Here is a 115,343-nt window from a genome sequence, read left to right as displayed (position 1 = left end):
CATATTTTTTTAATATAATTGTAACCGATATAGTTACAATTAAAAAGAAAACATAAAACAACCAAAAACTGTAAAAACTTTAAATAGCAGCTTGAGAAAGGAGACGGGAACTTTGAAACGGTTTAAGTTTTATATCATTAGCGGTATTGTTCTTGTTTTATTAGTAGTTTGTAACTTCGTTGATAAGTCGATTGCGAAGGTTGAAGAAGTGAAAGATACTGTGATGATGAAGATAAATACGAAAGAGAGTATGGCACAGATTGATGGACAGACGATCTATTTTAAGCAAATTGGCGTGGGGAAGCCGCCTTTACTTATGCTTCACGGGTTTGGTGGTTCTTCAGATGGGTTTAGTGATATTTATCCGGAACTTGTGAAGGATCATACGATTATTGCGGTTGATATTTTAGGGTTTGGGCGTTCTTCTAAGCCGATTGATTTTCAGTATTCGTTTCCTGCGCAAGTTAATTTATATTATAAGTTAATGAAGAAGCTTGGGTATGATCAGTTTGCGGTACTTGGTCATTCGATGGGGGGAGAGATGTCCCTTAATTTAGCATATTTATACCCAGATGCAGTTACGCATCTTATTTTAGCGGATTCTACAGGAATTGAATCTTTCCAGCAAAAAGAAGGTTATGAAATGCCGCAGTTATCAACAGACCTGCAAACTGTGACTGCGATTACGGATTATAATAAAAATGAAGTGAAAAATAGTCGAGATGATAAAAAGCATTATGATGAGCTTACGAAAATGAAAGAGCGCCGCATTGCGATGGAAGCAGATAAAATTAAGGTGCCAACTTTAATTTTATGGGGTAGGCACGATAAGAGTGTTTCTTGGGAAAATGGTGAACTGTACCATCAGTTATTTGCCAATAGTACGTTTCATATCATTGAAAAAGGATACCACGCACCGTTCCGTCAGGAGCCAATCGAGTTTATGGAATATGTACAAGCGTTCTTCGAGAAGAATCCACAATGAAAAATTTAAGCATAAATCTGCTTCTTTCCTCATACAGTGAAACTAATAAGGCTTGTCTAAGGAAAGGAATGAAATAGAGTGGAAACTTTACCATGGTGGATTTATCTTGTAATCATTGGGATTGTGTTGAGTGGCTACATGGTTTTATATACTTCGAAAAAAGAGCAAGAGATGGATAATGAGTTTATCGAAAAAGAAGGCGAAGTTTATATGAAGCGCTTAGAAGAAGAGCGCGAGAAACGCAATCAGGATAGTGATAAAGATTCGGTACTGCTTTAATAGAAAATGTTTGAAGAAGAGAAAAATATTTCTCTTCTTTTTTTATATGCTAGTGTGTTGGCTGCACGTTTTTTAAACTGCGAAAGCATCAAGGGTTTGCGGATTGTTAAGGCAGAAATCATTGTACCAATAGGCACAGGAACCATTTAAAGCCCAATTCATACGCTATGATAAAGGTTTTTTACTTAATAATCCGATGAAAGAGGAGCGTAATGATGAAAAAACGTACTGTTAATGAAACGGGAGGGAATATACCACAACCAATTCGCAGCGATGGAGCTGGTGCGATAGATTCTGGGCCACGTAATATTATGCGGGATATTCAAAATCCGAATATGCTCGTTCCACCTATTACAGATGCTGGCTTGGTTCCTAACTTGAAATTTTCATTCTCAGACACTTCTATGATTTTAAAACAAGGTGGGTGGTCTCGGGAGATTACTGTTAGAGAACTTCCGGTTTCGACTACAATTGCTGGTGTAAATATGAGTCTAACGGCCGGAGGAGTACGTGAGCTTCATTGGCATAAAGAGGCAGAATGGGCGTATATGCTTTTAGGACGGGCACGAATAACTGCCGTTGACCAAGATGGACGAAACTTCATTGCTGACGTTGGTCCAGGAGACCTTTGGTATTTCCCACCTGGTATCCCGCATTCCATTCAAGGGCTGGAACATTGCGAATTCCTGCTCGTCTTCGATGATGGGCACTTTTCTGATCTTTCTACTTTAGCTATTTCCGACTGGTTTGCGCATACGCCAAAAGAGGTTCTATCGGCTAACTTCGGAGTACCAGAGAGTGCTTTTAACTCTATTCCCTCAGAGCAGGTTTATATTTATCAAGGAGAGGTACCGGGTTCGCTTGAAAGTCAGGAAGTCCAGTCACCAGACGGAACAGTTCCTTTAACCTTCAAGCACGAACTGTTAAAACAAACACCTATTAAGACCCCTGGTGGTAGCGTGCGAATTGTAGATTCTACTAATTTTCCAATTTCAAAAACAATCGCAGCGGCGCTCGTTGAAATTGAGCCTGGTGGAATGAGGGAACTTCATTGGCATCCTAACAATGATGAGTGGCAATATTATCTTACTGGACAGGGAAGAATGACGGTGTTTCTTGGGAATGGTGTAGCTCGTACATTTGATTATAGAGCTGGTGATGTCGGATATGTACCTTTTGCTACTGGACATTATATTCAAAACACTGGTACCGAAACATTATGGTTTTTAGAGATGTTCAAAAGTAACCGCTTTGAAGATGTATCGTTAAACCAATGGATGGCATTGACTCCTGCAGAAATAGTTAAAAGTAATTTACATGTTGGATCAGAGCTGATGGATTCCTTGCGTAAGGAGAAATGGCCTGTTGTGAAGTATCCGGGGTTTTCATATAATCCGAAATCGGATGGATAAAAATGGAGATGTGCGCTATTCTTTCTATAGAGATATAGGAAGGGATGGCGTTTTTGTTTGTATGAGTAAATTGAAAGAAATTCCCTACACTAGCTGTTCTTTTCACGCAAATTGTGTACTATAAAGGATAGGATGCCATAAAGAAGGGGACAGTTAGAATGGAATTTCATGAACAGAAGATTTTGCCGGCAGTGAGGCAAATTAAAGATTTGGAAAAGTTATTACATAGTTCGTATGAGTATATCGTTATTTTAGATATTCATGTCGGTCAATTAAAGAGTGTTGTGTCACTTGCGAAGCAATATTGTAAAAAGGTGTTTTTACATGTGGATTTAATTCATGGCCTGCAGAGTGATGGGCATGCGACGGAGTATTTATGCCAGGAGTTTAGACCGTACGGATTACTTTCGACAAAGGCGAGCGTTATTATGAAGGCGAAGCAAAAGGGTGTTGTGGCAATTCAGCGTATCTTTTTAATTGATTCTAGTGCGATGGAGAAAAGTTGCAATCTTTTAGAAAAGACGAAGCCTGATTATATTGAGGTGCTCCCTGGAGCGTTAACGGATGTCATCGCTGAAATGAAAGAGCGTACTGGTGTCCCGATTTTAGCGGGTGGTTTCATTCGTACAGTTGATGATGTGGAGAAAGCTTTAAATGCTGGTGCGACAGCAATTACGACGTCAAAACGCGAGCTATGGAAATATTACCAAAAAAAGTGACGGAAATGTGAAATAATTATGTTGACACCGCTTTCATTAACGGTTAACATTATAGACAAGTTAATAAACGTGACGGAGAAAAGAAGAGATCCACATTTTATTGTTTCTATATATTGTATATAGAAGCATGTAAGCTGTGGATCTTTTTCTTTTGAAAAAAACGAATGGCCATTCATTTTACCTCTATCACATTTAAAAGCGTTTAAATTGATTGTGGAGGGATTTTATGTCAGCATTTTTAGGGGAATTAATAGGGACAGCGTTGTTAATCGTACTTGGTGGCGGCGTTTGTGCTGGTGTAAGTTTAAAGAAGTCGTTTGCGAAAGATTCTGGTTGGATTGTAATTACAATGGGTTGGGGTCTAGCGGTTGCTGTCGCAGCGTATGCGGTTGGATCAATTAGTGGGGCACATTTGAATCCAGCTTTAACGATAGGACTTGCTTTTAAGGGAGCGTTCCCATGGAGTGATGTACCTATGTATATCGCAGCACAAATGATTGGGGCAATTATTGGGGCAGTTATCGTATATTTACATTACTTACCTCATTGGAAAGAAACAGAAGATCCAGGAACAAAGTTAGGTGTATTTGCAACAGGTCCAGCAATTCCGAACACATTTGCAAACCTTTTAAGTGAAATGATTGGAACATTCGTTTTAGTATTTGGTATATTAGCAATTGGAGCAAATAAATTTGCAGATGGATTAAATCCATTTATCGTAGGTTTCTTAATTGTAAGTATTGGTTTATCATTAGGTGGAACAACAGGATACGCAATCAACCCGGCTCGTGATTTAGGTCCGCGTATTGCACACTTCTTCCTTCCGATTGCAGGAAAAGGCGGTTCAAACTGGAAGTATGCATGGATTCCAGTAGTAGGTCCAATTTTAGGTGGATCACTTGCAGGTTTATTCCATCAAGTTGTATTTGAAGGGAAACAAAATTCAGCACTTATTTATGTGATTATTGTAACTGTGATTGTACTAGCAATCTCTTATATGACAAGTAAAAAAAGCGGAAGTAACACAAATAGTAGAAAAGTAGCATAAGGGGGAAACCGATATGAAAAAATATATTCTTTCATTAGACCAAGGAACAACAAGTTCACGCGCAATTCTTTTCAATAAAAAAGGTGAAATTGTTCATTCAGCTCAAAAAGAGTTTACACAACATTTTCCAAAGCCAGGTTGGGTAGAGCATAACGCGCAAGAAATTTGGGGATCTATTTTAGCGGTTATCGCAACTTGCTTAAGTGAAGCGGATGTAAAACCAGAACAAATCGCTGGTATCGGTATTACGAACCAACGTGAAACAGCGGTTGTATGGGATAAAATAACAGGAAAACCAGTTTATAACGCAATCGTATGGCAATCTCGTCAAACAGTTGGAATTTGTGATGATTTAAAAGAAAAAGGTTATAGCGATATGGTTCGCGAAAAAACAGGTCTTTTAATTGACGCATACTTCTCTGGTACGAAAGTAAAATGGATTTTAGATAACGTTGAAGGTGCAAGAGAAAAAGCGGAAAACGGCGATCTATTATTCGGAACAATTGATACGTGGCTTGTATGGAAATTATCTGGTGGTAAAGCGCACGTAACAGATTACTCAAATGCATCACGTACATTAATGTTTAACATTCATGATTTACAGTGGGATGATGAGCTTCTAGATATGTTAACAGTTCCAAAGAGCATGCTTCCAGAAGTACGTCCATCATCTGAAATTTATGGCGAAACAATTGACTATCACTTCTTCGGTCAAAATGTACCGATTGCAGGTGTGGCTGGTGACCAGCAAGCAGCATTATTTGGACAAGCTTGTTTCGGTGAAGGTATGGCGAAAAATACTTACGGAACTGGTTGCTTCATGTTAATGAACACAGGTGAAAAAGCAGTAGCTTCTGAGCATGGCTTATTAACAACAATTGCATGGGGAATAGATGGTAAAGTAAACTACGCATTAGAAGGAAGTATTTTCGTAGCAGGTTCTGCAATTCAATGGCTACGTGACGGAATGCGCATGTTTAAAGATGCAAGTGAGAGTGAAGAGTATGCTTCACGCGTTGAATCAACTGAAGGTGTATACGTTGTACCAGCATTCGTAGGATTAGGTACACCGTACTGGGATAGTGAAGTACGCGGCGCTATGTTTGGTGTAACGCGCGGTACGACGAAAGAGCATTTCATTCGTGCAACGCTAGAATCTTTAGCATACCAAACGAAAGATGTATTATGCGCAATGGAAGCAGATTCAGGTATTGAACTGAACACATTACGCGTTGATGGCGGAGCAGTTAAGAATAACTTCTTAATGAAGTTCCAAAGTGATATATTAGACGTTCCTGTAGAGCGTCCAGTAATCAATGAAACAACAGCTTTAGGTGCAGCATACTTAGCTGGTCTTGCGGTTGGATATTGGAAAAACCAAGATGAAATTAAAGCGCAGTGGCATATGGACAAACGCTTTGAACCAACGATGGAAGCGGAAACAAGCGAAGAGCTATATGCTGGATGGAAAAAAGCAATTGAAGCAACAAAAGCTTTCAAATAATCATAAACAGTGTTATAATGGTGACAAGTTAATAATTCGGTAGGAGATTTGGAGAGACCACAACGCGCTATAGAGGCGAAATCTATAGCGGAGTTTGTGGTCTCTTTTTTCGTTATCAAAGGGAGGAATTACCATGAAATTTTCAAGTAAACAACGTAAAGACGTATTAAACGGAGTAAATAAACAAGAGTTAGATGTGATCGTAATTGGTGGAGGTATTACTGGTTCTGGTATTGCATTAGATGGAGCAACACGCGGGTTATCAACGATTGTGTTTGAAATGCAGGACTTTGCAGCAGGTACATCAAGTCGTTCAACGAAACTTGTACACGGCGGTTTACGTTATTTAAAACAACTTGAAGTGAAAATGGTAGCAGAGGTGGGGAAAGAGCGTGCGATCGTATATGAGAACGGTCCCCATGTAACAACACCAGAGTGGATGTTACTTCCGTTCCATACAGGTGGCACGTTCGGATCATTCAGTACTTCAATTGGTCTTCGTGTATACGACTTCTTAGCAGGTGTAAAACGAAGCGAGCGCAGAAAGATGTTTAACCGTGAAGAAACGCTGAACAAAGAACCTCTTGTAAAACAAGAAGGATTAAAAGGCGGCGGTTACTACGTAGAATATCGTACAGACGATGCGCGTCTTACAATTGAAGTAATGAAAGAAGCGATTGAGCGTGGCGCAAAAGCTGTAAACTACGCAAAAGTAGACAGTTTCTTATATAAAGATGGAAAAGTATGTGGTGTTCGTGTAATCGATTTACTAGACGGAGAAGTGTACGAAGTTTACGGTAAGAAAATTGTAAACGCAGCTGGTCCTTGGGTAGATACACTTCGTGAAAAAGATAACTCGAAAAAAGGAAAAGTACTTCAGTTATCAAAAGGTGTTCACTTAGTAATTGACCAAAAACGTTTCCCGTTAGGGCAAGCAATTTACTTCGATACACCAGATAAACGTATGGTGTTCGCGATTCCTCGCGGAGGAAAAACATACGTAGGTACAACAGATACGTTCTATGATAAAGATGCAGCTGTACCACAAATGACAACAGAGGATCGCACATATATCATTAATGCGATTAATTACATGTTCCCAAGCGTGAAAATTACGGAAAAAGACATCGAGTCAAGCTGGGCTGGTGTACGTCCATTAATTTATGAAGAAGGTAAGAGTGCATCTGAAATTTCTCGTAAAGATGAAATTTGGACTTCTGAATCTGGTTTAATTACAATCGCAGGTGGTAAATTAACAGGATACCGTAAAATGGCTGAAATGGTAGTAGACTACGTAACGAATCTATTACAAAAAGAAGGACATAGCGCATATCCGAAGAGCGATACGAAACATATGCCAATCTCTGGTGGTCATGTAAGTGGTTCACACGGATTCCCAGCATTTATCGCGAAAAAAGCAGGCGAAGGTACGAAATACGGTTTAACGACAGCTCAAGCTGAAGAGTTCGCGAAATTCTATGGCTCTAACGTTGACGTACTATTCGACTTAGCGAAAAAACATAAAGACGAAGCGAAAGAATACAACATGCCGTTAGACGTTCTAATCCCGCTTGTATACGCGATGGATTACGAAATGACAGCGAAACCAGTTGACTTCTTCGTACGCCGCAGAGGTGCTGTATTCTTCAACATTCACTGGGTATACGAGTGGAAAGAAGCAGTAATCAACTACATGGCTGCGAAACTAGGCTGGAGTAAAGAAGAGCAAATGAAATACACAGCAGAACTAGAAAAAGCATTAACAGACGCTGTAATTCCTGTCGATCAACAAGAGCAGGCAGCTGCGTTAGCATAAAATAGAGAAACACCTGAAGGAGAGCCCTTCAGGTGTTTTTTATCTTGACTACAAATAAATATAATGTGTTACAATGATGATAGAGTATTTAGTATGAATTTTGCATAAAATAAAGAAGACAGAAGCCTGAGAAACTTCTGCCTTGTGTAACCTAACTTGCTATTGTGGTGGTAGTAGGTGCGGTTATGAGACAATTACATTAACGTTTTAGCCGAGAACCGCCCTTACCTTTTCCACGAAGCAGGGTGGTTCTCGCTTTTTTGTATACAGAAATTAGCCACGGACCGACGTATCTTCTACCGATGACAACGCCAGCTCCGGTTAGGATACCATACACTAATTTGACTATAAACATCGCGATCATTATATCACCTCCCCCTTTTTTCGAAATGGAAGAGATGATTACCACACCTACTAGTTATAGCGTTATTAAGTTACTTTTTAATTGTATTATTTTTCAGAATAGGGGACAAGACATACGTATAAAAATAAATGGCTCATTAGTGTGTAAAGTGCAGGGGGCAATGAGTAAGTCCAATTAAATGAACGTCGGTAAAATAAATGATTTACTCTCGGTAAAGAAAAATTAAGGTTTCAAAAAACGGTATGGACATTGCCAGCCGTATTTTTTTATGAATTTATAAAACTTTTCCATGGAGTGCGTCGTCTAATAAATGGGAAGGAGGAAATGATGTGGATGAATTAACGGTAGAAGCGTTTGAAATAGAAGATAAGGATGACCTTATCGATGAAATAATGAACAAGTATGGTCAGGAGATCCTACAGCTTGTGTATTCATATGTGAATAATAAAGAGGTCGCTGAAGACTTAACGCAAGATATATTTGTGAAATGCTATAAATCTCTTCATACATACAAAGGGAAATCAAATGTAAAAACATGGTTGTGGAGAATTGCCATTAATCATTGTAAAGACTATATAAAAAGTTGGTATAACAAAAAGGTAATCGTTACAGAGGATGAATTTACGTATATTGGGAGTCAAAAAGAAAGTGTTGAACAAACTGTTATTCAAAATGCAGAAGACCGTAGGTTGGCTTCTGCAGTAATGAATTTACCGATAAAATATCGAGAAGTCATTTACCTATTTTATTATGAAGAATTATCAATTAAAGATATTGCTATTGTAATAGAAGTGAAGGAAAACACGATAAAAACAAGACTGAAAAAAGCTAAGGAACTATTGAAGAAAGGATTGGAGGAATAATCAAATGGAAGAGCGATTAAAAGGCCTACGAAAATCAATGGAGAATACAACTTTTAAACATTTGAGTTTTTCTGATCAGCATCGGAAGCAGGTGCGTGAAAAAATCAATCAATCACAAGAAAATGAAGAAGACATCTCTTTAGCGGTTTTACAACTTCTCAGTAATGAAAAAACAGGGTACGAACTGGCAGGGCTATTGCGGGGGAGAGGAATTCAAAAATTCGAAGGAAATGAAGGGTTTTTATATACCGTATTACATCGTCTAGAACAGAATCGTTTTATCCAATCGAGTTGGGATCATTCAGGAGCTAAATATTATCAATTAAATGATAAGGGAAGAAAGATGCTACGAAAGGCAGAAAAAAATTCTACAAAGGCACGATTTATATTAAAAGGCTTAGTACAGGAGTGAGAAAAAGTTGAACAAAAAAGGGGAGCATTTTTTAAAAGAAGTTACCACTCATATTAAATCAAAAGAAGCGAAGAGCTTCGTGGCAACAGAACTAGATTTTCACTTAAAACAGGCGAAGAACACGTGGATAGAGAGAGGATTAAGTGAGGAAGTTGCTGAAGACAAAGCTGTTGAACAAATGGGAAGTCCAATTAAACTTGGTCAAGAACTTAACAAACTTCATAAGCCAAAGGTTGATTGGTTTCTAATTATTTTGTTAGTGACTGCTATGGGGCTAGGCTTTTTGCCAGTTCTCGCTTTTGGATATACGAATGATGTAATAATGAATAAGGTGATATTTGCTATTCTTGGTGTTGTAACAGCTTTTGGGATGATGCTAATTGATTATCGGAAATTAGAGAGAATGGGATGGTTGTTTTACACAATCGGAGTACTTATCCTTTTAATTTTATACTGTTTTCCAAACGCTTCGTTGACTGGAGAGCCGTTAATGAAAATTGGTCCCATTGCAATTGACTGTTTAATGGCAGTGCCGTTCTTTTTTCTAGCCTGGGCTTCTTTTTTCAATAATAGTAGGTTAAAGGTTATGCATCTTGTGGTTTTGTATTTATTTTCTTTGTATTTATTTTTAATTGTATCAACTCTTTCGTCAATTTTTATCTATATCACGATGGTATTCATTATGCTGTGGTGGAGTAAGTTAGGGAAGAAGAAGGCATTGATTATTACAATTGTACCAATTTGTTTATTTATTATCAGGGTATCCTTATCCTGGTCCTCAGGATACCACTTGGATAGATTTCTAGGGTATTTAAATCCAGAGCGTGATGCAGGTGGCGCAGGGTTTATGTATATACGTTTAAAAGAGGTAATGTCGTCAGCAGGTTGGTTTGGTACATATGGAGATATAAAGTTTATCCCTGCTTCAGATACTGATTTTGTATTTGCAAGTTTGACTTACTATTATGGGTATTTCCTTGCACTGATCCTTGTTTTCATTCTTTCTCTTTTTGTAGCAAGATTAATAGTCATATCTTATAAAATAAATGATCGGTACGGTAAATTGCTTCTCGTTGGAGGAATGACTCTTTTTGTCGTCCAGTTCGTTTATAATGTGGGCATGATTTTAGGTTTATTACCGATTACTGCTATATCTTTACCTTTTATTAGCTACGGATTAACGCCGACTGTATTTCATGCGCTTTTAATGGGGATCGTGTTAAGTGTATATCGACGTAAAGATATGTCGTTTAGAATGAAAAAGACACCTTGATGATTATCAAGGTGTTTTCGTTATAAGTTGTATGTAAAAGAATTCACTATTATGATCAATTACAAACGTAAATAATAGATGGTACGTAGAGGGTTATGAAAAATAACCCTTTTGTTGTGTTTAAATAAGTGAACTTGCTTTAATAGAAGTACATAATTCAGAACGAGAAAGTGTTTCGGCTAATTGTTGTAAATATAAGTGTTCTTCCGCATCTTTTTCGGAAGTGTTAGGATCCAATGAATGAGAAGAAAGAAGTACATCAATTGTAAGTACATCTGAATCATGAGGAGAGATGTTATAACCTGCAAATACAGGGCGTTTTAAGTCCTTTACTTTTTGAATCATCTTATGGAATTTCGTAACACTTATATTGATTTTGGCTAATGGAAAGCATTTTTCGGTAGGATTATCGACGGTCTTTCTAATTTTATAATCGTATACGTAATAGTACCTTTCTTGTTCTTCTAGTTCTTGTAATTCTTTCGTTAATAAGTGGTATTTGTCTGTAAGTCCAGTTGTGAGTGCATCGTTTTCTTCTCCAACTAATAAGGTGAAAGGTCTTGGTGATGAGATTGAAATGGTGCGGACGTTTAGTTCGGTAAAAGTGGGATTAGACTGTAAAATGGTATGTAATTTTTCGATAGGAAACTCACCGTCATAAATAGCAATGAAATATTGGTTCATCTTTTCACTCCTTAATTTTTTCTAAAATTATATATTCTACTTTAAAGGTGTAAGTCCTGCGTAAAAAGACACCTTGAATCATCAAGGTGTCTTAGTTATAAGCTCAAAGCTCTCTGAATCAGCCCCCATTACAAAAGGACTAACCTCACCAACGCTATAAAGCTGCAATTCATGCATCGCGCGCGTACAAGCAGTGTAAAACAATCTACGAACGCTCTCATCGCTATATACTTCATTATTTGCATTGTAAATAATGACAGCGTCAAATTCGATACCTTTCGCTAAGTAAGCAGGTATGATGACGATACCTTGTTCGTACTCAGCTGAGTTACTTTTCACGAGTTTAATATTCTCGATATGGCTGAGTGCTTCGTACGCAGCGGCGCTTTCAGCTGCGGATTTACATATAATTGCGATCGTATTGTGCTTTTGTTTTTGTAATTCAGCGACTTTGGAAGTGATATGGTCATGCAGTTCGCTGTAATCAGAAACCTTAGTCAATGTAGGTTTCTCGCCGCCTCGTTCAAAGGCGTTAATATTCTTGCCTTCCGGTACGAGATCACGTGTAAATTCAATGATCGGTTTTGTTGAGCGATAGCTACGAGTTAAGTTGATACCGTATGTTTCATCAGGTCCATATAAGCTAGTGAGTGTATGGAAATCAACTGTTTCACTAGCGTGAGCGAATATCGCTTGGTTAAAGTCTCCGAGTACCGTCATTTTTGCGGCAGGGAAGAGACGTTTTAAAAACTCGAACTGAAACGGAGAATAATCTTGTGCTTCATCTACGAGTATATGTTTAATTGATCTGTTTGTTTGGAACCCTTCAATTAATTCTTTTAAAAGTAAAAATGGAGTAGCATCCTCGTAATATAGTTTTCCTTCATCTAACATGTTCACCGTTAGAGAGCAAATGTCGTCCCATTCTTTAGGTTTTTCTCCAGTAACCCATGATGCATCTGTGAAGAGTTGTTTATATATTCCTGTGAAATTGATGAAGCGTAGCGTTTGAACACCTTTACGCAACGGCTTCAATTTTTTACGGACAATCATACGTCCGAGTACTTTCGTTTCTTTCTCATAATCAGTAAAGGAGTTTTCGTCAAACTCACCTTTTTTCTGTAAATACTTATAAGCTTTTTGATATTCATCTTTACTAAGTAATTCAATTTCTTCTTCTACCCAAGGTTTTTTCAGTTCTGTTTTTTCAATTTCATCTATTTGTTTATTTAGCCACTCCGTTAACTTTTCAATTCTATTATGGAAGCGGAGGGAGGTATCAGTATTATAAAATTGTTCTGCAATTTGTTTAGCAGAGACAATTGGTTTTCCTCTAAATTTCATTCCTTTAAATAACATACCGGACGTTTCGAGAGATTGTCTGTACGTTTGAATTGTCTCGAAAAAGTGAGTTGATGCTTTAAATCGAATGCTTGCATTTCTAGTTTTATAGATAGAGCTATTCGTTTCAGTGAGCATATATTCTAATTGCTCATAAGGATCTTCAACGTCAAATGACTTACTTAGTCTGTGGTTTAAGTACTCTTGGAATGTAACTTGCTGCATATTTTCTTCACCGAGTTCTGGCAATACGTTAGATACGTAGCTATTGAACATGGAGTTAGGGGAGAAGAGAATGATTTGATCAGCTTTTAGCCATTCGCGATATTTATATAGTAAGTAGGCGATTCGCTGTAAGGCAGCCGATGTTTTACCACTACCAGCAGCTCCTTGAACGATAAGTAGTCGCCCTTCGTCGTGACGGATAATTTCATTTTGCTCGCGCTGGATAGTAGCAACTATACTTTGCATATGTTTGTTTGTACCTTTTCCGAGCGCTTGTTGTAAAATTTCATCTCCAATCGTTAAGCTCGTATCGAACATTGAATCGATAACGCCGCCTTGAATAATATATTGTAATTTCTTCTCCACATTGCCGCGGATTACGCCTCCTGGTGTACTGTACTCGGCAGGGCCTGGTGGATAATCGTAGTAGACACTTGAAATAGGTGCGCGCCAATCGTATATAAGAAAATTTTCTCCGCTTGCATCAGTAAGGGTAGCGACGCCGATATAAATTTGCTCTGCGCCTGTTTCTCCTTCTTCTTTGAAATCAATTCGCCCGAAGTAAGGTGCTTTATGCATACGTCGTAGCGCGGCAAGTCGGTTGAAGGTATGTTTATGGGTGATTTGTGTTACGGCTAGTGACTGAGCTTGTTGTCTTAAGTTGATAACTGTTTCGAGATAATCGTCAAAAGTATCAGTGTTAACTTTCACATCATCCCAGAAGTGTTTACGGATGTTGATTACTTCTGCTCGGCGTCTGCCAGTTTCGTTTTCAAGTTTATCAATTTGCTCCGTAATAGTTTCTATTACGCTATCCAATCGTTTTTGCTCTTGATCTAATTTTTTGTTCATACGTAAGCACTCCTTTAAAAGTGAAAAATAGAGGTTGACTGAAGATATTTTTTGGTATACAATTAAGATACGGATAAATACATTCTTTTATTTTTAATGAATGCGTTTCTGTACTAATTTACCATAGTTTTTTAATTTAATCAATGATAATGAGATAAACCTTGGTTCCGTATGTGATGGAATCGAGGTTTTTTGTTTTTTAAGAGGGGATTGTAATCATATATTCGAAAAATCGCCGGTATAATTTCAGTTACCGCAAAGGTAATACAAAAAAGCTCGGGCTTAGCCCGAGCTTTTCATTATTTCTTTTCGTCTTTTTTAGCGTCAGCTTTTGGTTCTTCGAAAAGATTTTTTAAATCTTTATCGTCAACTTTTACGTCAGCAGATTTGATTTCTTTCATCATAAGATCGTTCATAAATTGTCCATCTTGCATTTTCTTCTGAACAAGATCTTTTTTGATGTCGCCTTTTACTTCATCAAATGGTTTTTGTTCTTTAATGTCTGTTACTTTAATGATATGGTAACCGAATTGTGATTTTACAGGTTCGCTGATTTCATCTTTCTTCAGCTTATAAGCAGCATCTTCGAATTCTTTAACCATTTTACCAGCTGTAAAGTAGCCAAGGTCTCCGCCTTTTTCTTTTGAACCAGTATCTTCAGAGTATTGTTTCGCTAACTCTTCGAAAGATTTACCTTGTGCAAGCTCGTCTTTAACCTTTTTCGCAGTAGCTTCATCTTTTACAAGAATGTGGCTTGCTTTAATTTCAGGCTTGTAGTTGTCTTTTACTTCTTTATCAGTGATTGTTTTTTCAACAGCTTTTTCTTGAGCTAATGAAGCACGAACACCGCTTTTTAAAGTTTCTTCTTTAATACCTTGTTGTTTTAATAGTGTATCGAATTGATCACCGTATTGTTTTTTCATTTCATCGTACTTTTTATCTACTTCTTTGTCGTCAACTTTGTAGTTTTTAATAAGTACTTTTTCCATAACCATGTTATTTAGTACTTGTTTACCAGCTTGTGTCTTCATTTGATTGTAAAACTCTTCTTTAGTGATGTCACCAGCTTTAGATGTAACAATTTTGTCTGATGATGATGTTCCACATGCTGATAATGCGATTACACTTGTTGCGGCTAAGGCAAGCATAGCTTTCTTCATTCAATAAACACTCCTACTATTATGTATTTTTAATTTATCCCGCACTAATGAAGAAACGCCTTATGATAGGTTATGTTCGTTCATAAGAGCCCGATTAAGTCTCACTGATGTCTTTGCTTTTTAATATGTAAAAGCACGCTTAACAGGGCTTACCGAGGCTTGGAGATAAAGTTTAGATGCGTGTCGTTTATTTCATAGTATAAGCAATATGTACAAAATTTAATATATCATATTTCGACTTGTTTTCCTATTGATAAAGAAAATTTAACCAGTGAGTGTCAGATTTTGAAAGGGTACCATATTGGGCGCATGTCGCATATACAGAAAAGAGGAGGGGATGGGGGATGAATTCAATACTTATTTTATTACTTGTACTGTTTATTTTATTAGTTATTATAGGTATAATTTGTTTATAGAGGAAAAAAATGAGGAAGGGGCTTTCCTTCCTCACTTTCCATGAAATATAATTTCTATATAACTAGAAATTAATAGAATGGTAATACATACATTAATAACTCGAAAGACACCGGGCTGGCGGCTCGCAGATATTTGTTTTCGCTCGCACAGTGTATGTGTCATGAAATTCGTGTAAAATATAACAAGAAGTGCGAATGCGACAAAAACAACGGTTATAAGAGTCATGAGGCGAGACCTCCTTTTGGCTAAAATACATATACTTTATATATTGTATCATACGATATTTTGTTCGTGTTACAAAATTCAGAAATAGAAGACTTTGTGTTAGAAAGCGAGGGAGAAAATGGACGTTGTAAGAAGACTAGAACAAGCTGAATATTACGTAGATCTACTATTTAAAATGATTGATGAAGAAAAGTGTCCATTTTATTCTTTAATCATAAAGAAAAAAGCTCGTAAAAAAGATATTGAACGTATACTAAATCTTTGTGAAAAGCTGAACGAACAATACGTAACGGAGAAAGCAGAAGGCCTTCTATTGTTCGATGCGCTGTTAGATCAATTTGAAAAAGCGCTTCCACATCAGCTCGAAGTAAACGAAACTGCGGAAGCGCTAGCAAAACAAGGCTTATTTGTGCCACTTATGAATGAATTCTTAGGCATGATTGCGAAAGGATAAATAGATTATTTCTTAACTAATTTTTGATCGGACTCCGTAAAGTTCTCCTCAATATTGTCTAATGATTTCTCAAAAATATCGATGAAGTCTTGTCCGTAAATATTGCGCAGGATCGCAATAAGTTCGATATTTTCTGGGAACTTACCATAAAAATTACGAAGAGCAAGTGCCCCATTAAATACAGAATTATTTTCAGGTTCATACTCCTCCATTAAGCGAAGTAGTAATTCTTCCCCTTTGTCTGTAATTTCAATGTACGTATTTCGTTTATCATCTTCTTTTTTAGAAAATACAAGATAGCCGCGTTCTTCTAGCTTTTTAGAGAAGTTAAACGCCGTTGATACGTGCATAACTCCAAACTTAGCAATTTCAGAAATAGAAGCCCCTTTTAAATGATAAGCGATTGATAAAATATGGTGTTCATTAATGTTTAAATCGTAAGGTTTAATCCACTGTTGCCAATCTTTCTCTACACATTTCCATAACGCTTTCGATAATTGAGCAATGCGTTGGCTGAAAATCATTGCTTCTTTTACCGAGTAATCTTTTTCTCCACTTTTCATTTACTCACCCACTTTAACATTCTTTTTCATTACTATCTATTATGCCAGTAAAATAAAAATTAATAAAGTCTTTTTGTGAGAATTGTGAAAATTTTTCGGAAAAATGACATTCTATACAAATCATGCATATCTATGGAAACGTTTTATGAGTCGAGAATACATGTGTTGTCTGTACATGTTAAGGGATAACATATATTGTAAATGCATAAAAACACGGCATATCTATGTGATATGCCGTGTTAAGGTCAATTCGTATGAAAAATATTTGTTATATGCAAAAAACTAAGCGTGAATATGTTTACGCTTTTTCTGGAACAGCATCTTGTAGTTTCTCAATTGACTTTTGAATGTCTAAAATTTCTTGTTCAATATGACGCTTATTTTGAGAAATATCTTGTCTCCAGTTAGAAAGAGTGTCGTGCATATCATCTTTTAGCTCTTGAAATACTTCTTTACCTTCTGAAGCAGTTTCAATGATTTGACGCTTTAATAACTTTGTATCAGCTGTAATATCAGCTAAAGTCTTTTTAATATCAGTTCCTTTTTCTTTCAGCTTACCGCGCATATCTTTACCAGAAGAAGGAGTTGAGAAAAGAACGGCTAGTCCAGCAACTGCTCCGCCGCAAATTACACCTGTAATAAAGGATTTAGCTTTTGACATAAAAGGAAACCTCCTTATTTTTCGTTCGTATTCATGATGTATAAAAGTGTGCATATGCTTAAGACAAGGAGGTTATTAGCGATAATTTATTTTTATCGTAATTCTTTTCTTCCTTGTACGTGCTATGCATTTACTTTTTTTCGTAAAACAGAAAAGGTTATATCCTCCGGCATTTTGGATGAAGAAACAAGCTATGCAATATATTTCTTTCGGAGGAATTAGCTTGTTATGTACAGTTATGTTTTACGTCTTTTTATAGTGGCACTATTTCACACTATTTGCAATTGTGCTTGCGATGTTTTGTAAATTTTCCATTGTGTATTCATTTTGGTGTGATTTCCAAACAGCACCGAAACCATCGTTTTCACCGTAGCGTGGAATTAAATGAAGGTGGAAGTGGAATACAGTTTGTCCAGCTTTTTCACCGTTATTGTTAAGTAGGTTAAAGCCAACTGGATTAAATTCTGCTTTCATTGCATTTGCGATTTTTGGAACGACAGCAAAAATATGTGATGCGATTTCTGGCGTTAACGCAAAAATGTCTTGTTTGTGTACTTTTGGAATAACAAGAGTATGTCCTTTTGTTACTTGACTAATATCTAAAAATGCAAGTACATGCTCATCTTCGTATACTTTTGAGCAAGGGATTTGCCCGTCAATGATTTTACAAAAAATACAATTGTCCGCTGTATGATTCATCGATCTCATCCTTTCAAATAGCCTTAGCCGTATTTTACCATAATTACATAGGAGAACAAACACGAAAAACAGGAAGCTGACTCAGCTTCCTGTTTTCTGAAGAGGGATTGAAAAAGCATTTTTTATAATTTACGGTTCGCAGACACCTCATTTATTTAAGAAATGCATGGTAAATCGGCTAAAGTTTCTGCCGTAGACACCCCATTTTCAAGTGAAATGATATTGCAATCTTTTTTAAAATGAAATTGTTTATTTTTTAAAACAGTATATGCTCTTTCGGAGACACCCCGTTTCGAAAATGAAACAAATGATCTGGTTATGTGTAAATTTCTTTGTCCAACATGGACACCCCATTTCATGATGACTTCACTATGTTGTTATACTCATCAATTGGTGGTTGCTTTTTCAATGTGTTCCTTCTTCACTAATTATGATGTCCGCTTTCGTAAAAATATATGCCAAGAAATTTATTTTTTTTTGAAAACATCGATACTATGTAGTGCACGATGATTTTTGGTAAGATGAATATATACATTTCTTAGAAAAGAGAATGAATATAAATGAAGAAAGTGGTGTCGTATGAGCGAGTTATTGCGTGTAGAAAATGTTACAGGAGGATATACGAAACGACCTGTACTGCAAAATGTTTCGTTCTCTGTTAATAAAGGCGAACTTGTTGGCTTAATCGGTTTAAATGGAGCTGGTAAAAGTACGACAATTAAACATATCATCGGTTTAATGGAACCGAAAAAAGGAACTGTCACAATTAACGGGAAAACAATACGTGATGATATGACAGCGTACCGTTCTAGTTTCTCCTTCATTCCAGAAACGCCAGTATTATATGATGAGTTAACGTTAGAAGAACATTTGAAATTAACAGCGATGGCGTACGGTGTAGATGAAAAACAATATGAAGAACGCGTAGGACAACTATTACAAGAGTTTCGCATGAAAAATCGTTTGAAATGGTTTCCGTCTCATTTCTCAAAAGGGATGAAACAAAAAGTAATGATTATGAGTGCATTTCTCGTTGAACCATCTCTTTACATTGTGGACGAACCTTTCGTTGGGCTTGATCCTTTAGCGATTCAATCACTTCTTCAAATGATGGATCAAATGAAAAAGAGCGGTGCAGGCATATTAATGAGTACACATATTTTAGCGACAGCAGAGCGCTATTGTGATTCGTTCATTATTTTGCATCAAGGTGAAGTAAGAGCGAAGGGAACGTTATCTGAACTGCAATCACAATTTAACATGCCTGGTGCAACGTTAGATGATATTTACATTGCGTTAACAAAGGAAGAAGATTATGAATAGCACAGCGTTATGGAAAGAACGATTCCGGCACTTTCTAAAAGAAGTTCGTACATATAGTAAATACGTATTTAACGATCATTTGAAATTTATTTTCGTATTTATCATCGGTGCAGGAGCGTATTATTACCAGCAATGGTTACAAACGTTAACACCTTCGTTTCCTACGGCAATCGTTATGGCAGTCTTACTTGGCCTCGTATTAACAGCCGGATCCATACAAACGTTATTAAAAGAAGCAGATCTCGTTTATTTGCTACCAGTTGAAGAAAAGTTAAAGCCTTATTTTACAAAGGCATTTCTCTTTACGTTTATGATTCAGTTATACATAATCGCAATCGTAGCAGCTGCGCTTGCCCCGTTATACTTCCAGCAAATGAAGCAAACAGGAGCGGCTTACATATGGATTGTAATCGCGTTTGTCATTGTAAAAGTGTGGAATTTATTCGTAGCGTGGGAAAAATCATTTTTAACAGATCAAACTGTTCAAAAAGCAGATTGGTTCGTTCGTTTTATCTTAAACGGCTTATTCGTGTACTTCCTTATAGAACGTACTTCAATCATTTTTATCGGCGTAATCCTCTTTTTAATGGTGCTATACCTTGCTGTTATGCATCAAAAGGTAAAAGGAAAGCCGCTGAACTGGGAGTATTTAATTTCTGAAGAAGGTAAAAAAATGATGCTATTATACCGCATCGCGAATATGTTCGTTGATGTACCAGCATTAAAAGAGAGAGTATCACGCCGAAAATGGCTTGATTTCATTCTTTCGATAATCGGTGAGAAACGTACATATTTATACTTATATACGAGAACGTTTTTAAGATCAGGTAACTATTTCGGATTATATATGCGCTTACTCGTTCTTGGAGGAGTCATTCTTTACTTTATTCCATTTTTATATGGACGCTTTATCGTAAGTCTTGTTTTCTTATACTTAATCGGTTACCAGCTATTAACTCTTTGGAAACATCACCGCATGAAAATTTGGCTTGATTTATATCCAGTAGGGGTAGAGGAGAAGAAGAAAGATTTTCTTACTTTATTAAATGCGATTCTCATCATTGGTAGCGGTGTATTTACAATTACATTTGCACTTGCGACGAAAGATTTCATGATGACAGTCATTTTATTTGTCGTAAGCATATTATTTAGTATCGGTTTCGTTTACCAGTACGGGGCGAAACGCATTGAGCGTTTAAACTGAAAGGAATGAACCTATGATTACATATGAAGAGAAGGTTATAAAAGAATTGGAGCAGTGGAAAGCTACATTCATGAAAGATTCTTCTATGATGACACGGTTCTCTAAAAAAGTGCAGGTGAAAGTACAACAGCTAGTGCCCGCGAAAGTGCAAAAGGTACTAACAGAAACGATTCGGATGATGGTACAAACAATTAGTGCTGGATCAAACTTCATAAAACCGAAGCTAAAAGAAACGAACTGGTCACTGCAAAGACGAGACGATGAAGTACGTAAAAAATTAGATGAATATAAAAAAGTCGCAGCGGCAGAAGGGGCAGGAACAGGAGCAGGTGGTATTCTCCTTGGCCTTGCTGATTTTCCGCTACTCCTCAGCATTAAAATTAAGTTTTTATTTGATGCGGCAACATTGTACGGATTTGATACGAGTAAAAAAGAAGAACGCCTTTTTATTCTTCACGTTTTCCAACTTGCTTTTTCTAGTGATGATCATAGAAAAGAAATATGGAAAGCTATTGAAACGTGGGATACAGAAGAAGAAAATCATATGGACTGGGAAAGGTTCCAAACAGAGTACCGAGACTATATTGATTTAGCAAAAATGCTCCAGCTCGTTCCAATCATCGGTGCCCCAGTCGGAGCATATGCAAATTATCAATTATTGCAAAGGCTTGGGGAAGTGACGGTGAATTGTTATCGTATGCGGTTGATTAATAGGAATTGATTTGCTTTACAAAAAGAAGGCACCTTAAATGTGTAATTTAGGATGCCTTCTTTTTTGTTGTTATAACTAACTGAATTGTGTCTTTTCTTAGAAACCAAGTCCGCTATAGCTGGCTCCAATTATGATTAATACGATAAAGAGCACAATGAGTAATATAAATCCGCTACCACCGCTCTTACCATCTTTGCCATCTTCACCGCCGCCACTATCACCACTATCACCCTTACCGCCATATCCCATATTAACGCCCCTTGTTTTTTATGGGGTTATTTTACTTTATGCTTTTTTAGAAGTAAATTGTTGATTTGTAATAGTGATTTCTTGTTTCTCCGTTGTAACTTCTTGAGATTTGTATTTAGTTTTGGGATCGCCAAATATTAGCATCATAACGCCAAAAGTTGCAATAGCTCCGACAATAACAATAGCCCCCCAGCCAACGTATTCCCAAATCTTTGATTTCGTTTCAGCTTCCACCTTTATTTCACCCCTTATATATTTAGATCTTAATAATAACATACCATATATTCCCTTACTTTTATGTGAACTGTAAACTTTTCCTGATTTATTCATATTTTCCGTGTTTAGAGATTATTTTATTGCTTTTGAAATATTTATAGGTGTCCCCACGGTTTTTAATAGCTTGTATGTTTCTCGACTGTACTTAAGGATTGTAAAAAAACACTCGTAGATACAATCTACGAGTGTTTTTGACGGTATAGGTTTATTTTGGATTTTTATAAAGAAAAGATATTTCAACGAACCGTTAACTAATCATGTTTTAGTTCGAAATTTTTGGTGGTTGAAATGGTACTGATATAATAGTTATTAGCGTATTCAACTGCAACACTAAATTCTTTATTTTTGTCATCTGTTACATAACCAGATATAAAAATTGTTTGAAGATCATTTGGAGTGAATTTATGTTTAGTAATAGTTACATCTACGTTTTCCTTCTCCTTGAAGTATTTAATAGTTTCTTCTTTTGCTTTAGTAATGATTTCTTCTTCTTTATTATTTTCCACATTACACCCTACTAAAATAGTAAATATTAAAGCGGAAAATAAAAATATACCAATATTCTTCTTTTTTATTTCCATATATACCCTCTAGTAATGGTATCTTTATTATATGACAAAAAATATACAAACATCGCAGAACATTGTAGAAGCATCATTTAAACTAATGGCAGAGCATGGTATTGAGAAGATAAGTCTTTCAATGATTGCGAAAGAAGTTGGAATATCAAAGCCAGCTATTTATTATCATTTCCCGTCTAAAGAAGCGCTAGTTGATTTTTTATTTGAAGAGATTTTTTCTGGGTATCATTTCGCCAATTACTTCGATAAAGAACAATATACGAAAGAAAAATTTGAAGAAAAATTAATCGCAGATGGCTTACATATGTTGTCTGGGTATGAAGGGGAACAAGAAATACTCCGCGTTATAAATGAATTTATTGTAACTGCGACGCGAAATGAAAAGTATCAGAAACGCTTATTTGAAATACAAGAAGAGTTCTTAAATGGATTTCACGATTTATTGAAAAAAGGTGTGGAGCTGGGAGTTGTGTCGCAACATGCAACAGAAGCAAACGCTCATACGTTAGCGCTCGTTATTGATAATATGAACAACTACATGTTAATGGGATTCAATTTAAAGTATAAAGAAATTTGGATTCAAAATGTGAAAAATGTAATGAAGGAGGAATAGAGATGAGAATGCAGAAAAATTGGTGGCTCGGTTTTCTTGGATTTATTGGGGTTTATAAAATCCCAAGTATGATTGATGCTTTTCAAGGTGATAAAGGTTGGTTTTCGTTAATTGGTTTCATTTGGCTACTTTGGTTCGGATATTTTATTCCTGAGAAAAAAGACAAGGAAGAAGGGAAATAATAGCATTCTCATTTTCTGTGAAATTATGTAAAATGTAACTTAAGAGAATTCATATATTAGATTACTAGATTTGGAGTGGTTACATGCAGCCATTGAAAAATGAAATTCACCCTGACATGGTCAAGGTGTGGAAAACGCGTTCCTTAATTGAGCTAGGAATTAGTATTATAGTCATTTTGGCATATCTTTTCCTTATGATTAAGTTTAATTGGTGGGCTTGGATTTTCTATGTGCTCATCGGATTAACAATCGTGTATACGCCGTTTGATTACTTTACGTTTCCGAAATTGCGTCAGCGTTATTATAGCTATCAATTAAATGAAGAAGAGCTTGAAATTCAACACGGTCTTTTCGTTATAAAACGTGTATTAGTTCCGATGATTCGTGTACAGCACGTAACGATTGAGCAAGGGCCAATTATGAGACAATACGGATTAGCAGAACTGCATATTTCAACGGCGGCAACTTCTCATAGCATCCCAGGTTTAACGATGTATGAAGCAGAGATGCTAAAAACGAAAATCGCAGAATTAGCGAAGGTGAGTGATGAGGATGTATAAGAGGCAGCATCCAATCACGATGTTATTAGAATTAAAAGTAACAGACTTTTTACCATTAATTATTTTCATGTTTAGTTTAAACGGAAAGTTCCCATTTTGGTATTTAGTTCCCGCTGGATTCGCCTTAATTACGATTTTTTCAGTGATTGAAAAATGGTATTACACAGTATACTGGGTCGAAAATAACGTATTGCACATTAAGCAAGGCCTCTTTGTGAAAAAGGAGAGTTACTTAAATAAAGAACGTGTTCAAACGATTAATACAAGTTCGAGCGTGTTATATCAAATACTCGGTTTAAAGAAAATTAAAATCGAAACAGCTGGCGGAGGAAATGATCCGGAAGTTAGTTTAGCTGGTATTACGATAGAAGAGGCGACAGAGCTCATTGTGATGCTAAATGAGCCAGCTAAGGCAGTAAAAACAGCAGAAACAGAAGAAACATCAGAAGAAGTAGTAGAAAAAGAAATCATTACAGAGGAAAAACAAGCGACAGAATACAAATTAACTTGGAAAGAAATTTTGTTAGCATCTGTTACATCGGGCCAATTTGGATTACTATTCTCTTTAATACTTTTCGTTTATAACCAAGTGGATGAGTACATTCCGAAATGGATAAAAAATCGAGTAGAGTCGTATGTAATGGATCATGATATATATGGCTGGATTTACATGGTAGCCATTTTCCTCGTCGTTTCTTGGATTATATCCACAATCGGTTACGCGTTAAAACATGGGAATTTCACGGTGAATCGAAGAAATGATGAAGTCCGTATTTCTCAAGGTTTGCTTGAAAGGAAAGAACTTGTACTAAAGTTACACCGCATTCAAGGGATTACAATAAGAGAAGGTATTTTACGCCAACCGTTCGGTTACTGTGCTGTGCAAGTAGAAGTAATTCAAAGTGAGGGAAAAGAGGAAAAGGTTACGCTGCATCCGATCATTCGAAAAGATCGTGTGCAAGATTTACTTGCGCATTTACAATTACCATATGAACTGAATACAAACATTACATCATTACCAAAAGCAGCGTTGCGTCGTTATTTAATAGATAGTTTTCTACTCTTCGCCATGCTGGCAATTCCGATTACGGGAATAAGTATATACTTTGAAAAGTACGTCATTATGTGGGCTTTATTACCGCTCGCTATCCTCATCTTTACACTTGGATATGCAACATTTAAAACAAATGGTTACAGCGTCAAAGGAGAGCAAATTACAATTGTGTATCGCAGTGTCGGGAAATATACAGGGCTTGTAAGAAGAAGACACGTTCAATCAATTGAGAAGACACAATCATATTTCCAGCGCCGAGCACATTTATGTACGTACAAGTTTTCTAGTGCATCATCGAGTTATAAATTAGAGCATATAAGAGTAGAAGATGCGGAGAGAATGCAGGATTGGTATAAGAAGAGAATAAGTGAGAGTTAATTGAATGGCTCGTCTTTCGTGGAAGACGGGTTATTTTTCTATGTGAAAATGGTAGAAAATAATGAGTAATATATGTGAAGCAAAAAAGTAAGGTGAATGAGATTGAGAATGAGCAAATTTTTAATTCCGTATTCATTTTCTATATTAAGTTTATTTGTTTCATTAACGGTACTTGAGTTATATGATAGAATGGAAAGATTTAATGAGGAGACTTCGACCGTACTTGGAAATTTAATTCAAGCTACTTCGCAAATGGGAGTCCTTACATTGTATTTTGGAACACCTATTATTTTAGGTGGATGTCTTCTTGGAGAGTTATTGTTTAGATTTATCATTTTACCATTTAAATCAAGCTATATTATATCTGCTTTTAGCTTTTAATATTGTTTTTATCTTTTTTTTCGTAACGATAGGAATTCCAACTACATATGAAGATTCTAGTACTCTTCAAATGATGTATTTCATGGGGATGACTATGATTTGCGCTGTTACATTCTTTGTGAGTCGGAATATATGGGAGAGAAAATAAGTTGATAATGGAGTGACCAAATGAAATACACTTGCCCATGCTGCGGATATAAAACATTAGAAGAAGAACCACCAGGTACATATGAAATTTGTAAAATATGTTATTGGGAAGATGATCCTGTTCAGTTTAAAGATCCTGACCTTGAAGGCGGCGCAAATGAAACTTCGTTAAGACAAGCGCAGAAAAATTTCATTGTGTTTGGTGCTTGTGAAAAGCGATGTGCTGGATTAGTTAGAAAACCGACTAGTGAAGATATAAAGGATGCTAGTTGGAAGCAAATTTGTTAAGTAGTTTATAAATAAAAATGTTATTACTTAAATAAAGAGAAGTAATAACATTTTTTTATTTAGTGAATAAAGAATTACCGCCGTCTTATAAGGTAAAACATTAAAGATGATAAAGTAATAGGAAGGCCGGTGTCCAAAAAGGCTTCTAAATTAAAGGATAGAAAATCTCTGTTGTTAAACCACATAAAGAATAAATGATTGTAGGAAATACCTAACAGTATAAATACAGGAATTCCAACTTTTAATTCGTGACTTCTTTTTACTTTTCTATAACAAAACTCCCCTAATAAACAACCAATAAGAACAGGAATACTTCCAAGAATGGCATACATAATAATGGATACCCAAATCGGCCCCCATGAATCTGCATAATTTGGAATTAGTGTATACTGTAAAATATTCACAACAATAGAGAAAACTAGTAAGCATGTTAAATAACTAACGGCAAATTTTTTCAATGGGATCATCCTCTTACTATATAAGTTATGTAAAATGATATAAAAAAAGCATCTAGCAAAAGAACTAGATGCAAATAAAAACACAAGGGAAGACAAAATTCTTCCCGTTTCCCGTATGTAATTATATCAAAAAATTTATAAAAAACTAGCTTTATTTTTATATAATTGATGTGTGAGGCTATGATGTTGTAGGATTACACTATTTTTATAGTGTTTTTTTATTAAAAGGAGTGAATTATAGTGCTCGAAGTAAAGTTTTATGATTGGAAAAAACAACGTCCTAAAAAACATTATTTGCGTGTGATAGAAGAAATGATTTGTAGAAAGAAGAGCGGCTATCGGCTCTTCTTTCTTTATAGATTACATCCGGCTTCAAGTGTATTCAATTAATGAAGGGAATTTTAAAGAAGTTCTTGATACGATGTAGAAAACTATAAATTTACAAAAATGTATATAACAACTAATATGTAATTAATAAATTCATATAGTTGGAGTGATGTCATGCAACCGTTAGAAAGAGAGATTCATTCTAATATGCTTAAAGTGTGGAGAATTCACGCTTTAATTGGAGCAGCAGTTATACTAGCAGTCGTAATTGCATATTTCTTTTTTATGATTAATTTTCATTGGTGGGGCTGGTTGTTTGGATTGCTAGTAACGGGAGCCATTATATACATACCGCTTGATTATTTTGTATTTCCAAATTTACGTCAACGCTATTATAGTTATAGGTTAAATGAAGAAGAGATTGAAATTCAAAAGGGCATGTTCGTTGTAAAGCGAGTACTTATTCCAATGATTCGTGTGCAGCACGTTACGATTGAACAGGGGCCAATTATGAGAAAGTATAATTTAGCAGAATTACACATTTCAACAGCGGCAACTTCTCATAGTATTCCTGGTTTAACGAAAGAAGAAGCAGAACAGTTAAAAAGACAAATTGGAGAACTGGCGAAGGTGAGTGATGAGGATGTATAAGAGGCAACATCCAATCACGATATTATTAGGTATTAGGGTTGCGAGTTTGTTGCCACTTATTATTCTTGTTTTATTTAAACCTGATGAACAAGTGGAACCTTGGTATTTATTTTATCTTTTCCTTTTGTTTATTTTATGCATTATGGCTATTTTTTCAGCAATTAAATGGTATTTTAAAGTGTACTGGATTGAGAATAATATTTTACATATAAAGCACGGTGTCTTTGTAAAGAAGGAAAGCTACTTAAATAAAGACCGTGTGCAAAATATCAGTACGTCTTCTAACATCATTTATCAAATACTTGGACTTACGAAGTTAAATATAGAAGTAGCGGGCGGCGGTAGTGAGCCAGAAGTGATGTTAGCGGGTATTAAGGAAGAGGAAGCAAAACATTTAATCTCTTTATTACATAAGAAAGAAATTACCGTAAATGAAGAAATAGAAGAGGAAGAAAGCAAGACGGTTTATCAGTTAACATCGAAAGAAGTTTTAGCAGCAGCGATTACATCTGGTCGGTTCGGACTAGTGTTTTCTGGACTAGTACTTCTTTACACAAAGTTTGATTATGTTCTTCCGGAAAGGTTCACAAATAAAATAGAAGCGTATGTGATGGGGAATGGTGTCTATAAACTAATTTTGATTGCAGTAATTTTAATGGCGATTTCATGGATTATTTCTACGGCTGGATATGTGTTAAAATATGCAAACTTTAAAATTGAGCGAAAAGGGGAAGAGATTTGTATCGTTCAAGGGTTATTTGAAAAGAAAGAGTTTGTCTTAAAATTGCACCGCATTCAAGCGATTACTGTGAAAGAAGGTATTCTTCGCCAGCCATTTGGTTATTGTGCTGTTGAAGTGGAAGCAATTCAAAGTATTGGATCAGCAAGTAACGAAGTGATGCTGCATCCTTTTATGAAGAAAAAAGATGTACAGCACCTGCTCGCATATTTAGAGTTACCTTATGAAATCGAAGAGGAGATCGTTCATTTACCAAAAACAGCGTTGCGTCGTTATGTCATTATGGGCTGGTTAATAAGTATCATGCTCACTGTTCCAATTGTCGGCGTGAGTATATATTTTAAACAATATATTGCGTTATTTGTTCTTTTACCGTTATTTATCGTGTTTTCGTTACTTGCGTATGCTAGATATAAAAATGGCGGTTATGCAATAAGAGAAAATCAACTAACGGTCGTGTACCGTGATTTTTCGAAATATACAGGAATGATGCGACGAAGACATGTTCAAGCAGTAGGCTATAATCAATCGTATTTTCAAAGAAAAGATAAATTATGTACAACTCCCGTAGCGGTAGCTGGGCGCGGTTATGAAGTGAAGCATATGCGAAAAGAAGATGCACTTCGTATATATAATTGGTACAAAGAAAAAGGAAACACCGGTGTGTAATGGTGTTTCCTTTTTGTGTGTCGTGATTTGTTGATAAGTCGATATATTCGAAAAATCGCTAATATAATTTCATGTACCGCGGTCTCTGTACCCCAAATCACGTACTCAAAACCTAAACTAACACATCAAAAGTAGTCACGAATGATGGTCGAGAGAAAATGCTTTTTTGCTGTTCGGCATGTGGATGCGCCTGCGCTTCTGCTTGTGCAGGGCGTTTTTTATGAGCATTTTCGAATGAACGTGATTCTGTCCAGTCTTTAAAGTTTTGCTCTGTTTCCCACATCGTTAAAATGACATATGTATCATTACTTAAAGGGCGAAGAACGCGGATTGCTTGGAAACCAGGTTCGTTTTCGATAAGGCCTGCGCGGTTTTTAAAACGGTTTTCAAATACAGGGCGACCTTCGTTTGTTACAGAAATGTTGTTACAAACGATAAAGCCAGGTTGTCCTTTAAATTCTCCAACAGCGTCTAATACATCATACTTAAGTGAACCTTCTACAGATTCTTCTGTATTTTCTTTATAAAACATATCTTTTTCATTATTTTTTGCAGTGAAATGTGCTTGTTCTAGAGGTGTTTCGTATGAAATAATAGCCTTCATTTTAATGCCCCCTTTTTGGTTTGTCTCTATTATATCAATTCCCTTAAAAAACTTCGAAGATTATATACATAAAGATAGTCCTTTTTCAAATAATAAATGTACCATCATTTGGAAAGAAGGCCGATGTATGAAGAAAGTAAAGTGGACTTTATTAGGCGGGGTAGCAACGTTTGTAGTAGCAATTGTACTCTATAAACTTATTGTGTTAGCTGGTGGCTATATGATGGATGAAAAGCAGCTCGTTTTCCACTCTTCATCACGTATCGTTGACCAGAAAGGAAAAGAAATTACGAAATTATATGTAGAGAATAGAGAGCTCGTACCGATTGAACAAATTCCAAAGTACGTGCAGCAAGCATTTGTGGCTGTGGAAGATTCTCGTTTTTATGAGCATCAAGGAATTGACTATCCTTCTATATTTCGGGCGCTCTATAAAGACACGTTAGCTGGAGAGAAGGTAGAAGGCGGTAGTACGATTACGCAGCAACTAGCTAAAAATGTCTTTTTAACTCGAGAAAAAACATTTACGCGCAAATTGAAAGAGGTCGCAATTTCTCTTCAGTTAGAGCAAAAATATACGAAACAGCAACTTCTTGAAATGTATATGAACCATATTTATTTCGGCCATGGAGCTTACGGTATTCAAGCGGCGGCCAAATTGTATTTTAATAAAAATGTAGAGGATTTAACAGTAGAAGAAGGGGCGATGCTTGCTGGGCTTCCGAAAGCACCAAATGGCTATTCGCCGTACTTATCTCTGGAAAAGAGTAAAGAGCGCCGTGATCTTGTTTTGTCACTTATGCATAAACAAGGCTATTTAACAGCGGAAGATAGTGTTCGTTATCAAGGGAAGACAATCGCTCTTTATAAAAATGTAGATGAACGCGAACTTGCATATATGCCGTATATCGATATGGTTGTCGATGAAGCGGCACGTATATATGGTTTGTCTCATCAAGAAGTACTGCGCGGAGGATATACATTTGTTGTACCGATGGATGAAAAAGTTCAAAAGGTAGCATATAACCAGTTTCAAGATGTAAGCAATTTCCCTGGTAAAGAAAACGGGGCGCAAGGTGCATTTTTATTAATGGATAATCGGACTGGTGGAATTAAAGCGGCGATTGGAGGAAGAGAGTATGTTCCGAGAGGGTTTAATCGTGTCTTTGCAAAGCGGCAACCTGGTTCTGTTTTAAAGCCGCTTATCGTATATGGACCAGCTTTAGAGACGAAAAAATATAATCCGTATTCTTTATTAACGAATGAAAAAAATTCTTTCGAAGGCTATGAACCTCGAAACTATAATCATCAATATACGAAAGAAATGACGATGTATGATGCAGTGTTAGAATCGGCCAATGTACCAGCTGTATCTTTATTAAATGAGCTAGGGGTAGAAGAAGGAAAGCAATATTTAGAGAAAGGGAATGTTCATATTGCGGACTCTGGTTTAAGCACAGCACTTGGTGGATTGAAAAATGGCGTTTCTCCATTTGATCTTGTTAAAATGTACCGCTCTTTTTTAGCGAATGGGAATATAATCGAACCGCACGTTATTGATAAAGTGCTAAATAGACACGGTGCAGTCATTGGTGAATCATCAAAATCTGAAACGAAAGTCTTTTCAAAGCAAACGGCATGGTATATGACAAAGATGCTTGAAGGAGTTGTGAAAGAAGGTACAGCGAAAGCAGGTGTATATAACGGAGCGCTAGCAGGAAAGACGGGTACAACTTCGCTTCCGAATGACGATCATGGCGCAAGGGATATGTGGTTTGTTGGATATACGCCGAATTTAGTTGGAGCGGTTTGGATTGGCTATGATCGCACTGATAAAGAGCATCAATTACAAGATGGAAATGCATCTGCAACGATTTTATTTAAGAAGATTTTAACGAAAGCCAACCTACAAGATACAGCAAGTTTTCAAAGGCCAACAGGCGTTGAAACAATCGGACTACCGATTCGCTTACATAAGATTAAAAACGTGGAAGCAAAACTATCATTTAGTCCTTTCGGTTTATTTGCGATGAAACTAAGCTGGACACCGCTTCCTGATGAGCGAATTATGTATCGAATTTATAAAGTGGAAAAAGGAATTCATACTCATGTTGGAACAGTAAAAGGAGCGGGGAAATATGAGGAAAAGTTTATTAATATATTCTCAAAACCGAGTTTTTACGTTGTGCCATATAACACACAAACGAATCGTGAAGGAGAAAAGTCAAAAGTAGCTAAACCGTAGTTTTTCTCTGTGCTATAATAAGAATGTTGTGAAAATAGTAAGCGGTTTTACGAACGTTTGTGTCAATTTAATGAACAACGTACATAATATTATGCATTTTGTTTTTACAAGCTGTATAGTAAAAAAAGATAAATATCGGAATAGAACATATTTAAAGTAAAAGCATCGGTAAGGAAGGGAGCAAGGGTCTTGGTAAGAAATATAAATGAGACATTTTTAAAAGCATGTAGGGGGGAACGCACAGAGTATGTACCAGCATGGTATATGCGTCAAGCAGGTCGTTCACAGCCGGAATATAGAAAGATAAAAGAGAAATATTCTTTATTTGAAATTACACATAATCCAGAGTTGTGCGCTTATGTTACAAAATTGCCAGTTGATCAATATAACGTAGACGCAGCAATTCTATATAAAGATATTATGTCACCACTGCCTGCAATTGGTGTGGATGTTGAAATTAAATCTGGTATTGGCCCAGTAATCGATAAGCCAATTCGCTCTTTACAAGACGTAGAAAAACTAGGGGAAATCAATCCAGAAGATGACGTACCGTACATACTAGATACAATTCGTTTATTAACGACAGAAATGTTAGATGTTCCGTTAATCGGTTTCTCAGGAGCTCCATTTACGTTAGCGAGCTATATGATTGAAGGTGGTCCTTCACGTAACTATCATAATACGAAAGCGTTCATGTATGCAGAGCCGAAAGCTTGGTTCGCTTTAATGGATAAGCTTGCAGATATGGTTATTACATATTTAAAAGCGCAAATTAACGCAGGAGCAAAAGCTGTTCAAATTTTCGATTCTTGGGTTGGAACAGTAAATGTAGCAGATTATCGCGTATTTATTAAACCAGCGATGGAGCGTATTTTTGCAGAAGTTCGCACGATGGGTGTTCCAATGATTATGCACGGTGTTGGTGCAGGACACTTAGTGAATGAATGGCACGACTTACCTCTTGATGTAGTAGGTTTAGATTGGCGCTTACCGATCGAAGAAGCACGCGCACGCGGTGTTCATAAGGCGGTACAAGGAAATATGGACCCTTCGTTCTTACTAGCACCTTGGTCTGTCATTGAAGAACATGTAAAAGGTATTTTAGACCAGGGGATGAAACAACCAGGTTACGTATTTAACTTAGGTCATGGTGTATTCCCAGAAGTAAATCCAGATACATTAAAACGTTTAACTACATTTATTCATGAATACTCTAAAGAACAGTTAGCGAAGTAAAGGAGAATAGCTGTATGAAAAAGAAAATTGGTTTGCTTGTAATGGCATACGGAACGCCGTATAAAGAAGAAGATATTGAACGTTATTATACACATATTCGTAGAGGAAGAAAGCCAAGTCCTGAAATGCTAGAAGATTTAACAGAGCGTTACCGTGCAATTGGTGGTATTTCTCCTTTAGCTACTATTACATTAGAGCAAGCTAAGAAGTTAGAGACGCGTTTAAATGAAGTGCAGGATGAAGTGGAATTCCATATGTATCTTGGTTTGAAACATATTGAGCCGTTCATTGAAGATGCAGTACAAGCTATGCATAATGATGGAATAGAAGATGCAATCGCATTAGTTCTTGCGCCTCACTATTCTACTTTTAGCGTGAAATCGTATGTAGGACGAGCGCAAGAAGAAGCAGAAAAACTTGGAAACTTAACAATTCACGGCATTGATAGCTGGTATAAAGAACCGAAATTCATTCAGTATTGGGTCGATGCAGTGAAAGGTATATATAACGGTATGTCAGAAGCAGAACGTGAAAAAGCAGTGTTAATCGTATCTGCACATAGCTTACCAGAAAAGATTATCGCACTCGGCGATCCATATCCAGATCAATTAAATGAAACAGCTGACTATATTGCACGTGGTGCAGAAATAGCAAATTATGCAGTGGGATGGCAAAGTGCCGGAAATACACCAGACCCTTGGATTGGTCCAGATGTACAAGATTTAACGAGAGAACTAAATGAAAAGTACGGCTACAATTCATTCGTATATGCACCAGTTGGATTTGTTGCTGAACATTTAGAAGTTTTATATGACAATGACTTCGAGTGTAAAGTTGTAACAGACGAAATTGGCGCGAAATATTATCGTCCAGAAATGCCAAACGCATCAGCAGCATTTATTGATTGCTTAACAGATGTTGTATTAAAGAAAAAAGAAGAAGTATTGTAATACTAAAAGGGAAGGGGAAACTATTTTGAGGAAAAAAGTTGTGATCGTCGGCGGTGGCATTACAGGCCTATCGACAGCGTATTACTTACAAAAAGAAATTCGCGAAAAAAACTTGCCGTTCGATACATTGCTTATAGAAGCATCGGGTAAACTTGGCGGAAAAATTCAAACCGTTCGAAAAGATGGATTTACAATTGAACGTGGACCGGATTCTTTCTTAGCGAGAAAAGAGAGCGCAGCTAGGTTAGTGAAAGAATTAGGACTAGGCGATGAACTTGTAAATAATGCGACCGGTCAATCGTTCGTTCTCGTAAACAATCGGTTACATAAAATGCCGAGCGGATCAATGATGGGAATTCCAACGCAAATTACTCCGTTTCTATTTTCCAGATTGTTCTCCCCAATTGGTAAATTAAGAGCTGGTTTTGACTTATTAATGCCTAGATCAAAACCAGTTTCTGATCAATCACTCGGGCAATTTTTCAGACACCGTCTAGGAAATGAAGTGGTTGAAAATTTAATTGAGCCATTATTATCTGGTATTTATGCAGGGGATATTGATGAAATGAGTTTAATGTCAACATTCCCTCAAATTTATCAAATTGAACAGGAGCACCGTAGTATTTCACTCGGTATGCGTACGCTCACTCCGAAAGAAGAGAAGGCTGAGCTGAAAAAAGGAATCTTCCAAACTGTAAAAACCGGTTTAGAATCTTTAGTAGAATCTCTTGAAGTGAAGATTCATGAAGGTACGATAATGAAGGGAACGCGTATTGAGAAAGTTGCAAAACTTGGTGATGGCTATACGATTACTCTTAGTAACGGAAAAGAAATGGAAGCAGATGCGATTATAGTCGCAGCTCCGCATAAAGTATTGCCGTCTATGTTTGCGCAGTACAAGCAGTTTCGTTTCTTCCGTAACATTCCGTCTACATCAGTTGCGAATGTGGCATTAGCCTTTCCAAAGTCTGCAATTCAGCGTGATATTAACGGAACGGGATTTGTCGTATCACGTAATAGTGACTTCTCCATTACAGCGTGTACGTGGACTCATAAAAAGTGGCCGCATACAACGCCAGAAGGAAAAGCACTCCTTCGCTGTTACGTCGGACGCCCTGGTGATGAAGCGATCGTCGAACAAACGGATGAGGAAATTGTGCAGCTCGTATTAGAGGACTTACAAAAGACGATGGATATTACAGCAGATCCAGAATTCACAATTGTGAGCCGCTGGAAAGAAGCGATGCCTCAGTATACAGTAGGCCATAAAGAGCGAATGAAAAAGCTCACAACATTTATGGAGAAAGAATTACCAGGTGTATACTTAGCCGGAAGTTCTTACGCTGGTTCTGGTCTTCCTGCGTGTATTAATCAAGGAGAATTAGCGGCAAAGCATGTATTATCTCATTTGGAGAAAGTAATGGAGACTGAATTAGTCGCACATTAAAATATTTCAAACAAAACGCCTTCAATTATATTGAAGGCGTTTTGTTTATTGAATAAAATACCTGTTAGCCAATAAACATATATAAGTTATTTGGTTTTATAACTGCATCTCCAGCATATATAACCCACTCAGTTAAATTTTCAAAATCTAAATGATAAGAATTACCTTCGTTCATATCTTCAATAAAATACGGTTCATTAATGAGTATTCCTTGAATCATATCTTCCGTAATGTCTTGCATTTCAAACCACATGTGTTCACTTTTTCCCTCTTCGTAGGAGACACCAAACTTAGCGAGAAAACGAAAATCTTCATTCGATTGCTCAATGTGAAAAATGTTGCTGAAATACCCGAAAGTATTTTTCGCATTATAAGCCATACGATCCGTTTCACTATTTGTTTTATAGAACATGAGCCCTGTAGCTTCCTCGTGTTCTTTGAAAAAGCTTTCGATATATTCTTCGGTAGTATTACATTTAAACAAGAGAACAGATGGAGATTGATGGTATTCATCTCGGTCATCCATCCCCCCGAGAAATACGTTTTGTGCATCGATTGGCTGTATCTTCATTTCTTCATCCTCAATTGAAGATAATTGATCCATACTCGTTTTATGTCCAATGTAAGATAAACCTTTTTCCCACGGAACGGCTACTGTATGTATGGAACCTTGCTGACTATGTGCGATAACGATAGGCTCATTCATTGGGACTTGGCCATTCTCAACGGCATTATTAGCAAATGTTTGAAAAAGATCGCCAATGCCGTAGTAGGAAGAAATGCGATTTGGAATAATTAATTCTATTTCTGTTACGCCTGTTCTTAAAAGGCCGTGTGTATGAAACCAATATTGCGTAGGCTCGCCTTCTGTATCGTCTTCATAAACAGAATGAATAACGTATAAGTCAGGAATGTCAGGCAATAATTCATTCTCAACGTGATATTCAATATAGTTTCTAGATATGACCTTCATGGCTGCACTAGAATCGATTACAAATAACAAGTCCGGTGCAAGGTGCCATAAAAATTGCAACTGATGGAAAAAACAGCTGAGTACATCGCCTACAAATAGTGTACGTGTGAAAATCTCAGTGCCAAAAGCAGCATCTTCAAAAGTACGATCTACGATTGTGGAATCTTGTCTATTGTACATTTTATATTCTTCTGGATCATCCGTTTCATCTATGTGTAGCTCATATGGTATGACTTTTTCATTCAGATGTAACTCTACAATAAGGCTTGTCTCATCACTATAGACAATTTTTAACTCATCAACTTTAGTAGAGATAGTTTCTAGCCGTTGTTTTAACTGATCAATTGTAATTCTAGTTGGTATAACAGCAATCATATCTGAAAAATGACGTTCTAATGTTCCATTCATAGCTGCGCGGTATGTTTCGGTTTGTGCTTGCATCCAATCACTCCTATTCAAATGAATCCATTTTACATGCCAATGAACTTTCGATATTTTCTGTTTTTTATCTCTTTAATATTATAAATCGCATTCGTGGAAGGTGTAAAATTATTATTTTGTATTATAGTTTGAAAACTTGTAAATTAAATAAATTTTTTGTAAAACTTGTCGAAATATCATTCTATATAACGAATCATTTGTTATGATAGAAATGCTGAGAAAATATGAATTAAGGAGAGGAAAATGGCTGTGAAGAAACTCTTAAGTGTCTTTTTATCATTGATACTATTGATTTCATTTACTGGAACTTTAGCGCAAGCAGAAGAAAATACTTCTATGTCGGTAGAAAAAGCAATTCAAGTATTTAAGCAGCAAGGGAAAACGAAGGGGATAGTGGAAGGATATATTGTCGGATATACGCAAAGTCCTTCTAAATACACCAAGGATCCGGCTAAGTTTGACGACACAAATGTGGCAATTGCCGATTCGCCAAACGAAACGAATCCAGACAAGATAATGCCTGTTCAATTGCCAAAAGGCGATGTGAGATCGGCAGTAAATGTGAAAGATCACCCTGAAAATATCGGGAAGAAAGTTCAATTAACAGGGACTCTTGAATTATATTTTAGTAGTCCAGGTTTAAAATCAGTAACAGCTTATAAGTTTCAAGGGGAAGAACAAAACCGTGTTAGCGATGTAGTGGCTTCACCAAACGGCGGGGAAGTTGCAAAGGGAACAGCGGTAACATTAACAACGAATACAGAAGGAGCAACAATCTACTATACGTTAGATGGGGCTAATCCTACAAATAAAAGTGTTCGTTATAACGGACAAATTATAGTGAATGAAAATAGTGTAGTGAAAGCAATCGCAGAAAAAGAAGGGCTTACTTCTTCAGCGGTTTCGACATTTTCATTTATTATCGTAAACAATGAACCAGTTCGTATTCATGATATTCAAGGGAAATCACATATTTCTCCTTATAACGGGAAGAAAGTAAACAATGTGGAAGGCGTTGTCACAGCGCTTGATAAAAATGGCTTTTATATAGAAGATAATCAACCGGATAATGACCCAGCTACGTCAGAAGGTATTTATGTATACAAAAAAGATGCGAATGTAGCGGTAGGAGATCTTATTCAAGTTGATGGAGTAGTAGAAGAATATGTTGGACCTGGATATGCAGAGCGATTTGAAACAGATTTAACGACGACAGAAATTAAGGCGAGTCGTATTTCAGTACTTGCAAATAATCAAGAACTACCAGCACCGATTGTACTAGGGGAAAATGGTGTGAAAATCCCTGATCAAATTATTGATAATGATGGATTTGGTTTATTTGATCCGAATGAAGATGCGATTGATTTTTATGAGAGCTTAGAAGGTATGCGCGTGACGATGCCAACACCAAAAATTATCGCTCCTCAGAAAAATGGTAACTTATACGTAACGGTTAAAAATGGTGGCAATAAGGTGGTAACACAATTTGGTACACCACTTTTAGATGAAGACCAATTAAACCCGGAACGTCTTTCTGTAAAGGTACCTCGTGATTATGTAGCGAAAGTAGGAGATACTTTCACTGGAGATATAACAGGAGTAGTAGGATATGACTACGGTTCATACCGCATTTCGCCAGTAACGGAATTACCATCTGTAACGGACGGTGGATTTAAGCAAGTAGGGGCAAATATTCAGCCACGTCTTGATAAGTTAACAGTTGCTACATATAATATTGAAAACTTCTCAGCGAATAAAAAAGAAACATCAGATGAGAAAGTAAAAGCGTTAGCTTATTCTATTAAATACAATTTAAAAATGCCAGATATTATCGGTGTAGAGGAAATGCAAGATAATAATGGAACAATAAATGACGGTACAACAGATGCTTCTTTAAGTGCAAAACGTATCATTGATGCTGTATTAGAAATTCGTGGACCGAAGTATGAGTATGTAGAAGTTGCGCCAAAAAACAATCAAGACGGAGGAGCGCCTGGAGCGAACATTCGCGTCGGTTTCTTCTATAACCCATCACGTGTAAAATTAGCGACAGTACCGAAGTTATTAGATAAAAATGTAGTTCGCATCGGAGACGAAAATGCATTATTTGAAAGTACACGTAAACCATTAGCGGCAGAATTTACGTTCCAAGGACAAAACATCGTTGTAGTTGCAAATCACTTAAATTCAAAATTAGGAGATGCAACGCCATTTGGAAAAGTACAGCCGCTCGTATTAAAGAGTGAAGAGAAACGAGTACAATTAGCACAAGAAGTGAATCGTTTTGTAAAAGGTATTCAAGAAAAGAACACGAATGCGCCAGTTGTTGTCCTAGGTGATATGAATGATTTCGAATTCTCAAAACCACTAAAGGAACTGCAAGGAACGATATTAAAAGATATGTTAAACACAGTGCCGAAAGAGAACCGCTACACGTACATTCATGAGGGGAACGCACAAGTGCTAGATCATATTTTAGTAACGAATAATATCGCACCGCACACAATTATAGACCCTGTACACTTAAATTCAAACATTATGAAAGAACATGGACGTGTAAGTGACCACGATCCAGTACTTGCTCAAATTGATTTGAAGAAGGCTTCTTAAAGTGAGAGAACGCTTAGGTATCTAAGCGTTCTTTATTTTGTGGAAAGAGGCCCGAGCAATAGTATATAACTAATTTTTAGGATTATATATAGAAAATCCTTTTTTTGTAAGTTCTATGATAAAATTAATTGAATATTTTTTTTATGGAGGGAGGGGACAAAAGATGTTAGCTCGATTAAATGGGAGATTAATGAATCAGCTTGGTATTTTTTTCAGTCTTGTTGTACTGTTTCAGTTTGTAGCAGATATAACAGGGCTTATGCAACATTTAGATACGTTGTATTTTGCAATAAACAACGCAATTTCTTATATAACCTTTGGTTTGGCAGTTATCTTTACTGTATTAGGTGCTAAAGAGGAATTAAGTAAATACGCAATTATTTTATTATGTTTAGTAGTAGGTGCTAGAGCAATTTATTATGCAGCTATTGTTATTCTGTGGAGTTTGGCTGGTACACCTTAAAAGTGCAGTATCGCATTTAGCTTTTTTAAAATAATAAAACCTAATTTCCTATGTAACATAAGGAAACTAGGTTTTTATAATGGCTGAAACGCCTTTCTACATCGATCTCGCCTTTGAAGTCTTCTCATATACCTTTTTTTGTCCCGTTGTAAACCTTTTATATACATGAATAAGCCGATAAGGAAGAAAAATGCACATTGCATAATTAAAATGTACGGTGACATTCCCTGTAATGGTTGTTTCGGATCATACAAATGAATAGGTGCTCCGCCAATTGTAGGGAATATTGTATTTATTAGGACGTAAGGAATGGAAGTAACTGCAAATGGAAACAGAATTGCCATGTAATCCTTTTGTGACCATGTGGACGCTGCTAAACCTAAGAGGGCCATTAAACCAGCGAATAAAAAATTAATCCCAATATATATAGAAATATAAGTAAGGGGAGAAGAATAATATAACTCTGCGAACATCCCGTTGTCGTTTATCATGCCAGTACCGGCGGTTGGTTCTCCATTTGGAATTGTTAATTTGCAAAATAATAAAGAAAGAATGAATGGTAAAGTATAAAGAAATCCCCCACAGAAAAATGTAGCGATATACTTTGTCAAGGAATACGAGAAGATGGAAACGTCCTTACTTATAAAAGCTTTGAAACCATCGGATTTATCGGAATTATAACTTGTACTAAATGGTAAACTTGCAATAACTGGCATTAATAATAAATAAACATCCATTTCATTATCCCTAAATCCAATCCATTTAACAGCTGTTGTTATCGATCCATTCGCCGCGTCTCCTAAATAACGAATAACATAATAATAATGATAAATAGAAATAAGAGCTAATCCACTAAACATAATAATTAAAGAAACACGATTACCAAAAGCTTGCTTTATATTTAAACGAAGCGCACGCACCATGACTGAAAAAGCCTCCACTATTTTTATAAATATGTCTATGTTCTATATTACTATTAATTGTAAAGATTTTCTTGTTTTTTTATTTGATTATTAGAAAAAGAGAAATTTATGTGCTGTTAAGTAAGGTTTAAATGCAAAAAGTACAAAAGTTTGTTTTTCTAAAATATGGTTGACAATTAAGTATTACATTTGTAATCTTAAAAGGTAGATTACAAATGTAATACGAGGGGTGGAAAACAATATGACAAATAAATTACCTAAAATATCTGAAGCAGAATTAGAAATTATGAAAGTATTATGGTCGAATTCTCCACAAACAGCGAATAAAATTATAGAAGAACTGGAAGATACAATGGACTGGAAACCGAAAACAATTCGCACATTAATTAACCGGTTAGTACAAAAGGAAGCTGTCTCTTACCATCAAGATAAAGGTCGTATGTACGCTTATTTTCCGCTAGTATCACAAGATAATTATTTGCAAGTAGAAACGAAATCTTTGCTACAGCGTTTTTGCGGTGCGGCATTTAAACCGTTACTTGTAAATTTCTTGAAAGAAGAAAAATTGTCTTCAGAAGATATTAATGAACTGAAACGTATTTTAGACGAGAAGACAGAGGAGAATAAGAGGAAGGATAGATAAAAATGATAGATATGTTTATAAATATATACCTTCCTCGTTTTTTTGATTGGCTTATAGAAACGTCACTTATGGCTAGTATATTAGTTGGATTTATCTTATGTATAAAAGTTCTATTTAGAAATAAGTTAACGCCGAGATGGCAATATATGTTGTGGATCGTACTAATCATAAGACTTCTTCTGCCATGGTCACCGGATAGTTCGTATAGTATTTATTCGCTACTTTCCTATAGTTCTAGTGTATCGGAAGTTTTTCAAAAAAATACGCCGTCTACTGAGAATATAGTGAACATAGAAAGCGATCGTACAGTAGAATTGGAATCAAATTATGAAACTGTGACAAAAAATAATGAACATAAAATAAGTGCGAGTGCGGAACAACAAACTACATTTTCTTTATACAAACTGGCTTTATATGTTTGGCTAGCTGGGGTAATCGTATTAGCAGCCATAACTTTTATTACAAATAGACGTTTATATTCTTACATAAAGAAACAACCGGATATTACGGATGAACAGGTCGTTAAAGTGTTTAATCGTTGTAAGCAGTCTATGAAAATGAAGAAGGCAGTTTCATTACGTCTAGCTGGAAAGATTTCGAGTCCAACTGTTTTTAGTTTCTTTCGGCCGAAAGTATTACTATCAAAAAAACATCTGAAAGTATTAAATGAACAACAATTACAATATGTCTTTTACCATGAATTAGCGCACATTAAGAGAAAAGATGTAGCTGTAAATTGGATTATGTACAGTTTGCTCCTGTTAAATTGGTTCAATCCGATTCTTTGGTACGCCTATTTCTGTATGCGAGAAGATCAAGAGTTAGCCTGTGATGCATTTGCGCTTACTTTTATAGATAAAGAGGAGCAAATTGCATATGGACATACAATTATTACCCTTTTAGAACATTATTCCTATCAAGCACCAAGTCTAGCGAATTTAAGTAGAAATAAACGAACACTCAAAAGGAGAATCGTTATGATTAAAAAGTTTCAAAAGAAATCGTATCGTCTTTCTTTACTTGGGATCATTGCTATAGTTGCTATAGCAGGTGGATTTTTATTAAATGCAAGAATAACTGAGGGAGATGAAAGACAAAAAGAACAGGTTGTAGAAAAAAAACAACAATCTAAAGCAGCATTTGAAAAAGCGATAGAAACAGTATTAGGTACACCAGAGAATGCAAGTAGAGAATGGGGTATGTCAATAAAGTCATATAAAAGGGATACAGATTTTTTGTATTTGGCAGAAAAGAATTTTACAAAAGAAGAATTTGAGCAATATATTCAATTATTTAAGGAAGCTAAAGAAATTCATAAAAAAGCAATGGTTAAGAAAAAAGTACCTGAGAATTATGATGGAGATACAAAGGAATTTAAACGTGAACGCTTGAATAAAACTGATCAAGAAAGACTAGCTATTATTGAGAAGGAATTAATTCCACTTTCGGAAAAGGTAGAGAAGTCTTTAACATATACTATAGAAGAAGCGAAAGATCATGTGCCATTTCAAATTAAGCACCCGTCTTATATGGTTGAAGGTTATGAGTTGAAGAGAGAATGGGCTGATTCATATTTTGGAAGAGATATAGAATTAGTTGTTAAATCAGAATATACAAATGGGAAATATGGTTTTACAATTTACCAGTCAAGGATTTATGTAGGTGGTAATAAGGATCCACTACACTACATGATGCCTGGAGAAGAGAATCTAGAAAGTTATAATTTAGACGGGAAACAAATGCTCTTTACTAAATCTCCTCGAGGAGAGGGTGAGTTAAAAGGGATAAAAATGTTTGTACCCGAACGAGGAAAGAATAGTGAATATCAAATTGTCATAGTGAATGATATTTTTACAAGAGATACAAAGATATACAAAGAAATAATCGACGATGAGCTAACTAAGAAAGAGATGGAGAAAATATTACTTTCTATGTCAAAATAAAAGACAGTGTTCTTAAACTTTTGGTTTTAAGAACACTGTCTATTTATTTAGATTTCTAGTGTAATCTGACCAGCAATTTAGATAATATAATTGTAAAAAAACTAGAAAATATTATGAGGATATTCTAGCTTTCCAAACAAGCATTCTTTTTGGTACACTATGGACAATGTTATATAAATTGTCTGGAATTTTTTTATACTGGGAATAACTAAAAAGAGAACTTGTATAGAATGTAAGCGTGTGGTAATATCAAATATGTACCGGTTGACTATATTATCCAATTGGTCATTTTTGGAGGTGACGATGTGGCTATAGATCGAAAACGTTCTATTATTGAAGCTGCAACAAAGTCTTTTTCAGCATTCGGTTATAAGGCGACGACGATGGATCAAGTTGCGAAGTTAGCGAATGTAGGAAAAGGAACAATTTATACTTTTTTCAAAAATAAAGAAGAACTATTTGGCGAAATTATTTCTAATTTAATTACAGAAATGAAGCAAGTTGCAAAAGACGCAATTCGTTCAGATATTTCATTTTTTGAAAATGTACATAAGGCATTATATAGCATTTTAGAATTTAGAAAAGAACATCAGCTCATGATTAAACTCATTCAAGAAGAGCGTGATATGGGAACGAAAGAAGTACAAGAAGTGATGCAACAAGTAGATGTGGAAATCGTTTCTGTCATTCAATCTTATTTAGAGATTGCGATTGAAAAAGGTGAAATTAGCAAATGTGATCCAGAAATTACAGCATTTATTATGCTTCGCTTATACGTATCCCTTATTTTTGATTGGGAAAAGAATCATGAACCGTTAGAAAAAGAAAAAATCGCAGAATTATTTGAACTTTATTTACTAAAAGGATTGTCAAATTAAGATAATCCTTTTAATATTATAAAAAAATGACTAAATGAACAAATTGGTCATATGGTTGATTTGGGGGGGATAATAGAAAATTTACAATTATATTGAGAAAAAGTTGCATAGTAATAAATTCGGGGATAAGGCATATGTATGAACAGAATATAGCCTTTTTGTTTGTGTAAAAATGACCGAATTAAGATTTTGGTCATTTTGAAAAGGGGGAGAAATGATGAGAGGGTATAAGTTGCTTAGTAAAGAATTTGCAGAGATTATAAAAAGTAAAAAAATATTAATCCCAATTATTGCGGTTTTATTTGTGCCGATTTTATATGCGGGTATGTTTTTATGGGCTTTTTGGGATCCGTATGAACAGTTAGGAGATTTACCGGTCGCGGTAGTCAATTTAGATAAAGGTGCAGTATTTGATGGGAACCCAATTGAAGTTGGAAAAGGACTCGTTGATAACTTAAAAGATAATAAAAGTTTTAAATGGGAATTTGTAAGTGAAAAAGAAGCGAAAGAAGGAATGGAAAACAGGAAGTATTACATGTTAGTACGTATTCCTGATAACTTCTCTAACAATGCTACAACGTTATTAAAGGACGATCCGAAACCATTAAACTTAGAATATATTCCAAATGAAAGTTTAAACTTCTTGTCTTCGCAAATTGGCGGGACAGCAATCGAAAAAATTAAAGGTGAAGTATCAAGTACGTTAACGAAAACATATGCAGAGAAAATGTTTGATTCCATAAAAGATGTTTCAAAAGGATTAGCAGATGGGGCGGATGGCGCAAATAAATTACATGACGGAACTAGTGAATTGCATGACGGTTCAAGTAAAGTGACAGATGGGCTCTATACGCTTCAAGGGAAGTCTGGTGAGATGAAGGATGGAGTAGCTGAACTTTTAACAGGTTCAAATAAATTATTAAATGGATCAAGTCAAGTATCAGGTGGTTTAAATGTATTAAATAGTAAAACGGGAGATTTAAAAAATGGAGTTGGTCAATTAGTAGATGGATCAGGCCAAGTATCGAGTGGCTTAAACTTATTAAATAGTAAAACGGGGGACTTAAAAAATGGAGTTGGTCAATTAGTAGATGGATCAGGCCAAGTATCGAGTGGTTTAAACTTATTAAATAGTAAAACAGGAGACTTGAAAGATGGAGTCGGTCAATTATTGGATGGATCAGGTCAATTAACAGAAGGTTTAAAGGATTTGTCTAGTAAATCGACAGAATTTAAAAAAGGAACATCAGACTTAGCTACTGGGATGAATGGGCTTTCTACTGCACAAAGTGAACTAGAAAAAGGTGCAAAAGGAATTCAAGAGGGTATTCATGAAATAAATGGTAACGTGAAAAGCTCTATATCAAATTTAAAAGATATGGGGCCGAAGCTTGCGGAAATTAATAAGGCTTCGAAAGAGATTGAAGGATTAAATCAAATATCACAATCGAATGTGAATGCGTCTAATGAAGCGATGAATAATATAGAAGCTTTAAAAACGGCAATTCAAACTTTACCAAAAGAAGAGCAAGATAAGTTGAATCCGCTTATACAAAGTGCTAGTGATAGTATGAAAATTGTTCAGAAAAAGTCGAGTACTGTTGCAGTAGGAACGAATGAGTTAAGTGAAAAAGTAAGTGGTTTACAAGTCCAATTACCAAATACAGATCAAATCAATACATTAACTGATGGAATGCGTCTACTTGAAAATAAGCAAAATGAGTTTGTAGCGCAATTTCAGGTGTTTGGCAATAAGTTAGGTGTAGCGACAAAAGGGGCAAATAGCTTATCTGAAAATTCGAATGCATTAGTTGATGGTGTAAATAAATTGGCAGACGGTTCGAATCAAGTAACAAATGGATTGGGTCAATTATCAACGAAATCGAATGAAATGATAGGTGGAATCAATAAGCTGGTAGATGGTTCGAATCAAGTAACAAGTGGATTGGGTCAATTATCAACGAAATCGAATGAAATGATAGGTGGAATTAATAAATTGGCAAATGGTTCGAATCAAGTGACAAATGGACTGGGCCAATTATCAACGAAATCGAATGAGATGATAGGTGGAATCAATAAGTTAGCAGATGGCTCAAATCAAGTAACAACTGGATTAGGCACTCTAAATGGTGGTCTAAATACAATGTCAACTGGCTCAACCCAGCTAATCGACGGAGTAAATCAATTAGCAGACGGTTCAGGAAAAGTGACAGATGGACTCGTAAAAGTAAACGACGGTTCAGGTGAACTTGCTGAGAAACTTGGTGAAGGGGCAGAAAAAACAGGTGAAGTAAAAGGAACGGATAAAACGTATGATATGTTTGCAAGCCCAGTAAAAGTGAAGACAGAGAAAATGGCGGAAGTACCAAACTACGGAACAGGATTTACACCGTACTTCTTATCGCTCGGTTTATTCGTTGGGGCACTACTATTATCTATCGTATATCCATTACGTGATACAGTAGGCGTTCCGAAATCAGGATTTAGCTGGTTTATTAGTAAGTTTGGGGTTTTACTATCGGTAGGGATTATTCAAGCTTTAATGGCAGATTTTATATTACTTTTCGGATTAGGTGTAGAAGTACAAAGTATTCCATACTTCATACTCTTTAGTATTGTTACGAGTTTAGCATTTATTTCATTAATTCAATGTTTAGTAACAGCGTTTGGTGACGCAGGGCGTTTCATCGCTATCTTAACATTAATTATGCAGCTTACAACAAGTGCTGGAACATTCCCACTAGAATTAATTCCGAAGTTTTTACAACACTTTAATGCCTGGTTACCGATGACATACTCTGTATCAGGCTTTAAAGCAGTAGTATCGAGCGGAGATTTTAACTTCATGTGGCAAAATATAGGGATATTAATGATCTTTATCGTTTTATTATCACTCGGTACAATCGCTTCGTTAACTTGGATGCATAAACGACAATTTAGAAATATTGCTGAAAATCAATCGGTTGAAGCTTAAATAAGGAAAATAAAAAAGGCACCGAAATGGTGCTTTTTTTATTGGTCTTGTTTTATTGGTTGAGAAAGTTCATTTGTTTTTCTATTTTTACGGAACAAGTATATAACAATACTTATAAGAATAATTGTAGCTACAATCCAAATAAATGGGCCATATCTTTCAGCAAAAGTATATAGTTTCATGTTGCTGGCAATGTCCTCTTTTGTTTTTCCTATTAGAATTTCAGAGCCACTATAACCTTCAAGTGTATCCCCTTTTTTTATACCAAAAATAAGAGTGTCTGATTTGTTTTCTATTCCTGTGTATCGGTATCCTTTACCTTTAATTGTTAATTGAGTATCATCTTTTTTTAGTGTGTAGTCTTCGGCGGAAATATCTTTGCCGGACAGTGTAATTGGTTCCATTGAGAAGCGGATTTCTTTTAATGCAGGAAGAGCTTCATTGTTTAGTAAAAGCTGCTTTGCAATATGCTGCTCGGTATCAATGTTTTTCCAATTTGCCTTTCGCCGTTTATATGTATTAATTTCAAGAAGTGCGAATTCTTTATTTTGAAGTTTTTCCTCTGTAATAGGTTGTGTAGTAGTTAATGTGCCTTTTAATAAAATCACACCGTCTTTTGCAGATTGAAAGGAAGAGACTTTCTTCGTTTCCTTTAATGTATTGATAGCACCTCTATAATCTTCTTTTCCTAACAAAACAGCTCCTGTATGTACAGTTAAAATAAGATATAGGATGCTTAATACTATAATAGCTTTTTTCACTATTTCCCCTCCAAAATATGTATAAGTTAATTATAATATAATTTTCCATATGAATTTTTTCAATTTGAATAATAGGTTACAGACATAAGAGTGATAAGTAAATTAAGAGAAGTGTGGATGAAAGGAGTAAAAATGAAAAAGAAATACAGTTGTAAGAAAGGTGAACTGTACTTCTCTTTTAGCTGAACAGTATTTTATTCCGTAAAAGCCCGAATGGTGTGGGCTAATAATCAGTGGGGGATGAATGAACCCCCACCGATTAAAGTTTCACTTTATTGAATTCTTTTTCTCTGTATTACATTTAAAAACCCTTCAATATTCGAGCTTAAAATTTGTCCCACCGTTATATATTCGTCTTCATAGTAAAATATTAGTTTTTTATCAAAGAATGTTTTTTTCGTCTCTATGGATAGGATTTTTTTATATTCAAATTCCGCAATCAATGCATTTTTACAATATTTGAATGATTGTCCATAAAAAATAACCCTCCTATTAGTGGCAAGTAACAATCCGGAACGAGGGACATTATGCGTAATAATATAGCCAGTAAGTGAACATCTTAAAGTGGATAAAATGTTTTCTTCATGATGTAATAGTTGTTTTGCATCCTCTAAAATTTGATTCATTGCATATAATCCTTTTTTATTTAAAATACAATCTATATGGATATTATTATAGTAAGAAAGACCATACACCAAATATGCAACATTGCATATTTGGTGTATGGTCTTTTGAATATTACTCAACATTGTTATTACTTTCCAAAGAATATCTTTTCCTTAATTTTACTATATTTTATGTGTAGACTAAACGAAAGAAAGGAATCACAACAATTTGGATAGAATCATATTACAGGGGAGTTGATAGCATGAGACAAAAATCTCACTTCTATTTCATCATATATCCGCTAGTCTGCTTCTTAGTTTATACACTATCTCCGATCTTGTTTCATAAAAAAGAATATACAAGTATGAAAGATATATTTGGAATGCTTGCATTCTACTATGTGTTAATTAGTGGATATTACCTTATTGATATTTTAAGTGAAAGAATAAAGAAAAACGGTAAAGAAAAATAGTAAAGTTTTATTACATAAAAACTGATGGAGGGTAACAAAATGACCGAAAGCGAAATGAAATTTCGAGATACGACCATTCGTAACTTTTTTGATAAAGAGGATCGTTTAAAATCGATTCCAGGTCAAAAAAAGAAAAAGTTAGTGTTATTAGAGCATTTAGTTAGCAAATTAAATACAGAGAATCAATATACAGAGAAAGAAATGAATACATTCATTAAACAATATCATGAAGATTTTTGTACAATTAGACGAGAGTTTATCGTGCATGGATTTATGGATCGCGAGGATAATATGTATCGTGTAAATGAGAGAGAAGTGTGGACAAAGTGGGAAGAGTTATAAATGTAATGAGGAAGGGGAATTTTCTTGCAAGCTAGTAGTCTTATGCATGAAGAGATTTCGGGAAAACCATCGATTTTTGGGATATTCACTTCGCCAACACTGCAATTCGAAAGGATGAAGAATCAAAGAAATATATTCTTTCCATTAGCTCTTTTAATTGTACTTATTATAATTTCAAGTGCCTTAATGTCTTGGAATTCTTTAAATAATCCTGCACTTAGTATGTTTCATGATAAAACGGGATTTACTGTTCCAAAATACATAACTTTCTTTACTACATTTGGAATTTCAGCAGTCAGCGGAATCGTAGCTATACTTTTTGCACCTATATTCTATAAGAACATTATGATTTTCTTTGGAGTTGATATTAACTATAAAGAAACATTCCCGATAATTATTTATGCTTCGTTTATATTAAGATTAGGGATGATTTTAAACGGATTAATTGCATTTTTTCTAAGTGGATATGAGATATCTTATACAGGTTTAGGTGCAATAGCAACAGATAATATGATTCTACATACAATCGCTCAAAGAATAGATATATTTAATATTTGGTATTACGTTTTATTAGGGATAGGTTTAAAAACGATAACTAATTTAAATAAAGACAAACTTATTCTTCTTATTCTTGTACTTTTCGTTTTTACTAGCTTATTAGCGAGCATGGCTGGATTGATGCAGGAAATATCTAAACCGTAAGGATATGTGGGAAGTATAATTATAAGCTTGTATGAAAAAGGTGGTTTGGGTAGGGATAAACCACCTTTTATGATTCTTTACACTAAAACTTTTGTCTCCAATCTTTCTTTCTGACGAAGATGATGTGCAAAATGCATAGAAATAAGCTGGAACCATTCTGCCGCATTTAAGCAACCAAGCCCGGGGTGCTCTACTTTACAATCATTTGGAATAGAAGTAAGTGTTGGCTCAATGCTTTTAACAACTGTAATTAATTCCAGAAAACGTTCTTGTACTTCCTCTTTGTTAGTTGGATTTTCGGGTGTATATCCCGGATGATCTGGTAATTTTATTTGTATGTCAGGGAAAGCACCCATTATATATACCTTTTCACCCATATCCGTTTTTTTGTTAGTTACAGATGGCGTTTCAGTTTTACATTTCGCGATTGCATCTAACTGCATATATGTAGCCGAAAGCAAATGATTATACATTTGACCAAGAGACCATTCTTCTGTAGAAGGTTTCATTCTAAATTGTTCGAGAGAGTACTTTTCTAATTCCTCAATGTAATACGTCGCTAAATCCTCAAATTTGTTCATATTGTTAGCTCCTTTTTATGAAAATGTATTTGTTGATACTTACTATAAAGGAGGGATACTGACAACATTATGTCAGTAGTGAAATAAAAAAATTAAAGTTTTAACATTTTTTTTGCTTCCTCACGTATTTTTTCAGAAAGAATTTTTGGCTCTAGTACTTGCACTTGGCTCCCCCAGCTTAATACCCATTGAAAGACTTCATCTATATTTCTTGATTTCAAAAAGACATGAAAACTATTATCTTGATGTTCGTATGAATCTATAAAAAAGTACCGTGATTCAATAATTTTATGTGCAATATGGGGTGGGAATAATAAATGAATCGTAACAGTTCGATTGTTTTCAGGTTGATAGTCTTGTAAGGAAAAGTCTTCAGGTTTTGTAAAGAAGGCTTGTTCTTGTTGCAATTCATCCATTCGATCTAAACGAAAATTACGTATTTGTTTTCGAAGTAAACAATGAGCAACGATGTACCAAATTCCTGAAATGTTGACTAAGCCATAAGGGTGAACAGTTCGTTTTATTTTCGTAGTTTCACGCGGCTTAAGATACGAAAAAGAGATAGCTTGCTCTTTCTGAATAGATTCTTGCAATAAGAAAAGTAGGTTTTCTAGTTTTTCTCGCTCAGGTTGCTGATGTGAAAATATAGGAGAAAGGAAACGGAAAGTTTCTCTCAGCTCTTCAATTTTCTTCTGTTGATCAGTAGGGAGGACAACCTCAAGTTTTTCTTTTGCTGATTGCGCATGTACAGAAAAAGAAGAAGTGAAAGTTTTCTCAATATAATCACCGCCTAATAAAAGAGTAACGGCTTCTTCGGGCGTAAGCTGAATGGGTGGTAAGAAATAACCATCCATTAAGGAATAACCGTGACCAGGCATTGAAAAAATGGGAACGCCGGATTCACTGAGTGCGTCCATATCTCGATAAATTGTTCTTTTACTTGTCTCAAATTTTTCGGCTAAACTATGTGCTGTAACAGTTTGTTTTCTTTGTAGTTCAATTAATATAGCTAATAAACGATCCACCCGATTCATGAAATATCATCCTTTATTTAATAAATATTTTAATTGTGAAATTCTAAAAGTAGTATATATCTTTCTGCAATTAACAGACTTTTTCCTATGTATAATATTAATATAGTAAAATCATAAGAACCCATATTGCAGTTTCCAATAATATACTATATAATCAGGATAAGAAAACGTTTTCATGCAAAGGGGGAGAATTTCGTGTCGACTATCGAGGACGTGGCGAAATTAGCGGGGTTATCAAGGACAACGGTTTCTAGGGTGATCAATAATCATCCATATGTTTCAGATGAGAAGAAAAAAAGGGTTCAATTAGCGATGAAGCATTTAGGCTTCGTTCCTAATTCTGCGGCGAGAAGGCTTCGTAAACAAAAAACGGAAACAATTGCGGTGCTAGTTCCAAGGATTACAAATCCTTTCTTCAGTAGATTTATTGAAGCAATCGAGATTGCTGCTTCTGAACATAAATATAAACTGATTATTTGTCAAACAAGATATTTACCGGAAAAAGAGATGGAGTATTTACAATTATTATCTACGAAACAAGTAGATGGGATTATTCTATGTTCACTAGAAAATCCGTGGGAGGATGTAGAGCCATACTTACAACACGGTCCAATCGTGTTATGTAATGAATATATTGAGGAAGCAAATATTCCAACAGTGAAATTTGATCATGCGCAAGGAGCATACATAGCTGCCAATCATGTGTTAGAACAAGGATATCGTAATCTTATTTTTTGCCGTGGTAACGAAACGAAAGTAGTGAGCCAACAGCGAAAAATGGGCTTTTTACGCGCTATTACTGAAAAGAGTAGAGAAGTGGAAGCGATTGATTTTCTTGAAAACGCTTTCTCTTGGGATGATGGAAAAAGAATATTCCATGAAGTATTGAAGGACAAAAAAAATCCTACCGCGATATTGGCAGGAGGCGACGAGGTTGCAGCTGGAATTATCTCAGAGGCGAAACGCCATAACTGGAGCATTCCAGAGGATCTCGCTGTTATCGGTTTTGATAATCAAATTTTATCACAGATTACAGAGCCAGGTATTACGACAATTGAACAGCCAATTGATGAAATGGCCCGAAAAGTTGTCGACCTAATGATGGATAAAATCCATACGAAAAATTATCGAAAAAAAGAATTGTATGAGTTTGAACTGGAGCTCTTGGTGAAAGGTTCAACGATGAAGGATAAGATGTTATTAGCCTAGTAGACTATGTCTGCTAGGTTTTTTTATGTTCACAAACTACTATTCTTCGTGAACGCAATCGTCACATTTGTTATGGTATGCTTCGTGTTGCTCATCAATTTCCTTCCCGCAATGAGCACAAGTTTTCGTCGGTAAATTTCTGAAAAACTCCATTGGTTGATCGATCATGTCAATCCCTCCATTTCCATTTCTTACTATCATTGTATTAGTACAAAAAACAAAAGTCAATAACTGTTTTATAACAAAATTGAAAATTAATGAAAAAGTTTAGGAAATGGATTATAGTTAACAATGTAGGATGTAAGTAAAAAACTTTCTCAAGTACGGAGAAAAACTGCATTGCTACTCGGTTTTAGAAAGGATGGATACATATGAAAATGACTGTTGTCGGCTTTTGGGGCGGCTTCCCAGAAGCGGGAGAAGCAACGTCGGGGTATTTGTTTGAACACGATGGTTTTCGTTTACTCGTTGACTGTGGTAGTGGTGTACTAGCACAGCTTCAAAAATATATAACACCATCTGATATAGATGCAGTTGTACTGTCGCACTATCATCACGATCATGTTGCAGACATTGGGGTGTTGCAATATGCGAGATTAATTACGAGTGCAACGAAAGGACAACTACCGGAATTACCAATTTACGGTCATCCGTTTGATGAGAATGGATTTAATTCTTTAACGCATGCACCGCATACGAAAGGAATCGCATACAATCCAGAAGGAGCACTTCAAATTGGACCATTCTCCATTTCATTCTTAAAAACTGTTCATCCTGTTACATGCTTTGCGATGCGTATTACAGCTGGCGATGATGTCGTTGTATACAGCGCTGATTCAAGCTATATTCCTGAATTTATTCCGTTCACAAAAGATGCTGATCTTTTTATTTGTGAGTGTAATATGTATGCACATCAAGAAGCTGCGAAAGCAGGGCATATGAATAGTACAGAAGTAGCAAGTATTGCAAAAGATGCGAATGTAAAAGAACTTTTATTAACGCACTTGCCGCATACTGGCAATCCATCTGATTTAGTAACAGAAGCAAAACAAATTTTCAGTGGCCACATTACGCTTGCACATAGTGGTTACGTTTGGAATTCATGAGGTGATACGATGTTATTTATTGATAATAAAGGGATTACAGATCCTACTATAAATTTAGCTATTGAAGAATATTGTGTGAAGAATTTAGATATTAACGAAACATATTTACTGTTCTATATTAACGAACCTTCCATTATCATTGGTAAAAATCAAAATACAGTGGAAGAAATTAATGCTGATTACGTAAAAGAAAAAGGCATTCACGTCGTTCGTCGTCTATCAGGCGGAGGTGCAGTATATCACGATTTAGGAAACTTAAACTTCAGCTTTATTACGAAAGATGATGGAGATAGTTTCAGCAACTTCAAGAAATTCACAGAACCTGTAACGAAGGCGCTTGGTAAATTAGGTGTAAATGCAGAGCTAAGTGGTCGTAATGACATTCTAGCTGAAGGCAGAAAAATTTCAGGTAACGCGCAGTTCTCAACGAAAGGTCGTATGTTTAGTCACGGTACGCTACTATTTGACTCTGAAATCGATCACGTCGTATCAGCACTCAAAGTGAAGAGGGATAAGATTCAATCAAAAGGAATTAAATCAATCCGTAGCCGCGTTGCGAATATTACAGAGTTCTTAAACGAAAAAATGACGACAGAAGAGTTTAGACAACTTCTATTAGAGACAATTTTCGAAGATGAAACAGAAATTCCAACGTACGAATTAACAGAAGCTGATTGGAAAGAAATTCATAAAATTTCTGAAGAGCGTTATCGCAATTGGGATTGGAACTACGGAAAATCTCCGAAGTTCAACTTGCAACATTCACACCGTTTCCCAGTTGGACAAGTTGACGTTCGTCTTGAAGTAAAAAAAGGAACAGTAACAGAATGTAAAATTTACGGCGATTTCTTCGGCTCACTAGATGTTCATGATATTGAAGAACGTTTAACAGGCATACAATTTGATAAAGATGCATTCGCTGTAGCTTTAGAAGGTGTAGATATCGCACGCTATTTCGGTAATATAACAACAGAAGATTTCTTACATTTATTCTTCTAAAAGTGAAGGGGTTGTCATAAAAGACAGCCTCTTTCTTTTTGTATAGATTGTCGTCTTTTGTCGGTAAATCGATGTATTTAAGAAATCGCTGATAAAAATTGAGTTACGGTCGATATATCTGAAAAAGCGAGTGCATATTATCCTAAAATGATTTCAGCAATAGTTTAACTATATGCTTGCACCCTTTTCTTGTATATATAACTCCCTTATCCTTCCAAAGTGTTCTGGGAAAAGTAGTCATTGTATATTCAGTTAATGGAATATCACTTGCTACTTTAATTTTCTTTTAATATAATTAATTTAGAATTTTTAAATATTCTAAATTTTATAAAGGTGGGATTTATGTGAATCTCGTTCAATCTTTGGCTGAAACGGCAAAAAAGAAGGGGGATAAACCGGCTTATATATTTATGGATCAGTCGGTCTCGTATGACCAATTAAACAAAATGGTCACGAGGTTTTCTAGCAATTTAGCAAAAATGGGCATTGGAAAAGGGGACAATGTCGCATTAGCTGTCGGCAATTCGCCACATTTTTTGGTAGGCTTATACGGAACGATGAAAGCTGGCGCAACTGTCATTCCGATTAATCCAATTTATACAGCAGATGAAATGCATTATATTTTACAAAATGGAGATGTAAAAACAATCATCGTACTCGACGTCCTTCTACCTGTTATACAATCTCTTACAACAAGACTTCCTTCACTTGAAAATATCATCATATGCGAAACCTCATCAGATTTTACTCATACAGAAACGGAAAAAATGAAAACGTTTACTAGTTTTATAGGAACTGGAGATTTAACTTACGAAGGCCCTCAACTAGATGAAGAAGATGTTGCCGTTATTTTATACACTTCAGGTACAACAGGAAAGCCAAAAGGTGCTATGTTAACGCATAAAAATTTATATAGTAACGCTAACGATGTTGCGTCATATTTACAATATACTGCGGATGATCGCATCGTTGCAGCACTGCCGATGTTCCATGTGTTCTGTTTAACTGTTGCGGTAAATGCGCCAATTGTGAACGGTGCGACCATTTTAATGTTACCAAAGTTTAGTCCGAAAGAAGTATTTCGCATTTGTCGTACGTATGGGCCGACGATTTTTGCGGGTGTACCGACAATGTATAATTACTTATTTTTATTTGAAGAAGCAAGTGCAGAAGATGTGAAGACGCTTCGTCTTTGTATTTCAGGTGGTGCATCTATGCCTGTTGCGCTTCTGAAAAACTTTGAAAAACGTTTTAACGTTATCGTTTCAGAAGGATACGGTTTATCAGAAGCATCACCTGTTACTTGTTTTAATCCGTTAGATCGTCCTCGTAAACCAGGATCAATTGGTACAAATATTTGGCACGTAGAGAATAAAATTGTGAATGAACTTGGTGAAGAAGTACCTGTCGGTGAAGTTGGTGAGTTAATTGTTCGCGGGCCTAACGTTATGAAGGGATATTATAATGCACCAGAAGATACAGCGGCGACACTTAGAGACGGCTGGCTTTATACAGGGGACTTAGCGAAAATGGATGAAGAAGGTTACTTCTATATTGTTGATCGTAAAAAAGATATCGTCCTCGTTGGCGGTTATAACGTATATCCTCGTGAGGTTGAGGAAGTGTTATATGGCCATGATTCAGTAGCTGAAGTGGTTGTAATCGGTGTTCCGGATGAGAACTTAGGAGAAGCAGTGCGAGCTTACGTCGTTCTGAAACAAACTAACGTAACAGAAGAGGAGCTTATGCATTACTGTACGTTACATTTAGCGAAATATAAAGTACCAAAGAGTATTGAATTTTTAACAGAGCTGCCGAAGAATACAACTGGTAAGTTGTTAAGAAGAGCTTTGAGAGAGAAAGCATTGCAAGTATAAAAATAAAGATATCCATCTCTATGACTGTATGTTATAGAGATGGATATCTTTTTGTTTTTTAGAATTGGCTAAGCTATACGTCCGTATAAAAGAGTTTGCTGATTTAAAAGATCATTGGGGCACGAAGTATACGAATATTTTAATCCAAGAAAATATTTCAGTTGGAACAGATAATGGATGGGCTCCAGATAAATCGGTAAGCCGCGCAGAAGCAGCTCAATCTATTGCGAAGACAGATAAGTTAAAGAAATAAATCGAAACTAAAATCAGTGGGACTCCATTCCCGCTGATTTTTAGCGTGTATGGCGTTTCTTATATAATAATTTTAAATTCCGAGTTGACACATGTGAATTGCGGAATTAAAATGAAAAGAAATCAAACAGAATACAATAGAAGCTAATCAGAGAAACTGAAGGCGCACAACGTTCACTTTTGTGAATGGATTGTGTGCCTTTTTCTATTGTACAAACTAAGGGGGCTTTATATATGAAACAGTGGAGTAAGGCATCATTAATGAAAAGTACAGGTGTTTTATTATCAGCATTTGTCCTTTTGTCGGGGTGTGGATCGGCAACATCCACTAACAATTCTGAAGGAAGTGCAGATAAGAAGACAGTTGAACTTTTAAATGTTTCATATGATCCAACGCGTGAGTTATATCAAGATTTCAATAAAGACTTTGCGAAGTATTGGAAAGAGAAACATGGGCAAACAGTGAATGTAAAACAATCACACGGCGGATCTGGAAGCCAAGCGCGTTCTGTTATTGACGGGTTAGAAGCAGATGTTGTAACGCTAGCACTCGCTTATGATATTGACGCAATTAGTAAGAAAAAACAGTTAGCAGAAGATTGGCAGAAAAGACTGGCCGATAATTCAACTCCTTACACATCGACAATTGTATTTCTCGTTCGAAAAGGAAATCCAAAAGGGATTAAAGATTGGGATGATTTAACGAAAAAAGGTGTGTCTGTCATTACACCGAATCCAAAAACATCTGGAGGAGCACGCTGGAACTATTTGGGAGCGTGGGGATATGCGCTGAAGAAGTATAACAATAGTGAAGATAAAGCGAAAGAGTTTGTGGGTCAAATTTATAAAAACGTAGAAGTACTTGATTCTGGTGCGCGCGGGGCAACGACAACTTTCGTTGAAAAAGGAATTGGTGATGTGTTAATTGCTTGGGAAAATGAAGCATTATTATCACAAAAAGAGCTTGGAAAAGATAAATTCGAAATTGTAACGCCTTCGATTAGTATACTTGCAGAACCACCAGTAGCTGTTGTAGATAAAGTAGTTGATAAAAAAGGAACGAAAAAAGTAGCTGAGGGGTATCTTGAATATTTGTATTCAGAAAAAGGGCAAGAAATTGCAGCGAAAAACTTTTATCGCCCTCGCAATGAAAAAGTAGCGGAAAAGTACGCATCACAATTTCCAAAAGTTCAATTATTTACAGTAGATGAACTATTTGGAGGCTGGAAAAAAGCGCAAGAAAAGCATTTTAATGATGGAGGCGTATTCGACCAAATTTATAAAAAATAAGGGGGGATGAGGTGAAGGATTGTGAGGAAGAAGAAGCGTGTTTTACCGGGGTTTGGATTATCTCTTGGATTTACAATGTTATATATGAGTTTATTCGTACTTATACCACTTTCTATCGTATTTATTCAAACTTCACAGCTAGGCTGGAAGAAGTTCGCACAAGTTATAACGAGTGAGCGCGTGTTGCATTCCTATCAAGTGAGTTTAACGACTTCACTTGTAGCAGCGGTTGTAAATGCTATTTTCGGTTTATTAATTGCATGGGTGCTCGTTCGCTACACCTTTCCAGGGAAACGATTATTAGACGGACTAATTGATTTACCATTCGCTCTTCCGACTGCTGTAGCTGGTATTACACTGACGACGCTTTATGCGGAAAATGGTTGGATCGGAAAAATATTTAGTGTGTTTCATATAAAAATAGCTTTTACACCGCTCGGAATTATTGTTGCACTTACGTTTATCGGCTTACCATTTGTCGTCCGAATGGTGCAACCAGTGCTGCAAAGTATTGATAAAGAAGTAGAAGAAGCAGCTTCTAGTTTAGGAGCCTCACGCCTTCAAATATTTGTGAAAATCATTTTACCAGAAATATTCCCAGCTCTCCTTGCTGGTTTTTCGCTCGCTTTTGCACGGGCATTAGGGGAATATGGATCCGTCGTTTTCATCGCAGGTAATATGCCGATGAAGACAGAAATTGCACCACTTATGATTATGACGAAACTAGAACAATATGATTACGCCGGAGCAACAGCAGTAGCAGCTGTGATGCTTATCATTTCTCTTCTTTTCCTTCTCCTTATTAACATGATTCAAACTTGGAGTAGAAGGCATGAACTGAGAAATGAATAGGAGGGGAGAAAATGGAACCAACATTACTAGAGAAGAAAATAGTAAAAAGCATATCGGCTAAAAAAGAATCTAAATTTGTACCGGGTCTATTAATTACGATAACAGTTTTATTTTTATCTCTCTTTCTATTACTCCCGCTCGTGACAATTTTTATGAAAGCTTTTGAACGGGGGATTGATGTATACATTGCTGCCGTAACAGATCAAGAAGCATTTTCGGCGATTCGATTAACGCTTCTCGTTGCGTTAATCGTTGTGCCGCTTAATACGATATTCGGAATAGCAGCAGCATGGCTTATTACGAAGTTTCAGTTTAAAGGAAAGCAGTTATTATTATCACTTATTGAACTGCCGTTTGCAGTGTCACCAGTTATCGCAGGGTTAGTGTTCGTTTTACTTTTCACACCGAGAGCCGCATTTGGCGGATGGCTATTGGAACATGGTGTGAAACTTATTTTCTCTGTCCCAGGCATTATCATTGCAACGATATTCGTAACGTTCCCGTTCGTTGCACGTGAATTAATCCCGGTTATGCAAGCACAAGGGAAAAGTGAAGAAGAGGCAGCTCTGTCACTTGGTGCAAGCGGATGGAAAATGTTTTGGCGTGTTACGCTTCCGAATATAAAATGGGGTCTTTTATACGGCATGATTTTATGTAATGCCCGCGCCATTGGTGAGTTCGGAGCTGTTTCCGTTGTGTCTGGCCACGTACGCGGCGTTACAAATACGATGCCGCTTCATATTGAAATCTTATACAATGAATATCAATTTTCAGCTGCGTTCGCTGTGGCGACTTTAATGTCATTCATCGCAGTTCTTACGCTCGTTATAAAAAACTGGATCGAATGGAGAATGGAAAAACGACAATAAGGGGGGATTGCGATGAGTATTCAAATTCACGGCGTATCAAAACAATATGGTACATTTCAAGCGTTAAAAGATATTCGTTTAGATATTCCAAAAGGAGAACTTGTTGCCTTATTAGGCCCGTCAGGTTCTGGAAAAACGACGTTATTACGAATTATTGCAGGGCTAGAAGAAGCGGATGGAGGTTCTATTTCATTTGATGGGGAAGATTTAACAGACATTCACGTGAAAAACCGGCAAGTCGGTTTCGTCTTCCAGCACTATGCGCTTTTTAAACATATGAATGTGTTTGAAAATGTCGCTTTCGGTTTAAAAGTAAGGAAGAAAAGCGTAAGGCCTTCAGCAGAAGCAATAGAAGAAAAGGTAACAGAATTATTAAAGCTTGTAAAAATGGATGGCTTTGCAAAACGTTACCCAGCGCAATTATCTGGCGGACAACGCCAACGTATTGCATTAGTCCGGGCACTTGCAGTAGAACCGAAAATTTTATTGCTAGATGAACCGTTTGGTGCACTTGATGCGAAAGTACGGAAAGAATTACGAAGATGGCTCCGGAAATTACATGACGAATTTCAAATTACGAGCGTATTCGTAACACATGATCAGGAGGAAGCGTTAGACGTTGCGGACCGCATCGTTGTGATGAATGAAGGACGAATTGAACAAATGGGAACGCCAGAAGAAGTGTATGAAAATCCAGCAAGCCCGTTTGTATATGACTTTTTAGGAAACGTAAACTTATTTCATGGCCGTGTTCATAAAGGAAAACTAGATTTAGGCTCTGTAGAACTAGAAGCACCAGAGCATACACACGTTTCTAACGTAGACGGAGTAGCGTATGTAAGGCCACATCATTTATCGATTTCTCGTACGGAGCAAAGTGTAGAGGCAATCCCGGCGAAAGTAACATACTCACATGCGGTTGGCCCGGTCGTATATGTAGAATTAAAACGAGAGGGAACAGAGGAATATTTAGAAGCAGAAATTAGTAAAGAACGGTTTAGACAACTGAACATTCAAACGGGTGAGTCTGTATACGTACACCCGAAAGAAGTAAAGGTGTTTATTCCGGAGGATTTTGTGATTTAAATAAAAGCCAAACCGTCATAGAGTGGCGGTTCGGCTTTCCTTATTACGGTTATAACAAACTATATATTCCGCTTCATCAACTCCTCAACCTGCGTCGCAACATATTCAACGTCACTATCAATTTCTTCTAATACGTAAGATTCCAATATCCCCATTACAGCGGCCCCTAAAAATTTAAAAACAATGTGTTTATCAATAATCTGTAAAAGTAATTTTGTTTTGAATTGCACCTCTAATTGTTAGGTTTGCATCTAGCAATTAGGGGTTTTTATTGTGAAGATTGATGTGCTTAATATTTACGTTAAACGTGCATAACAAGATATAATAGAAGAAATCAATAAGGAGGCTGGCTGTGAAGAATCTTCGTTATTTCAATATATTTACTATGTTAATTGTTTACACACTACTTATGTTTTACATCGGCTGGAACGGTTGGGTTTGGCTAAGTACCGTATTCGGCTGGGAAGCTTGGGGATATTACGCTTTCGTAGTTGGCTTCATTTCATATGCGTATATTCTCGTACAGGTGTTTAAGTTTCTTCCATTCCTACGAACAATCGGTTCCATTTGGTTTGCGGTTATACAATATGCGCTTATGTTATTGCCATTAGCCGATATTGCCGTCTTATTATTACAGTTTTCAGTGGAGAAAGAAACAGCAATTATTTGGACAGGAATGGTCGTTTTACTCGTGTTCGTCTTTATCTTTGCATATGGAGTATTCAATGCCTATAGCCCGGTTGTAAGAAAGTATGATGTACACATACCGAAAAAAGTAGAGGGTCGTAAAAGTTTACGCATTGCGATGGCTTCTGATATGCATTTCGGTAAACTATCTGGTGTTTCTCATTTAAAGAGACTAGTCCACCATGTAAATGAAATGAAGCCAGATATTATTTTACTGCCTGGTGATATTATTGATGATCATCCAGGTGTGTTCATTCAAAAAAACATGGGACACATTATGAAACAAATGAAAGCTCCATTGGGCGTATATGGTGTGTTAGGGAACCACGAATATTACGGACGAGCGGTTCCTGAATTTTTGCAAGAAATGGATAAGATTGATATTCGTATTCTTTTAGATGAAGTCATTACAATTGAAGATAGTTTTTATCTCGTTGGGAGAAGAGATAAAACAGAGCGAGATCGTCAAAGCTTTGAAAGTTTAATGAGTACTGTGGATTTATCGCTTCCTGTTATTGCGATGGATCACCAGCCATTTGAATTAAAGCAGGCAGCGGATGCCGGCGTTGATATACTATTATCTGGTCACACGCACCGCGGACAAATGGCGCCGAATCATATTGTAACGAGAAGAATGTACGAACTAGACTGGGGATACGCACAAAAAGGTGCATTCCACGCCATTGTTTCTTCTGGATTCGGATTTTGGGGACCACCGCTCAGACTTGGAAGTAGATCTGAGATTGTGCAGGTGGAAGTTACGTTTGAATAAGTGTATTTAATAGAGAGCTAATGGCTCTCTATTTTTTTAAAACAGAACGTTCGTATTTGGATTGCAAAATGGTATATTTACTCTCCCTGGAAAAAGAGATACTATAAGAAGACTCTGCTTGAAAAAGGGGGATTATAAGTGGTCATATCAGATGTAATATACGGTGAGTTTAAAGTAGATCAAGTGTTAGAAGAATTAATTTTAAGTAAACCTGTACAAAGGCTGAAAGGGATTCATCAGGCCGGAGCGAGTTACTTAATGAACGAGAAATGGAATGTAACGCGTTTTGATCATTCAGTTGGTGTTATGTTGTTAATTAAAAAGCTTGGTGGTTCAGTAGAAGAACAGATTGCCGGTTTACTGCATGATGTATCGCATACTGCTTTTTCTCATGTGATTGATTACGTTTTTGATAACGAAAATGAAAGTTATCATGAAGAGATATTTAGCTCTGTCGTTAAAAACTCAGAAATTCCGGCGATTCTTTCAAAACATGGCTACCGCTATGAAGATATTTTATTAGATGATTCAAAGTGGACTTTACTTGAAAGATCAGCACCAGAGTTATGTGCGGACCGAGTGGATTACACATTGAGAGATATGTATACATATGGATATATTTCGTTAGAAGAAGCTCAAGATTTTTTAAAGGATTTAATCGCAGTAAATGGGAAAATGGTTCTTCAAAACATTGAAATTGCAGAATGGTTTACGAAGACGTATTACAAAGAAGTAATCGATTTCTTTATGAAGCCAATTAATATTTATGGAAATGATATGTTAGCTAAAACGTTAAAATTAGCTCTTCATAAAAAGAGAATCCATCCAGATGATTTCCTTCTTGAAGATCATGAGCTTATATCGAAATTACAGCAATGTAAAGACCAAGAAGTCGATGCTTTATTAGGCAAAGTTCATCCAAGTGTAGAAGTAAAAGAAGATAGAAATGATTATGATTTATATCAGAAAAATAAAGTGCGTCTCATTGATCCGCCATTACTTCGTGAAGGGGAGATCGTTCAGTCGTCTGTCGTATCAGAAAACATAAGGCAGATGAGCGATATCGCTTATGAAAAAGCGGTGAGAGGGATGTATGTGAAAGTGATTTCTAATTAATTTACTTTTATATAGAGAAAAGGTGTCATCAAATGCGATGACACCTTTTTTTGTATAGGTTGTTCCTATGGATAAGGAATTTGAATTTAGAACTGCTATTAAAGGTAGAATCGATTTTTTAGGTAGTATTTGTTTATAGCTGTTATTTTATATATTTTTATGCTTTTTAGTTAAATAGATAGTATTTTATTCAATTCCACAATGTTTTATAGATTAGAGAAATAAAGGTGGTCTCTATACTGATATAAATTTAATATAAGACTGAGCGTTAGCAAATTGGTTGTTTAAAATTAGATCTTCGGAAATTAAATAAACTCCAAACAAATCACCCTTTGTAACCTCAAAATAACATGCCTTTCTTGCTAAAAAACTTTTTCTTTGTTTTATATTGTTTTTTGTAATTTCTAGCCACTTAATATTATTTGAATCTATATTTTCTTGGATTGCTTTTGTGGCCCATATTGTATTATCATTTTTTATTATTACGAAAATATCACGTTTGCTCAGTTCACTTGGGTTTATATGGGCAATGATTGGATCGGCGCATTTCGCAGTAAAGCCCCCGATACATTCGATATTTAATGTTTTAATAGTTTCTTTAAGCATACTTGGCACCTCCATTAATTAAATATCAATATTTATAGTTAAAATTGTCTTATTTTACATTATATATTATTAATTCTGGAAATTCTAACGAGCCAAAGAACAAACTTACTTAATAAATTTTATATAAATTTAATTATATATAATCCTAGAATAGGAGTAGTTATGATGGTACTTTTATTAGTCAGTATTACGTTGGCTAATATAGCATGAATGTTTATCATTAAGGTTTCGGGAAGCACAGCCCTCAGCTATCAGTAAATGAAAAAAGAAGTAGCACATCGCTTTTTAATGCGCTACTTCTTTTTTATTAGTAATCAAACCAATTCCAAATCTCAATATCTCCAAGAGTCGCATAACGTACGTGCGGTGAATTTTGTAATTTTAATAACTCTTTCGACGGTCCAGTAATGACAATACCATATACTTTTACTCCGTTATCTTTTACATACTGATAGCGCTTATCTAAGTTCAGCTCTTTTTCATTAGTCCAAGTAGTTTTACTTACAGTTTCTTTATTTGTAGAAAGAATACGCATCATTTCTATTACTTCATCTTCTTTTGTCTTTAGCTTTTTTGTTTCATTTTCAGGAAGGTTTATATGTTCTGGAAATCCGATAACCTCTCCGCCGTGTAAGATAAAATCTTCCTCATTTATTCTTTCTTGTCCGGTGTCTAAAGCATACCATATAGGAGTTGGCGGCATTTCTTGTGCTTCAAATACGCTATATAAAAGGGGTTCTAATTCTTGTAAAGTGTAAGGTTTGTCAAAAGATAGCGCTACTTCTGCAACGGTTCCCTCATGTACCTTTCCAAGTGTATCCCAAACTTTTTTAGATGCTTCTTTCAAATGATCACCTTGCTTGATTTTTGGGTGAACAAAGGAAAGTTTTTTGGAATAGGCTGTGTTTGCCCAAGATTGATTTGTGACAGTTACAGATGATAAGAAACTACTCGTTGTTACTGTACCAATGGGAAATTCTTTTTTGCCGACCATTTTAACTAAATTTATTTCATTTTCTGTACGGAAAAAGGGCTTAATATTTGTACTGCCTCCACTGGAACGACTATTTGGAGTTGTTGCTTCTAGTGCAAGGACTGGTATATCATCCACTTCACGTAAGTTTTTCATATCATTTGAATAGAAGTAAAGGGAAGATGAGAAATGACCGACAAAATATATTGCTATACAAACAGCGAGAACAAAACTAACGGTTTGCCAACGTTGTTTCCATTTTATTTTCCAAAATGGAATTTTAAGATTTTGTGGTGGCAATCTTTTCTTCACTGGTTCACTCTTCGCAAGTAATTCATCCAAATGAGCTTCACATTCTTCACATGTCTCAATATGACTTTCTAACTTTTCTTGTTCATCATGTGTGAGCGTTCCTTTTTCATATTTCTCCCACAGTTTTTTAAACTCTGCACAACCCATCAGTATCACTCCTTTATGCTTCGCGTTTCTTTTCGCCCGCGGTGTAATTCAATTTTCACCTTTGCTAACGAGAGACCGATCATGTCTGCTATTTCCTTATAGGAGAATCCGTAGTAATCTCGTAGTAGTAACACATTTCGTCTTTCGAGCGGAAGAGAGGATAAACTTTGTAACCAACTAGTAATCTCATGTTTTACGAAATATGCATGCTCTGTACTTGGCACGTTTGGTAAATGGAATTCTTCAACTGTAGTTGTTTTATATTTCTTTTCTTTTCGGTGCCAATCGATAAAGGCGTTATAGGCGATTGTAAACCACCACGGCCTAATTTCTTCTCCTTTATAATAGTCAATGTGGACGAGCATTCGGTAAAATGTTTCCTGCATGAGATCTTCTGCACAGTAGAAATCTCCGGTTAGGGAGAGAAGATAGCGAAATAAATCGTGCATATGTTGTGAGTAAATTTCTTCTAGTGTTTGACTTTGTTTCACTACATTTCCCTCCCTTCATAAATAACAACGAAATACATATAAAAAAGTTACAGTTTTTTATGGAATTATAGTAAAAAACGTCAAGAATTGGATAGAGTTCTCTTTTATCATAATACATATAAGGCGGGTGAACAGAGATGGAAAGCTATGAAACACAAATTCAAAGGTCAATTGATTATATTGAAGAAGATGTAATGGAAAAACAAACGCTGCGTAATTTAGCTCGTATTGCAGGTTTTTCTGAATCGCATTTTCATCGTGTATTCCAGGCGTTAGTAGGTGATACAGTAATGGAGTATGTTCGGAAGAGGAGGTTAGCCCGGGCAGCTTATCAACTTTCTCATACGGATGAAAAAGTTATTGATATCGCATTTGAGCATGGCTTTCAATCTCATGAAACGTTCACGAGAGCCTTTAAAAAATTATTTCAAATGACACCAAGTGAGTATCGAAAACAAGAAATTGAAACGCCGATGTATTATAGAGTCAATGTAAAACAACGAAAATTAAATCCATATTTAGGAGGCATACAAATGGAATATCGTATTGTAAATAAACCGGAATTTTTAGTTGCTGGATATGAATTGAAGACAACGAGTAAAGAAGGGAAAAATCATCAAGATATCCCGGTCTTTTGGCAGGAATATTTACAAAAGGATCTTGGAACAACGATTCCGAATCGTAAAGATACGAGCCAATGGGTAGAGCTTGGACTATGTACAGATTTTAATTTAGAAACAGGGGACTTCACATATATTATCGGAATGGAAGTTACAGATTTTGAGAATGTACCGAGTACAATTGCACAGCGTACTTTCCCGGCCGCAACATATGCAGTATTTACAACACCGAAAGTTCCTCATGAAGAAATGGTATCTTCTATCCATCAAACGTGGAATGCAGTATTCTCAGAATGGTTCCCGCATTCAGGATATGAACATTGCGGAGTTACAGAGTTTGAACTATACGATGAGCGTTGCCACGAAGATAAGAGTGAGTTTGCTCAAGTAGAGCTTTGGATACCGGTGAAGAAGAAATAATAGGAGAAGAGCGAATCATTGAGAGATGGTTCGCTTTTTTATTGTGTGGGAGAAGGCTACTATTGATAGTTTTTGTCGATAAATCGATATATCTTGAGAATCGCTGATACATTTAGAGTTACGGTCAATATATTCGGAAAATCGCCGATATAATTTCACATACCAACATACCGCTCTGAAAAAAGAAAATATAAAAAGGCACTATATAGCGCCTTTCCTACGAATGAAACGGAAACACAAGAATAATCGCCGTTCCTTTCCCAAGTTCACTATCAATGGAAATCGTTCCGTTATGGGCATGAACGAGTTGCTTTGTAATGGCTAGGCCAAGCCCGGTTCCTATGTTGCTTTCTTCTGTATTTGTTCCTCTGTAATATCTTTCGAATAAAAGTTCTTTCGTTTTATCATCCATTCCTTTTCCGTTATCTGAAATAGATAGTGTAAATGAATTTGCATTTTGCGAAAGTTTTACGATTACGTTTGTCGTTTCATTATTATGTTTTACAGCGTTTGCTAATAAGTTTTCGATAATACGCTGGAACCATTTTTCCTCAATAAAATATTGGATTTTGCTTGAACTTGGCACAAATTCAATGTTTTGATTTTGTAGTGTCGGGTTATTAATAAATTGTAATAAAACTTTTTGGACGAACTGATTAATTTCAACATTTACGTGTTGCGCAGGAAGAGTATCATTTTTTAGTTGATACGTTAAGCTTAAGTCGTCAATTAATGTAGTCATATATTGAGATTTTTCTTTCATTACATGACCAAATTGTTGAATGTCTTGATCAGTCCAATTGTATTGCTTCGATTCTAGTAATAATGCATAGCCGTATATAGAGCTAAGCGGTGTTTTTAAATCATGCGTCAAACCAGTAATCCATTCTTCACGTGTTTGTTGCAGTACTTTTCTCATTGCATCGTTCTTTTTCAAAGTAATAGAAAGATGCTCTAGTGAGTTTGTAACATCTTTAAATAGGCGGAACGACCATTTTTCTTTACCGGACCGCCTGAATCGAACAGGTTTCCCTTTTTTATTAACAGGCTCTTCGTACTTTCCACCAGCGATGTTTTTAAGCCAGCGCATCGCATGTAATAGCGGTTTTCCAAACTTATTTCCGTACCAAATAGATAGAATGACTAAATAAACAAAGACGATAAGAAGGATTAATCCGCATCCGATTAGAAACTTTTTAGTAAATACATCCTCAATTTCGTCATCTGGGTAGTAGTGCTCATTTTTTGTTGTTACGACGAGAAGATGACCGCTATTTGCGTCGTAACAGCTCGACGTGTTTTCTGTATGATTCCACGGTTCTTTTTCGTTAAGGGCAGTCTTAATTGCTGAAAATGCCTTTTTTTCTTCAGTTGGATAGGAAAATAATTCCTCGCCATCTTTATTAAATATTTGAAGTGTTGCTTTTTCTTTAGAAAGTAACTGTGTTTCTTGATCTGTTAATGCGAACGAATCCATTGTTAAAGAAGGATGCCCCTTTTGAATGGTTTTCAGTAATGTATTGCTTTTTAACATACCACCGTAAATAACAAGTACTTTCTTTTCTTCTAATTCAATTTCCCAATATGTAAATTTGTAATTACTCTCCATATGATGTTGTACATATGCAAGTAAAGATGTTTTCGTATAAGAATTCGGGACATCATTTGGTGTATTAAAGTGGTAGAGGACCTTTCCATTTTCATCTACTACTTGGAGCCAGTCGCTTTTTTCCTTTATTAGGTCTTGTACTTCAGTTTTTAACGAAATATCGCCATCTTTTGAAGAGATGTATCTGGAAATTGTAAAACTATCAGAATCTGGAATATTAGGTTCGTATGAAGTGCTAGAAACAAGAAAAATTAAATAAGTGAAAGCAGCGACTACAGCAATAAGTAATGTAACTAAAACAAATACGTGTTGAAGTATAAATTGAATAATAAGTCTTTTATTTAAATTCATATGACCAACCTACTTTGTAATGAACTTATAGCCAAGTCCACGAACTGTTTTAATGTATTCTGGTTTACTTGGATCTTGCTCAATTTTTTCGCGTAGTTTTCGAATGTGGACCATAACGGTATTATCATCGCCATTATAGGCAGGCGCTCCCCAAACTTTTTCATATATTTCTTCTTTCGAAAATACGTAGTTCGGATTCTCACAAAAGAAGAGTAGTAGTTGAAAGAGTTGAGCGGAGCATTCGACAATGCTACCATCTACTGTTAGTTCCGCAGAATGTTGATCGATTTCAAACCTCCCAAATGAAATGGAGGGTGTTTTTTGTTCTTGTATGCTTTGTTTCATATGTCTTCTAAGTTGAGCTTTCATACGAGCCACTACTTCTAGCGGATTAAATGGCTTCGTAATGTAATCATCCGCACCGTATGAAAATCCAGATATTTTATCTAAATCAGATGTTTTCGCTGTTAGGAAGAAGATAGGACAATCTGTCTTTTGGCGAATGATAGGACAAATATCGAAGCCGGACTGTCCAGGAAGCATTACATCTAAAATAATTAAATCATATTCATTTTGTTCAATGAGAGATAAAGCTATTTCCGCAGATGTTACAGTTGTAATATGAGAAAACCCTTCTTTTTCAAGAATGGTAGTTAGTAATTGTAAAATTGCTGTTTCATCATCAACGAGTAAAATGTTTGCATGATACATATGAATCCCTCCTAATTTTCTCGAATATCATATCATCTTTTTGTAACTTATGGAATTTTTAAGGAAATTTTAAGGTTTTCTTTCACAAAAAATTAAGATTCAAATGATATGATAAAAGTAACATAGGGAGGAGATGAGTGTGAATCCGTTTCAAACGATGCGAGCTAGATATTTTTTAATTGTATTTGCACTATTAATTTTGGTAGCACGAAGTAGTAATGAATTGCTAGAAAGTACATTTCATATACAGAATTCTTCTTTTATAAGTATTCTTATATTTTATATCCTTCCGATAATGTGGCTCTTTTATGAGTATAGAAAGCACCGTGTTTCATTTGTACACTTTATTAATAAAAACGAAGCATTTAACCTGATGCAAGTTTTGTATATCGCGATTATGCTATGTGTTTTTAGTTACGGCTATCTTATTTTGTACATGTACAGCTTTGCATGGATTACACCAGATTTTATTATGAATGCACTACATGAACCAATTATAGATAGTACAGGGGGATATTTATACCAAGTTATTATGGTTGTATTTATTGCACCTATTATTGGTGAATTTGTTTTTCGAGGATTTTTACTTCAGCGTTTTGCAGCAAAATGGGGAACTGGTATAGCGATGGTCGTTGTAGCACTTTTATTTGCTTGTTTACATATTGATTTCCTCGGTGCAGTCGTGTTTAGCATCGTACTATCAATCGTATATATTCGTACGAAAAGCTTACTCATGCCAATTGTTATTCATATGTTAAACAATGCGTTTGTGCTCAGTGCTTCTTTTCTAGTAAGCAGAGAAAAGATAATGAGTTTTGCAGATTTTTCGAGCTATACGACATTCTTCCCAGGACTAATTATTTTTATAGCGGGATTGAATTTAGTACTCATCTTTTTATTTGTTAATCGCAAATATTGGAGTAAAGAAGTTCCGGCTATATATGCGGAGAAGGCAAGAAGTTTTTCAAACGTAGTGGGAGATAAATAAGATGAAGCAGACGTTTGAGAAAATATTGAAGGAAATGTAAAAGCTTTTGTGAAGAGATCCTGTAGTAGATACAATCTTCTTCCAGGAGTCTTATTTTAGGGACATTAATAATAGTCAATTTTATTGTAGAAGAAATGATGAAGCGCATCTTCAAACAGTATGTGAAAAATGAAGAGAAGTATGTTAGGGTTCATAAAATTTTTTGAAAAGTAATGGGGGCTTTCATTTTGTTTTATTTTATGAAAACTAAAGCATCATTAATTCGAAATTTGAAAGGGATGTATAAAATTATATGAATGAAATGATATCGTCAAATAAGTTTTTTTATTTGATTCTACTTAGTTTAGTGCTGATTACGACAGTAAATGTTGTTCTTCGCTGGGAGGAAGCTTACTTTTTCATGTATTTAGCGCTCCATTTATTAGGAATTTTATGTATAAGTGGTGGAATAGTTGCTCAGAAAAAGCAAGAAGAAAGTATTAACTACATGTGTGTGACCGGTCTTATTTTACTTTTAGCTGTACAAGGTATTATGAAATATAGTTCTTTTTCTTTGCAAGATTTTAGTTTATTAATAGATGTGCTTCCTTAAGGAGGATAATTATCTATGTTATCGAAGAAGCAAATAGGATATATATTTGTTTTAGTCGATTTTATTACGATTATTATAACGACGCTATTTTTCCAAGACTATGAATATGTACGTTATGTAAAAGGTGCTGGTTTGTAAGTGCGTTTCTTATACCAGATTATGAACCGAAGAAAGTGTCTAAAAATAGGTGAAACTCTTCTTGTAATAGAAGAGTTTTTTTATGTAAATAGAAGGAGCTAGAACAATTCTAACGATTAGCTTGTTCTAATTTAGAAAGTACGAACTTACAATAATAATAGACAGGCAGCATAGAGGAGGGAATAACGTGAGGAAAGTTATTAGGTGGTCGCTTTTTTTGTACGTTGGTTTTGCGCTATTTATATACTGGTATTTATTTGGATGGAATCATGAAATTATTCCGGACATGTATAAAGGAACGAGTGCAGATCCACAAACATTTATGAATGCAAGAGAGCTTACGCTAAGCCAAGATTATTCGCGCGTGAAAAATTTACTTTTCTTTTTAGCAACACCTCTTGAATGGATTATTTTACTGTTTGTGCTCGTGCTCGGTATTTCAAGACGATTTGAGAAATGGTCGAAGGAAACGACTAAAATAAGCGTCTTGCAAGTCGCGATTTATTTCTTTTATTTATCGTTACTTACAACAGTACTATCATTACCAGTACAATGGATCGGGCGTAAAGTATCTGTTGATTACGGAATTTCAACGCAAAGTACACAAAGCTGGATAAAAGATCATGTCATCGATTTTTGGGTGAATTATGCTACGATGTTACTCATTGTTTCTGTTCTTTTATGGCTCATCCGTAAATTCCCGAAGAGATGGTGGTTAGCAGGATGGGCACTCTCTGTACCGTTTACAATCTTTTTAACATTCATACAGCCTGTTATTATTGATCCACTTTATAACGACTTCTCGACGCTGAAAAATAAAGAATTGGAAACGAAAATTTTAGCTATAGCAGACAAAGCAGACATTCCAGCTAAACACGTATATGAAGTAAATATGTCGGAAAAAACGAATGCGTTAAATGCATATGTAACAGGAATTGGCCCTAATGCTCGCATTGTAATGTGGGATACAACACTTCAGCAATTAAAAGATAAAGAGATTTTATTTATAATGGCCCATGAAATGGGACATTATGTGATGAAACATATATATTGGGGCGTTGCGAGTTATGTCTTGATATCGTTTATAGGTATGTATTTAATTAGTCGTATTTTAAATATGTGTATTCGAAAATGGGGAGATACATTGCAAATTTCAAAATTGGCGTGTTTCTCAATTTTACCTTTATTTTTCTTAATTTCTTCTATATTATCTTTTGCGGTAAGCCCTGCATCAAATTACGTATCTCGTATAGAAGAACGAGCGGCAGATCAATACGCTTTAGACATGACGAAAGATGGTAAATCAGGGGTGAAAACTTTTCAATACTTATCAAAAACAAGTTTAAGCCAAGTAAATCCGCCGGCATTAGTGAAGTTTTTCTTATACACGCATCCGCCGATTTTTGAAAGAATTCATACGTTTGAACAATATGGGAAACAAAGCAAAAAGAAGTAGCGATTATGCTACTTCTTTTTTATAGAAATATAAGTTTGATATTGGGAATATTTATCATTGCTTTTTATTGTGATTTTGTAAATAATAAGCTATAAAATTCTAAAAATCTGTATATAAAGGACTAAAGGTGGAAATATGTATTTTTTACAAAATTTAAAAGTGAAGTATAAATTATTCTCGCTTATCTCATTAGCCGTTTTGGGCATGGTAATTATGAGCTGTGTAGCAATTAATTCTATTAATAAGATTAAGCAGGATACAGAGGTTGTAGTAGATGATTATCAATATTCTGCAATTTTATTAGAAGGAATGCTTCGTACACAAAATTCTTTAGAATATAACTTACTAGAATTAATTACAGTGTCACAAAATGAGGGGGCGAATAAAGAAGGAATTATTGGTAATATTGAAAAGGATCTTAAAAAATATGATTCTTTATTAAAAGAATATGATGATGGCTTCGATTTAAGTAAGCAAGAGGATGAGCTGTTCCAAAAGATGAAGAAGTCTTTACCAAGTTATATGGATACATATAAAAAGTTGTTTGAAAAAGCGAAGGTAACAAACGAATCTCAAATGGTAAACGAATTTCAAAAGGAATTAAAACCAAAGGGAGTAGAGCTAGCTGGTTATGCTGTAGATTTAGAAGCGTATGTTTCAAATTTAGCTGACCAAGTATTTAAAGATTCTCAAAAAATGATAGATCGATCCATTATTGCTTTTATAATTCTTGTAGTAGTTATCACAATCGTTATATGTATAGTAAGTTATATTATTAGCAAGCTTATAGTTGCTCCTTTACAAACAGTTAGTCGTATGATGGAAAGAGCGAAAGAAGGAGATTTAACTGTATATGGTGATTATAATGCTAAAGATGAATTAGGTGTATTAGTAAGTGATTTTAACGAGATGATTGCAGGGTTAAGAGCAAATATGCAAGAAGTAGAAAGTAATATTCAGCTTTTATTCCAACATGCAGATGGAGTAGTATCTGCATCAGAAGTATCTAGCAGTGCGGCAAAGAAAATCACTATAGATATTGAAGAAGTTGCAAATGGGGCAGAGAGCCAAAAACAAGCAATGGAACAAACGGCAGGTGCAATGGAAGAATTGACACAAGGAATGCAAAATATAGTGAATACATCCTCCTCTGTAAATGAATTATCTGCACAATCAGCATTAGACGCAGAGAGTGGCAATAAGTTAATGAAACAAATGATTCAACAAATGGATACAATTCAAGTTTCAGTATATAGTGGTGTTAAGCAAGTAGAGGCTATGAAGGAACAATCAGAAGAAATTGTCAAAATCATTGATGTTATGCAAGGTATTACATCTCAAATTAATTTATTAGCATTAAACGCCGCAATTGAGGCTGCACGTGCTGGGGAAAGTGGAAGAGGGTTTGCAATTGTAGCGGATGAAGTACGAAAATTAGCAGAACAATCTAGTGATTCTGCAAAACAAATTGAGAAGCTTATTACTCAAGTTATGGGAACAACGAATCATACGGTAGACATGATGGGAAAAGTAGATAATGAGGTACAAGCAGGTACACAAGTAGTAATGCACACAGAAAAAGTATTTGGAAAAATCACAGAAAAAGTGCAACAAGTATCTGAACAAATTCAAACGGTATCTATGTCTACAGATGAAATTGCAGCGAGTAGTGAGGAGATTTCTGCTTCTGCAGAAGAAATGACTCGAATTTCTCAAAGATCATCTGATCGAACTGATAGGGTAAAAGAGTCTATTCAACAACAAGAAAAATCTGTTCAAGAAATCTCGGTTTCAATTGAACATCTGCACAGCGTAGCAGGGGGATTAAAACAGATTGTTTCCCAATTTACTCTTCAAAAGTAGTAATGTATTTAAGTATATATATTGGTGAAACTCCTCTCAATAAATAATAAAAGATCATCCTTTGTAAGAAAAAAAGGATGATTTTTTCATGGGATTTTTTTATAGTTCCTACCTTTGACATTCTCTTTTTTTACAGTTTTTTAATTGTAATATATAATAATATGTAATGTTTTTAGAATTTTTAGTTTATAAAAAGCGATTGGAGGAGGAGAAGGTTGTTTAATAAAAAATCAATGCCGGCTATAAAAATGATTCTTTCGATGTCTATTTTCGGATCGATTGGATTTTTTTCAGTACAAACAGGTTTACCTTCCTTTGAATTAGTGTTTATTCGCTGTATTTGTGCGACTTTATTTTTAACATTATGTTGGTTCGTAACGGGGCAATATAAAAGTGAGAAATGGAACAAAAAAGAAATTATACAAATATTAGCTTGTGGTGTATTTCTCGTTTTTAACTGGGTATTTTTATTTAAAGCATTTGAAGTAATGTCGATTACAATTGCGATTTCTGTCTATCATCTTGCCCCAATCATCGTATTAATGATTGGCAGTATCGTATTTAAAGAGAGGCTAACAGTATTTGCGGTTATGTCGATCGTTATTTGTTTTATCGGCACAGTTTTAGTAGCTGGTGTAGATGGGAATGTATCGTTAGAAAAGTTAATGTCATCTGGAATGGTGTGGGCACTTCTTGCAGCGTTATTTTATGCTTTTACAACGTTGCTAGGAAAAGGAATTAAGCATACGAGTGCATATGCGATGACATTTTTACAAACATTTTTAGGCATATTTTTATTATTACCATTTATAGATTTCGGGGCGTTTCAAGGACTATCACAAACTAACTGGACAATGATTCTCGCAACAGGACTTATACATACAGGGTTCGTGTATTACTTATTTTTTGACAGTTTAAGAGAGTTACCGACGAGACTTATTTCTGTATTAGTATTTTTAGATCCTGGCGTCGCAATTTTATTAGATACCGTCTTTACTGGATTCAAACCGACTAGTATGCAAATTGTAGGGATTGTTCTTATATTTGTAGGAATGGCATTTACTTTCCGAAAGCCGCGAGAAGAAAGTGTGAAAGTGTACTCAGAAGCATGATTTATTTTGATAATTGAATAAGATTATAAGATTTTGGAGTTTTCGATATAATCAAAAAGAGGTAAAAAAAGAAAAAGGTGGATGACTAAGATGAGGAAGATTAAGCGGAACTTTTAAAAAATTAACGTTATAATTATATTAATATATTATTTTTTTGGAAAAAGTGCGAAAATCTCGCGCTTTTTTTCTTGTTTTAAATCGTTAATTAGTATATTTATTCGATTGTTCCTGATTTTCTTTATGGAAAATAAAGGTAGAAAATAGGGTGTGTAAAGTTACTTTTTATAAGAAAAATATACGTTTTAGTAACTTTATTATTAATGAAGTGTAAAGGAAAGTATGTAAAGTATAGTTCATAGATTAGACAAATATTATATAGATAAGTGTATTGTTACTTTTTCGTGAATTCTTTATATTAGAAAAAAATATGTTTTTTTAGGGAGAGAATACAGTGAAGAAAAAGATTTTAAAAGTAGCAACAGCTTTAACAATTATGGGTGGAATTGGATTAAGTGCAGAAGGTACTACAGCAAATGCTGAAGTAGCTGTGAAACAACAACAAGCTTCATCTGTTACATTTAAAGATGTACCGAAAGGGCATTGGTCTTATGAAGCAATCCAAAATCTAGCAGATTGGGGAATCATTGCTGGTTATGGAGATGGAAGATTCGGTTTTGGTGATAATGTAACACGCGAGCAAGTAGCGGCGTTAATTTACCGTACGATTGATGGGGACCAATACTTTGATGAAGATCATGAGTTTGTAAGTACATATAACGATATCGTTGATGATAACTCAACAATGTTCCCAACTGAAATTTTAGCATTAACAGAACTAGGAATCTTTAAAGGTGATGATAGTGGAAACTTCAGACCAAAAGATACGTTAACACGTGCAGAAATGGCACAAATTTTAACGGAAACATTTGAATTACAAGTAAAAGGTACACCAGGATTTAAAGATGTACCAGCAGGACATTGGGCAGCTAAGGCAATTAATGCAGTAGGTTCAAATGGTATTTCAGCAGGTGACGGTTCAGGTAACTTTGCACCAGGTATGAAAGTAACACGTGAACAATATGCACAGTTCCTATACAAAGCAATTTTAAATGATCAGCAACAATAATTTATAAAAAAGAGCCAGTGTTATACAACACTGGCTCTTTTTTATGTTGAAATCATAATGGATAAACACAGTTTTGTGAAAAAACATTAAATTTTCAAAAAAAACTTCCTTTTCTGAAGATTTGTTATATAATATAAAACATAAAATCAAATCTGTTATAAAACAGTTTAAGAAGGGGATGCTAATATGTCGACGCAAACTTCACGGGTTACACTCGTCGGAGAAATATTACCAGCGTACAACGAAATATTGACACCTGAGGCGCTTAGTTTTTTAAAGGAACTACATGAAAATTTCAATGAACGCCGCACGGAACTTTTGCAAAAACGTGTGGAGAAACAAAAAAGAATTGATGCAGGGGAGTTTCCGAAGTTTTTAGAAGAAACAAAGCATATACGTGAAGGGGATTGGACAATCACCCAGCTTCCGAAAGATTTAGAGGATCGTCGTGTGGAAATTACTGGACCGGTAGATAGAAAGATGGTCATTAACGCTTTGAATTCAGGAGCACATCTTTTTATGGCAGACTTTGAGGATTCGAATTCACCGACTTGGAGAAATGCTGTCGAAGGTCAAATTAACTTACGAGATGCTGCTAAGGGAACGATCTCACATAAAAATGAAAACGGAAAAGAATATCATTTAAATAGTAAAACAGCTGTATTAATTGTGCGTCCGAGAGGGTGGCATTTAGAGGAAAAACATATGCAAGTTGACGGGAAGAACATGTCTGGCAGTTTAGTAGATTTTGGTCTGTACTTTTTCCATAATGCGAAGGAGCTTTTAGCAAAAGGAAGTGGCCCGTACTTTTACTTACCAAAAATGGAAAGTTACTTAGAGGCAAGATTATGGAATGACGTTTTCGTATTTGCTCAAAAGTATATCGGCATTCCGAATGGAACGATTAAAGCGACTGTATTAATAGAAACGATTCACGCTTCATTTGAAATGGATGAAATTTTGTATGAACTAAGAGATCATTCTGCTGGTTTAAACTGCGGACGATGGGATTATATATTTAGTTTCTTAAAAAGCTTCCGTAATCATAATGAATTTTTACTTCCGGATAGAGCGCAAGTCACGATGACAGCGCCATTTATGCGCGCGTATTCTTTGAAAGTTATTCAAACGTGTCATCGTCGTAATGCACCAGCAATCGGAGGGATGGCAGCACAAATCCCAATTAAAAATGATCCGGAGGCAAATGAAGCAGCTTTTGAAAAAGTGCGTGCTGATAAGGAGCGCGAAGCTTTAGATGGTCATGATGGGACTTGGGTTGCCCACCCGGGACTTGTACCGGTAGCGATGGAAGTATTTAATTACATTATGAAAACGCCAAATCAAATTTTTAGAAAACGTGAAGAAATACGTATAACAGAAAAGGACTTATTAGAAGTGCCGGTGGGAACGATTACAGAAGAGGGCCTTCGCATGAATATTAGTGTAGGTATTCAATACATTGCATCTTGGTTAAGTGAACGGGGAGCAGCTCCAATTTATAACTTAATGGAAGATGCGGCAACAGCGGAGATTTCAAGAGCACAAGTATGGCAGTGGATTCGCCATGAGGGTGGAAAGCTAAATGATGGCCGTAATATTACTTTTAAATTGATGGAAGAATTGAAAGAAGAAGAATTAGCGAAAATAGAAAGAGAGATTGGTAAGGAAGTGTTTCAGAAAGGGAGATTTGAAGAGGCAACAAAGCTGTTTACAAACCTTGTTCGTAACGATGAGTTCGTACCGTTTTTAACATTACCGGGTTATGAAATTTTATAAAAAAAAGAAAAGGGGATGGAACATATGAAAAACGAAAGAATCGAGAAATTACAGGAAAGCTGGGAGTTAGATGAGCGCTGGAAAGGGATCGTGCGCCCGTATTCAGCTGAAGATGTAATTCGTCTGCGCGGATCGATTGATATTGAACATACGTTAGCATGCCGCGGTGCAGAGAAGCTTTGGCAATCACTTCATACAGAAGATTATATTAATGCACTTGGGGCATTAACAGGAAACCAAGCAATGCAACAAGTGAAGGCTGGATTGAAAGCAATTTATTTAAGCGGTTGGCAAGTAGCGGCAGATGCGAACCTTTCTGGACATATGTACCCAGACCAAAGCTTATATCCAGCGAACAGTGTACCAGCTGTTGTAAAACGAATTAACCAAACACTTCAACGTGCTGATCAAATTCAGCATATGGAAGGAAGCGGTGATACAGATTATTTCGTACCAATTGTGGCTGATGCAGAAGCGGGATTTGGCGGACAATTAAACGTATTTGAGTTAATGAAAGGTATGATTGAAGCGGGTGCATCAGGCGTGCATTTTGAAGACCAATTATCTTCAGAGAAAAAATGCGGACATCTAGGCGGTAAAGTACTATTACCGACGCAAACGGCGGTTCGTAATTTAATCTCGGCACGTCTTGCAGCGGATGTAATGGGGGCACCGACAATTATCGTCGCAAGAACAGATGCAGATGCGGCAGATTTAATTACGAGCGATATCGATCCTGTTGATCAAGAGTTTATTACAGGGGAAAGAACGCCAGAAGGATTTTATCGTACGAAAGCAGGACTTGATCAAGCGATCGCGCGTGGTTTAGCGTATGCACCGTATGCAGATCTCGTTTGGTGTGAAACGTCTGAGCCGAATTTAGAAGATGCAAAACGATTTGCGGACGCAATTCATAAGAAATATCCAGGGAAGCTACTCGCTTACAACTGTTCTCCTTCATTTAACTGGAAACAAAAACTAGATGAAAAAACAATCGCGAGCTTCCAAAAAGAAATCGCATCATACGGTTATAAATTCCAATTTGTAACGCTTGCTGGATTCCATGCATTAAACTACGGCATGTTTGAATTAGCGCGCGGTTATAAAGAGCGTGGTATGGCAGCCTACTCTGAATTACAGCAAGCAGAGTTCGCAGCAGAAAAACACGGTTACTCTGCAACGCGCCATCAACGCGAAGTTGGAACAGGTTACTTTGATGAAGTAGCACAAGTCATTACAGGCGGTACTTCATCAACGACAGCTCTAAAAGGATCTACGGAAGAAGCACAGTTTACGAAATGAAAATAGAAGTAGGTGCCGATTATAGGCACCTATTTCTATTTAAAATATCCAATCTAATATAGTGAATATGCCAGTAATAGCAGAAAAAAGAAGGAATGCGAATAATGCTAGACAGCCCCATTCAAATAGTTTGTCTTTCCATGTTTCTTCATAATCATCAATTAGTTCTTCTACCACTTTTTTCTGCAATGGTTGTAAAGGATGTTCGGTGTATAATCCTGTAATAATGTCGTGATCTCCTTTGAATTTTAAAGCACGTAGAATATGATAAGGATCGTTTCCCATCGATTTTTCAAATTGTCGACATGCTTCATGCATAACATCGGTTTTGTCTTTTTCAAGATACCAATATCGTCCGGCCATTTCTGGGTATTGCAATGTATAGTAAATATCCCCGAGTCTTTTTCGAAAACTTAACTCATTAGGATAAGTAGCGATTAATCCGTGTAATCGATCTCTTGCTTTTCCCAGATTTTTATTTTCAATATCGTTTTCGATTTTCTTTAATGTTTTTTTAGGAACTTTGTATGTCATGTATTCCTCCATATTGAAATTGGCATGGTTCTATTTTATAAGAAATACTAAAATTTTGAAATTTTATTTTCAAAAAAGCTTGTACATTTTATTTTAAGTATGCTATGATAATTTCAGTTGAATAGTTAAATTAAGCAATCCATATATTATCAAGTGCCGAAAACGAACGAGAAAAAGTATGTGAGAACTAGTTTATGTTTCGTGTTTGATAATGTGTGGATTCTTTTTTTATACAGGAAGACTAAAAAAATTGTATTTTCTTAGGAGGAAATAATCATGGCAGTAACAGGACAAGTAAAATGGTTTAACAACGAAAAAGGCTTCGGTTTCATCGAAGTTCCAGGCGAAAACGATGTATTCGTACATTTCTCTGCAATCGAAACTGAAGGTTTCAAATCTTTAGAAGAAGGTCAAAAAGTTAGCTTCGAAATCGAAGAAGGTAACCGTGGACCTCAAGCTAAAAACGTAATCAAACTATAATTTTATAGTTTATGATGGAAAAAAGGATGGCTTATGCCATCCTTTTTTTATTGAGATATATGTACGTGACTATTGTATTGGTAATAAAGGCGAACCTTCTGGTGAATAAAGGAAGGGGGATATGTATGATTGAAAAGCATAAAAATAAAGTTATACTTGATGTTTATCGTGGTAATGAAGAAAGTTTGCAGAGCACGATTGAAGAGATAAAGGCGTATTCGAAAACTTATGAAAATGATAAAGTGACGGTAATTGATTTGAAGAAACCACACTCTAATTTTTTAGATGAAGAACAATATATAATCATATTACAAGTTGAAAGAGACACAGAGAATCTCGGAAGAAAATATGAATATGAAGAAGAAAAAATAGTAGGTTTTTTTGAGGATGAAGAAGAGTGAAGGAAATGGTAATCGGTATGTAAAAAGGCTTTCCATAAAGGAAGGCCTTTTAGTGTTCTTTTACAGCTCTTTTCTTTTCAAGTTTCTTACATTCAGGGCATTTAGATTTAAGAAAAGGTTTCGCAAAGAGCAGCAATATAAAAAATAAACCAAATATAATACTAGCTGAATTTTTTACGATAACAATGCTGCTATTTTTCATTTGGATCGTTGGATGATTGTGTTTTTCTTCCATGAGAAACCTCCGCATATCGAATTTATACTTCAATTATAGCAAAAAGAACTACTGTGATTATATGAAAAAAGGAATGTATTGCATATTACAAATGGCATGAATTCTTTTTTTTTTACATATAGAATCCTCTTTTTATATAGGTTGTTTCGTTATTATCTGTATATTATTATTAATTAATTTATAGTGTATTTGATAAATTATAAGTATTTGTAAAGAATTTTAGAATGTAAACCATTTCCTTTTTACAGATGCTACAATTATTTATGCAGCTGCTACTATAAATGGAAAATGAAAAAGGAGACAGTAGACTATGGAAAGTAAAGTAGAGCGTTATGTCGAAAACTATGTTGTAAGCAAAAATACGATGGCCTTACTTCCTGTTGTTCTAAGTGAAAAAAAGGTTGTTACGCGAATTGTTGAAATGGAAGATTCTTTTTTCGTATTTCAAAAGCCACTTGATATTATAGAAAGAAGTTGTCGGAAACATGGTTCTAGTTTTTTTGGTAGAAAAGAAGGAACGAAAGAGTTAACTCGTATTACACATAAAGCTCCTATCGCAATTAGCCCGACAGATCAACTTTATTTTTTCCCTACGTATTCTTATTCTAGAAAAGAGTGTGCGTGGTTGTCTCATTTTCATATTGAAAGTAATAAAGAGCTAAAGGATGGAAATCTAATTATTAGATTTATTAATGGTTTTGCTGTGAAATTAGAAATATCAAAAAGTAGTTTTGAAAATCAGCAAAATCGTACAGCGAAATTGCGAACAGAGTATGAAGATCGTAAGAAAAAACAAGGAAATCCTTGCTTTAAAGAGATTGATAAAAGGGATGAATCAACATTAAGGCCAGCTTATGAGAAAGTGTATTTTGTTAGGGAAGAGGAGGTGTAAAAGGAAAGGGATGGGGGGACTCATCCTTTTTTGATTTCCTTATATATTCCATTTAATTACCGAATTATTAGTTCTCTAATAATTTTAAATGGTGTAAAATTACAATATAAAGGTTATTTTCCTATATATAATTAATGTAGTGTGATTGTATATCATTTTATATTCCAGGCATACATGATAGTTCTTTCCTTATAAATTTCGAATGCTACCTATTCAGAGTACAGTATTAATACTATCTTTCTTATATTTATTAATACTTATCGTGATTGATAGTATACGCTTGCTAAAAAAGTTTTTTGTAAGAACTAGCCAGTAGAAATAACCTTACGCGTAGTAAGGTTATTTTTTTGGAACATACGGATTATCACTTTCTATATATTCTTCTTTTTCATAATCTGTGCGTGGTGTCTAAATTATCTTCATATCCTGTCGAATATTGAAAGATTATTATAGTTTAATAAGGAAGGAATTCTAACGAAAGATATGGAAACTTTATAATTACATCTCCATATGTCATATCTACCATTTCCTCTTTCCTATAAGCAATGATACAGTAGAGGGAGTAATTAGAGTAAAGGGGTAAAGTGTAGAATGGATTTTCAGACAATCAAAGAGTATTTTTCACCAGAAAATATGGATCATATTGTTGAAAGTTATAAAGCGTTCGGACCACTTCTTGGTATTGGTTTACCGATGATAGAGGCGCTCATTCCAGCATTGCCACTCATTGTGTTTGTATTGGCGAATGCTGTTGCATTTGGCTTTTGGTATGGATTTCTTTATTCATGGCTTGGATCAGTAATAGGAGCGTTACTTGTATTTTTCATTATCCGCCGCTTTGGAAGAAGTCGTTTTTTCTCTTTTGTAAATAAACATGAGAGAGTACGAAAAGCAATGGGGTGGATTGAAAGGAAAGGGTTCGCACCAATTTTCGTCATATTTTGTTTTCCATTTACACCGTCTGCGCTTATTAATGTTGTAGCTGGTTTATCACGTATTAGTGTGAAACAGTTTGGACTAGCATTAGCATTCGGAAAGCTTGTTATGATCTTTATTTTAACTTATATCGGTCATGATTTAACTTCGTTTATTCATAATCCGGTGAAATCAATTATCGTTGGGATTGTTATTTTTATTTTATGGTATGTCGGTAAAAAAATTGAAGTGAAATTAGAACTACATTAAGAATAGTCTTCTTGTAAAGGCAAGCTTCATTATTAAAGGGCGAGGGGAGAAGCGAATGAAGAAAACTTTGAAAAAAGAAGGCCTAGAGTGGATGAGAACAATCTTAATAGGTGTACTATTAGCTGTATTTTTTCGAACGTTTTTCTTTTCAACGTACGTTGTAGAGGGGAAGTCTATGATGCCGACATTGCAAGATGGCAATATGCTTGTTGTGAATAAGGTGAGTTATCAAGTAGGGGACTTGAATCGATTTGATGTTGTCGTTTTTCATGCGAATAAAAAAGAGGACTATGTGAAGCGAATTATCGGTTTGCCTGGTGATCATATTGAATATAAGCATGATAAATTATATATAAACGGACAATTTGTGGATGAACCTTATTTAGAGACATATAAAAAGCAAGTGAATGGACGACAACTAACAGGTGATTTTAAATTAGAAGAATTAACGAATGAAAAATTTGTGCCACCCGGATATATTTTTGTAATCGGTGATAATCGTCTTGGTAGCTGGGATAGTAGGTATTTTGGTTTTGTGAAAGCTGATACAGTTGTCGGGAAAGTTGATTTACGATATTGGCCAATTCACGAGGTACAAACGAATTTTTCGAAAGGTTGATATAATAAATAGAAGTATAGAAGAAGACAAACAGCTCAGTTTGTCTTTTTTCGTGTCCTATAATACAATTATGATAGCAAACTAACGTTCGTTATGTAAGTGAAAGGTGGGGTTACATGTCACTTCGATTTGTGATTGGTAGAGCTGGAAGTGGAAAAAGTGCACTTTGTTTACGTGAAGTGCAAGAAGAGTTAAAACAGCGTCCACGAGGGAAAACAATATTATATCTTGTGCCAGAACAGATGACATTCCAAACGCAGCAGGCGTTAATTGGGAGCGAGGATGTAAGAGGTTCTATTCGGGCACAAGTTTTTAGTTTTTCGCGATTAGCGTGGAAGGTGCTACAAGAAGTGGGCGGAGCAAGTCGTCTTCATATTGATGAAGCTGGTGTGCATATGTTACTTCGTAAAATTGTAGAATCCCGTAAAGATGGACTATCTGTGTTTCAAAAAGCAGCAGAGCAAAACGGTTTCTTTGAACACCTTGGTAGTATGATTGCGGAGTTTAAACGTTATAATGTGACGCCGTCTAACGTATATGAAATGTGGCAACAATTAGATGCGCACAGCAGTAGTGCAGAGCAAAAGTTGCTCGCGAATAAAGTGTATGATTTACAGTTATTATATGATGACTTTGAACGTGCTTTAATTGGAAGATATTTAGATTCAGAAGACTACTTACAATTATTGGTTGAGAAGCTTCCGGACTCTGAGTATGTAAAAGACGCGGAAATTTATATAGATGGATTCCATTCATTTTCTCCTCAAGAGCTAGAAATTGTTAGAGGGTTAATGAGATTAGGAACTAGAGTAACAATAACATTAACGCTGGATGAAAAAACGCTAGCACAGCCAGTGAATGAACTGGATTTATTTTATGAAACGACGTTAACGTATGAAAAAATAAAACAAGTAGCGCGTGAAGAGAAAATGGAAATTGAAAAAACGATTCCACTTATGGAACAGCAGCGTTTTCATTCGCCAGCATTAGCGCATTTAGAAACTCATTATGAAGCGCGTCCAAATGAAAAGTTTCACGGAGAGGCGAGTGTAACGATTAGTACAGCGGCTAATTTACGAGCTGAAGTAGAAGGCGTTGCTCGTGAAATTCGAAGACTTGTGGCGGATGAAGATTATCGTTACCGAGATATCGCAGTACTTCTTCGTAACGGAGAAAGTTATTACGATGTAATGCGAACTTTATTTATGGATTATAATATCCCGCATTTCATTGATGAAAAACGCCCGATGTCACATCATCCGCTAGTAGAATGCATTCGTTCTGCTTTAGAGATCATTAGCGGGAATTGGCGCTATGATGCGGTGTTTCGCTGCATAAAAACAGAGCTTTTATATCCATTAGACGTAAGAAAAGAAGCGATGCGTGAAGAGATGGATGAATTTGAAAACTACTGTTTAGCGTACGGTATACAAGGAAAGAGATGGACTTCTGAAGATCCGTGGATGTATCGACGTTATCGTTCACTTGATGATGCAAGCGGAATGATAACAGATAGTGAGCGTGAAATGGAAGAGAAAATTAATCGCCTTCGTGACATTGTAAGAACGCCAGTTATTCGTATGCAAAAAAGACTGAAGCGTGCTGGAACAGTTATGCAAATGTGCGAAGCAGTATACTTATTTTTAGAGGAGCTTGACGTTCCGAAAAAGTTAGAAGAGTTACGTATTCGTGCAGAAGAAAGCGGAGATTTCTTATTTGCGACAGACCACGAGCAAGTGTGGGAAGAGGTGATGAGTCTTCTTGATACGTTCGTTGAGATGCTTGGCGAGGAGAAGATGTCCCTTTCTATGTTTACTGATGTCATGACGACAGGTCTTGAGGCGCTTCAATTCGCGAACATTCCCCCGTCACTAGACCAAGTGTTAATTGCTAATATTGATCGTTCTAGATTATCAAATGTTAAAGCGACATTCGTTATTGGCGTAAATGAAGGAGTGATTCCAGCAGCACCTATGGATGAAGGTATGCTTTCTGATGAAGAAAGAGATGTTCTTACCGCTGCGGGTATCGAATTAGCACCAACAACGAGACAAACATTATTAGAAGAACAGTTCGTTATGTACCAAATGGTGACGAGAGCGTCTGAGAAATTATATATATCTTGTCCGCTTGCGGATGAAGAAGGCAAGACGTTACTTGCTTCTAGCTTTATTAAGAAAATAAAAAGAATATTCCCTGATGTGAAAGAGGCGTTTATAACAAATGATGTAAATGACTTATCACGTTCGGAACAAATCTCATACGTAGCCACGCCAGAAGTAACGTTGTCTTACGTAATGCAGCAACTGCAAACGTGGAAGCGCTACGGATTTGAAGGCAATTTAGATTTTTGGTGGGACGTATATAACTTCTACGTTACTTCAGATGATTGGAAGCAAAAAAGTAGCCGTGTGTTATCAAGCTTATTCTATCGAAATCGTGCACAGAAATTGAGTACAGATGTAAGTAGAGATTTATATGGAGATACAATTAAGGGAAGCGTCTCTCGTATGGAGCTATTTAATCGTTGTGCGTACGCTCATTTCGCACAGCACGGTTTATCGCTAAGAGAGCGTGATATTTTCAAACTTGATGCACCAGATATTGGTGAACTATTCCATGCGGCGCTGAAGAGAATTGCAGACAAGCTATTACGTGAAAATCGTACTTGGGCGGATTTATCAATAAAAGAGTGCGAGCACCTTTCTGCTTTAGTAATAGAAGAAATTGCACCGTTATTACAAAGACAAATTTTATTAAGTTCGAATCGTCATTTTTATTTAAAACAAAAACTACAACAAATCATTTTCCGTACGTCACTTATTCTTCGTGAACATGCGAAGTCGAGTGGATTTGTACCAGTTGATTTAGAAGTTCCATTCGGTATGGGTGGTACTGGATCACTTCCGCCAATGGAATTCGCATTGCCAAATGGTGTGAAGATGGAAGTAGTTGGCCGTATTGACCGTGTTGATAAGGCGGAAGATGAGAGTGGTACGTTCCTTCGTATTATTGACTATAAATCAAGTTCAAAGGCGTTAGACTTAACAGAAGTGTATTACGGATTAGCACTTCAAATGTTAACGTATTTGGATGTTGTTACTTCAAATGCACATACGTGGATGAAAAAGGGTGGTACTGCATCACCTGCGGGCGTATTGTATTTCCATATTCATAACCCGATCGTTGAGATGAAAGGCGATGCATCTGAAGAAGAAATTGAAAAAGAAATTTTAAAGAAATTTAAAATGAAAGGACTTGTACTAGGAGATGCTGACGTTGTTCGTTTAATGGATAATAAACTTTCAACAGGAAGCTCTGATATTATTTCTGCTGGTCTGAAAAAAGACGGTAGTTTTAGTGCACGTTCTAGCATTGCAAGTGAGCAAGAGTTTAACGTACTTCAAAAATATGTACACCACACGTTTGAAAATATCGGTAAGGACATTACAGAAGGTGTTATTGATATTGCTCCGTACAAAATGGGGAATAAAGCGGCATGTACATTCTGTAACTTCAAGTCTGTTTGTCAATTTGATGAATCACTTGAAGATAATCAATTCCGTACGTTAAAAGATATGAAAGATAGCGAAGCGATGGAGAAAATAAGAGAGGAGGTCGGCGAAGAATGATAGAAAATTGGCCTAAAAAACCAGAGGGTAGTCAATGGACAGATGACCAGTGGAAAGCGGTTGTAGCGAATGGACGTGATATTTTAGTTGCAGCAGCAGCTGGATCAGGGAAAACAGCGGTATTAGTTGAACGTATTATTAAAAAGATTATTAACGAAGAAAATCCGGTAGATGTCGACCGCCTGCTCGTTGTAACGTTTACGAATGCAGCGGCGCAAGAAATGAAAAACCGAGTTGGGGAAGCGTTAGAAAAAGTATTGATTGATGAGCCAAGCTCACAGCACATAAGAAAACAGCTTAGCTTATTAAATAAAGCTTCCATTTCGACAATTCACTCCTTTTGTTTACAAGTCATTAGAGGATATTATTACATGCTTGATGTCGATCCTCGTTTTCGTATTGCGAATCAAACAGAAAATGAGTTATTAAAAGAAGAAGTGCTAGATGACATATTAGAAGAAGAGTATGGAATCGAAGATAATCATATCTTCTTTGAACTCGTTGATCGTTATACGAGCGACCGTAGTGACGATGACTTACAACGAATGATTTTAGCACTTCATACAGAATCAAGAGCGCATCCAAACCCAGAGAAGTGGCTTGATAAATTAGTAGAAGCATACGACGTTGAAGGAAAGACGATTGAAGATTTAGTGTACGCTTCTTACTTATTAGAAGATGTGAAATTCCAGCTTGAAACGGCGGAAGAGCATATTCGTAAAGCGACAGAACTAGCAATGCTTCCTGACGGTCCAGCACCTCGCACTGAAACTTTACAAGCAGATTTAGCTTTACTTGGAACGTTATCAGGCGCAGCTCGCGAGTCGTGGACAAGCGTTTATGAAGCGATGCAAAATGTATCGTGGCAAACGTTAAAGCGTATTAAGAAAAGTGATTATAATGAAGATGTTGTAAAACAAGTAGATTCTCTTCGTAATAAAGCGAAAGATGAAGTGAAGAAATTACAAGAAGAACTATTTAGCCGCAGACCAGAAAGTTTCTTACGAGATTTTCAAGATATGCATCCTGTATTAGAAAAGCTTGTTCAGCTCGTAAAAGTATTTACAGGTCGTTTCCAAGCGATAAAACGAGATAAAGGAATGGTCGATTTCACAGATTTAGAGCATTTCTGTTTACAAATTTTAAGTGAGCAAAATGAAGATGGTGAAATGCGTCCTTCAGCAGTAGCACTTCAATATCGTAATAAATTTGCTGAAGTATTAGTCGATGAATATCAAGATACGAACTTTGTGCAAGAATCGATTATTAAATTCGTAACGAAAGATTCTGAGAGTGAAGGAAACTTATTTATGGTTGGTGACGTAAAACAGTCAATCTATCGTTTCCGACTAGCAGAGCCAGGCCTATTCCTAGGGAAATATAAACGTTTTACATCAGAAGGATTAGACGGCGGAATGAAGATTGATTTAGCGAAAAACTTCCGTAGTCGTCATGAAGTGTTAGCTGGTACGAACTTTATCTTCAAACAAATTATGGGCGAAGAAGTTGGGGAAATCGATTACGACGCTGATGCTGAATTAAAGCTAGGTGCTAGCTATCCAGAAGGTGAGGATGTAGCGGCTGAACTATTATGCATCCAGCAAACTGAAGAAGAAGTAATAGATGGAGAAGAAGGTGCAGAAGTAGAAAAAGCGCAGCTTGAAGCTCGTCTTATTGCGCAGCGTATTAAAGCGATGGTCGATTCAGGTTATGAAGTGTATGATCGTAAAAATAATAGTATGCGCCCAGTACAATACCGTGATTTCGTTATTTTACTTCGCTCAATGCCATGGGCCCCGCAAATCATGGAAGAGTTAAAGTTACAAGGAATTCCGGTATATGCTGACCTTGCGACTGGTTACTTTGAAGCGACAGAAGTAAATATTATGATGAACGTATTCCGCGTTATTGATAATCCGATGCAAGATATTCCGCTTGCAGCTATACTTCGTTCGCCAATTGTTGGACTAAATGATGAAGAACTTGCGACGCTTCGTGCTCATGGAAAGAAAGGCTCGTTTTATGAAGTGATGAGTTCATTCTTAAAAGGAGCACCACTTGAAGAAGAGAAAGAACTACATGATAAATTAGAATGGTTCTATAATTTACTGCAAGGATGGCGTGAATTTGCACGCCAACAATCTCTTTCCGATTTAATTTGGAAAGTGTACGGTGAGACAGGTTATTATGATTTCGTTGGAGGTTTACCAGCTGGAAAGCAACGACAGGCGAACTTGCGAGTACTATATGACCGCGCAAGACAATATGAAGCAACATCGTTTAGGGGGTTATTCCGTTTCTTACGTTTTATAGAGCGTATTTTAGAACGCGGTGATGATATGGGAACGGCGAGAGCTCTCGGCGAACAAGAAGATGTTGTACGAATTATGACGATTCATAAAAGTAAAGGGCTAGAGTTCCCAGTCGTATTTGTAGCTGGACTCGGTCGTCGTTTTAATACACAAGACTTAATGAAGCGCTTCTTACTTCATAAAGATTTCGGTTTCGGTTCACAATTTATCGATCCTCGTAAACGAATTAAATATACGACATTATCGCAACTTGCAATTAAGCGTAAAATGAAAATGGAATTAATTGCGGAAGAAATGCGCGTACTATACGTAGCTTTAACCCGTGCGAAAGAGAAGCTAATTTTAATTGGAACGGTTAAAGATGCCAATAAAGAAATGGAAAAATGGCTTGATGCACGGGAACATGGAGAATGGTTATTACCAGACCACATACGTGCTGGAGCGTCATGTTATTTAGATTGGATTGCCCCTTCACTATACAGGCACCGTGATAGTGAAATGCTTCTTGAGTTAGGGCAAGGAAGCATTCCGGGTGAAATTTATGAATATGACACTAGCTGGAAAGTAGAATTTGTTGAAGGAAAAGATTTACTTGCACCAGAACCAGTTCAAGAAGAGAAACAAGAATTGTTAGAAGCACTTCGTGAGAAAAAGGCTGTTCCGTTAGAAAGTGAACGGAAAGAAGAAGTGTACGACAGATTAATGTGGGAGTACGGATACGAGGAAGCAACATCTCACCGTGCGAAACAATCTGTAACAGAAATAAAGCGAAATTATCAATCTGAAGAAGGCAGCGATAATGCCTTTATTAAAAAACTTCGTGCCCCAATTAAAACACGTCCGCGCTTTATGGAGAAAAAAGGATTAACGTATGCCGAGCGAGGAACAGCAGTCCATGCCGTTATGCAACACGTAGATTTGAAGAAACCGATTACGATTGAAGTTCTTCAGGAACAAATTGCAGGAATGGTAAATAAAGAATTATTAACATTCGAACAAGCTGAAGAAATAGCAATCGAAAAAGTGATTTCATTCTTTGAGAGCAATCTTGGTAAAAGGGTATTAGCAGCAAAAAGTGTTGAACGTGAAGTACCATTTACGATGATGCTTTCAGCAGAAGAGGCGTATCAAGATTGGCAAGGTAAGAGCGAAGAAACAATACTCGTCCAAGGGGTTATCGACTGCATGATTGAAGAAGAAGATGGAATTACTTTAATCGACTTTAAAACAGATACGATTGAAGGAAAGTTCCCAGGCGGATTTGATCAAGCGAAACCAATCTTAGAAGACCGATACAAAGTGCAGCTTTCACTATATGCAAAAGCGTTAGAAAAAAGCTTGAAATATCCTGTGAAAGAAAAGTGTTTATACTTCTTTGATGGGAATCATCTTGTAAATATTGATGAATAGAGTTTGGAAAGGGGTTATGGAGTATGGCAACGTTAAGAACTTGTGATCAAGGACACGAGTACTATAAAAGTAGCGATTGTCCAACTTGCCCGACTTGCGAGAAAGAGAGGAAGCCGAAAGAAGGCTTTCTCTCTCTTCTTTCAGCACCAGCAAGGCGAGCGTTAGAGCACCATGGGATAACGACTGTAGAAGAACTTTCAAAGTATAGTGAAAAAGAAATTTTGAAACTGCACGGTATGGGACCTGCGTCTTTGCCTAAATTGAGAATGGCTTTAGAGGAAAAGGGATTATCATTTAAATAAAATGAAACTGTAATTTCGGTACGATATAATTATAGGATTGAAAAAGTTATACGATGAAATTAAGGACGAGCATAGTAGGGAAATAGCGATGGAATTGATTGAATTAGAGGGAAATAGTAAATATCGTAAGAAATATTTATCGGCGTGGAAATAAGAAAAAAGTAGGAGAGCATTCTCCTACTTTTTTTACGCTGTTGCAATTTGATCTTGGTCTGCAACGTCCGAATCAAATGTATTTGTTGCACTAACGCCGCTAAAAGTATTAACGACAAATCCAACATTGGAAGCCCCAGACCCGTTATAAGCTTTCGTATTTTCTTTCGGAGATACGTTATAAAAATCCCCTAAATTGAAAGAGCCATTACTATTTTGAACGACGAGATTCCCCACAACTGAAGGCATACCATTCACCTACTTCACTAAGCTTTTTAATTACTATATGAATTATTTAGAAGAAGGTTCATCAGTAATGTATTGGCGGATTTGCATAATCCGAGAGTTATTAAAAGCATAATCAACATTTCCAATTTGAAAGCAACCAGAAGTTAAAAGTGTTCGCACTTCAACGTTGTTTACTTCAATAAAAGGACGTTCATTTATAATATTTACTTTTACATCTGTTGTTCGCTTTGGCATAGTAATGTATTCATCTGTGAAAACTTCAAAAGCATCAAAATGACCTTCGCCTTTTAAATAATAAGGAATTTCCCGATGAACCAAAAGCGCCCTGCTTTTTAATTCCATTTGATTTGCATCACCAACTTGAAATACTGCAGCAATCCCCAAAGAAATAATAGAAACATTTTGGACAACTGGAACATGATGTAACATAATTTTGAGTCTCCTCAACCTCGAGTCGCAGGGACAGCTGATATTAATGGTACAAACGGTCCCTCTGTAACGGATTCGAATGGCGTATCAAGAATAGAAGTAAGGATGAGAAGGTTTGCATCTCCAATTAAAAATAATGCGGAAGAAGAAACCCCGTTCATTTTAATTTGCCCTACTTTTAACTCATGGTTTACAACATTTAAATTCATCCATACTCACTCCTTTCGGAAATTGCCCGGTATGTGTTGAATAAAAGATAGGAAGGCTTTGTCAATATCTTGTTTCATCGCTTGAATAATGACTTCGCGCAAATACTCTGGATCTGTTGAAATACCTTCATATGACTGAACTTGTGATAAATAATAAGGGAGTCTATGTTCCATCTGTTTTTTTATGTCATCAATCATCATTTGTCGATACATCTCATCCAGCGGTGTTCGCTCTTCGTGTTCAAAATGGAGAATTCGATTATATGCTTCTTCATCTAAGTAGCGATGCATTTCTTGAAGGATACCTTGATAAAAGTCTGGATTTGTTTCTGTTTCAGGATTTACTTTCAGCGTTTCTGTATCCACTTCAAAATCTTCAATTTGCTGCCCTTTTTTCGCAAATGGATTCAAGCCAATATTTAAAGTACCATTTAAGTTTTCTACTTTTAATTGATCGAATTTATATTCCACTTTTCCTATAGAAGAGGAGGGGCGACTTTTTAATTCATTAAGCTCTTCTTGTAATAGGCGAACTTGATTTTCAAGATTGAGAATGGTTTCTTGCTGCATTTGAAGAGCTTGCTGAAGTTGGTGTAAATAAGTATATATATCTTGATTCATTTTGTGAAACCTCCTTTTCAATAGGGAGGGTATATTACTACTATATATTTATGATAAGGATGGCCTAAGAAGAACTAGTGAAAGGCTTAAGGGAAATAATTTGTCCTTTTGCAGTTAAAGGGCGAAGAGGTGCTGTAAACCCGCCGGTATTTGAGAATTTAGAAAGAGCCTTAATACTACCTGCAGTTCCGATTTGGAAAACAGAAGATGTCGTAATGCTATCGATTTTAATACTGTTAATGATGATACTTTGGTTTACATAGAAATTCAATGTAATCGCCTCCTTTAGGTAGAACCGATTATTGCTTGATCGATTACATCTGAATCATTTACAGTCGTTGAACTTTGATAATTGTAGACAGAAATATTATCACCAACATTAAAGGAGCCGGCCCCAGCAAAAGCACGTGAATAACTAATAGGTCTAATCGCAAATACATCTCCAATATGAAAAATACCACTTGATCCAATATTAACGATACGAATATGTCCGACCATAGCTGGCATACAAAACACCTTTCATTTTTAAAATTTTCTTTTCTACTATTGTATGGGCGTTTTCAATAAAATGTGTACTTTTTTTAAATAAAAGAAACACACACGTTATTACGTATGTGTTTCGAGCGTTTGAGTGTGCACGTAATTCGTATGTGTATGCCAAATAACATTTAAGAGCCTGTCCAGTTCCTGGCTACAATCCACTGTTTTTTGAGAAGTCATTCCGTAGCGTTCAGCAAAATAGATCATTTTTTCGCGTTTTTTTTCGATTGCTTGCTCAAACATTGAAATCGGCTCCATCTCTCAATAAATTTTAAGTATATATGTAGTACATATTATACAAAAATTCCATAAAAAAGAAACATCTTCGCTAAAAAAAGTATAATTTCTACATTTTATGTCAAATCACGGATGAGGAACGAATATAAGAAGGGAGGAATATTGTAAAAATTAGCGTGCATGAGAAGGTTTTTTTCTTAAGGATGCGAATACAATTAAAGGGTATGAGTTTTAGGATGGAGAGTGGAAATATTGCGTTTTGTAACGGCGAAGAAGGAAGAAAAGGTATTTGTTGGTATTGTGGATGAAGAGGAAGAAAGAGTATTACATTTAAGAGAAGCGCAAAGACAAAAGGGTGAAAAGGTTACCATTCCGATTACAATGTTAGAATGCATTGAAAGAGGAAGCGAATGTCTTGAGAAAGTGTGTGATATTGTAAAGTGGGCGAAGGAAAATGCGGGAACGGCGTATTATCCGTTAACAGAGGTAAAAATTTTAGCGCCGATTCCAAGGCCGAGAAAGAATATTTTGTGTGTTGGAAAAAACTATCGTGAGCATGCGGTAGAAATGGGAGGAGTAGAGTCTATCCCAGAAAATATAATGATCTTTACGAAAGCGCCAACAACTGTGATTGGAATTGATGAGCAAATTAATGGTCACCCTCATGCAACGAATGAACTAGATTACGAAGGAGAACTAGCGATCATTATTGGTAAGCGAGGAAAACAAATTAAAAAAGAAAAGGCTCTTGACCACGTTTTTGGATATACGGTTATAAATGATGTAACTGCTCGGGATATTCAAAGGAAACATAAACAATTTTTCCTAGGGAAAAGTTTCGATACATTTTGTCCGATGGGACCGTATTTAGTCCATAAATCATTAATTGAAACGCCGAATGCATTACACATTGAAACAGTAGTAAACGGAGAGGTAAGACAAACTTCAAATACGAAAGAAATGATTTTTTCAGTAGAAGAAATTATTTCAACTATAAGTAAAGGCATGACATTAGAGCCAGGCGATGTCATTGCGACGGGGACACCAGCCGGTGTTGGGAAAGGTTTTACGCCACCAAAGTTTTTGCATGCTGGTGATGAAGTTGTTATTACAATAGAAGGAATTGGTACGCTGAGAAATATAGTGAAGTGAAGAAAAGAGCTATCTTGTGAAAAGATAGCTCTTTATTATGGGCGTGGATTATTGGAATAATCTAAAATAGCGAAAATATACAATCCGATTAGTGCTAAAGTACAAATCCCAATTAGCATTACCGCAAGTGCGCTTCTTTCGCGACCAAAACCGATAATTGTAAGAAAAACAGCAGTCCAAAATGACGCTTTAAGTAGTGTGAATGTATGAGGAGTTGAATAGTGACTGAGTAACGTTGTGGATAATATGAAGCCGATGAATGTAATAGAAATAAAAATTGTAGCTAAATGGTTAATGTGTTTACCATATTTCAACAGCATACAGTTGTCCTCCTCTTGATAAAAAACAGAATATTCGATTTTATTTTACTTTAAATTATTGAAAAAGGAAAGAGGCTGTCCTATATTTTAGGACAGCCTCGCTATTATTAAGATAATACAGCTTTAATTTTTTGGAATGCCCACTCTAAATCTTCTTCAGAGATTACTAGAGGTGGTGCGATACGAATTACGTTTTCATGTGTTTCTTTACATAATAGACCAGCTGCTTTTAGTTGTTCACAGTAAGGACGAGCTGGCTCGTTTAATTCGATACCGATGAATAAACCTTTACCGCGAACTTCAGTAATCATTGGGTTATCAATTTCTTTTAATTGCCCAACTAATTTTTCTCCTAATTGAAGAGAACGCTCTGTTAATTTTTCTTCTTCTAATACTTCAAGAGCTGCGATAGAAACAGCACATGCAAGTGGGTTACCACCGAATGTAGAACCGTGAGAACCTGGCTCGAATACGCCTAAAATGTCGCGGTTTGCTGCAACGCAAGAGATTGGGAACACACCGCCGCCAAGTGCTTTACCAAGTATGTACATGTCAGGAGTTACATTGTCCCAGTCGCAAGCAAATACTTTACCAGTACGGCCTAAACCTGTTTGGATTTCATCTGCTACGAATAAAACGTTTTCTTTTTTACATACTTCAAAAGCTTCTTTTAAGAAGCCAGCTGGTGGAATGTTAATTCCTGCTTCACCTTGGATTGGCTCTAAAATGAATGCAGCTGTATTTGGTGTAATCGCAGCTTTTAACGCTTCTAAATCACCGTAAGGAATTACAATAATGCCAGGAAGCATAGGACCGAATCCACGCTTGTACTCTTCGTTTGATGACATAGAAACAGCACCCATCGTACGTCCGTGGAAGTTATCTTCACAAACGATGATTTCTGCACGGTTTGCTTCTACTTTTTTCACATCGTAAGCCCAGCGACGAGCTGTTTTAATTGCAGTTTCAACAGCTTCTGCACCTGTATTCATAGGAAGTACCATATTTTTATTAGTTAGTTTCGCAACTTTTTCGTACCAAGGACCTAATTGGTCGCTATGGAAAGCACGAGAAGTTAACGTAACGCGATTTGCTTGATCGATTAAAGCGTTAATAATTTTCGGGTGACGATGACCTTGGTTAACTGCAGAATATGCACTTAGTAAGTCCATATAGCGGTTTCCTTCTGGATCTTCTACCCAAACACCTTCTGCTTTAGAAATAACGATTGGAAGTGGATGATAGTTATTTGCTCCGTATGTGTCTGTAAGTTCGATAATATCCTTAGTTTGAATCATGATTGTTCCCCCTTTTGTTATTACAAGAAGTTTGTAAATACTCTAAATATTATAGCATTTAAATATAAAAAAGCGAAACATTTCCTGAAAATAAATGAACATGTTATCATATAAAGTGAAAAAGTGTGAAAAGAGGAGGTAGGGATACGATGATACATATGCATATTACAGCATGGGCGTTAGGATTAATTTTATTCTTCGTTGCGTATTCACTTTATTCGGCAGGAAGAAAAGGTAAAGGTGTACATATGGGACTTCGTCTTATGTACATTATCATTATTGTGACAGGTTTTATGTTATATATGAGCATTGTGAAGACAGCAACAGGTAGCATGCACATGTGGTATGGTTTAAAAATGTTAGCTGGTATTTTAGTTATTGGTGGAATGGAAATGGTTCTTGTAAAAATGAGCAAAAACAAACCAACAGGGGCTTTTTGGGGCTTATTTATTATCGCACTAGTAGCGGTATTTTATCTTGGACTGAAATTACCATTGGGCTGGCAAGTATTCTAATAAAGAAAATAAAACCACCTTATGCTCTCAAATATTTGGGAGATAAGGTGGTTTTTTATTTTATGTTGCATCGATATGTAGCTCTTCTCCGCTTACTTTCGTAAATCTTAAAATATTCTTATTAGAGGAAGAGTAGCGCACGAAATGATGTTGCAATGTACAAATCATTTCTTCGTTATCGAACAAAAGAATATTTACTCCTTCGCACGGTCCATCTTTCGGTAAGAATGATAAATAATTATGACAATACATGCAATCATATAAAGAGTAATTAAGCGATTGCAATGAGTCGGTTAACAATGTAAAGACAGAGTCGGGTAACTCCTCAAGCCATTCAGTATAGCTAAGAAGTAATTTTTTTCGAATTCGTATCATTTCCCCGTTTTGAAGAGGATGTTGTTCATTTGCAATTTGTAATATGTTTTGTTCATAAAAACGCGCTGGTAGCCAATTGTTGTTATATAAAATTTCAAAACCATCATCGGCGATATCTTCTAATAAAAAAGCTTCATCATTTTCATCATCAAAGAATACCCATTCATTGTTTATATATTCCACATTACCGATTGTATGGGCGCGCGGTTGGTTATACAAAATATGTTTACGTTGTGCCATAGTTCATTTCTCCTTTTATAGAAGTAGTTATTCTTGTTATGGACAGTTCGTACGTTCTTTATAACTAGACACACCTAAAGATAGATGGGCATACAATAAAACACGCTACACACAGTGAAACTGCTATTCCATATATGGATAGCTAGTTATCGTCAAGTTTGTTGTTTTTATGTATCCGCACTCATAGGGTGGGGATTACTGCACGTTCAGAAACTGATATTAGATTAGGAAGGATGATTCTTATGTGCGGGATTACAGGATGGGTGGATTATAAACGCTCATTAGAAGGGGAAAGGGACGTCGTGACGAAGATGGCGGAAACGCTAGCGAAACGCGGACCAGATGATAACAAAGTTTGGATTAAAGGGAACGTCGCATTTGGGCATAAGCGGTTAATCGTTGTAGATCCTGAAGGTGGTAAACAGCCAATGACTTGTTTAAAAGACGAAACGAGTTATGCGATTTGCTATAACGGAGAGCTCTATAATACAGAAGATATTCGGAAAGAGTTATTAAGAAGAGGTTATACATTTAAAGGGCATTCTGATACAGAAGTACTATTGGCATCTTATATTGAATGGAAGGAAGAATGTGTCGATCATTTAAACGGTATATATGCGTTTGCAGTATGGGATGAGAAAAATGAAAGAGTCTTTATTTCCAGAGATCGATTAGGTGTAAAGCCACTATTTTATAAATATGATAGCGGCCGATTATTATTTGGTTCAGAGTTAAAAGCGATATTGGCACATCCAGATGTAAAGACTGAAGTAACGTTAGAAGGGTTGTCAGAAATATTCGGTTTAGGGCCATCTCGAACTCCTGGTCACGGTATATATGCTGGTATTCAAGAACTGCGCCCGGGGCATGCAATGACGTTTTCAAAAGACGGTTTATGTATATGGAGATATTGGAATGTGGAAAGTAAAAAACATGAAGATTCATTTGAAGAAACAGTAGAGAAAACACGTTTTTTATTACAGGATGCGATTACGAGACAATTAGTTTCTGACGTACCGCTATGTACATTTTTATCGGGTGGTGTAGATTCAAGTGCTATAACAGCAATTGCCGCAAAAGAATATGAAAGATCAGGGAAAGGGCAATTGCACACGTATTCTATTGACTATGAAGATAACGAAAAATATTTTAAGGCGAATGCATTTCAGCCAAATTCAGACGCACCTTTTATCAATTTAATGACGGAAACGTTTCGAACGACCCATCATCGTTGCGTCATTTCAAATGAACAATTAGCACAGTATTTAACAGAAGCAGTGCTCGTTCGCGATTTGCCTGGTATGGCAGATATTGATTCTTCATTATTATGGTTTTGCCGTGAAATAAAACAAGATTTTGTCGTTGGTTTATCCGGAGAATGTGCAGATGAAATATTCGGTGGTTATCCATGGTTTTATAGAGAAGATGATTTACAGTCAAGTGCATTCCCATGGATGCGCTCTACAGAAGCGCGTGAACAACTTCTAAAGAAGGAGTGGAGAAGTAAACTAAATTTGCAACAATATGTACAGCGTCGCTATGAAGAATCCATTCAAGAAGTACCGATTTTAGAAGGGGAAAGTGCGCTAGAAGCGAAGAGACGACAGTTATTTTATTTAAACATGGTTTGGTTTATGACAACACTATTAGACAGAAAAGACCGTATGAGTATGGGGGCAAGCTTAGAAGTACGCGTTCCGTTTGCGGACCACCGACTTGTCGAATATGCTTGGAATATTCCTTGGGAAATGAAAATGTATAAAAACCGCGAAAAAGGTCTATTGCGTAAAGCGTTAGAGGGATTACTTCCAAATGATATATTGTATAGAAAGAAAAGCCCGTATCCGAAAACGCATAATCCGCACTATACGAAAGCAGTAACAGTATGGCTCCAAGATTTATTAACGGATAAAGGATCAATTTTACATGAACTGTTCGATAAAGAGCAGCTGAGTGGATTGATCGAGTCTGGCGGAAGTGCATTTCAAACGCCATGGTTCGGTCAATTAATGACAGGGCCACAACTTTTAGCTCATTTAGCGCAAATTCATGTTTGGTTTAAAGAGTATGGGGTAAATATTAAAGAGTAGGGAAAGGGCGGCTTGCATGTTGTGTAAGCCGCCTTTTCTTCTATTTCACTTGAATATAAATATATCTATTGTATTTTCCATCATCTGTTGTTGCGGTTAAAACAACGCGTCCAGTTTTTAAAGCTTTCACATGAGTCGTATTATTTTTGGTTTCCAGGGCAATGATGCTTGTGTCACTACTTTTCCAAACTATATTTTTATTTGTTGCATTTTCTGGAAGAACGGAGGCAGATACAAGTTTTTCATCTCCTTGCTTGATCTCAAAAGATCGTTCGTCCACTTTGATGCCTGTAACAGGTACATGATTTGGTTCAACAGTTACTTGACATGTTGCTACATATTCGCCAGTAGCAGTTGTTGCAGTAAGTGTTGCAGTACCAGCTTGTACAGCATGGACAATTGCTTTTTCATCCGTTGCTTGTATTGTTGCAACAGTTGGATTGTCACTTTTCCAAATTAACTTTTTATTTGTAACGTTTGGAGTGATATTCGCAACGAGTTCAAAGGTTTCTCTTTCTCTTAAAGAGTGTTCTGATTTGTTAAGTGTAAGGCTAGTAGGGAATGTTTCTAGTAAATTCTCAGGTGTCTTTGCATCCCAAGTCATAGGTTTATTCGAGCGTAGTGCTTGTGCTACAACTGCCGCTGTATCCATATTCGTCATAGGAGTTGTAATAGATGATTTTGCTAGAATTCCAGGGCCGTTCGCCGCCCAGAAAATTGTCTTTTCTTCAGGAGATTCTCCTCCATGTCCGTAGTCTTTTCCTCCATGATCCGTTGTCATAATAACAAGGCTATCTTCTAATAAACCAGCGTCACGAATTGCATCTAATACAATCCCTACATTTTTATCTGTTTTTTCAATTTGTTGCATATATGCGGGGCTGCCGTAGCCTTTAGAATGACCAGCTCCATCAATATCGTCAAAATGAATGAATGTGACCGCAGTATCTTTTCCTTCCGTTTTAATATAATTTGAGATTTTTGGTGCCAATTGGTCATCCGGGACAGACTCTAAGTGAGCGCCTACGGATTGTTCGATAATCCCTTTATTAATGGGACTCCATCCAGCAAATGAAGCCATTTTTGCGTAAGGTCGTTCTTGTTTTAGTACTTTCATAAAGGATGGATAAGGTGAATTTTCAGGGAATGCTATTGACCCTGCGATTGTATTATCCAGTTTTGTTTTATCAGGTGTTACACCATGTAAGATTCCGCCCCAGTTTTGAGCGCTAATCGTTGGTGAAAGAGCTTGCGCATTATAAGTGCTGGCACCATTAGCGATAAAATTTTTAATATTAGGGGCATTAGCATCTTTAACAGCAATACCAGCTCCATCTAACCCGATAATAAAGACATGTTTGTATGGATAGTTTGTAGATTGTTTTAGCTGTTCTTGAAGAGGGGGTATGTCCTTTTCATCAATTTTTCCATCTTCATTTAAATCAGCCCGCTTAATTTCCTTCCAGTTTTGACTATTTACATCTGATCCGATGTATTGTTTTACAAAGTTTAAATCATTTTGTTCAAGTAAACCATCACGTGTTATATCTAAAGAATTTCCAACAGTTAGTTCTGCTGTAGCGGCTTTTTTTCCGTCTTCAGAAATGGCTTGAATTGTTGTTTTCCCAACGCCTATTCCAATTACTTTGACTTTTCCATCTATCGCTTCAACGTCTGCGATGTTTTTATTACTGCTTGTCCAAGTTACTTTTTTATTTGTTGCGTCTAAAGGCTGGATATTGGCTTGTAAATAGGTGTAACCATCAACATTTAAATGAATAGTTGGTTGGTCAATGGAAATGTCAGTAACAGCAATCGGAGGAGCGGATTGATACATTTTTTGAACATCTGTAGCCGTTACTGCTTTTCTTAGGATAGATACTTCATCTAGTGTTGCGTCAAAGTTGTTTCCGAATAAAGTTCCTTTCCCATCAACTCCAATTTTTGTTGTGTAATTTGTATCGATTGTACCTTTCATTTTACTAATATCAATTTGTTGTTCTAGCTTTCCATCTTTATAAATAGTTGCATATCCATCGCGGTCATGAGAAATCACAATATGATGCCAAACGTTATCAGCGATATTTGGAATAGAGGCATCCAGGCGGGAGCTACCGGATGTTTTGAAATTCCAAAGGAGAGCCTTATCCTTTAAACCGATAAACCACCCTAAGTTTCCACCGCTAGTCCAATCTTTATTTGAAATGATGGCTGGATCAGCATTTACTCCGGAAGATTTTACCCAAAAGGCTATTGTGAAGTCTGTACGTTCTTCAAATTTTAATTGTGAAGTATCTCCTAAGTCGATATAGGAAGCATTTTTCTGTGAGGTTGATTTAAACTTGAGAGCTTTATTTATGCGTCCGTCTGTAAATGAAGGATTACCATTTTCATATGAAATTATGTGATTGGATGCGGAGCTATCATTTAGATTTTCCTCGAACGATAGCTTCATAATTTCGTCAGTGAGATTTTCTTGTTGCATTTGTATTGCTGGATTAGGTGCTGCTAAAACGTTAAATGGAATTGTTGTGGATAGGATTGTACTCATGGTAAGTGTAGAAATCAGTACTGCTTTTTTAATAAAAGGCTGTGTCATTTTAAATCCTCCTTATATGTTCCTTTAATTAGAATTCAACGGAATTCTGTTTCCTTTTCTAAGATAAATAGTAAAGTACAAATTTTGAGGAATAATAACTGGAATATTGAGATTTTTTTAAGCTGTTGTGAAGTTCCACAGTGATTAAGAATAATACGAGAATATGACAATTAATATTAAATAAATTGTCATATAAAATTTAAAATCATATTATAAATAATACTTAATTAGAATTATTATTTTGACGTACTTATTATTACTTGTTATAATTTGAAACAAACGTTCTTGAAAAAGGTTCTCATTTCCAAAATTGAGGTGTTATATAGATGACGAAAAAGAAAATAGGTTTGCTTGTAATGGCGTATGGAACGCCAGAATCATTAGATGATGTAGAGGGATATTACACTCACATTCGCCACGGGCGTAAGCCGTCTGAAGAAGCGCTTCAAGATTTAATTGAGCGTTATACAGCAATTGGAGGAATTTCGCCACTTGCAAAAATTACGAAAGAGCAGGCACATAAATTAACAGATTCATTGAATAAAATGTATACAGAGTATGAATTTGTTTGTTACTTAGGGTTAAAACATATTGCTCCATTTATTGAAGATGCAGTAGAAGAGATGAAGCGAGATGGAATTGAGCAGGCGATTAGTATCGTATTAGCACCGCACTATTCTACATTTAGCATTAAAGCGTATAATGACCGTGCCATTCGTCTTTCAGAAGAAATAGGTGGTCCTGTTATTGAACCAATTGAACAATGGTACGATGAACCAAAATTTATTTCCTGTTGGGCAGATCAAATTAAAGAAACGTTTACTAAAATCATAGATAAAGAGAAGGCAGTTGTTATTTTCTCCGCACATAGTTTACCGGAGAAAATTATTGCAGCGGGAGACCCTTATGTAGAGCAATTACAGCATACAGCGGACTTAATTGCGGCAGAAGCAGATATAAAGCATTATACGATTGGTTGGCAAAGCGCTGGAAATACACTAGATCCATGGATTGGGCCAGATGTGCAAGATTTAACGAGAGATTTATATGAAGAGCATGGCTATGAATCTTTCGTATATTGTCCGGTTGGCTTTGTGGCAGAGCATTTAGAAGTTTTATATGATAACGATTATGAATGTAAAGTTGTAACTGATGAATTAAATGTTGCATACTTTAGACCAAATATGCCGAACGCTCAACCCACATTTATCGATTGTTTAACTGAAATTGTTTCCAAAAAAATGAAGGAAATAGTTGACAAGAATTTAGTTTTGAATAATAATTAGTTTATAATAATTTTAAATAAATAATGATTACTATGAAAGAAAGAGGAGGATCTCCCTTGATGAATCCAAATAATCGCTTAACAACAAACCAAGGTGCTCCAGTTGGAGATAACCAAAATTCTCGTACAGCTGGTCGACGTGGACCGGTATTGTTAGAAGACTATCATTTAGTAGAAAAACTTGCGCATTTTGATCGTGAACGTATTCCAGAGCGTGTTGTGCATGCACGCGGTGCAGGTGCTCATGGTGTATTCGTAACGAAAAACAGCATGAAGCAATATACAAAAGCAGCATTTTTACAAAGTGAAGGAACTGAGACACCTGTATTCGTTCGTTTCTCAACGGTCATTCATGGTCAAGGTTCTCCGGAAACAGCTCGTGATCCACGTGGGTTCGCTGTTAAATTTTATACAGAAGAAGGAAACTACGATATCGTAGGTAACCATTTGCCTGTTTTCTTCATTCGTGATGCAATTAAATTCCCTGACATGGTGCATTCTTTAAAACCAGCACCTGATACAAACGTTCAAACACCAGATCGTTATTGGGATTTTATGACGTTAACTCCAGAATCTACACATATGATGACATGGGTATTTTCTGATTATGGTACACCGGCAAACTACCGTGAAATGGAAGGTTTCGGCGTACATTCATTTAAATGGATTAATGCAGAAGGTAAAATTGTATACATTAAATATCATTGGAAACCACAGCAAGGCGTACGTAACTTGAGTGCGAAAGAAGTGGAGCAAGTACAAGGGAAAGATTTCAATCATGCTACTCGTGACTTATTCGATGCAATCGAAAAAGGAAACTATCCAAAATGGGATTTACACGTACAAGTAATGCAACTAGATGAAACGGATTCTTTAGATTTCGATCCACTAGATCCAACGAAAGTATGGCCAGAAGATCGCTTCCCATTAATAGAAGTAGGGACAATGACGTTAAATCGTAACCCGAAAAACTTCTTTGCGGAAGTAGAACAAGCGGCGTTTACTCCGAGTGCAACTGTAAATGGTATTGAGCCATCTGAAGATAAATTATTACAAGGTCGTTTATTCTCTTATCCAGATACACAGCGTTATCGCCTTGGTGCAAACTATCTACAAATTCCTGTAAATTGTCCATACGCAGCTGTTCGTAATCAACAACGTGATGGTGCGATGCAAATTAATCAAAACCCATCTACAATAAACTACGAACCGAGCCGTCATACTGAAAATCCAGTTGAGGACCCAGCTTACCGTGATTCAACTATGAAAGTAGAAGGTTACGTATCTCGTGAAAAAATTGAGAAACCAAATGACTTCAAACAAGCGGGTGAGCGTTACCGTTCATTCTCTAAAGAAGAGCAAGACAATTTAATTGCAAACTTAACAAATGACTTAAAAGACGTAAATGAACGCACAAAACTACTCGCTATTTGCAACTTCTTCCGTGCAGATCATGATTACGGAATGCGTTTAGCTCAAGCGTTAAATGTTGATATTACGCAGTATGTAGGGAATGCTCCAAAATAAATAGGAAAAGACGTCCGATTCTCGGTCGTCTTTTTTTATGTAAAATATGTTGTAATCTTGTCGAATAAATTTTACGTATAAGAGGTGTATTTCATGAATGTCGCTATTTTTATTATTGCGTTATGTGTCTTTTTATTTGTAGTGTTTGCTATTGTAAAAATGTTTATAGCAATCGGGAAACAAGGTGATGAACGTGCTACGTTTATAAAAAATAAAGCGATGGCTGAGACATTCCAAATTGCTATGGGATTAATGGTACTTGAGATGATGCCGTTTATTTATCATCGATTTAATGAAACAGTAGGAACGCCGTTTAATCCAGTTCGCTTTTTAGCTGTAATAGCGGTGGCGTTTCTTATTATATTAAGCGCAAATAAAAGGAAGTACGGTGATTCGTAATTTATGCGGGGGTATTGTTTATTTCAGTTATGTCGGAATTTGTTGGTAAATCGATATGTTGTATCGAAACGTCGATATAATTAAAGAAGCGATCGGTATAATTGAAAAATCGTCAATATATCCGAAAAGCCGTTGATATATTTACCATAATGCTAGATGGGATATGCACGGCCTTAAAAAAACAATATGTATCAATCCCGATATAAAGCAAAAACGATAATTATAACAATCCCTCCTTTATTTAATAGGGTTAAGCAGCCTGAGTTCTACATTGATAGGAACTCAGGCTTTTTTATGCGAAAAATTTATGAAATCGTTTCGGAATAAAGCTTAAGACAAGAAAGAGTGCGATTTCACCTAAAATAGCGACAATGATATTGAATAAGAAAGTGCGGAAATTTGCAGTAATGTGATTGAGGATAGCGTATTTCCAGTAGGATAAGCTCATGAAGATCCCTCCTTATAGCGTTTTTTATAGTATATAAAAATTGTTTCGTAAAAGTGCATGTCCTAGTTTGTAATTTGTAAAAATACAAAATAAATTCTCAACAAAATCTCAACAATTGAGTAAGAAAAGAATGTGGAATATATTACCTGTTCCATTACATAGAAATAGGAGTATTTACAGAAAAGTTTTTAGAATTAACATAAAATTTACAAAAAACAAATAAATTGTTGAAATAATACAAACAAAAATATATACTCGTTATATACTTTTTACAAAAAAAGGATGTGATAGGGTGATTTACACTTTTACTTAGGGATATATGATTGATTCATTTTACAGATTCGAAAAAAATTAAGTGAGGAGAAATGAATATGTTTCGATTTATGAAATCTCCAATCGGTATAGCGGTTGGGGTAGCAGCGGTAATATTGGCATCACCAAAAGCGAGAAAGGGATTACGAAAACTTGCAGTAAAAACAGTATCGGCTTTTCTTGGTGCAAAAGAACAAATGCAAAGTGCTGGTTCAGAAATGGAAGAAGCTTTGCCAAAAGTGAAAGAAGCGGCACGTAAAGTGGCTGTGAAAACAGTATCACCAATTATAGGAGCGGTAGAAGCTGTTCCAAATACAATTTCTAAATTCCAGGAAAAATGGGTTTCTCGTGTAAATGCGTATCATTCTGAGCAAAATATAGATTATGAAAATTTGCCTGTCAGTCCTTAAGTACTACATGAGTAATAAATCTTTTTACTTCCTTCAAGACGATAAGGAGGATGATGATGCAAAGTAAAACATTAAAAACGAGATTTATACGATCGTTACCTGGAAGAATTCGAATTGAAATTTATAAGTTAAAATACAACAAGAATATGGCGAATTTGATATTAGACCGATTTAGTCAAGCGGAAGGTATTTATCAAGTAAGTCCCTCAATTTCTACAGGAAGAGCCCTTATTACTTACGATATCAACAAGACCTCTCTACATAACATTTGCAAAATAATTCAGCTTATAGAAGAACAAGTGACGAAGCGGAAGAAAAGTAGTACAAATAACAGTGACGAAAAGAAGGAATTAATAGATTGTTCATCTAGTGTAGTTTCTCGTAATAATGACACTGTTCATAGAAAAAAGGATGAAGGTGTGCCGTTACCGCTAGCACTTTCGGTTGTTGGGTTAGGTGCTTTCGGCATAAAACAATTATTTATGGGTAGATCTGCCTTAGCTAGAAGTCCTGGTCTTTTTTATGTATCCGGAGCTTTATCTGTTGTGACGGGTTATCCGTTCCTGAAACGAGGATTCAAAAAAATGGTTGCTAGCAAAAAGGTGAATTCTGATCTTGTGCTTGGTGTAGGGACTCTTGCACTTGCGCTTGCGCGGGAGAATATTGTCGTGCTTGCCGGTCTTAGTCTATTAAACTACTTAAATTGGAAGCGTAGTCAAGCAAACATAAACGAAGAAAATGAGGCGTATAAAGAAAATCTCCTCTCTCCAGAGATTAAAGCGTATAGTGAAAAACAATCAAAGTGGGGAATGATTTTTGGAGGAGCAACTTGGGCTTTCACTAGAAATCCTTTGCGTGGAATGGCAGTGTTGTTAGCGGCTAATCCGAAACCAGCTGTCTCATCGGCAGAATATGCGTGGCGACAAGGTGACCTCGTCGCGAGAGAAAGAGGATATGTCATTCCAAGCGGTGGGCCGTTATCGCAATTGTCTCGAACAAAAACGATAGTATTAGATGATACATCTCGTATATTCCAGGCCTCAGCAGAGGGGATGAGTTGTATTTCGCAAGATGAAAATGAAGGGCAAGTTTGGTGCACGGTGGCTTCTCTTATTGAGAAAAGTGAGCATGTATGGAAAGAGGAAGTCGTGCAACGGGCTGCGCAAACTGGAAGAACATTAAGAAAAGCGTTTGAAGTTCAAGTAGAGAATAAAGGAATAAAAGGTGAAATTCAAGGAATAACTTCCTTTTTCGGAAGTAAAGATTTTGCCGAGCGAAATGGTGTAGATATAAGTGCGTATGAGCTGGAAGCGAAGAGGCTTGAAAAAGAAGGATTCCAAGTTCAGTACGTCGCTAAAAATAAAGAATGCCTCGGTCTACTAGTTGGATCAAAGGTTACTATTATTCCTGAATTCAAAGAAGTAGTGAATGGGTTACATGAAAACAAATGGAGTATAGGCGTTTTGCAAAATAGTTTACATGTAAATCGTAACATTCTTTCTCATTATGGTGTGGATGATAGCTGGCAGCAGGGGGATGCTGTCGAACGGGTAAAATTGCTTCGTTCAAATGGAGAAGAGGTATTATTTGCAACTGATCAAAATACCGATTTTCCGTCTATATCATTTGAAGAAATAAAAAATATCTCTCAATCTACAGCGTATGCAAACCGAATCAATATGTTGGTGAATGAGCATTTCCGCGCAGCGAAAGTGTGGAATGTGGTGGGAGAGATGTTAGCGGTTTGGTCTATATTCACAGCACCTGTAATCGCCTTATTTGCAAATGCTTTATCGTTAACGTTTTTATCTAGGGCGAAAAGAATGAGCGAGAAGATATTTTCTTATGGAGAATTGTCGAAAATGGATTCTTCTCAGCCAAAAGTGATTCCTGCCAAACAAGATCAAATTCCATGGTATACATTTAATCAAGAAAAAGTAATGAATAGATTACAAGTTGAGAAGCAATATGGATTAAGTAATGCACAAGTAAATATGCGAAAAGAAGAATACGGAATGAACCAAATTGAACCGAAACCGTCAGTTCCTTGGATTGTATCGTTTATGAGCCAATTTAAAGAATTTACATCGCTTATTTTACTCGGAGCAGCTGGATTATCTGTTATATCTGGTGGCTGGTTCGATGGATTAGCGATGGGGACAATTCTCGTTGTAAATGCAATAATTGGGACGCTTCAAGAGCGGAAGGCGGAAAAGGTAGTTGAGGCTTTAAATCAATTCCGAGCCCCTATTTGTAAAGTAATACGAGAAGAAGTGGAAATAGAAATATCAAGTAGTGAACTCGTTCCTGGAGATATTGTCTGCCTTGAAGCGGGAGACCGTGTACCTGCTGATCTTCGCGTTGTTAACTCTTGGAACTTAGAAATTAACGAAGCGATGTTAACGGGAGAATCACTTCCAGTTGAAAAGAAAGCGGACGCTGTGTTAGAAGAGTGTTCGTTAGCAGAGCGAAACAATATGCTCTTTATGGGGACGTCTGTAACACGAGGTAAAGCGGTAGCAATTGTAGTAGAAACAGGTATGCGTACAGAGATGGGCTATATGATCTCCTTAATGAAAGGGGAAGAAACAGAGCCTACGCCATTGCAGCAAAAGGTGACATCTATTAGTAAAACATTTATTAAAGGAGCGTTTGTAGCTGGCGGTCTTGTACTTGTGGCTGGGCTACTTAGGGGACTGCCAATTACGCAAATGATTACAACATCGGTTGCTCTTACTGCTTCTGCTGTTCCAGAAGGATTACCAATTATGATTACGATTGCTTTAAGTGCGGGTATATTCCGTATGCAAAAGCAAAATGCGCTCGTTCGAAAGCTTTCGAGTTTAGAAACACTCGGTAGAACGACGGTTATTTGTTCTGATAAAACGGGAACTCTTACGAAAAATGAAATGACGGTTAAAGTAATTGCTACGCCGAATCGTTTATGGAGTGTAACCGGTGATGGGTATGAACCAGTAGGGACGATTGCTGATGTAACTTCATCTAAAGTTGCTGCTGCTGTAGATACGGAGATAGAAGAGGCTATTTATCATAAAACGGAAAATGTGCCGCTAGAAAATCCGGATTTAGCTCGTATTCTTCAAATTGGTGTTCTTTGTAACAATAGTAAATTAGAGCAGGAAGATGATTTATGGGTTGTAAAAGGTGATCCGACTGAAGGAGCTTTATTAAGTTTAGCTTCGAAAGCGGGGGCACTACAGGAAGGTATGGCGTCGTTTGAACGCCATCATGAAGAACCATTTGATTCAGAGACGAAAATTATGAGTGTTGTTTGTAAAGAGAGTAACGCTGAAGAGTTATATAAGTTCTCAAAAGGTTCTGTAGAGGCGATTCTTACTCGTTGTAAATGGTATCAAGATAACGGTCAAATATATCCGTTATGTGATAAGCAAAAAGAAGTTATTTTACAACAAAATGAAGAGTTTGCAAAACAGGCATTACGAGTATTAGGTTTTGCGTACAGCAATGGCGAAAGTGATGATCTTACTTTTGTTGGATTAGTCGGTATGATCGATCCGCCAAAACCTGAAGTGGAAGAGAGTATTCGTGAAGCGATTGAGTTAGGTGTGAAGCCAGTAATGATTACGGGAGATCATCCGACTACGGCGATTTCTATTGCGAAACAAACTGGAATTTGGAATCGTGAAGATCGTGTTTTAACGGGATTAGAAATTGATAACATGACAGATGAGGAATTAAAAGAAGTTGTGAAAAGTACATCTGTTTTCGCTCGTGTGACTCCGGCTCACAAATTACGAATTGTAACGGCCTTCCAATCCGACGGTCAAATCGTCGCGATGACTGGAGATGGTGTAAATGATACACCGGCTATAAAAAAGGCGAATATCGGTATTGCGATGGGGCAAACCGGAACAGAAGTTACGAAAGAAGCCGCTGATTTGATTTTGAAAAAGGATCATTTCGGTTCAATTGTTGAAGGGGTAAAAGAAGGTAGAACGATCATCGGAAATATTCGTAAAGCAGTTGGTTGTTTATTGACGGGGAATTTAGCGGAAGTGTTAGTGACTAGTGCTGCTGTTATAGCGGGAATGCCGATTCCGTTAGTGCCAATTCAAATTTTATTAATGAATCTTATTACCGATGCTTTACCAGCGATGATTTTAGCTGTAAACCCTGGAAACAAAACGAAGCAAACGAAACGTCAAGATATTGTTGATAAAGATTTGTACAAAAAAGTTATTACAAGAGGAGTACTGCTTGGGGTAGGTTCGCTCGCTGTATTTGGTATTAGTTTAGCGGTTGGAGTACCTCTTCCAGTAGCACAAACATCAGCATTTGCAGCTTTAGTTGCCGGACAGCTCATTCAAACTTTCTCTTGGAGACAAGAGGGATCAGAAGAAACAGTTCGCGATTGGTCAAAAGACCGGTTCTTTATTACAGCGTTAGGAACGTCTTGGCTTGTATTATTATCAGCTATATATGTACCTCCGTTAGCTCGTATATTCCATACTGTTCCGTTAACGCTCACACAATGGATACCTGTTCTTCTCGTGGCGGGCACAGTGTCTCAAATCGCGAAACCTATTATTAATTTAGTTTCATATAAGAATACTGATTTAGTAAAACCAGTAGTTTCTGAATCTGCATTATTAAAAACAGTGTAAAGGAGCAATGAAAATGATACGAAAAGTTGTTATTGGATCTACTTTAGCGCTAGCAAGTGCCGCTTTATTACCTGTCGTAAGAAATACACTTCGTCCACTTGTTGAATCGGGGGCAAGAGGTGTGAAGTCTACTTTTGAAACAATTAAAGAGGAAGTAGAAGATATTATTGTGGAAGCGAAAATGGATAGAATGCAAAAGCAATTTGAGAAAGAACTTTCTTATGTGGAAGATGACATTACTGATGAACAAGAAGTGATAAAAGCGGCAGCTGAACAAGCGCAAGATGAAGTGGAGGAGATTAAACATGATGCATAAAGCTGTAGAAAAAGATGTGGATCACCATTTGGAAAAAGCGTTAGAGCACTTTGAACAGGCATTAGATTTAAGTGTAAAAGCAGCATCGGAAAATAAAGCGATGCAAAAAGAAATTGCTACGAAAATGGGTTCATTCACTGGTGAGATTTTCCACTCGGTTCGTGAAAAAGGAAAAGAAAACCGCATGAATATTATGAAATGGTTCACTCTTCCTCGCTTTTAAGGGCGGAGTACGAAATGGAAAGAATATAGGGAGCTTTTACCTCCCTTATTCATATTCCATACTATGTATGTCGCATTAATTTTCGGAATGTTCGGAATTATAAATTTTATCAAGGGGTGAAAGAATTAAATGGCGGCATGGATGATGATATTAGCATTAACATTTTCATCAAGTATCGATAACTTAGGGGTAGGAATTTCTTATGGGATTCGCAACATACGAATTAGCCATTTTTCTAATCTTATCATTTCGGTTATTTGCTTTTTGTTTAGTGTGGCCGGGATTTATTTTGGATTATGGCTTTCAAAAATTTTGCCTGGGATTATGCCAGTAGTCATTGGTTCTTTCTTATTAGTTGTCATTGGTCTTCGAATTGTATTATTAGCAATTCCGCGTAAGGTGGTAGCTGAAGGAGCGGAAGGTGAAGTAGCATCTACGGAAATAAATGGTTTAACGAAAAATATAGGTGAATCTGGAGGAATCGGATTTGTAGAATCTATCTTTCTTGGCATTGGTCTGTCTGCTAATGCATTAACGAACGGATTAGGTGCTGGTTTATTCGGTTTGAATCCGATAGCAATATGTGTTACTGCGGCAATTGGTAGTTTCATAACAGTTTGGGGCGGAGTTGCATTAGGGAGAAAGATAGCTCACGTTCGTATTGGGAAATTTACTTTAGGGCAATTTGGAACATTGATCAGCGGAACGTTACTATTAATTATTGCATTTGCTGCCTTTTTTTGATTGATTTATCCCGCTATTTTCGGGCTGATAATCAGGGGGGGAACAAAACCCCCACTGATTAAAGTCTCACTTTATAGAAAGAGAAAGGGATGATAGTTTTAACATCAGATGAATAGAAGGTGAGAGAAAGTGAGATTGCTTTATAAAAGGTTGAAGTACTCTGAACTTGAGGCTGAATTACAATTAGTAGAAAGTGTTTTAAGTTCAGGATATTTTATTTTATTAGATATATTCTTTTTGTCTTCGTTATTAACAGTGCTAACTTTTTCCTTGCACCATTCATTTCTAGTTGCATTTTTCATTTTTATTAGTTCTTATATTGCTTGTAGTTGCATATTTTTTTTATTGAGAAAATGGTTGCAATAAGTTGCGCTATTAAACTTTGCAGAAGAAGCTGTCTTGAAAAATTTCGATTTTTTGAGGTGGCTTTATTTTATGAGTTGTAATATATGTTTACAAAATGTAAACATATATTACGAATTCCCACCTTGTAACTCGACAAAAAAATTTGTTAATATGATTGTATAGAAGTTGTAGTTATCTTGCGTGTGTCAACTATGATTATTCTCATGAATAGAGGGGAATGGAATATGTCTGAAGGAACTGAAAGAAGTAATCTTGGGGTGTTATTAAAAGAATTACTGAAGGAAAAGTCTTTGTCAATGCGAAAACTGAGTGCGCTTACTGGAATTGATACTGCTACTATTTCAATGATTATAAATGGTAAGCGAAAAGCAAATCCGAAGCATTTGCAAAAGTTTGCAGATTGCCTTGGTATTCCGATTGCAGATTTATTTGTGGCGGCAGGTTATTCTATTGAAACAAAGCAGGAAGAACAATCTGATATTCAAGTATCCATTAATAACATTGAACATTTACTTGAATCTTCACAGTTATATGATCAAAAGTTTAGTATCGCGAATGTAGAGCAACAATTGGCTAATTACGAACAATATTCGCAAACAGAAGAAGGAAAAGAAACGATTGAAAAGGGGTTTACTGAGAAGATTCAGAAGGTAAGTAGTATTGGGCCATTTATTAATGATTTGAAAGAATTGTATGAGAGATTTACGAAAAAGAAGGGGACACCTGTAGAACTAGCTTTAATGGGAAGTGCTCTCATCTACTTTATTCTATCAGTTGATGTAATTCCGGATTACATTTTTCCTATCGGTTATTTAGATGACGCTGTTGCTGTGCAACTTGTTTTAAATTTGTTATTGAAAAGATAAGATGCTTATATGAATAGATAGATAAAGATATTTATATACCAATAGTTTGGAATATTTGTGTTGTTATGAATATACGAAAAAGGTGTACCCCGTGTTAGAACGGAGTACACCTTTTTCGTATGTTGGTAAGTTTTAGTTCATGGATCTTTCTGTATACTCATAAGCTTTCTCGCCATGCATCGAAATATCAAGCCCCATTTGTTCTTCGTGCTCATCTACACGAACAGGGAGGAAGAAGTTAATGGCTTTAATGATGGCATACGTCATAATGATCGTGAATGCGTATGTTGCCCCAATTGCTATAAGTTGTTTGAAAAGAAGAGCTGCATTTCCGTAAAATAATCCGTTAGCGCCATCGCTATTTACAGACGTTGTCGCGAAAAGTCCAGTTGCAATACCGCCCCAAGTTCCTCCGATGCCGTGACATCCAAATGCATCGAGTGTGTCATCATATCCGAATTTGTTTTTTAAGAAGAAGACAGCGCTGA

General features: G+C 36.1%; 115 protein-coding genes and 7 pseudogenes. 81 read left to right on the top strand and 41 right to left on the bottom strand.

Features of this window, described 5'->3' with window-relative positions; genetic code table 11:
- The first annotated feature begins 112 nt into the window (after positions 1-112).
- The 7 genes from BAU28_RS03215 (at position 113) to glpD (ending at position 7,763) form a co-directional block, all read left to right on the top strand.
- A complete protein-coding gene (locus BAU28_RS03215) occupies positions 113-985 on the top strand; it encodes an alpha/beta fold hydrolase (RefSeq protein WP_071717718.1) in 873 nt (290 codons plus the stop codon).
- A gap of 78 nt (positions 986-1,063) precedes the next feature.
- Positions 1,064-1,264 carry a sporulation YhaL family protein gene (locus BAU28_RS03210; RefSeq protein WP_002170693.1) on the top strand — a complete coding sequence of 67 codons (201 nt, stop codon included), beginning with the start codon at positions 1,064-1,066 and terminating at the stop codon, positions 1,262-1,264.
- A 215-nt stretch (positions 1,265-1,479) separates the two neighbouring features.
- The gene (locus BAU28_RS03205; RefSeq protein ID WP_071717741.1) at positions 1,480-2,676 is read left to right on the top strand and encodes an oxalate decarboxylase family bicupin; all 1,197 of its coding nucleotides are present in this window, start codon (positions 1,480-1,482) and stop codon (positions 2,674-2,676) included.
- 158 nt (positions 2,677-2,834) lie between these two features.
- Positions 2,835-3,395 (top strand): glycerol uptake operon antiterminator GlpP, encoded by a 561-nt coding sequence (gene glpP, locus BAU28_RS03200; RefSeq protein ID WP_071717717.1) that lies wholly within the window; start codon positions 2,835-2,837, stop codon positions 3,393-3,395.
- A gap of 226 nt (positions 3,396-3,621) precedes the next feature.
- Complete coding sequence (gene glpF, locus BAU28_RS03195) at positions 3,622-4,443, top strand: glycerol uptake facilitator protein GlpF (RefSeq protein ID WP_071717716.1); 822 nt, start codon at positions 3,622-3,624, stop codon at positions 4,441-4,443.
- 13 nt (positions 4,444-4,456) lie between these two features.
- A complete protein-coding gene (gene glpK / locus BAU28_RS03190; protein WP_071717715.1) occupies positions 4,457-5,947 on the top strand; it encodes a glycerol kinase GlpK in 1,491 nt (496 codons plus the stop codon).
- Positions 5,948-6,080: 133 nt separating this feature from the next.
- The gene (gene glpD, locus BAU28_RS03185; RefSeq protein WP_071717714.1) at positions 6,081-7,763 is read left to right on the top strand and encodes an aerobic glycerol-3-phosphate dehydrogenase; all 1,683 of its coding nucleotides are present in this window, start codon (positions 6,081-6,083) and stop codon (positions 7,761-7,763) included.
- 199 nt (positions 7,764-7,962) lie between these two features.
- Here glpD and BAU28_RS30315 read toward each other — a convergent pair whose 3' ends face one another.
- The gene (locus BAU28_RS30315) at positions 7,963-8,118 is read right to left on the bottom strand and encodes a hypothetical protein (protein WP_165615144.1); all 156 of its coding nucleotides are present in this window, start codon (positions 8,116-8,118) and stop codon (positions 7,963-7,965) included.
- 338 nt (positions 8,119-8,456) lie between these two features.
- Here BAU28_RS30315 and BAU28_RS03180 point away from each other — a divergent pair, with 338 nt between their 5' ends.
- From BAU28_RS03180 to BAU28_RS03170, 3 genes are read left to right on the top strand one after another with little or no spacing between them, the layout of a single operon-like run.
- On the top strand, positions 8,457-8,990 hold the full coding sequence (locus BAU28_RS03180; RefSeq protein WP_071717713.1) for a sigma-70 family RNA polymerase sigma factor: 534 nt from the start codon (positions 8,457-8,459) through the stop codon (positions 8,988-8,990).
- Between the two features lie 4 nt (positions 8,991-8,994).
- The gene (locus BAU28_RS03175) at positions 8,995-9,402 is read left to right on the top strand and encodes a PadR family transcriptional regulator (protein ID WP_071717712.1); all 408 of its coding nucleotides are present in this window, start codon (positions 8,995-8,997) and stop codon (positions 9,400-9,402) included.
- 7 nt (positions 9,403-9,409) lie between these two features.
- Positions 9,410-10,675, top strand: coding sequence for an FtsW/RodA/SpoVE family cell cycle protein (locus BAU28_RS03170; protein ID WP_071717711.1), 1,266 nt, complete (start codon positions 9,410-9,412; stop codon positions 10,673-10,675).
- A gap of 120 nt (positions 10,676-10,795) precedes the next feature.
- On the opposite strand, the gene BAU28_RS03165 is transcribed toward BAU28_RS03170, so the two are convergent.
- The 4 genes from BAU28_RS03165 to BAU28_RS03150 all read right to left on the bottom strand — a co-directional run bounded on the left by BAU28_RS03165 (position 10,796) and on the right by BAU28_RS03150 (position 15,579).
- A complete protein-coding gene (locus BAU28_RS03165) occupies positions 10,796-11,359 on the bottom strand; it encodes a hypothetical protein (protein WP_071717710.1) in 564 nt (187 codons plus the stop codon).
- 81 nt (positions 11,360-11,440) lie between these two features.
- Positions 11,441-13,777, bottom strand: a complete 2,337-nt coding sequence (helD, locus tag BAU28_RS03160) for an RNA polymerase recycling motor HelD (protein ID WP_071717709.1) — start codon at positions 13,775-13,777, stop codon at positions 11,441-11,443.
- 299 nt (positions 13,778-14,076) lie between these two features.
- Positions 14,077-14,937, bottom strand: coding sequence for a peptidylprolyl isomerase PrsA (gene prsA, locus BAU28_RS03155; RefSeq protein ID WP_025149444.1), 861 nt, complete (start codon positions 14,935-14,937; stop codon positions 14,077-14,079).
- A gap of 447 nt (positions 14,938-15,384) precedes the next feature.
- A complete protein-coding gene (locus tag BAU28_RS03150) occupies positions 15,385-15,579 on the bottom strand; it encodes a hypothetical protein (protein WP_000172692.1) in 195 nt (64 codons plus the stop codon).
- 118 nt (positions 15,580-15,697) lie between these two features.
- On the opposite strand from BAU28_RS03150, the gene BAU28_RS03145 reads away from it, so the two are divergent.
- Entirely contained in the window at positions 15,698-16,033 is a 336-nt protein-coding gene (locus BAU28_RS03145) for a DUF1878 family protein (protein ID WP_002170705.1), read from the top strand.
- A gap of 5 nt (positions 16,034-16,038) precedes the next feature.
- On the opposite strand, the gene BAU28_RS03140 is transcribed toward BAU28_RS03145, so the two are convergent.
- Positions 16,039-16,596: an HTH-type transcriptional regulator Hpr gene (locus BAU28_RS03140; protein ID WP_002170706.1), complete on the bottom strand. Its 558-nt coding sequence runs from the start codon at positions 16,594-16,596 to the stop codon at positions 16,039-16,041.
- Between the two features lie 298 nt (positions 16,597-16,894).
- A complete protein-coding gene (locus BAU28_RS03135; RefSeq protein ID WP_071717708.1) occupies positions 16,895-17,257 on the bottom strand; it encodes a YtxH domain-containing protein in 363 nt (120 codons plus the stop codon).
- A gap of 88 nt (positions 17,258-17,345) precedes the next feature.
- Between BAU28_RS03135 and yhzF the strand changes: the two genes are divergently transcribed.
- Positions 17,346-17,516: a membrane protein YhzF gene (gene yhzF, locus BAU28_RS31665; protein WP_472873433.1), complete on the top strand. Its 171-nt coding sequence runs from the start codon at positions 17,346-17,348 to the stop codon at positions 17,514-17,516.
- Between the two features lie 5 nt (positions 17,517-17,521).
- Here the strand turns inward: yhzF and BAU28_RS03130 are convergent, their stop codons facing one another.
- Positions 17,522-17,956, bottom strand: coding sequence for an HIT family protein (locus BAU28_RS03130; RefSeq protein ID WP_001016832.1), 435 nt, complete (start codon positions 17,954-17,956; stop codon positions 17,522-17,524).
- Between the two features lie 579 nt (positions 17,957-18,535).
- Here BAU28_RS03130 and ecsA point away from each other — a divergent pair.
- The 3 genes from ecsA to ecsC are packed head-to-tail and all read left to right on the top strand — an operon-like array spanning position 18,536 to position 21,204.
- Positions 18,536-19,279 (top strand): ABC transporter ATP-binding protein EcsA, encoded by a 744-nt coding sequence (gene ecsA, locus BAU28_RS03125; RefSeq protein ID WP_025149442.1) that lies wholly within the window; start codon positions 18,536-18,538, stop codon positions 19,277-19,279.
- Complete coding sequence (locus BAU28_RS03120) at positions 19,272-20,483, top strand: ABC transporter permease (RefSeq protein WP_071717707.1); 1,212 nt, start codon at positions 19,272-19,274, stop codon at positions 20,481-20,483. The genes ecsA and BAU28_RS03120 overlap by 8 nt, the downstream gene beginning before the upstream one ends.
- A 13-nt stretch (positions 20,484-20,496) precedes the next feature.
- Complete coding sequence (gene ecsC, locus BAU28_RS03115) at positions 20,497-21,204, top strand: ecs operon protein EcsC (RefSeq protein WP_002170710.1); 708 nt, start codon at positions 20,497-20,499, stop codon at positions 21,202-21,204.
- A gap of 87 nt (positions 21,205-21,291) precedes the next feature.
- Here the strand turns inward: ecsC and BAU28_RS03110 are convergent, their stop codons facing one another.
- The 3 genes from BAU28_RS03110 to BAU28_RS03100 all read right to left on the bottom strand — a co-directional run bounded on the left by BAU28_RS03110 (position 21,292) and on the right by BAU28_RS03100 (position 22,301).
- Positions 21,292-21,444 carry a YjcZ family sporulation protein gene (locus BAU28_RS03110; protein ID WP_071717706.1) on the bottom strand — a complete coding sequence of 51 codons (153 nt, stop codon included), beginning with the start codon at positions 21,442-21,444 and terminating at the stop codon, positions 21,292-21,294.
- A 36-nt stretch (positions 21,445-21,480) separates the two neighbouring features.
- A complete protein-coding gene (locus BAU28_RS03105; protein WP_208610957.1) occupies positions 21,481-21,678 on the bottom strand; it encodes a hypothetical protein in 198 nt (65 codons plus the stop codon).
- Positions 21,679-21,971: 293 nt separating this feature from the next.
- Positions 21,972-22,301 (bottom strand): DUF1433 domain-containing protein, encoded by a 330-nt coding sequence (locus BAU28_RS03100; protein ID WP_071717705.1) that lies wholly within the window; start codon positions 22,299-22,301, stop codon positions 21,972-21,974.
- A gap of 31 nt (positions 22,302-22,332) precedes the next feature.
- Here BAU28_RS03100 and BAU28_RS03095 point away from each other — a divergent pair, with 31 nt between their 5' ends.
- From BAU28_RS03095 to BAU28_RS03070, 6 genes and pseudogenes are all read left to right on the top strand, one after another.
- Positions 22,333-22,914, top strand: a complete 582-nt coding sequence (locus BAU28_RS03095) for a TetR/AcrR family transcriptional regulator (RefSeq protein ID WP_071717704.1) — start codon at positions 22,333-22,335, stop codon at positions 22,912-22,914.
- 2 nt (positions 22,915-22,916) lie between these two features.
- Entirely contained in the window at positions 22,917-23,096 is a 180-nt protein-coding gene (locus BAU28_RS03090) for a hypothetical protein (RefSeq protein ID WP_048369833.1), read from the top strand.
- Between the two features lie 83 nt (positions 23,097-23,179).
- Entirely contained in the window at positions 23,180-23,656 is a 477-nt protein-coding gene (locus tag BAU28_RS03085; RefSeq protein ID WP_071717703.1) for a PH domain-containing protein, read from the top strand.
- The gene (locus BAU28_RS03080; protein ID WP_071717702.1) at positions 23,649-25,088 is read left to right on the top strand and encodes a PH domain-containing protein; all 1,440 of its coding nucleotides are present in this window, start codon (positions 23,649-23,651) and stop codon (positions 25,086-25,088) included. Before BAU28_RS03085 ends, BAU28_RS03080 begins: the two co-directional genes overlap by 8 nt.
- Before the next feature lie 108 nt (positions 25,089-25,196).
- A pseudogene (locus tag BAU28_RS03075) lies at positions 25,197-25,617 on the top strand (hypothetical protein).
- A 20-nt stretch (positions 25,618-25,637) separates the two neighbouring features.
- Complete coding sequence (locus BAU28_RS03070) at positions 25,638-25,904, top strand: CPCC family cysteine-rich protein (RefSeq protein WP_071717701.1); 267 nt, start codon at positions 25,638-25,640, stop codon at positions 25,902-25,904.
- Between the two features lie 74 nt (positions 25,905-25,978).
- On the opposite strand, the gene BAU28_RS03065 is transcribed toward BAU28_RS03070, so the two are convergent.
- Complete coding sequence (locus tag BAU28_RS03065; protein ID WP_071717700.1) at positions 25,979-26,362, bottom strand: hypothetical protein; 384 nt, start codon at positions 26,360-26,362, stop codon at positions 25,979-25,981.
- 355 nt (positions 26,363-26,717) lie between these two features.
- Between BAU28_RS03065 and BAU28_RS28910 the strand changes: the two are divergent.
- The 3 genes and pseudogenes from BAU28_RS28910 to BAU28_RS03055 form a co-directional block, all read left to right on the top strand.
- Positions 26,718-26,789, top strand: a pseudogene (locus BAU28_RS28910) (protoporphyrinogen oxidase); the annotation flags it as partial.
- Positions 26,790-26,863: 74 nt separating this feature from the next.
- Complete coding sequence (locus BAU28_RS03060; protein ID WP_002170720.1) at positions 26,864-27,340, top strand: PH domain-containing protein; 477 nt, start codon at positions 26,864-26,866, stop codon at positions 27,338-27,340.
- Entirely contained in the window at positions 27,333-28,748 is a 1,416-nt protein-coding gene (locus BAU28_RS03055; protein WP_071717699.1) for a PH domain-containing protein, read from the top strand. The genes BAU28_RS03060 and BAU28_RS03055 overlap by 8 nt, the downstream gene beginning before the upstream one ends.
- A gap of 112 nt (positions 28,749-28,860) precedes the next feature.
- Here the strand turns inward: BAU28_RS03055 and hmoB are convergent, their stop codons facing one another.
- Positions 28,861-29,352, bottom strand: coding sequence for a heme-degrading monooxygenase HmoB (gene hmoB / locus BAU28_RS03050; protein ID WP_071717698.1), 492 nt, complete (start codon positions 29,350-29,352; stop codon positions 28,861-28,863).
- 127 nt (positions 29,353-29,479) lie between these two features.
- On the opposite strand from hmoB, the gene BAU28_RS03045 reads away from it, so the two are divergent.
- From BAU28_RS03045 to hemY, 4 genes are all read left to right on the top strand, one after another.
- The gene (locus tag BAU28_RS03045) at positions 29,480-31,597 is read left to right on the top strand and encodes a transglycosylase domain-containing protein (protein ID WP_071717697.1); all 2,118 of its coding nucleotides are present in this window, start codon (positions 29,480-29,482) and stop codon (positions 31,595-31,597) included.
- 189 nt (positions 31,598-31,786) lie between these two features.
- A complete protein-coding gene (hemE, locus tag BAU28_RS03040) occupies positions 31,787-32,833 on the top strand; it encodes a uroporphyrinogen decarboxylase (protein WP_002170724.1) in 1,047 nt (348 codons plus the stop codon).
- Between the two features lie 14 nt (positions 32,834-32,847).
- Entirely contained in the window at positions 32,848-33,783 is a 936-nt protein-coding gene (gene hemH, locus BAU28_RS03035; RefSeq protein ID WP_048369810.1) for a ferrochelatase, read from the top strand.
- 25 nt (positions 33,784-33,808) lie between these two features.
- Positions 33,809-35,230 carry a protoporphyrinogen oxidase gene (gene hemY / locus BAU28_RS03030; protein WP_071717696.1) on the top strand — a complete coding sequence of 474 codons (1,422 nt, stop codon included), beginning with the start codon at positions 33,809-33,811 and terminating at the stop codon, positions 35,228-35,230.
- A 64-nt stretch (positions 35,231-35,294) separates the two neighbouring features.
- Here the strand turns inward: hemY and BAU28_RS03025 are convergent, their stop codons facing one another.
- Entirely contained in the window at positions 35,295-36,644 is a 1,350-nt protein-coding gene (locus BAU28_RS03025; RefSeq protein WP_071717695.1) for a DUF4026 domain-containing protein, read from the bottom strand.
- A 243-nt stretch (positions 36,645-36,887) separates the two neighbouring features.
- Between BAU28_RS03025 and BAU28_RS03020 the strand changes: the two genes are divergently transcribed.
- Entirely contained in the window at positions 36,888-39,254 is a 2,367-nt protein-coding gene (locus tag BAU28_RS03020) for a DUF6359 domain-containing protein (protein ID WP_071717694.1), read from the top strand.
- Between the two features lie 163 nt (positions 39,255-39,417).
- Positions 39,418-39,717, top strand: coding sequence for a hypothetical protein (locus tag BAU28_RS03015; RefSeq protein WP_071717693.1), 300 nt, complete (start codon positions 39,418-39,420; stop codon positions 39,715-39,717).
- Between the two features lie 74 nt (positions 39,718-39,791).
- Here BAU28_RS03015 and BAU28_RS03010 read toward each other — a convergent pair whose 3' ends face one another.
- Positions 39,792-40,640 (bottom strand): hypothetical protein, encoded by an 849-nt coding sequence (locus BAU28_RS03010; RefSeq protein WP_071717692.1) that lies wholly within the window; start codon positions 40,638-40,640, stop codon positions 39,792-39,794.
- A gap of 241 nt (positions 40,641-40,881) precedes the next feature.
- Here BAU28_RS03010 and BAU28_RS03005 point away from each other — a divergent pair, with 241 nt between their 5' ends.
- The 4 genes from BAU28_RS03005 (at position 40,882) to BAU28_RS02990 (ending at position 47,078) form a co-directional block, all read left to right on the top strand.
- On the top strand, positions 40,882-41,283 hold the full coding sequence (locus BAU28_RS03005; RefSeq protein ID WP_071717691.1) for a BlaI/MecI/CopY family transcriptional regulator: 402 nt from the start codon (positions 40,882-40,884) through the stop codon (positions 41,281-41,283).
- Positions 41,284-41,285: 2 nt separating this feature from the next.
- Positions 41,286-43,226 (top strand): M56 family metallopeptidase, encoded by a 1,941-nt coding sequence (locus BAU28_RS03000; RefSeq protein WP_071717690.1) that lies wholly within the window; start codon positions 41,286-41,288, stop codon positions 43,224-43,226.
- A 305-nt stretch (positions 43,227-43,531) separates the two neighbouring features.
- Entirely contained in the window at positions 43,532-44,104 is a 573-nt protein-coding gene (locus tag BAU28_RS02995; RefSeq protein WP_002170730.1) for a TetR/AcrR family transcriptional regulator, read from the top strand.
- Positions 44,105-44,321: 217 nt separating this feature from the next.
- Positions 44,322-47,078, top strand: coding sequence for a YhgE/Pip domain-containing protein (locus tag BAU28_RS02990; RefSeq protein ID WP_071717689.1), 2,757 nt, complete (start codon positions 44,322-44,324; stop codon positions 47,076-47,078).
- Between the two features lie 38 nt (positions 47,079-47,116).
- Here the strand turns inward: BAU28_RS02990 and BAU28_RS02985 are convergent, their stop codons facing one another.
- Together BAU28_RS02985 and BAU28_RS02980 are read right to left on the bottom strand one after the other, a co-directional pair.
- Positions 47,117-47,839 carry a hypothetical protein gene (locus BAU28_RS02985; RefSeq protein WP_071717688.1) on the bottom strand — a complete coding sequence of 241 codons (723 nt, stop codon included), beginning with the start codon at positions 47,837-47,839 and terminating at the stop codon, positions 47,117-47,119.
- A gap of 272 nt (positions 47,840-48,111) precedes the next feature.
- Complete coding sequence (locus BAU28_RS02980; protein ID WP_002170735.1) at positions 48,112-48,465, bottom strand: PH domain-containing protein; 354 nt, start codon at positions 48,463-48,465, stop codon at positions 48,112-48,114.
- Positions 48,466-48,707: 242 nt separating this feature from the next.
- Between BAU28_RS02980 and BAU28_RS02975 the strand changes: the two genes are divergently transcribed.
- Genes BAU28_RS02975 through yknW form a run of 3 tightly spaced genes read left to right on the top strand, consistent with a single transcriptional unit; the run spans position 48,708 to position 49,961 of the window.
- A complete protein-coding gene (locus BAU28_RS02975; protein ID WP_048369796.1) occupies positions 48,708-48,917 on the top strand; it encodes a hypothetical protein in 210 nt (69 codons plus the stop codon).
- Positions 48,918-48,956: 39 nt separating this feature from the next.
- On the top strand, positions 48,957-49,259 hold the full coding sequence (locus BAU28_RS02970; RefSeq protein WP_025148724.1) for a DUF2087 domain-containing protein: 303 nt from the start codon (positions 48,957-48,959) through the stop codon (positions 49,257-49,259).
- Between the two features lie 24 nt (positions 49,260-49,283).
- Entirely contained in the window at positions 49,284-49,961 is a 678-nt protein-coding gene (gene yknW, locus BAU28_RS02965) for a YknW family membrane protein (RefSeq protein ID WP_071717687.1), read from the top strand.
- A 77-nt stretch (positions 49,962-50,038) separates the two neighbouring features.
- On the opposite strand, the gene BAU28_RS02960 is transcribed toward yknW, so the two are convergent.
- Entirely contained in the window at positions 50,039-50,542 is a 504-nt protein-coding gene (locus tag BAU28_RS02960) for a DinB family protein (RefSeq protein ID WP_071717686.1), read from the bottom strand.
- Positions 50,543-50,634: 92 nt separating this feature from the next.
- Positions 50,635-51,576, bottom strand: coding sequence for a helix-turn-helix transcriptional regulator (locus BAU28_RS02955; RefSeq protein ID WP_071717685.1), 942 nt, complete (start codon positions 51,574-51,576; stop codon positions 50,635-50,637).
- Positions 51,577-51,771: 195 nt separating this feature from the next.
- On the opposite strand from BAU28_RS02955, the gene BAU28_RS02950 reads away from it, so the two are divergent.
- Positions 51,772-52,785, top strand: a complete 1,014-nt coding sequence (locus BAU28_RS02950) for a LacI family DNA-binding transcriptional regulator (RefSeq protein WP_071717684.1) — start codon at positions 51,772-51,774, stop codon at positions 52,783-52,785.
- Between the two features lie 39 nt (positions 52,786-52,824).
- On the opposite strand, the gene yhfH is transcribed toward BAU28_RS02950, so the two are convergent.
- Positions 52,825-52,953, bottom strand: coding sequence for a protein YhfH (gene yhfH, locus BAU28_RS02945; RefSeq protein WP_000567010.1), 129 nt, complete (start codon positions 52,951-52,953; stop codon positions 52,825-52,827).
- Positions 52,954-53,156: 203 nt separating this feature from the next.
- On the opposite strand from yhfH, the gene BAU28_RS02940 reads away from it, so the two are divergent.
- The 8 genes and pseudogenes from BAU28_RS02940 (at position 53,157) to BAU28_RS02905 (ending at position 61,116) form a co-directional block, all read left to right on the top strand.
- Positions 53,157-53,891 (top strand): MBL fold metallo-hydrolase, encoded by a 735-nt coding sequence (locus tag BAU28_RS02940; protein WP_071717683.1) that lies wholly within the window; start codon positions 53,157-53,159, stop codon positions 53,889-53,891.
- Positions 53,892-53,900: 9 nt separating this feature from the next.
- Positions 53,901-54,890: a lipoate--protein ligase gene (locus BAU28_RS02935; RefSeq protein WP_071717682.1), complete on the top strand. Its 990-nt coding sequence runs from the start codon at positions 53,901-53,903 to the stop codon at positions 54,888-54,890.
- Positions 54,891-55,234: 344 nt separating this feature from the next.
- A complete protein-coding gene (locus BAU28_RS02930; protein ID WP_071717681.1) occupies positions 55,235-56,767 on the top strand; it encodes a fatty acid--CoA ligase family protein in 1,533 nt (510 codons plus the stop codon).
- 88 nt (positions 56,768-56,855) lie between these two features.
- A pseudogene (locus BAU28_RS02925) lies at positions 56,856-57,020 on the top strand (S-layer homology domain-containing protein); the annotation flags it as partial.
- A gap of 233 nt (positions 57,021-57,253) precedes the next feature.
- The gene (locus BAU28_RS02920) at positions 57,254-58,309 is read left to right on the top strand and encodes a sulfate ABC transporter substrate-binding protein (protein WP_048369779.1); all 1,056 of its coding nucleotides are present in this window, start codon (positions 57,254-57,256) and stop codon (positions 58,307-58,309) included.
- A gap of 21 nt (positions 58,310-58,330) precedes the next feature.
- Positions 58,331-59,161, top strand: coding sequence for a sulfate ABC transporter permease subunit CysT (cysT, locus tag BAU28_RS02915; RefSeq protein ID WP_071717680.1), 831 nt, complete (start codon positions 58,331-58,333; stop codon positions 59,159-59,161).
- Positions 59,162-59,172: 11 nt separating this feature from the next.
- Positions 59,173-60,030, top strand: a complete 858-nt coding sequence (gene cysW, locus BAU28_RS02910) for a sulfate ABC transporter permease subunit CysW (protein WP_071717679.1) — start codon at positions 59,173-59,175, stop codon at positions 60,028-60,030.
- A gap of 12 nt (positions 60,031-60,042) precedes the next feature.
- A complete protein-coding gene (locus tag BAU28_RS02905; RefSeq protein WP_071717678.1) occupies positions 60,043-61,116 on the top strand; it encodes a sulfate/molybdate ABC transporter ATP-binding protein in 1,074 nt (357 codons plus the stop codon).
- 59 nt (positions 61,117-61,175) lie between these two features.
- On the opposite strand, the pseudogene BAU28_RS31415 reads toward BAU28_RS02905, so the two are convergent.
- A pseudogene (locus tag BAU28_RS31415) lies at positions 61,176-61,313 on the bottom strand (TetR/AcrR family transcriptional regulator); the annotation flags it as partial.
- 155 nt (positions 61,314-61,468) lie between these two features.
- Between BAU28_RS31415 and BAU28_RS02895 the strand changes: the two are divergent.
- Complete coding sequence (locus BAU28_RS02895; protein WP_071717676.1) at positions 61,469-62,575, top strand: metallophosphoesterase; 1,107 nt, start codon at positions 61,469-61,471, stop codon at positions 62,573-62,575.
- A 138-nt stretch (positions 62,576-62,713) separates the two neighbouring features.
- Complete coding sequence (locus BAU28_RS02890) at positions 62,714-63,691, top strand: HD domain-containing protein (RefSeq protein ID WP_071717675.1); 978 nt, start codon at positions 62,714-62,716, stop codon at positions 63,689-63,691.
- 234 nt (positions 63,692-63,925) lie between these two features.
- Here BAU28_RS02890 and BAU28_RS02885 read toward each other — a convergent pair whose 3' ends face one another.
- The 3 genes from BAU28_RS02885 to BAU28_RS02875 all read right to left on the bottom strand — a co-directional run bounded on the left by BAU28_RS02885 (position 63,926) and on the right by BAU28_RS02875 (position 66,220).
- The gene (locus tag BAU28_RS02885) at positions 63,926-64,297 is read right to left on the bottom strand and encodes a hypothetical protein (RefSeq protein WP_071717674.1); all 372 of its coding nucleotides are present in this window, start codon (positions 64,295-64,297) and stop codon (positions 63,926-63,928) included.
- A 307-nt stretch (positions 64,298-64,604) separates the two neighbouring features.
- Positions 64,605-65,729, bottom strand: coding sequence for an anti-sigma factor (locus tag BAU28_RS02880; RefSeq protein WP_071717673.1), 1,125 nt, complete (start codon positions 65,727-65,729; stop codon positions 64,605-64,607).
- 5 nt (positions 65,730-65,734) lie between these two features.
- The gene (locus BAU28_RS02875) at positions 65,735-66,220 is read right to left on the bottom strand and encodes an RNA polymerase sigma factor (RefSeq protein WP_071717672.1); all 486 of its coding nucleotides are present in this window, start codon (positions 66,218-66,220) and stop codon (positions 65,735-65,737) included.
- A gap of 137 nt (positions 66,221-66,357) precedes the next feature.
- Between BAU28_RS02875 and BAU28_RS02870 the strand changes: the two genes are divergently transcribed.
- Entirely contained in the window at positions 66,358-67,260 is a 903-nt protein-coding gene (locus BAU28_RS02870; protein WP_002170763.1) for an AraC family transcriptional regulator, read from the top strand.
- A 217-nt stretch (positions 67,261-67,477) separates the two neighbouring features.
- Here BAU28_RS02870 and BAU28_RS02865 read toward each other — a convergent pair whose 3' ends face one another.
- Together BAU28_RS02865 and BAU28_RS02860 are read right to left on the bottom strand one after the other, a co-directional pair.
- Positions 67,478-69,220, bottom strand: coding sequence for a sensor histidine kinase (locus tag BAU28_RS02865; protein WP_071717671.1), 1,743 nt, complete (start codon positions 69,218-69,220; stop codon positions 67,478-67,480).
- Positions 69,221-69,229: 9 nt separating this feature from the next.
- Positions 69,230-69,931 carry a response regulator transcription factor gene (locus BAU28_RS02860; protein WP_071717670.1) on the bottom strand — a complete coding sequence of 234 codons (702 nt, stop codon included), beginning with the start codon at positions 69,929-69,931 and terminating at the stop codon, positions 69,230-69,232.
- 139 nt (positions 69,932-70,070) lie between these two features.
- Here BAU28_RS02860 and BAU28_RS02855 point away from each other — a divergent pair, with 139 nt between their 5' ends.
- From BAU28_RS02855 to aceA, 10 genes and pseudogenes are all read left to right on the top strand, one after another.
- Positions 70,071-70,919: a CPBP family intramembrane glutamic endopeptidase gene (locus BAU28_RS02855; protein ID WP_071717669.1), complete on the top strand. Its 849-nt coding sequence runs from the start codon at positions 70,071-70,073 to the stop codon at positions 70,917-70,919.
- 89 nt (positions 70,920-71,008) lie between these two features.
- Positions 71,009-71,215, top strand: a pseudogene (locus BAU28_RS31410) (hypothetical protein); the annotation flags it as partial.
- Positions 71,212-71,511, top strand: coding sequence for a hypothetical protein (locus BAU28_RS02850; protein WP_071717668.1), 300 nt, complete (start codon positions 71,212-71,214; stop codon positions 71,509-71,511). The pseudogene BAU28_RS31410 and the gene BAU28_RS02850, both read left to right, overlap by 4 nt.
- 15 nt (positions 71,512-71,526) lie before the next feature.
- A complete protein-coding gene (locus tag BAU28_RS30310; RefSeq protein ID WP_165615143.1) occupies positions 71,527-71,649 on the top strand; it encodes a Trifolitoxin immunity domain protein in 123 nt (40 codons plus the stop codon).
- 187 nt (positions 71,650-71,836) lie between these two features.
- Complete coding sequence (locus tag BAU28_RS02845; protein ID WP_071717667.1) at positions 71,837-73,105, top strand: M48 family metallopeptidase; 1,269 nt, start codon at positions 71,837-71,839, stop codon at positions 73,103-73,105.
- A gap of 135 nt (positions 73,106-73,240) precedes the next feature.
- Positions 73,241-74,968, top strand: a complete 1,728-nt coding sequence (locus tag BAU28_RS02840) for a methyl-accepting chemotaxis protein (protein ID WP_071717666.1) — start codon at positions 73,241-73,243, stop codon at positions 74,966-74,968.
- A 215-nt stretch (positions 74,969-75,183) separates the two neighbouring features.
- Positions 75,184-76,080: a DMT family transporter gene (locus tag BAU28_RS02835; RefSeq protein WP_071717665.1), complete on the top strand. Its 897-nt coding sequence runs from the start codon at positions 75,184-75,186 to the stop codon at positions 76,078-76,080.
- 451 nt (positions 76,081-76,531) lie between these two features.
- On the top strand, positions 76,532-77,206 hold the full coding sequence (locus BAU28_RS02830; protein ID WP_071717664.1) for an S-layer homology domain-containing protein: 675 nt from the start codon (positions 76,532-76,534) through the stop codon (positions 77,204-77,206).
- Positions 77,207-77,392: 186 nt separating this feature from the next.
- Positions 77,393-78,982 (top strand): malate synthase A, encoded by a 1,590-nt coding sequence (gene aceB / locus BAU28_RS02825; protein ID WP_071717663.1) that lies wholly within the window; start codon positions 77,393-77,395, stop codon positions 78,980-78,982.
- Between the two features lie 24 nt (positions 78,983-79,006).
- On the top strand, positions 79,007-80,284 hold the full coding sequence (aceA, locus tag BAU28_RS02820) for an isocitrate lyase (protein WP_071717662.1): 1,278 nt from the start codon (positions 79,007-79,009) through the stop codon (positions 80,282-80,284).
- 39 nt (positions 80,285-80,323) lie between these two features.
- Here the strand turns inward: aceA and BAU28_RS02815 are convergent, their stop codons facing one another.
- On the bottom strand, positions 80,324-80,818 hold the full coding sequence (locus BAU28_RS02815; RefSeq protein WP_071717661.1) for a DUF6584 family protein: 495 nt from the start codon (positions 80,816-80,818) through the stop codon (positions 80,324-80,326).
- Positions 80,819-81,094: 276 nt separating this feature from the next.
- Between BAU28_RS02815 and cspA the strand changes: the two genes are divergently transcribed.
- Together cspA and BAU28_RS02805 are read left to right on the top strand one after the other, a co-directional pair.
- A complete protein-coding gene (gene cspA, locus BAU28_RS02810; protein WP_000301522.1) occupies positions 81,095-81,298 on the top strand; it encodes an RNA chaperone/antiterminator CspA in 204 nt (67 codons plus the stop codon).
- Between the two features lie 125 nt (positions 81,299-81,423).
- Positions 81,424-81,699 (top strand): hypothetical protein, encoded by a 276-nt coding sequence (locus BAU28_RS02805; protein WP_071717660.1) that lies wholly within the window; start codon positions 81,424-81,426, stop codon positions 81,697-81,699.
- 49 nt (positions 81,700-81,748) lie between these two features.
- Here the strand turns inward: BAU28_RS02805 and BAU28_RS02800 are convergent, their stop codons facing one another.
- Positions 81,749-81,934: a hypothetical protein gene (locus BAU28_RS02800; RefSeq protein ID WP_071717659.1), complete on the bottom strand. Its 186-nt coding sequence runs from the start codon at positions 81,932-81,934 to the stop codon at positions 81,749-81,751.
- Positions 81,935-82,244: 310 nt separating this feature from the next.
- Here BAU28_RS02800 and BAU28_RS02795 point away from each other — a divergent pair, with 310 nt between their 5' ends.
- From BAU28_RS02795 to BAU28_RS02770, 7 genes and pseudogenes are all read left to right on the top strand, one after another.
- On the top strand, positions 82,245-82,826 hold the full coding sequence (locus BAU28_RS02795) for a competence protein ComK (protein ID WP_002170779.1): 582 nt from the start codon (positions 82,245-82,247) through the stop codon (positions 82,824-82,826).
- Between the two features lie 184 nt (positions 82,827-83,010).
- Positions 83,011-83,142, top strand: a pseudogene (locus BAU28_RS31660) (DUF4306 domain-containing protein); the annotation flags it as partial.
- A gap of 275 nt (positions 83,143-83,417) precedes the next feature.
- The gene (locus BAU28_RS02790; RefSeq protein WP_002170780.1) at positions 83,418-84,011 is read left to right on the top strand and encodes a TVP38/TMEM64 family protein; all 594 of its coding nucleotides are present in this window, start codon (positions 83,418-83,420) and stop codon (positions 84,009-84,011) included.
- A 55-nt stretch (positions 84,012-84,066) separates the two neighbouring features.
- Entirely contained in the window at positions 84,067-84,630 is a 564-nt protein-coding gene (gene lepB / locus BAU28_RS02785; RefSeq protein WP_071717658.1) for a signal peptidase I, read from the top strand.
- 116 nt (positions 84,631-84,746) lie between these two features.
- Entirely contained in the window at positions 84,747-88,262 is a 3,516-nt protein-coding gene (addB, locus tag BAU28_RS02780) for a helicase-exonuclease AddAB subunit AddB (RefSeq protein WP_071717657.1), read from the top strand.
- Complete coding sequence (gene addA / locus BAU28_RS02775) at positions 88,259-91,984, top strand: helicase-exonuclease AddAB subunit AddA (protein ID WP_071717656.1); 3,726 nt, start codon at positions 88,259-88,261, stop codon at positions 91,982-91,984. Before addB ends, addA begins: the two co-directional genes overlap by 4 nt.
- Before the next feature lie 23 nt (positions 91,985-92,007).
- Positions 92,008-92,286, top strand: a complete 279-nt coding sequence (locus tag BAU28_RS02770) for an RNA polymerase alpha subunit C-terminal domain-containing protein (RefSeq protein WP_002170784.1) — start codon at positions 92,008-92,010, stop codon at positions 92,284-92,286.
- Between the two features lie 186 nt (positions 92,287-92,472).
- On the opposite strand, the gene gerPF is transcribed toward BAU28_RS02770, so the two are convergent.
- The 7 genes from gerPF to BAU28_RS02735 all read right to left on the bottom strand — a co-directional run bounded on the left by gerPF (position 92,473) and on the right by BAU28_RS02735 (position 94,730).
- Complete coding sequence (gene gerPF / locus BAU28_RS02765; protein ID WP_002170786.1) at positions 92,473-92,688, bottom strand: spore germination protein GerPF; 216 nt, start codon at positions 92,686-92,688, stop codon at positions 92,473-92,475.
- A 42-nt stretch (positions 92,689-92,730) separates the two neighbouring features.
- On the bottom strand, positions 92,731-93,117 hold the full coding sequence (locus BAU28_RS02760; RefSeq protein WP_071717655.1) for a spore germination protein GerPE: 387 nt from the start codon (positions 93,115-93,117) through the stop codon (positions 92,731-92,733).
- Between the two features lie 14 nt (positions 93,118-93,131).
- Positions 93,132-93,326 (bottom strand): spore gernimation protein GerPD, encoded by a 195-nt coding sequence (locus BAU28_RS02755; RefSeq protein ID WP_071717654.1) that lies wholly within the window; start codon positions 93,324-93,326, stop codon positions 93,132-93,134.
- 6 nt (positions 93,327-93,332) lie between these two features.
- Positions 93,333-93,947 carry a spore germination protein GerPC gene (gerPC, locus tag BAU28_RS02750; protein WP_048369736.1) on the bottom strand — a complete coding sequence of 205 codons (615 nt, stop codon included), beginning with the start codon at positions 93,945-93,947 and terminating at the stop codon, positions 93,333-93,335.
- Positions 93,948-94,011: 64 nt separating this feature from the next.
- A complete protein-coding gene (gerPB, locus tag BAU28_RS02745) occupies positions 94,012-94,218 on the bottom strand; it encodes a spore germination protein GerPB (protein WP_071717653.1) in 207 nt (68 codons plus the stop codon).
- Positions 94,219-94,232: 14 nt separating this feature from the next.
- Positions 94,233-94,454 carry a spore germination protein GerPA gene (gerPA, locus tag BAU28_RS02740; protein WP_002170791.1) on the bottom strand — a complete coding sequence of 74 codons (222 nt, stop codon included), beginning with the start codon at positions 94,452-94,454 and terminating at the stop codon, positions 94,233-94,235.
- A 99-nt stretch (positions 94,455-94,553) separates the two neighbouring features.
- The gene (locus tag BAU28_RS02735; protein WP_071717652.1) at positions 94,554-94,730 is read right to left on the bottom strand and encodes an aspartyl-phosphate phosphatase Spo0E family protein; all 177 of its coding nucleotides are present in this window, start codon (positions 94,728-94,730) and stop codon (positions 94,554-94,556) included.
- A gap of 246 nt (positions 94,731-94,976) precedes the next feature.
- Between BAU28_RS02735 and BAU28_RS02730 the strand changes: the two genes are divergently transcribed.
- Positions 94,977-95,876 carry a fumarylacetoacetate hydrolase family protein gene (locus BAU28_RS02730; protein WP_071717651.1) on the top strand — a complete coding sequence of 300 codons (900 nt, stop codon included), beginning with the start codon at positions 94,977-94,979 and terminating at the stop codon, positions 95,874-95,876.
- 35 nt (positions 95,877-95,911) lie between these two features.
- Here the strand turns inward: BAU28_RS02730 and BAU28_RS02725 are convergent, their stop codons facing one another.
- Both BAU28_RS02725 and rocD read right to left on the bottom strand, forming a co-directional pair.
- Entirely contained in the window at positions 95,912-96,196 is a 285-nt protein-coding gene (locus tag BAU28_RS02725) for a hypothetical protein (RefSeq protein WP_048369729.1), read from the bottom strand.
- A 107-nt stretch (positions 96,197-96,303) separates the two neighbouring features.
- Positions 96,304-97,494: an ornithine aminotransferase gene (gene rocD / locus BAU28_RS02720; protein WP_071717650.1), complete on the bottom strand. Its 1,191-nt coding sequence runs from the start codon at positions 97,492-97,494 to the stop codon at positions 96,304-96,306.
- Positions 97,495-97,643: 149 nt separating this feature from the next.
- Between rocD and BAU28_RS02715 the strand changes: the two genes are divergently transcribed.
- The gene (locus tag BAU28_RS02715; protein WP_002170796.1) at positions 97,644-98,009 is read left to right on the top strand and encodes a YisL family protein; all 366 of its coding nucleotides are present in this window, start codon (positions 97,644-97,646) and stop codon (positions 98,007-98,009) included.
- A 60-nt stretch (positions 98,010-98,069) separates the two neighbouring features.
- Here the strand turns inward: BAU28_RS02715 and BAU28_RS02710 are convergent, their stop codons facing one another.
- Entirely contained in the window at positions 98,070-98,624 is a 555-nt protein-coding gene (locus BAU28_RS02710) for a DUF2777 domain-containing protein (RefSeq protein WP_071717649.1), read from the bottom strand.
- Positions 98,625-98,866: 242 nt separating this feature from the next.
- On the opposite strand from BAU28_RS02710, the gene asnB reads away from it, so the two are divergent.
- Positions 98,867-100,714 (top strand): asparagine synthase (glutamine-hydrolyzing), encoded by a 1,848-nt coding sequence (gene asnB / locus BAU28_RS02705; RefSeq protein WP_071717648.1) that lies wholly within the window; start codon positions 98,867-98,869, stop codon positions 100,712-100,714.
- A 40-nt stretch (positions 100,715-100,754) separates the two neighbouring features.
- Here asnB and BAU28_RS02700 read toward each other — a convergent pair whose 3' ends face one another.
- On the bottom strand, positions 100,755-103,313 hold the full coding sequence (locus tag BAU28_RS02700; RefSeq protein WP_071717647.1) for an Ig-like domain-containing protein: 2,559 nt from the start codon (positions 103,311-103,313) through the stop codon (positions 100,755-100,757).
- A 326-nt stretch (positions 103,314-103,639) separates the two neighbouring features.
- On the opposite strand from BAU28_RS02700, the gene hemH (BAU28_RS02695) reads away from it, so the two are divergent.
- The 3 genes from hemH (BAU28_RS02695) to BAU28_RS02685 all read left to right on the top strand — a co-directional run bounded on the left by hemH (BAU28_RS02695) (position 103,640) and on the right by BAU28_RS02685 (position 106,524).
- On the top strand, positions 103,640-104,599 hold the full coding sequence (hemH, locus tag BAU28_RS02695) for a ferrochelatase (RefSeq protein WP_071717646.1): 960 nt from the start codon (positions 103,640-103,642) through the stop codon (positions 104,597-104,599).
- Between the two features lie 59 nt (positions 104,600-104,658).
- Positions 104,659-106,125: a catalase KatB gene (gene katB / locus BAU28_RS02690; RefSeq protein ID WP_071717645.1), complete on the top strand. Its 1,467-nt coding sequence runs from the start codon at positions 104,659-104,661 to the stop codon at positions 106,123-106,125.
- Positions 106,126-106,218: 93 nt separating this feature from the next.
- Positions 106,219-106,524, top strand: a complete 306-nt coding sequence (locus BAU28_RS02685; protein ID WP_071717644.1) for a hypothetical protein — start codon at positions 106,219-106,221, stop codon at positions 106,522-106,524.
- Between the two features lie 292 nt (positions 106,525-106,816).
- Here the strand turns inward: BAU28_RS02685 and BAU28_RS30305 are convergent, their stop codons facing one another.
- A complete protein-coding gene (locus BAU28_RS30305) occupies positions 106,817-106,972 on the bottom strand; it encodes a hypothetical protein (RefSeq protein WP_002170803.1) in 156 nt (51 codons plus the stop codon).
- Positions 106,973-107,343: 371 nt separating this feature from the next.
- On the opposite strand from BAU28_RS30305, the gene BAU28_RS02680 reads away from it, so the two are divergent.
- The 7 genes from BAU28_RS02680 to BAU28_RS02650 all read left to right on the top strand — a co-directional run bounded on the left by BAU28_RS02680 (position 107,344) and on the right by BAU28_RS02650 (position 114,855).
- Positions 107,344-107,694, top strand: a complete 351-nt coding sequence (locus BAU28_RS02680; protein WP_048369714.1) for a YtxH domain-containing protein — start codon at positions 107,344-107,346, stop codon at positions 107,692-107,694.
- A gap of 56 nt (positions 107,695-107,750) precedes the next feature.
- Positions 107,751-112,340 (top strand): cation-translocating P-type ATPase, encoded by a 4,590-nt coding sequence (locus BAU28_RS02675; RefSeq protein ID WP_071717643.1) that lies wholly within the window; start codon positions 107,751-107,753, stop codon positions 112,338-112,340.
- 13 nt (positions 112,341-112,353) lie between these two features.
- Complete coding sequence (locus BAU28_RS02670; protein WP_071717642.1) at positions 112,354-112,656, top strand: hypothetical protein; 303 nt, start codon at positions 112,354-112,356, stop codon at positions 112,654-112,656.
- On the top strand, positions 112,646-112,879 hold the full coding sequence (locus tag BAU28_RS02665) for a hypothetical protein (RefSeq protein WP_071717641.1): 234 nt from the start codon (positions 112,646-112,648) through the stop codon (positions 112,877-112,879). The genes BAU28_RS02670 and BAU28_RS02665 overlap by 11 nt, the downstream gene beginning before the upstream one ends.
- A gap of 129 nt (positions 112,880-113,008) precedes the next feature.
- On the top strand, positions 113,009-113,623 hold the full coding sequence (gene ytaF, locus BAU28_RS02660) for a sporulation membrane protein YtaF (RefSeq protein WP_033718808.1): 615 nt from the start codon (positions 113,009-113,011) through the stop codon (positions 113,621-113,623).
- A 129-nt stretch (positions 113,624-113,752) separates the two neighbouring features.
- Positions 113,753-113,989 carry a hypothetical protein gene (locus BAU28_RS31405; protein WP_071717640.1) on the top strand — a complete coding sequence of 79 codons (237 nt, stop codon included), beginning with the start codon at positions 113,753-113,755 and terminating at the stop codon, positions 113,987-113,989.
- Positions 113,990-114,213: 224 nt separating this feature from the next.
- Positions 114,214-114,855, top strand: a complete 642-nt coding sequence (locus BAU28_RS02650) for a helix-turn-helix domain-containing protein (RefSeq protein ID WP_071717639.1) — start codon at positions 114,214-114,216, stop codon at positions 114,853-114,855.
- 132 nt (positions 114,856-114,987) lie between these two features.
- Here the strand turns inward: BAU28_RS02650 and BAU28_RS02645 are convergent.
- A pseudogene (locus tag BAU28_RS02645) lies at positions 114,988-115,343 on the bottom strand (ammonium transporter); the annotation flags it as partial.

The sequence above is a fragment of the Bacillus paramycoides genome (assembly GCF_001884235.1).
In the GTDB taxonomy this organism is placed as follows: Bacteria; Bacillota; Bacilli; order Bacillales; family Bacillaceae_G; genus Bacillus_A; species Bacillus_A paramycoides.
The sequence above is the reverse complement of the archived record's forward strand: the minus strand, read 5'-3'. Positions and strand labels throughout refer to the sequence as shown.

What these genes read in the sequence shown, in the direction of transcription:
- BAU28_RS03100 (WP_071717705.1), bottom strand. Translation starts at nt 22,301, where the DNA reads ATGGAAATAAAAAAGAAGAATATTGGTATATTTTTATTTTCCGCTTTA.
- gerPF (WP_002170786.1), bottom strand. Translation starts at nt 92,688, where the DNA reads ATGCCTTCAGTTGTGGGGAATCTCGTCGTTCAAAATAGTAATGGCTCT.
- BAU28_RS02905 (WP_071717678.1), top strand. Translation starts at nt 60,043, where the DNA reads ATGAGTATTCAAATTCACGGCGTATCAAAACAATATGGTACATTTCAA.
- glpP (WP_071717717.1), top strand. Translation starts at nt 2,835, where the DNA reads ATGGAATTTCATGAACAGAAGATTTTGCCGGCAGTGAGGCAAATTAAA.
- BAU28_RS02840 (WP_071717666.1), top strand. Translation starts at nt 73,241, where the DNA reads ATGTATTTTTTACAAAATTTAAAAGTGAAGTATAAATTATTCTCGCTT.
- glpD (WP_071717714.1), top strand. Translation starts at nt 6,081, where the DNA reads ATGAAATTTTCAAGTAAACAACGTAAAGACGTATTAAACGGAGTAAAT.
- BAU28_RS03175 (WP_071717712.1), top strand. Translation starts at nt 8,995, where the DNA reads ATGGAAGAGCGATTAAAAGGCCTACGAAAATCAATGGAGAATACAACT.
- helD (WP_071717709.1), bottom strand. Translation starts at nt 13,777, where the DNA reads ATGAACAAAAAATTAGATCAAGAGCAAAAACGATTGGATAGCGTAATA.
- BAU28_RS30310 (WP_165615143.1), top strand. Translation starts at nt 71,527, where the DNA reads ATGTTATCGAAGAAGCAAATAGGATATATATTTGTTTTAGTCGATTTT.
- BAU28_RS02665 (WP_071717641.1), top strand. Translation starts at nt 112,646, where the DNA reads ATGATGCATAAAGCTGTAGAAAAAGATGTGGATCACCATTTGGAAAAA.
- BAU28_RS03005 (WP_071717691.1), top strand. Translation starts at nt 40,882, where the DNA reads ATGACAAATAAATTACCTAAAATATCTGAAGCAGAATTAGAAATTATG.
- cysW (WP_071717679.1), top strand. Translation starts at nt 59,173, where the DNA reads ATGGAACCAACATTACTAGAGAAGAAAATAGTAAAAAGCATATCGGCT.
- BAU28_RS02715 (WP_002170796.1), top strand. Translation starts at nt 97,644, where the DNA reads ATGATACATATGCATATTACAGCATGGGCGTTAGGATTAATTTTATTC.
- BAU28_RS02800 (WP_071717659.1), bottom strand. Translation starts at nt 81,934, where the DNA reads ATGGAAGAAAAACACAATCATCCAACGATCCAAATGAAAAATAGCAGC.
- gerPA (WP_002170791.1), bottom strand. Translation starts at nt 94,454, where the DNA reads ATGCCAGCTATGGTCGGACATATTCGTATCGTTAATATTGGATCAAGT.
- ytaF (WP_033718808.1), top strand. Translation starts at nt 113,009, where the DNA reads ATGGCGGCATGGATGATGATATTAGCATTAACATTTTCATCAAGTATC.
- glpK (WP_071717715.1), top strand. Translation starts at nt 4,457, where the DNA reads ATGAAAAAATATATTCTTTCATTAGACCAAGGAACAACAAGTTCACGC.
- BAU28_RS03090 (WP_048369833.1), top strand. Translation starts at nt 22,917, where the DNA reads ATGAGAATGCAGAAAAATTGGTGGCTCGGTTTTCTTGGATTTATTGGG.
- BAU28_RS03025 (WP_071717695.1), bottom strand. Translation starts at nt 36,644, where the DNA reads ATGCAAGCACAAACCGAAACATACCGCGCAGCTATGAATGGAACATTA.
- glpF (WP_071717716.1), top strand. Translation starts at nt 3,622, where the DNA reads ATGTCAGCATTTTTAGGGGAATTAATAGGGACAGCGTTGTTAATCGTA.
- BAU28_RS02795 (WP_002170779.1), top strand. Translation starts at nt 82,245, where the DNA reads ATGGAAAGTAAAGTAGAGCGTTATGTCGAAAACTATGTTGTAAGCAAA.
- BAU28_RS02940 (WP_071717683.1), top strand. Translation starts at nt 53,157, where the DNA reads ATGAAAATGACTGTTGTCGGCTTTTGGGGCGGCTTCCCAGAAGCGGGA.
- BAU28_RS02990 (WP_071717689.1), top strand. Translation starts at nt 44,322, where the DNA reads ATGAGAGGGTATAAGTTGCTTAGTAAAGAATTTGCAGAGATTATAAAA.
- BAU28_RS02815 (WP_071717661.1), bottom strand. Translation starts at nt 80,818, where the DNA reads ATGACATACAAAGTTCCTAAAAAAACATTAAAGAAAATCGAAAACGAT.
- BAU28_RS02760 (WP_071717655.1), bottom strand. Translation starts at nt 93,117, where the DNA reads ATGTTACATCATGTTCCAGTTGTCCAAAATGTTTCTATTATTTCTTTG.
- hemH (WP_071717646.1), top strand. Translation starts at nt 103,640, where the DNA reads ATGACGAAAAAGAAAATAGGTTTGCTTGTAATGGCGTATGGAACGCCA.
- hmoB (WP_071717698.1), bottom strand. Translation starts at nt 29,352, where the DNA reads ATGAAGGCTATTATTTCATACGAAACACCTCTAGAACAAGCACATTTC.
- BAU28_RS03205 (WP_071717741.1), top strand. Translation starts at nt 1,480, where the DNA reads ATGAAAAAACGTACTGTTAATGAAACGGGAGGGAATATACCACAACCA.
- BAU28_RS02675 (WP_071717643.1), top strand. Translation starts at nt 107,751, where the DNA reads ATGCAAAGTAAAACATTAAAAACGAGATTTATACGATCGTTACCTGGA.
- BAU28_RS02850 (WP_071717668.1), top strand. Translation starts at nt 71,212, where the DNA reads ATGAATGAAATGATATCGTCAAATAAGTTTTTTTATTTGATTCTACTT.
- ecsC (WP_002170710.1), top strand. Translation starts at nt 20,497, where the DNA reads ATGATTACATATGAAGAGAAGGTTATAAAAGAATTGGAGCAGTGGAAA.
- BAU28_RS02680 (WP_048369714.1), top strand. Translation starts at nt 107,344, where the DNA reads ATGTTTCGATTTATGAAATCTCCAATCGGTATAGCGGTTGGGGTAGCA.
- BAU28_RS30315 (WP_165615144.1), bottom strand. Translation starts at nt 8,118, where the DNA reads ATGTTTATAGTCAAATTAGTGTATGGTATCCTAACCGGAGCTGGCGTT.
- BAU28_RS02860 (WP_071717670.1), bottom strand. Translation starts at nt 69,931, where the DNA reads ATGTATCATGCAAACATTTTACTCGTTGATGATGAAACAGCAATTTTA.
- BAU28_RS02935 (WP_071717682.1), top strand. Translation starts at nt 53,901, where the DNA reads ATGTTATTTATTGATAATAAAGGGATTACAGATCCTACTATAAATTTA.
- BAU28_RS03055 (WP_071717699.1), top strand. Translation starts at nt 27,333, where the DNA reads ATGTATAAGAGGCAACATCCAATCACGATATTATTAGGTATTAGGGTT.
- BAU28_RS02650 (WP_071717639.1), top strand. Translation starts at nt 114,214, where the DNA reads ATGTCTGAAGGAACTGAAAGAAGTAATCTTGGGGTGTTATTAAAAGAA.
- BAU28_RS02880 (WP_071717673.1), bottom strand. Translation starts at nt 65,729, where the DNA reads ATGGGTTGTGCAGAGTTTAAAAAACTGTGGGAGAAATATGAAAAAGGA.
- BAU28_RS02735 (WP_071717652.1), bottom strand. Translation starts at nt 94,730, where the DNA reads ATGTTTGAGCAAGCAATCGAAAAAAAACGCGAAAAAATGATCTATTTT.
- BAU28_RS03070 (WP_071717701.1), top strand. Translation starts at nt 25,638, where the DNA reads ATGAAATACACTTGCCCATGCTGCGGATATAAAACATTAGAAGAAGAA.
- BAU28_RS03015 (WP_071717693.1), top strand. Translation starts at nt 39,418, where the DNA reads ATGTTAGCTCGATTAAATGGGAGATTAATGAATCAGCTTGGTATTTTT.
- BAU28_RS02955 (WP_071717685.1), bottom strand. Translation starts at nt 51,576, where the DNA reads ATGAATCGGGTGGATCGTTTATTAGCTATATTAATTGAACTACAAAGA.
- BAU28_RS03150 (WP_000172692.1), bottom strand. Translation starts at nt 15,579, where the DNA reads ATGACTCTTATAACCGTTGTTTTTGTCGCATTCGCACTTCTTGTTATA.
- BAU28_RS02975 (WP_048369796.1), top strand. Translation starts at nt 48,708, where the DNA reads ATGAGACAAAAATCTCACTTCTATTTCATCATATATCCGCTAGTCTGC.
- BAU28_RS03120 (WP_071717707.1), top strand. Translation starts at nt 19,272, where the DNA reads ATGAATAGCACAGCGTTATGGAAAGAACGATTCCGGCACTTTCTAAAA.
- BAU28_RS02805 (WP_071717660.1), top strand. Translation starts at nt 81,424, where the DNA reads ATGATTGAAAAGCATAAAAATAAAGTTATACTTGATGTTTATCGTGGT.
- BAU28_RS02770 (WP_002170784.1), top strand. Translation starts at nt 92,008, where the DNA reads ATGGCAACGTTAAGAACTTGTGATCAAGGACACGAGTACTATAAAAGT.
- BAU28_RS03045 (WP_071717697.1), top strand. Translation starts at nt 29,480, where the DNA reads ATGAAGAAAGTAAAGTGGACTTTATTAGGCGGGGTAGCAACGTTTGTA.
- lepB (WP_071717658.1), top strand. Translation starts at nt 84,067, where the DNA reads ATGAAGAAAACTTTGAAAAAAGAAGGCCTAGAGTGGATGAGAACAATC.
- BAU28_RS02980 (WP_002170735.1), bottom strand. Translation starts at nt 48,465, where the DNA reads ATGAATCAAATTTTAGAGGATGCAAAACAACTATTACATCATGAAGAA.
- BAU28_RS02960 (WP_071717686.1), bottom strand. Translation starts at nt 50,542, where the DNA reads ATGAACAAATTTGAGGATTTAGCGACGTATTACATTGAGGAATTAGAA.
- BAU28_RS02710 (WP_071717649.1), bottom strand. Translation starts at nt 98,624, where the DNA reads ATGGCACAACGTAAACATATTTTGTATAACCAACCGCGCGCCCATACA.
- BAU28_RS03010 (WP_071717692.1), bottom strand. Translation starts at nt 40,640, where the DNA reads ATGGTGCGTGCGCTTCGTTTAAATATAAAGCAAGCTTTTGGTAATCGT.
- BAU28_RS03135 (WP_071717708.1), bottom strand. Translation starts at nt 17,257, where the DNA reads ATGTCAAAAGCTAAATCCTTTATTACAGGTGTAATTTGCGGCGGAGCA.
- gerPC (WP_048369736.1), bottom strand. Translation starts at nt 93,947, where the DNA reads ATGAATCAAGATATATATACTTATTTACACCAACTTCAGCAAGCTCTT.
- BAU28_RS03080 (WP_071717702.1), top strand. Translation starts at nt 23,649, where the DNA reads ATGTATAAGAGGCAGCATCCAATCACGATGTTATTAGAATTAAAAGTA.
- BAU28_RS03060 (WP_002170720.1), top strand. Translation starts at nt 26,864, where the DNA reads ATGCAACCGTTAGAAAGAGAGATTCATTCTAATATGCTTAAAGTGTGG.
- addB (WP_071717657.1), top strand. Translation starts at nt 84,747, where the DNA reads ATGTCACTTCGATTTGTGATTGGTAGAGCTGGAAGTGGAAAAAGTGCA.
- katB (WP_071717645.1), top strand. Translation starts at nt 104,659, where the DNA reads ATGAATCCAAATAATCGCTTAACAACAAACCAAGGTGCTCCAGTTGGA.
- BAU28_RS02885 (WP_071717674.1), bottom strand. Translation starts at nt 64,297, where the DNA reads ATGCTTAAAGAAACTATTAAAACATTAAATATCGAATGTATCGGGGGC.
- BAU28_RS02870 (WP_002170763.1), top strand. Translation starts at nt 66,358, where the DNA reads ATGGAAAGCTATGAAACACAAATTCAAAGGTCAATTGATTATATTGAA.
- asnB (WP_071717648.1), top strand. Translation starts at nt 98,867, where the DNA reads ATGTGCGGGATTACAGGATGGGTGGATTATAAACGCTCATTAGAAGGG.
- BAU28_RS02970 (WP_025148724.1), top strand. Translation starts at nt 48,957, where the DNA reads ATGACCGAAAGCGAAATGAAATTTCGAGATACGACCATTCGTAACTTT.
- BAU28_RS02670 (WP_071717642.1), top strand. Translation starts at nt 112,354, where the DNA reads ATGATACGAAAAGTTGTTATTGGATCTACTTTAGCGCTAGCAAGTGCC.
- BAU28_RS03110 (WP_071717706.1), bottom strand. Translation starts at nt 21,444, where the DNA reads ATGGGATATGGCGGTAAGGGTGATAGTGGTGATAGTGGCGGCGGTGAA.
- aceA (WP_071717662.1), top strand. Translation starts at nt 79,007, where the DNA reads ATGAAAAACGAAAGAATCGAGAAATTACAGGAAAGCTGGGAGTTAGAT.
- BAU28_RS03165 (WP_071717710.1), bottom strand. Translation starts at nt 11,359, where the DNA reads ATGAACCAATATTTCATTGCTATTTATGACGGTGAGTTTCCTATCGAA.
- hemH (WP_048369810.1), top strand. Translation starts at nt 32,848, where the DNA reads ATGAAAAAGAAAATTGGTTTGCTTGTAATGGCATACGGAACGCCGTAT.
- BAU28_RS02700 (WP_071717647.1), bottom strand. Translation starts at nt 103,313, where the DNA reads ATGACACAGCCTTTTATTAAAAAAGCAGTACTGATTTCTACACTTACC.
- rocD (WP_071717650.1), bottom strand. Translation starts at nt 97,494, where the DNA reads ATGATTCAAACTAAGGATATTATCGAACTTACAGACACATACGGAGCA.
- cspA (WP_000301522.1), top strand. Translation starts at nt 81,095, where the DNA reads ATGGCAGTAACAGGACAAGTAAAATGGTTTAACAACGAAAAAGGCTTC.
- BAU28_RS03000 (WP_071717690.1), top strand. Translation starts at nt 41,286, where the DNA reads ATGATAGATATGTTTATAAATATATACCTTCCTCGTTTTTTTGATTGG.
- BAU28_RS02755 (WP_071717654.1), bottom strand. Translation starts at nt 93,326, where the DNA reads ATGAATTTAAATGTTGTAAACCATGAGTTAAAAGTAGGGCAAATTAAA.
- BAU28_RS02865 (WP_071717671.1), bottom strand. Translation starts at nt 69,220, where the DNA reads ATGAATTTAAATAAAAGACTTATTATTCAATTTATACTTCAACACGTA.
- yhfH (WP_000567010.1), bottom strand. Translation starts at nt 52,953, where the DNA reads ATGATCGATCAACCAATGGAGTTTTTCAGAAATTTACCGACGAAAACT.
- BAU28_RS03095 (WP_071717704.1), top strand. Translation starts at nt 22,333, where the DNA reads ATGACAAAAAATATACAAACATCGCAGAACATTGTAGAAGCATCATTT.
- BAU28_RS02685 (WP_071717644.1), top strand. Translation starts at nt 106,219, where the DNA reads ATGAATGTCGCTATTTTTATTATTGCGTTATGTGTCTTTTTATTTGTA.
- BAU28_RS03130 (WP_001016832.1), bottom strand. Translation starts at nt 17,956, where the DNA reads ATGAATCATACAGCGGACAATTGTATTTTTTGTAAAATCATTGACGGG.
- BAU28_RS02725 (WP_048369729.1), bottom strand. Translation starts at nt 96,196, where the DNA reads ATGCTGTTGAAATATGGTAAACACATTAACCATTTAGCTACAATTTTT.
- BAU28_RS30305 (WP_002170803.1), bottom strand. Translation starts at nt 106,972, where the DNA reads ATGAGCTTATCCTACTGGAAATACGCTATCCTCAATCACATTACTGCA.
- BAU28_RS03140 (WP_002170706.1), bottom strand. Translation starts at nt 16,596, where the DNA reads ATGAAAAGTGGAGAAAAAGATTACTCGGTAAAAGAAGCAATGATTTTC.
- prsA (WP_025149444.1), bottom strand. Translation starts at nt 14,937, where the DNA reads ATGAAGAAAGCTATGCTTGCCTTAGCCGCAACAAGTGTAATCGCATTA.
- BAU28_RS03020 (WP_071717694.1), top strand. Translation starts at nt 36,888, where the DNA reads ATGGCTGTGAAGAAACTCTTAAGTGTCTTTTTATCATTGATACTATTG.
- aceB (WP_071717663.1), top strand. Translation starts at nt 77,393, where the DNA reads ATGTCGACGCAAACTTCACGGGTTACACTCGTCGGAGAAATATTACCA.
- addA (WP_071717656.1), top strand. Translation starts at nt 88,259, where the DNA reads ATGATAGAAAATTGGCCTAAAAAACCAGAGGGTAGTCAATGGACAGAT.
- ecsA (WP_025149442.1), top strand. Translation starts at nt 18,536, where the DNA reads ATGAGCGAGTTATTGCGTGTAGAAAATGTTACAGGAGGATATACGAAA.
- BAU28_RS03085 (WP_071717703.1), top strand. Translation starts at nt 23,180, where the DNA reads ATGCAGCCATTGAAAAATGAAATTCACCCTGACATGGTCAAGGTGTGG.
- BAU28_RS02920 (WP_048369779.1), top strand. Translation starts at nt 57,254, where the DNA reads ATGAAACAGTGGAGTAAGGCATCATTAATGAAAAGTACAGGTGTTTTA.
- BAU28_RS03145 (WP_002170705.1), top strand. Translation starts at nt 15,698, where the DNA reads ATGGACGTTGTAAGAAGACTAGAACAAGCTGAATATTACGTAGATCTA.
- BAU28_RS02790 (WP_002170780.1), top strand. Translation starts at nt 83,418, where the DNA reads ATGGATTTTCAGACAATCAAAGAGTATTTTTCACCAGAAAATATGGAT.